A 110,268-nucleotide genomic window follows, 5' to 3' on the forward strand; every position below is an offset into this window, starting at 1 on the left:
TGATGGTCAGCACGAGGTCGGTGGCGGTGGTGCCGGCCGGGAGCTCGCCGGTCAGCTTGAAGCCGACGACGCGCGGGATGAGCATGGAGACCGGCTGGCCGAGCATCGCGGCCTCGGCCTCGATGCCGCCGACGCCCCAGCCCAGCACACCCAGGCCGTTGACCATGGTGGTGTGCGAGTCGGTGCCGACGAGGGTGTCGGGGTAGGCCTGGCCGTTGCGGACCATGACCGTACGCGCCAGGTGCTCGATGTTCACCTGGTGGACGATGCCGGTGCCCGGGGGGACGACCTTGAACTCGTCGAAGGCGGTCTGGCCCCAGCGCAGGAACTGGTAGCGCTCCTTGTTGCGGCCGTACTCCAGCTCGACGTTCTGGGCGAACGCCTCGTTGGTGCCGAACTTGTCGGCGATGACGGAGTGGTCGATGACCAGCTCGGCCGGGGCCAGCGGGTTGATCTTCGCCGGGTCGCCGCCGAGCTCCTTGACGGCCTCACGCATGGTGGCGAGGTCCACGACACAGGGCACGCCGGTGAAGTCCTGCATGATCACGCGGGCCGGCGTGAACTGGATCTCCTGGCTGGGCTGCGCCTGGGAGTCCCAGCCGCCGATGGCACGGATGTGGTCGGCGGTGATGTTCGCGCCGTCCTCGGTACGGAGCAGGTTCTCCAGCAGGACCTTCAGGCTGTACGGGAGGCGCGCGGAGCCCTCTACCTTGTCCAGCTTGAAGATCTCGTACGACTCGTCGCCCACGCGCAGCGTGCTGCGGGCGTCGAAGCTGTTCGCCGACACGACAGTCTCCTTCTTCAATGTGCGCGTTCTACCGCGCCGCGCCTCATTGGCAGCGGGCGCCGCGTTGTGCCGCCTACGGCCCCGACCATCCGCTAAGGTAAGGCTTAGTTAGGTATGCCTTACCGGGCGGCGGCTGCGGTGCACCTCGGCAGATATCTCGATGTCGAGATAACTCTAGTACATAGCCGCCGCTCGGTCATGCCCAGGTGCCCTTCCGCCATGCCCAGGTGCCCTTCTGCGCTCCTACCCGCGCCGCCGGACGCGATGCCGACGGTGGTAGGAGACCGTGACGGCCGCCGTCAGCGGACCCCAGAGGAACAGCGGCTGATAAAGGATGCCGACGACCAGGTTCCCGGTGGCGGTCAGGTCCGCGTGCGGGTAGGTCCACCAGAAGGGAACGGCTGCCCATATCAGGGTCAGAGCCGCAGCGCCGAGGGCGGCGGGGACGACGGCGGCCAGGGGGCGAACCCTCCGCCCGCCGATCAGCGGGATCCAGCCCGGCACGACCTCGCCCCACGGGCGGACCAGACCGAGGGTCAGGAGGGCGACCAGCTCGCTGACCACGCTGAGGGTCAGCATCCAGATCTTGGCGTCGACCGTCGCGAAGGGCTCGAAGCCCGCCTCCGTGTAGCCGGCGGGGTGGCCGAGTACCAGGGCGATGCGCCACAGCCCGCTCGGCAGGACCACCAGCGCGGTGAGGTGCGCGGCCCGGACCGCCCAGCGGGGCGGCGGCGCCACGGGTGTCCGCGGGGTCGCGGGGGTCCGCGGGGTCGCGGGGGTCCGCGGGGTGGCGGGAGGCTTCCGTAAGGTCATGCGAATCATCGTGGCCGTCCGCGTCCGCACGTTCATCAGCCTGCGCGGCGGAACTCATGAGCCTCCGGTACGAGGGGTACGCGGCGGGATCGGCCGGGCGGCGGAGGCACGGTCGTCCCAGGGGCCCGGACACTCCAGGGGCCCGGAATAGAGGTCCGGCCCCTCCGCAAGGTCGCGGAGGGGCCGGACGCGGTTCAGCGGACGGGGCTACGGCGCGTCGCGGACCGTGCCCTCGAAGGGCGGGCCCAGGGGCGCGTCGTTGTTGTCCGAGAGCTGGAAGCGGACGTACTCGGCCGGCTCCTTCAGCTGGTCACGGACGGTCGGGACGGTCAGGTCGGCGGACTTCTGGCCCGCCTCGACCGTCGTCCACAGCGTGCCGTACTCGACCTTCGAGAGCGGGATCGCCGGGTTCGGGGCCTTCTCCACGAGCTGGGACAGCCACTCCTGGTCGACGTCGGCCGTGGACAGCTCCGGGCGGCCGTCGGGGACGGGGAGCAGCTGGGCCGTGGTCCAGATCTCGACGTCCGCCTTCTCCGAGAGCGAGATGCGCCAGGTCAGCGGCTCGCCCTCGGTGACATCGGCGGCCACCGGCTTGATGCTCACCTTGGGCATCGGGTCGTCGTTCTCGGCGAGGACGCCGCCGGCGTCAGCGCCGACGACCGTGCCCCGGACCGCCTTGACCGCGACCCCGTGGGTCTTGTCCCAGCCGTAGCGCTTGTTGCCCTCGACCTTCACCGTGACCTTGATCCCGGCGGTGCCGGGGCCGACCTTGACCAGTCGGCCGGTCGACTTGCCGGTCTTCGGGTCATCCACGTACAGCCGGACCGCGCCCGCGTTCTTGCCGGTGGTGCGGACGGGCACCTGGTACGTACGGAATCCCGAGTCGCCCTCCTTGACCGTGAGGGTGCCGATGTCGACGCGGGCGAGTCCGGCGGCCTTCACCGCGGGGGTGCCCGGCTTCCAGGACCAGGCATCCATCAGCCACGCCTTGCCGGAGGAGGACTTCGGGGTCAGCTCCAGGGAGGCGATCGAGGCGAGGTTCAGCTTGGCGCGGGTCGCGGCGGTCAGCGGGACGCGGACCTCCTGCGCCCAGTACGAGGCGGTGCGGTCGGTGCCGGGGAGCCCGTCGATCTTGACGCTGCCCAGCTTGGCCCGCTTGCCCTTGGCGTCCTTGACGTGGACGTCGAAGCGGGTGCCGCTGGTGTTCGCCGGTACGGCGACGCGGAGCGCGAGGCTCTGGGCGCCCTTGACCGAGACCGGCTTCTTCGGGGTGACGCGGGCGATGGTGCCCGGCTTCTTCCAGTCCAGGGCGACCGCGCGGCGGCCGGCCTCGTGCTCGGCGCGCCAGGAGGCGAAGTGCGGTGAGGAGCCGGGGTCCTTCTCGCCCATGCAGGCCGAACGGCCGGGGGCGACGGCGTCGCACAGCTTGGCGCCGGTGACCTTCAGCGGGCCCTGCGGGTCGTCAGGGAGGAAGCCGGCGCTCCGGTTGCCGCCGACCGCGTGGGTGAGCACCCGGGCGGGGTCGGCGGAGGGGGCGCGGCGGCCGGTGCCGTCGACGAGCTGGCGTACGCGGTCGTCACCGCCGACGAAAAGCCGTGCGGCGGCGGCGATGTAGGTCGCGCCCGCCTTGTGCTGCTGGTTGGCGGAGAGCCGGCCGGCGGCACCGGGCGAGCAGAGCGGGTCGGGCGACTCGGGGTCGTGCCAGAAGTCGTCGTCGGCCGGGGCCTGGGCCTGGCCGGGCGTCCACTCGCTGTTGAAGTAGTTGTGGTTGGCGCCGACCATGTAGACCGAGCTGTGCAGGGCCTTGCCGCGGCTGACGCCTCGGGTGCCGTCCGTGAACACCTGCCCCTGGAGGTCGGAGACGTCACCGTCGCAGCCGGGCAGGATGGTGAGCGAGGGGACGTCCGGCACCGGGTTCTGGCCGAAGATGGTGGGGCCGATGTGGACGGTGCCGCGGATGTTCCAGCGGGCCTTCGACCGGTAGCCGTCCTGGGCGGCCGGCGGCTTGTACAGGCTGTCCATCACCGCGCGGTTGACGCCCTCGCCGCCGCGCGAGTGCCCGACGAGGAGCACCTTGGACAGGTCGGTCTTCGGGCCCTTGCGTACGGCGGCGGGCGCGGTGGAGGGCTTGGCGGCCCAGTCGGCCCAGCGGCCGAGGTGGTTGCGGATCAGCGAGGAGCGGGCCTGCGCGCCGCCGTCCTCGGCGTTCCAGTCCTGGCCGTTGATGCCGTTGGCGGAGATGGAGACGGTCACGTACCCCTGGGAGGCCAGCAGCTTCTGGTCGCGCAGATAGCCCCGGTGGCTGGGGATCGGCTTGCTGCCCTTGGCGCAGGGCCAGTCGCCGGAGGCCTCCCCGTCCTTGCCGGGGACGTAGCAGGTGGCGTGGCGGCCGTGCAGGAAGAGGGCGACGGGACGCTTGCCGGGTGCCTTCTTCGGGGCGACCACGACACCGCGCATCTCGACCGGTGCGGGGAAGCCCGGGAGCTTCACGGAGGCGAGGCTGTACTCGCCGGTGGTGGTGGCGTACTTGCCGGGCTTGCCCGGGTCGACGGCGCCTGCGGGCAGCTTGGGCGGGAGCTTCGGGGCGGGCGGCTTGGCCCGGCGGCTCGCGCCCGCGTCCGGGGCCTCGTCGAGCCGGCGCCCGGCCGCCTCGACGGCGAGGTCGCCGAGGTCGGCGGTGCTGACCTCGTCCAGGGGGAGCCGGAAGGTCCGGCCGTCGTCCTGCGGTTCGGGTACGCCCACGAGTTCGCCGTTCGCGCGGAACTCCACGCGGGCGTCGCCCATGGGGACCGGCTCGGGCGCGCGCCACTCCAGGTGGTTCTGCCCCTTCTCACCGGCGATGCGCCAGCCGGGCGGCAGCGCGTCACCGGGCTGGGCCGGCGCGGTGGCGCCGGGTATCTCCGGCGGCACCGGCGCGGCGTACGCCCCCGTCGGCGCCACCCCCGCCACCGTCAGCACCGCTATCGCGGTGGCCCATGCTCTCCGGCCACGTATCAAAGCTCCTCCTCAACCCTGGTCGTGCGCGCGTCCGTTCCGGTGGTCTGTTCCGGTTCGAACGCGCTCTCGGAGATCGAGACGGGGAGGCGAACCGGTGGGTTGCCTCTGCGGGCGGAGTGATCGGCGGCACCTCTGTTGTCGGAGCCGGTCGGTAGGGTCGTCTTCGGGGAAATGTTCTGCGCGGCGGAGGGGCGGCGGAGTGAGGGTCACGGAGAGCGATCTACGGCTGGAGGACGGCCGCACGCTCCATGTGTACGACACGGGCGGCGACGGACTCGCGGTCTTCTGGCACCACGGCACGCCGAACATCGGCTCGCCGCCCGTTCCGCTCTTCGCCGCCGCCGGGAAGCTGTCCGTCCGCTGGGTGTCGTACGACCGTCCCGGCTACGGCGGTTCGTCCCCGCTCCCCGCCCGTGACGTGGCGTCGGCCGCGGCCGATGTACGGGCGGTCGCCGACGCGCTCGGCATCGACCGGTTCGCCGTCCTCGGCCACTCCGGCGGCGGCCCGCACGCGCTGGCCTGCGGCGCCCTGCTGCCCGACCGGGTCCTCGGGGTGGTGACGGCCGCGGGACTCGCCCCGTACGGCGCCGAGGGGCTCGACTGGTTCGCGGGCATGGTGCCGTCCTCGGCCGCCTCGCTGCGGGCGGCCGCGGAGGGGCGTGCGGCGAAGGAGGCGTACGAGGCGGGCGCCGGGTACGACCCGGAGATGTTCACCGACGCCGACCACGAGGCGCTGGCCGGTGACTGGTCCTGGTTCGACGAGGTGGTGGGCCCCGCTCTGGAGGCCGGGCCGGACGGCCTGATCACCGACGACCTGGCGTACGTCACTCCGTGGGGCTTCGACCCCGTACGGATCGCCGCGCCCCTGCTCCTGCTCCACGGCGGCCAGGACCGGATAGCACCGGCCGCCCACAGCCACTGGCTCGCCGACCGCTGCCCGACGGCCGAACTGCGGGTGCGCCCGGCGGACGGGCACATCTCCGTGCTCGACGGGGGCGCGGAGGCCCTGGAGTGGCTGGCGGGGCTGCGCGGCTGAGGTCCGGGCCCTCCCCGTACACACCCCCCGTACAGCCGCGCGCCGCGCGCCCCGTCGGCCCGCCCGGGGGACGATGGGGCACGGGCGACCGTTGCACTCCCCGCACTTCTCCCTCCTCGCTCCTCACTCCTCACTCGAACGGCACACCCCCACATGAGCCTCATCTCATATCTGAGATAACCTGCCGACATGCCAGACGACTACCTCGCACGCATCGGCAAGCTCATCCGTGACGCCCGGCAGCACCGGGGCTGGACACAGACACAGCTGGCCGAGGCGCTCGGCACCAGCCAGAGTGCCGTCAACCGCATCGAGCGCGGCAACCAGAACATCAGCCTTGAGATGATCGCCCGCATCGGCGAAGCTCTCGACAGCGAGATCGTGTCGCTCGGTTACTCCGGGCCCATGCATCTGCGGGTCGTCGGGGGCCGTCGCCTCTCCGGCGCCATCGACGTCAAGACCAGCAAGAACGCCTGTGTCGCGCTGCTGTGCGCCTCGCTGCTCAACAAGGGCCGTACGGTCCTGCGCCGGGTCGCCAGGATCGAGGAGGTCTTCCGCCTCCTGGAGGTGCTGAACTCCATCGGGGTGCGCACCCGCTGGGTCAACGACGGCGTGGACCTGGAGATCGTGCCGCCCGCGCAGCTGGAGATGGAGGCGATCGACGCCGACGCCGCGCGCCGCACCCGCTCCATCATCATGTTCCTGGGCCCGCTGCTGCACCGGATGGAGCAGTTCACCCTGCCGTACGCGGGCGGCTGCGACCTGGGCACCCGCACGATCGAGCCGCACATGATCGCGCTGCGCCGGTTCGGCCTGGAGATCGCCGCCACGGAGGGGCTCTACCACGCCCAGGTGGACCGCTCGGTCTCCCCCGGCCGCCCCATCGTGCTGACCGAGCGCGGCGACACCGTGACCGAGAACGCCCTGCTGGCCGCCGCCCGCCACGACGGCACGACGGTCATCCGCAACGCCTCCTCCAACTACATGGTCCAGGACCTCTGCTTCTTCCTGGAGGCGCTGGGCGTACGGGTCGACGGCATCGGCACGACGACACTCACCGTGCACGGGGTCCCGCAGATCGACGTGGACGTGGACTACTCCCCCTCCGAGGACCCGGTCGAGGCGATGAGCCTGCTGGCCGCCGCGGTGGTGACCGAGTCCGAACTCACCATCCGCCGGGTGCCGATCGAGTTCCTGGAGATCGAGCTCGCGGTCCTGGAGGAGATGGGCGTCGACTGCGACCGCACCCCGGAGTACGCGGCCGACAACGCCCGCACCCGGCTGGTGGACCTGACGGTCCGGCCCTCCAAGCTGGAGGCGCCGATCGACAAGATCCACCCGATGCCGTTCCCCGGCCTCAACATCGACAACGTCCCGTTCTTCGCCGCCATCGCGGCCGCCGCACACGGCCAGACCCTGATCCACGACTGGGTCTACGACAACCGCGCGATCTACCTCACCGACCTCAACCGCCTGGGCGGCCGCCTCCAACTCCTCGACCCGCACCGGGTCCTGGTCGAAGGCCCGACCCGCTGGCGCGCCGCCGAGATGATGTGCCCGCCCGCACTGCGGCCCGCCGTGGTGGTGCTGCTGGCGATGATGGCGGCCGAGGGCACCTCCGTACTGCGCAACGTCTATGTCATCAACCGGGGTTATGAGGAGCTGGCGGAGCGGCTCAACTCGGTGGGGGCGCAGATCGAGATCTTCCGGGACATCTGACGGGCGGGGTGTCGTGCCCCTTGGGGACACGGGGCACGACACCCCTGAACACGCTACGACCTGTGGCTATACCCTTTCTCGGCCTTCCATTGATCACCGCTGTTCTTCATCACCTTGTGCAACGCGTGTGCAAGATGATCTTCAATGGGTGACGATGCATCAGGGATACCTGATAGCCCGTCACCTTTCACGGAGAGTGCTCGCCGGAGGGGCCTCGCAATGCCCGCACCGACGCTGCCACTGGCGTTCCTGCAAGTCGGAGTCGACTACGACCGGTTTCGCCCGGACCTCTACACGTACCGGGCGAACATTCGCCCAGCCGCCTCGGAACCCGGGGTGATACGCCTCGGTCCCCGGCTCGTTGATCAGTGCCATGGCCAGGGTGTTCTACACGGTCAGTACGAGTGCGGTGCGGGCACGGCGCGTGGCGCGATCGAGTCGACGCACGGGGCGTACCAGCGGGAGGGGATGGCGGGCGCGTACATCGACGCCAGCAAGGTCATCAAGATTACGAAGGGGCCGGCGAAGCCGCCGTTCGGCATAACGTTCAAAGCCCTCTCCTACGCTCCACGCAGCGGTGGAGACGAACGCAGGACGTAAGCTGACGTGAGCAGTCAGATGAGGGATCTCGGGAATCGCCGAACGTCATCGGAGACTGGCAGGACTATCAGTCCGATGAGTGGGCCGGCCTGCGTGTACGGGTTGCACATCCTCACGAGGGGAGTGCCTCCACAGGGTCGTGGGGCGAGGCGAACGGGCTGACTCTCGTCCCAGGTGACGTTCGAGAACCGCCGTTCCACACAGCTCTCCATCGATTTGTGCGGCCATCCCCGCCACTCAGACGTCCGTGTGGGACGAGACGGCCACGGCGCCTTCGTGGATGAGTACGGCTTCAGCGACATCCGAGGCTTCAACCTCTGTCCACAACGGCGGGCGACAGCCACCGTCTACGCCGCCCCATCCCCCGCACAGTTGCGGCAACTGGACATCCAATTCAGTCCGCAGGGCGACGGTGAGCAAGCGTTCGCATACCTCTGGGTCGGCGGACTCGGCATCCACGAGGGCTCAACGGGACTCTCTCGCGTCAGGAGCTGATTCCGGCATGGCCCGCGAAGTGGAACGTTTCCTGGAGGAGACGGCTCCCGGTTCCTGAAACCACCATGTGCGACCCCGGCGCCTGCAGCTCTGACCCTCAACCGGGCCAGCGCTGTCTTCAGGTTTCGAACCCAAGGCCTGCGCATGACGAGAGCGATCGCGCCTGGTGGTGCGGCACCCTGCTTCCTGATGACGTTTTCCCAGATCGCCGTGTGGGGCAGTCTCCCCTGTGCGGCCGCGTGCTGTCTCGTCCGAAGGCGTCTGTCCACCGGCTGTCCACCGCTGCGCCCCCTCCGGGCGGCGTCCAGTGACGCGCCACCACTGGAGGACCATCGCGACGCGCATCACGATGTGTCCGAGGACACGGGCCTGCGAGCTTCGCCCTCCCCCAGGGCGTGTCCGGCAGTCGTAGAAGTCGGCCCTGAACCGGAGCAGCACGGTCAGGGGGCAGAGGCCCGTTTCGGTCCGTCCGGAAGAGCCCTCCCTCGTGTCCTCGGGGGAGGCTCCGACGAGCGGGGACCCGACCGCCCAGGCCTGGCGGTGCGATACGACCGTACGGATACGGTCGGGCGGATCCGCGTGTCTCGGCCCACCGGGCCGGAAGGGGCACGTACGGACGCCGCGCCCCCGTACGGACGTCAGGCCGTACGGAAGTGACGCTCCGTCCGGTCAGCGCCCGCCCGGCTGAAGTCCCCCCGGCTGAAGCCCGGCGTCGCGGGCGAGGAGGGCGGCCTGGACGCGGTTGTCGCAGTCGAGCTTGGTGAGGATGCGGCTGACGTACGTCTTCACCGTGGCCTCGCTCATATGCAGCCGCCGCCCCGCGTCCGCGTTGGAGAGCCCCTCCCCGAGCAGCGCCAGCACCTCGTGCTCCCGGGTGGTGAGCCCGTCGAGCCGGCGCCGCGCGGCCTCCCCGCGCGTGGTGGCCCCAGTGGCGGAGAGCACGTCCGCCACATGCCGGGTTGCCGCGGGTGAGAGATACGCGTTGCCCGCCGCCGCGGCCCGCACCGCCTGGATCAGCTCGTCGGGCGCGGAGTCCTTCAGCAGGAACCCCGCACCGCCGTGGCCGAGCGTCCGCAGTACGTTGTCACGCTCGCCGAAGGTGGTGAGGATCAGGACCCGTACCTTCGGCGCGGCGCGGCCGAGCTCGACCAGCGCCGTCAGCCCGTCCATCACCGGCATCTGGATGTCCAGCAGCGCCACGTTGACCCCGCCGCCCCGGGCCTTCTCCACCGCCTCGCGGCCGTCCCCGGCCTCGGCGACCACGTCGATGTCGTCGGCCGAGGTGAGGATCATTCTGATGCCGGCCCTGATGAGCGGCTCGTCATCGGCGACGAGGACCCGGATCACACAACCTCCTGCGCGGTGTCGATCATGACGTTGTCAAGGAGAACGGACGGAGTGGCACCGCCATCATGCCCTGTACCGGCAGACCCACCGCGCGGAGCCCGGCATCACTTCGCCTTGTACGTCTCCTTGGAGACCAACTTCCCGTCCCGGAAGCAGAACCGGAAGACGGTGAGTTCGTCGACCCCTTGGTCGTCCTTGGAGGTGAAGTGCCGGCACGTCGCCCCCTCGGGCAGTTCGGGCCCCTGGTCCGCCAGGTCCGAGGTGAGCCACGAGTCCTCCTTGGGGAGCCTGGCCTGGATGTCCGCCTCGGCATCCCCGACCTTCGCCTCCTCGAAGACGCTCGGCGAGATGTCCGCCTTCTTCACCTCTTCCGTCATGACGCCGATCCCCCAGACACCCAGGCCGATGACGCCTGCGACGAGGACGACGGCGGTGACGGCGCAGCCGATGGCGACGTTCTTCCTGGTACTCATAATGGCGGTGAACTCCCTCTGTGGATCGGCCCCGTTGATGACCGTTCCACCGTCGTCCACCGCCCCCGGACCCAGCTGCCCCCGAACGTCGCGAGCCGGTACGACTGAGGTCGCGCCGTACGGCCCCGCGCCCCGGGCACCGTTCCCCGCCCCGTGTCCCCCGAGGTGCCCCGCCCGGCCCTCCGCCCCGCTTCCCGCCTTGCTCTCCTCCCCGTACGGCAGCATCCCCGCGATCCGGAAGCCGCCGTCCTCGGTGGGCCCGGTGTGCACCATGCCGCCGACCCGGCCGACCCGCTCGTGCAGCCCTTTCAGCCCTTGGCCGCCGCTGATCTCCGGCGGCACCTCGGGCGCTCCGCCCGGCACGGGCCCGTTGGTGACCTCCACGACCAGGCTGTCCGGTTCGTACCGCAGGGCAAGGCGTATCGGGGCACCCGGCGCGTGCTTGTGGGCGTTGGTCAACCCCTCCTGGACGATGCGGTACGCCTCGTGGTCAGCGGCGGGCGCCAACGGCCTCCGGACACCGCTCCGGTCCAGCGACACCGCCGTGCCCGCGCCCCTGGACGACTCGACCAGGCCGTCGATGGCGGCGGTGGTACGGGGCGCGTACGGCACCGAGGCGCCGTCGCCCACCGGCTGCCGCTGGCGCCCCTGGTGTTCCCGGTGCTCCCCGTACTCCCGGTAGGAAATCTCCCCCTGGTTCCCCTGGTGAGACTGATGCCCCTGGTACTGCTGCTCGCTCTGTTGCTCCCAATACTCCGCCGCGTCGTGGAGCACCCCCACCGCCGCCCGCAACTCCGCCATCGCGGTGACGGAGGCGCCCCGGAGGATCCGTACGGCCTCCCGCTGGCTCCCGGTCAGCTCCGGGTCGACCTGGAGGGCGCCCGCGTGCACGGAGATCAGGGCGAGCTGATGGCCGAGGCTGTCGTGCATGTCATGGGCGATGCGGTTGCGCTCCAGCAACCGCGCCTCACGGGCCACCATCGCCTGCTCGCGCCTGAGTTGCTGATTGTTCTGCCACAACGCGCTGAGCAGTCGCCGCCGTTGGTCCCGGTAGCGGCCGACGAGGGCCGGCACCACGGCCAGGGTCAGGAATGTCACGACGTTCCACCCGAGGGTGACGGGCAGCACGGGCGCGGCCCCCGAGGTGATGTCGTGGTACAGGCCCGGGACGGTGTGGAGCACACACGCGGCCCCGAAGGCGGCGGCCACCCGCCAGGGTTCCGTGATCCGCCGCCCCGCCGACCAGGCGGCGCAGACCAGCAGCACGGTGGCCATGACGCTCCACCCCCCGGCCATCGGGGCGGAGAGGATGAGGACGGTCGCGGGCAGCGCGTGGCGCGCGGGCGCCAGCAGGGCCATCGCCCCGGCGAGGAGGACGGTCCGCGCGTCGAGCGTGTCCACCCACGCGCCGATGCCCGTGGCGAGCCCGGCGAGAGTGACGGCGAGCACCGCCTCCCCGACGATACGGGCGGGGCTCCAGAGCACACCGCCGCTCAACCGCCGCCGGAGGCCCCGAACGGCGAGCCCGGCGGAACGTACCCGTCGATCTCCCACATCCGTACCTGCCCTCACACTCACATCCACTTCCCTGTCCGCATACACCGGACCGACGGTAGGACCCCCGGAAGAACGCGTGCATCGGCCGAGCGTCGTGCCACCGTACGACGAAAGTTGACACCTTTCGTCGCCCAGGATCGCGACTTCCGGAGACTGCGCCGGGCCGGTCGTGCGGCCGACGATGGACGGACCGAATCGGGGCCACGCGGACAACGGGAGATGCCACATGGACAGCACGGGCACGGAGTCGAGTACAGGAACGGGCGCGGAGAAGGACAGGGCGGCCGTCAGCCTCACCAAGGCCACCCCCGCCCCAGTCCCGGCTCCCACCACTGCGGAAGCACCGGACATCCAGTCCCACGACACCTTCGTCATCAAGAAGACACTGAGCCTCACGGCCGGCGAGTACGTGGTGAGCGTGGCCCGGCCGGACGGCTCCGAGGGCCAGCCCGTCGCCTACGCACGCGAGAAGCAGCTGTCGCTCAGGGGACAGGTGACCGTCTATACGGACGCGTCCAGGAAGTCCGTTCTCGCCGCCTTCAAGGGCCGCAACCACGAAGTGGGCTACATGTACGACGTGCGGGACGCTTCGGGCCAGTCCTTGGGGTCGTTCTACGAGGACGCGGGCGCGTCCCTCCTCCGCAGGACATGGCAGGTGCGCCAGCCGGGGACGATGAAACTGACCGGCCGCGAGCACAGCCGGGTGGTGGCCTTCGTCCGGTTCATCTGGGAGTTCGTGCCGTATCTCGAATACGTACCGTTCATCTGGCCGTACCGCTTCGATTACACCGAGAGCGGCAAGCCGCTGATGACCGTCACCAAGAAGCTGGGGCTGCACACCCGGTACGTACTTGAGATCCTCGCGCCCGACATCGACCGCCGCCTCGCCATAGCCCACACGCTGGCTCTGGACGCCCTGGAAGTGGACTGACACGTACATCACTCCCGCTACGGCGATACAAGTCAGGTACGCCACGGACAGCCGTTGCGCGTCGTGTTGCCGGCACGCCACAGGCTCGGCGGTCTTGTCGTAGCGGGTCGCGATGCCGCGCCACTGCTTGAGCCGGTTGAAGCACCGTTCCACTACGTCGCGCCGCTTGTAGAGCTGCTTGTCGAAGCTTGGCGGGCGTCCGCCCCGGCTGCCGCGCCGGAGCCGGTTGCGGACCTGGTCGGCCCGCTCGGGGATGGTATGGCCGATGCAGCGACGCCTGAGCCAGGTTCGTATCGCGCGGGAGCTGTAGCCCTTGTCGCCCAGCACGTGAGCCGGCCGCACCCGGGGCCGCCCCGGCCCGGGGCGGGGCACCCGGATCGCTTCCATCACGGCGGTGAACTGCGTGCAGTCGTTGGTGTTCCCGCCCGTGAGAGCGAAGGCGAGCGGACGCCCGAAAGCGTCACAGGCCAGGTGAATCCTGCTGGTCAGGCCACGCCGCGAGCCTCCGAGGCATGGGGTGCGGCGTCCCCCGCCGCGTCCACCCGGGCCTGCGCGGCCCGGAGCATCCGCTCGAAGGCGCCGTCCAGGGCCCACCGGCGAAACCGGGTGTGCAGCGTCCACCACGGCCCATACCGCTCAGGCACGTCCGGCCAGGCCGTGCCGGTGCGGAACTTGCACACGATCCCGTTGAGCACCCTTCGATCGTCCCACCGCTTCCACCCCCGCAAGGACGCAGGCAGCAGCGGCCGGACGAACTCCTCTTCCTCATCGGACAGTTCATGGCGACGTATCACCCGCCCCTGAACCACCACTCAAGCTCAATCGAAGACACGACTAGGGCGTGTCCGGCGGATCAGGGCCGGACAGGCCGCGGCGTCTGGTGCGGTGCATCGCAAGGCGCTGGAACGTCCTCATCGCGGAGCGATTCGGGCGTTTCGGCAACGCCGCGAGGTGCCCTGCCAGGCGTCGTGGACCCGGTCAAGATCCGCCGGACACGACCTAGCGCCAAGGTCTCGGCGACTGCGCTCCGCCCGACGCCGAGTAGAACCGAAAGGGCACCGTTAGCCGAGGGAGTCCCCTGGGACTTCCAGCCCCACCAACCAGCATGGGCGTGAAACAACTGAAAGACTATTTGCGCAGGTCACTTCTCATCGTGGCAGGTCACCGCTGGCTGGTCTCTTCCGGGACACCTGACGTCCTTGAGGGAGCCTTGAGGGAGAGGGGCTCTCGTCACCGTCCCTGCCTGCCCGCCGGGGCGAGTTCGGCGAGCGCCCCGACAGCACGGTCGATCTCGGCCTCGGTGTTGTAGTAGTGGGGGGAGAGCCGCACCAGCGGGTGGACGTCCCGGTTCTCGGTGTCGAACTGGGTCTGCACCGGGTTCGTGACGCTGACGTTGATGCCCTGCGCGGCCAGGGCTGCGGCGGTGTCGGCCGCGGCCATGCCGTCGACCTTGCAGGTGACGATGGCGCACCGCCGCGTGCCGAGGTCGTGGGTGCTGACGCCGGGAACGACGTCGAGGCCCTCGCGCAGACGTGCGCCGAGGGCGAGGGCGCGGCGGCCGATCTCGTCGATGCCGAGGTCCATGGCCTGCTGGACGGCGGCGCCGAGGCCCAGCGTGTTGGCGTAGCTGACCTCCCAGGTCTCGAAACGCCGGGCGCCGTCGTGCCAGGTGAAACCGCGCCCGCCGTCCCAGGTGGCCGACGCCGTCTCCGCCACGTACGGCTCCAAACGGCCGAGCGCCTCGGGGCGGACCCACAGGAAGCCCGTGCCGCGCGGGCCGCGCAGGAACTTGCGGCCCGTGGCGGTGAGCATGTCGCAGCCCAGCTCCGCGACGTCCACGGGGAACTGCCCGACCGACTGGGTGGCGTCGAGGAGGAAGGGAACGCCGGCGGCACGGGTGAGGCGTCCGATCTCGGCGACGGGGTTGACCAGACCGCCGCTGGTCGGCACGTGGGTGACGCCCACCAGCTTGCAGCGGTCGTCGATCAGGTTCGCCAGGGCGGTGGTGTCGAGCTGACCGGACGCGTCGTCGGGGACGACGACGACCTCGGCACCGGTGCGCCGGGCTGTCTGCAGATAGGCCAGAACATTGCTGCCGTACTCGGAGCGGCCGGTGAGGATGCGGTCGCCCGGCTTGAACTCCATGGAGTAGAACGCGGCGTTCCAGGCGTGGGTGGCGTTGTCGAAGAGCGCGATCTCGTCCGCCCGGCCGCCCACCAGCCGGGCGATGTGCTCGTGGACGGCGTCGATCCGTTCGCGTTCCTGATCGGCGGCCTCGTAGCCGCCGATCGCGGCCTCCAGTTCCAGATGGGAGGTCACGGTCCGGAGCGTGCCCCGGGAGAGCAGGCCCGCGCCCGCGTTGTTGAGGTGGAGCCGGTTCGCCGTGCCCGGGGTGTCCCGGCGTAGCGCTTCGATGTCCATGCTCCCCATCCCGATTCCCGTCCGGTGCGGCGCCGTTCCGGCTCACGGCTCCCGGGCACCCTCCCAGTGGATCACGGTGCGGTCACCGCGGTCGAGGGTGCGGTCCGTCCGCCCGCTACGCGAACGGGGCCAGTTCGGCGGCCAGTTCCTCCAGGCTGTCCGCCCGCCAGTCGAAGGTGTCGGTGTCCTTCGGCGGGTCTCCACCGGGGCGGTGCACATAGGCCGTGCGCATGCCCAGGGCTTGGGCGCCCCGGAGATCCCAGGCGTGGGCGGCGATCATCACCGTACGCTCCGGCGGGCAGGCCGCGGTGTCGAGGGCGAGCTGGTAGACCGCCTTCAGCGGCTTGAACGCGCGGGCGTCCTCCGCCGAGAGCGCCTGGTGCCAGCGCAGCCCGGTGTGGGCGTTGAGGCGGAGCAGATCCGCGCGGGCGGCGTTCGTGAGACCGATGACCGGGAACAGGCGCGCGAGAGCGGCGAGGCCGGTGACGGAGTCCTCCCAAGGGGCCAGGCGCCGGGAGGCCGTGGCGAGACGCCGCAGGGCATCGCGGTCCGTGAGCCCGGCATCGCCGGCCACGCGCTCGACGGCCTCGCTGTCCAGGACCGTGGAGTTCGCGTAGGGCCGTTCGCCGTTCGCGATACGACGCTGTTCATGGGCGACGTGCTCCTCCCACTCGGCGAGCAGCCGGTCGGCGGCCGCCGCGTCCGCGGCAGGGAACGCTTCGCGGATCGCGGTCCGCAGCCCGCCCGGCTGATCGACCATCGTGCCGAGGACGTCGAAGACGGCGACCTCGATCCTGCTTGCCGGAGTCATCGGCCCGCCCCTTTCCACGCCCGGGCGTCGCGCTACGCGATCGCCGTCCCCGGCAGGCTGGCCTGCCGGCGGGCACAGAGACGCGATGGGGCCGATCGAGGGCGTGTCCTGGGCGGGCGAGGCCACGGAGCCGGGGAGTCCTGCCGGTCAAGGCCGGGGAGTCCTGCCAGTCAGGGCCGTAGGCGTCCTGCCGATCAGCGCCGTGGCGTCCTGCCGGTCAAGGCGGGTCCGTGAAAGGCCATCGTTGAGGCACCCGCGTTCGATTCCTGCCTTGCGGACGCTATCGCCTGTATACCGCTGGGTGTACCGTTGGCCAGGTGACCATCAGTAGTGAAACCCACGCGACGAGGACAAAGCGTCGGGGTGCCCACCATCTGACGCCGGCCGGTGTGAGAGTCCTCGAAACGGCCTCCCGGCTCTTCTACGATCTCGGGATCCGGGCCGTCGGCGTGGAGGCGATCGCGGAGCAGGCGGGCGTCACCAAGAAGACGCTCTACGACTGCTTCGGCTCCAAGGACGATCTCATCGTCGCCTACCTCCAGGCCCGGGACGGCCTGTGGAGGTCCATGCTGGTGAAGCACGTCAACGGCCACGAGGGGCCGCCGGGTGAGCGGATTCTCGCCACCTTCGGCGCACTGCAGGAGTGGTCGACCGAGCGGAACAAGCGGGGCTGCGCCTTCATCAACGCGTCGGTGGAGCTGGCCGAGGACCACCCGGCCCGCGAGGTCGCGCGGCACCAGAAGGCGTGGTTCCTCGGCTTTCTGGAGGACCTCGCGCGGGAGGGCGGTGCCCAGGCGCCCGGCGATCTGGCCGCCCAGGTGCTCATCCTGCACGAGGGAGCCTGCATCGCGGGTCCGATGGGTTCGGTGGACCAGGCCGTGCGTCGGGCGGAAGAGGTGGCGGCCGTCCTCATCGAGCGGTCGCTCGCCGCCTGACGCCAGACGCCAGGCGCCGGGCGCCGGGCACCGGGCGCCGGACACCGGGCGCCGGGATGAGCGCTTCAGGCGACGAGCGCCGCCTCGGTCTTCGCCCGGTCCTCCCCCTGTACGGCCGCGGTCCCGCCGTCCAGTTGCCGGCAGAGGTCCGCCGCGTAGACGCGTAGGAGATCGTGCATCAGATAGTGGCGCTCGTCCTGCTGCCGGATCAGATGAGCGCTCGCCAGATCGCGCAGCAGCCGTACGGCCTCGGCGTGGCTGACCCCCGCGGTGACCGCGGTGGCCGCGACGTCGATCACCTGGCCGGGCAGCAGCCCCAGCAGCCGGAATATCCGTGCGCTCGGCTCGTCGAGAGCCCGGTAGGACGCGTCGAACGTATGGCGCAGGGCCACGTCCCCTTCGGCGAGGGCCAGCCGGGCTTCCTCCGCCTTGAGTTCCGCGGCCAGCCGGTCGGCGCTGGGGTGCTGGCAGCTCACGATGTTCTCCGCCGCCAGCACCAGGGCCAGGGGGAGCCGCCCACACCGTTCCGCCAGCACCGTCAGTGCGGCGGGATCGGCGTCCGCGCGCGCGTCCCCGATCATGGCACGGAGCAGCATGGCCGCCTCCGGGCGGCACAGTTCCGTCATCGGCAGGGTGGCCGCGTCCACCCTGGACAGCAGACCGGGCAGGCGCGAACGGCTGGTCACCACGACGGCGCTGCCCGGCGAGCCGGGCAGCAGATGGTGCACCTGCTGGGCGTCGGCGGCGTTGTCCAGGACCAGCAGCACCTCGCGCCCGTGCAGATAGGAGCGGAAGGCGGCGGCCCGCTGATGCAGGTCGCCCGGCAGGCGCTCGCCGGGCACCCCCACCGCGTGGAGCAGATGCCCCAGGACGTCGAACGGGTCGGCTGCCTCTCCCGGCTCGGGGCCTTCGAGGTCGACGAACAGCTGCCCGTCGGCGAAGCGGCCGTCACAGACCGCCTGGTGTGCCCACTGGACGGCCAGGGCGGTCTTGCCGACGCCCGGAGGACCGTTGATCACCGCGACGGGCACGGCGAGGGACCGGTCGTCCCCGAGCCACTGGCTCAGCTGCTTCAGATGACGCCGCCTCCCTGTGAAGAAGCGCTTGGCCGCAGGGAGTTGGGCCGGATGAACCCATCCGGCACTCGGCCGGGAGGCGGCTTCGAGCGCCGTCGCGATGGCGGTGAACCTGCTCCCGGAGTCCAGCACCCGGTCGCAGGCCGCCCCGAGAACCACCGACGGCGTGCGCTTGCCGTTCTCCACCTTGCTGAGATGCCCTCGGTTGAAGTGCACCAGGCCGGCCAACTGCGTGAGCGAGAGCCCGCGCCGCTCGCGGTGGGCCCGGAGCAGGTGGCCGAACGTCCCTGGCGAGTCGGCACCGCACGGACAGTCCGGGCCGCCCGGTTCCGGTCGGCTTCCGGCACTGTCCTGCACTGAATTCCGTAACACTGCGAACTCCCTGAAGTCGTAGGACCGCGCCGTGGCTCCTGAGCGGCGCAGGCCGGCCGAGTGGTACTGCCGCTCAGGGCAGCGCCAGCAGATCGTCGAGCGTCGGGAACCGGGCGGCGATGTCGCCCGGGGGGAATCGGACACCGGACCGGTCGCCCCCACGGAGGAAGCGGACAGACGTGTAGCGGGGGGTCGCTCCGGCATCGAACCAGTGCCCCGTACGGCTGGGCACCGAAAGCAGGTCACCGGCCGTGCAGACCAGTGCGTAGACCTGGCCCGCGGCATGGAGGTAGTGGCAGCCGACACCCGCCACCAGGAAGCGCACCATGTCCTCCTCGTGCAGATGCCGCCGACGGAACTTCTCGCGGTTCGCCCGTGACCTCTGCGGCCCGGGACCGGCCGGCGCGGGGGTGAGGCGTCTGATGTCGACGGCCTGGTAGCCGTTCTCGGCGCTCACGTGGTCGATATGGCTCCGGTAGGCGTTCAGAATCGTCGCGTCGTCCGCGTCGACGGGAATCCGCCGGGCGGCGCGCCACCGGGAGAAACGCACCCCGACCCTCAGCAGTTGGGTACGTATGACCTCCGGGTCCTCCGACCGCAGCTGCACCGCGCCGGGGTCGCCGGCCGCCATGACCTGTAACAACGTCACCAGGTCTTCCCCTCGGCCTCCTCGGGGCCGGCAGCGGGCGCCGGCCGCAGGGCGCGGCCGAGTTCCCTGATCCGCTCCAGTCCGGACAGCGCTTCGTCCGGACTCCGGCCCCACGTGAAGACGGCCGAACCGTCGAACAGCACGGCGGTTACGGGGCCGGAGAGGTCGATGAGCTTCTCCAGGCCGGCCACGTCGTCCCGCCCGGACGTGCTCCGCGGGCCGGGGGCGACCGTCAGCACCGTCGCGCCGGCGGAAGGGGCCGCGCCGACCGCCTCCGTGAGAGCCACGGTGGCGGGTTCGCGCGTGTGGATCACGGCACCGCCGCCCGGAAGCTGACGGTGGATCGCGAGATGTGCCGGGGTCTCGGGGGGCGGCCAGGCGAGCTCCCCGAGCAGCGGCAGCCCCTCCTCCGGGTCGATCAGCACGGCGTTCCGGCCGGTCCGGGGTGGTTCCCCGTCCTCCTCGCCGGCCGAGATGACGACGGCCTCACCCGATCGGATCGAGACGCAGCCGGAAGCCTGTCCCGGCGGATCGGACCGGTCCAGCGACCGACAGGCGAGCAGCACCAGTTCACGGTGCCGTTCGACTTCCTCGTGGACCCGTACGGGCTTCACGGACTCCCCCTCGCTGTCATGGCGGTGATGTCCAGGGACCGTTCAGGCGCCTGGCCGGACACCGGGACTGGCACGCATGCCTCCCCCCGGAGCGAGGAGCGGCGACTATACCAACCGGTATAGATACAAGCTAGGGAGTCACTTCTCGCCGTGTCAACGGCGCCCCGGCGGATGGCCGGAAAGAGCCTCCGGCGGCCGATCCGGCCGATTCCCCTGCCCCTGGTGTCCGGGGAAGTGCAGGTGCGGGCGTCGGGAACGGACAGCGCTCCGCGGATAGGGCATCCAGCTGTTTGCGGGCGGTTCGGTGGTGCTGCTGTTGCCAGTCGGGTGGCAACAGAGTTGCCCTGTACACGGATTCCGGGGCGGTGCGACAGTGAGTACGCCTTCAGGGGAGGAGCAATGTCTCGTAGGGGCGCTATCCGGTGCACCACGCATTTCTCTGGGCGCCGACCGCAATTCTTCGTACCGGCAGAGCTTTTGCCATGTCGCAGGAGGCTGAGATGAGTTCACGTATCGACACCACGGAACTGGTTGTGTCCCCGAGCGAGTTCTTCCAGATCGGAAAGACCGAACGGATCCGCCCATCCGTGGAGATCACGCTGTCGGATCACTCCTACCTTCCGAAGGCGGACGATCCGCGAGCGGACTGGGTCGCCAGCGTCGCCGTACCCGCGTTCAAGACCCTGGCGCAGATGGGCTTCCTCGCCCCGAAGTTCTGCACCATCGGCACCGGGGCCGGCCTGGACGTCCTGGCCGCCGTGGAGATCCTCCGCTCGCGGTCGGTGGGCTTCACGGATCTGCACGAGGACGTTCTCGAGCACGCGCGGCAGAACATCCGCGGCAACCTCCTCGCCCAGGACATCGAACTGATCGGAGGCGCCGGGGACATCCTCGCGCCGCTCGCCGGCAAGGTCGCGCAGGTGGACGTCGTCTACGAGAACCTCCCCAACATCCCCATGGCGGGCGTCGGCGACCTCGACGACGGCCAGACGAGTTCGACGTTCATCGAGGAGCGGCGTGAGGAGGTCCCCGGCTTCGCCGAGAAGAATCTGGTCACCCTGCACTACCTCGCCCTGCAGCAGGCACACCCGATCCTCCGGGTCGGTGGCCGGGTGCTCTCGTCGATCGGGGCGCGGGTGCCGCTGTCGGAGATCCTGGCGCTGTCCAGTGCCGCCGGATACAACGGCGGCATCCTGACCTACACCTGGAAGATCCAGTCCGAACCCCTGGACGTCGTCGGGGGCTACGCCCGGTGGGAGCGGGAAGGGCTCGGGCCGTTCCACTTCTACCCGGTCGACGTCCTGCGCGAGGTTTTCGCCGGTCTCACGGTCGCGGCCGCCGGTGCGCAGGCCCTCCAGCTGGAGAAGGAACTCGCGCCGCACGAGATATCGGCGGTGGACGCCCTCACCCGGGTGGAAAGGGGCGAGAAGGTCGGTCACACCGTGGCCATCCTCGACTCCGTGAAAATCCCTGATTCCGCTCTCTGATCACCGAGCGCGGCGACCGGCCGTCCACCGGCCCGCTATGCCGTGACCTTCCCGTCACCTTCCCGACGCCGCTGATGTGAGGAATCGGAATGAATGTTCAGTCGGTCATCGGCAGAACACCTCTGGTGGAACTGACCACGTTCGATGTTCCCGTCGGCGTTCGCCTTTTCGCCAAGCTCGAATTCCTGAATCCGAGCGGCAGCATCAAGGACCGCATGGTCAGTCACATACTGGCCGACGCCGAGCGCCGCGGCCTGCTCCGGCCGGGCGGGACGATCGTCGAGAACACCTCGGGGAACACGGGCGCGGCGATCGCGATGATGGCGGCCACCCACGGGTACCGCGCCATTCTCACGATGCCGGACAAGGTCAGCGACGAAAAGCGGGACGCCCTGCGTGCCATGGGCGCCGAGGTCGTCGTCTGCCCGACCTCGGCCGCTCCCGGCTCGGCGAAGCACTACGTCACCTGCGCCCGGCGCATCCACGCCGAGACACCGGGCTCGTTCATGCTGAACCAGTACGACAACCCCCTCAACGCCGAAGCCCACTTCCGTTCCACGGGTCCGGAGATCCGGGAGGCGCTCGGCGACTCCGTGACGGCGTTCGTCGCCTCGGGCAGCACCGGCGGGACGATCTCCGGGATCTCCCGCTTCCTGAAGGAACAGAACCCGGACGTCACCTCGGTGCTGCTGGACCCGGTCGGCTCCATCTACCACCGCTACTTCCACGACGGGGTGGTCGACCCCACCGAGATCGCCCCGTACTTCGTCGAGGGCGTCGGCGAGGACCACCTGGCCGAGTGCATGGACTTCTCACTCATCGACGACGTCATGCGGTTCTCCGACGCCGACGCCTTCGCCACGTGCCACCACCTGGCGCGGCGCGAGGGCCTCGTCTGCGGTGGGACGGCCGGCGCCAACGTCTGGGGCGCCGTGCGCGTGGCCCGCTCGCTGGAGGGACCGGCCGTCGTCGTCACCGTGCTCCCGGACAGCGGGAGCAAGTACATGTCGAAGATCTACAACCCGAACTGGCTGAAGGAAAACGGATTCAGCTCCGGGGACACCTCCGAACGGAAAAGCGCTCTGTAATGGGAAGCACGCCGAAGAATGTCATCGCCGCACTGACGGCTGCCCTCCTGTGGGCCTTCGCCTTCGTGGCCCCGGCCGCGGTGCAACCCGCGAGTGAACTGCTCCTGGTGACCGGACGTTACTCCCTGTTCGGCCTCTGCGGACTCTACGTCCTGTGGCGGGGCCGGAAGCAGCTGAAGCTGATGCCCGTGCGGAGAGTCGTCTTCGGCCTGTGGATCGGTTTCGTCGGCTACTTCATCTTCTACGTCTGCGTCTCGTATTCGGCGACCATGGACAGCGGATTCATCACGGCCGTCGTCGTCGGATCGTCGCCGATCACCATCGCGGTGGCCGGGAACTTCGCGGAGAAGCGCATGCCCTGGCGTGAGCTGATCGCTCCCGTGGTCCTGATCATCATGGGGCTGGGGCTCCTCAGTGTCTCCGACCTCATCTCGGGGAAGGACCTCGAAGGCGCCAACGACTCGATCTTCGCGATCCTGCTCGCCATCGGCGCCATGCTGACCTGGTCCTACTTCGTGGTCCGCAACGCCCAGTCGCAGCGCACCTGGGAGACCAAGCCCGACCCCACCCTCTGGGCCGGACTCGTGGCCATGGGGGCCGGCGGCGCCTCGATGGTGCTGCTGCCCTTCGCCATCGCCTCGACTCCCCCCGAGACGTTCGAACCGTATCCGCTGTTCAAGATCATCGCGTGGTGTGTGTTCCTCGGGGTCATCGCCTCGTGGTGGGGGACCCTGATCTGGGTGAAGGCCGCACAGGGGATTCCCGTCCCCCTTGTCGGCCCGCTGCTCGCCACGGAGACCATCTTCGGAGCCATCCTCAGCCTTCCCGTGGAGAACCGCCTGCCCACCTGGTCGGAAGTGACCGGAGCGCTGTTCGTCCTCGCGGGCATCGCCGTCTACATGCTCTTCGACGTGAAGAACTCCCGACTGCGTGTCCGGGGCAGCCGGGACGCGGAAGGCGACGGCAACAAGAAAGCGGACACGTCAGAAGTACCTGCCCCTACCTGACAGAGAGGTCACTCCATGAGCAGCTCCTTCACGAACATCAAGCAGTCGCACGTCTTCTTCGAGGACGCCCCCGGCCTGAAGAACTACTACGAGAACTGGGCGACGGGCTACGACGCGGACCTCGCCGACCAGAAGTGGATCGCGCCGAGGGTCGCCGCGAACTTCGTGCACCTGCTCGCCTCCGCCTACGGAACACCGCAGACCGAGATATTCGACGCCGGCTGCGGCACCGGCCTCGTCGGCAGCGTCCTCCGGACGCTGGGCACGTACGAGATCGACGGCGTCGACCTCTCCGAGAACATGGCCGCCGAGGCACGGAAGACCGACGCCTACCGCAAGGTCTACGGCGGTGTGGACCTCTCGGTGCCGGAGCGGGACGAGCGGCTGTCCCAGTACGGCATCGTCGTCAGCAGCGGGGTCTTCACCCTCGGCCACGTCCGGCCGCCGGCGCTGCTCACCCTGATCGAGTACGCCAGGCCCGGCGGGCTGATCCTGGTCTCCACCCGGGGCTCCTACGCCACGGAGACCGGCTTCGAGGAGTTCGCGCTGTCGCCGGAGGTCGCCGCGCGCGCCACGCTCCTGTTCAAGATGCCGGACGCCGGCTACATCGCCGAAGAGGGCGCCGACTACTGGGTGTTCCGCAAGACCACGTCGTAGTCGTAGAGACAGGCTCCACCGTCCCCATCCGCCACGTCTCTGGAGCGCCCATGTCCCGCACCCTCTTCACCTCGGAGTCCGTGACCGAGGGGCACCCTGACAAGATCGCCGACCAGATAAGCGACACCGTTCTCGACGCACTGCTCAGCCGCGATCCCGCCGCACGCGTCGCGGTCGAGACACTGATCACCACCGGCCAGGTCCATGTCGCGGGCGAGGTGTCGACCACCGCCTACGTCGACATCGCGCACCTGGTGCGGCAGAAGATCATCGACATCGGGTACGACTCGTCCGTCAAGGGCTTCGACGGGGCGTCCTGCGGTGTGTCGGTGTCGATCGGCGCGCAGTCGCCGGACATCGCGCGGGGCGTCGACTCGGCGTACGAGAGGAGGGTGGAGGGCGAGCGGGACGAGCTCGGCGAACAGGGCGCGGGCGACCAGGGCCTGATGTTCGGATACGCGACCGTCGAGACGCCCACGCTCATGCCGCTTCCGATCGAGCTGGCCCACCGCCTCTCCCGGCGGCTGGCGGAGGTCCGCAAGGACGGCACCGTCCCCTATCTGCGACCGGACGGGAAGACCCAGGTCACCGTGGAGTACGTCGGGAGCCGCCCGGTCCGGCTCGACACCGTGGTGGTCTCCTCGCAGCACGCGGGCGACGTCGACCTGGACGGCACGCTCGCCCCCGACATCCGCGAGCACGTCGTCGAGCACGTGCTCACCGGGCTGGCGGAGGACGGCATCAAGGTGGAGACGGACGAGTACCGCCTCCTGACCAACCCGACCGGCCGATTCGAGATAGGCGGACCGATGGGGGACGCGGGCCTCACCGGGCGCAAGATCATCATCGATACGTACGGGGGCATGGCCCGTCACGGTGGTGGCGCGTTCTCCGGTAAGGACCCTTCCAAGGTGGACCGTTCAGCGGCCTACGCGACGCGCTGGGTCGCCAAGAACATCGTCGCGGCGGGTCTCGCGGCACGCTGCGAGATCCAGGTCGCCTATGCCATCGGGAAAGCCGAGCCGGTGGGGCTGCTGGTCGAGACCTTCGGTACGAACACGGTCGCCGTGTCCCGGATCGAGTCGGCCGTCCGGCAGGTCTTCGACCTCCGTCCGGCCGCGATCATCCGGGATCTCGACCTGCTGCGGCCCATCTACGCCCGGACCGCCGCCTACGGCCACTTCGGCCGTGAGCTGGAGGAGTTCACCTGGGAACGCACCGACCGTGCCGACGCCCTGCGGGCGGCGGTCGCGGCCGGCTGAGGGCGCCGGGCCCGGGTCCTCCCGGTCCTCCGGCCGGCGGTGCGCGGCTCCCCCGGGCCGCGCACCGCCGCATTCCCTCTCCCTCCCGCGCCGCGTCCACCACCGGCCACAGCTTCGAGGAGCGCCGTCCATGCGTATCGCCGTCACCGGGTCCATCGCGACCGACCATCTGCTGACCTTTCCCGGCCGCTTCGCCGAACAGCTGATCAAGGAACAGCTGGAGCGGGTGTCCCTGTCGTTCCTCGCCGACGCCCTTGAGGTGCGCAGGGGAGGCGTCGGCGCCAACATCTGTTTCGGACTAGGCCTGTTGGGGCTGGAGCCGACTCTCGTCGGCGCCGCGGGAGCGGACTTCGCGGAGTACGGCGCCTGGCTGCGGTCGCACGGCGTGGACACCTCCGCCGTCCGGGTCAGCGAATCCCTGCACACCGCACGGTTCGTCTGCACCACCGACGAGGACCAGAACCAGATCGCCACCTTCTACGCCGGGGCCATGGCCGAAGCCCGCCGGATCGACCTGGCGTCTCTCGCGGACCGGCCCGAACTGGTGCTCGTCGGCGCCGACGACCCCGAGGCCATGCTCCGGCACACCGCCACAGCCCACCGCCTCGGCATCCCGGTGGCGGCCGATCCCTCGCAGCAGCTGGCCCGCCTCGACCGCGACCAGGCCCGTCAACTGGTCGACGGGGCGCGGTGGCTGTTCACCAACGAGTACGAGGAGGCGCTGCTCGTCGAACGCACCGGATGGTCCAAGGCCGACCTCCTCGACCGCGTCGGCACCTGGATCACGACCCTGGGCGCGGACGGGGTCGCCCTGGCCCGTGGCGGCTCACCCGGACTGCGGGTCCCGGCCGTGCCCGCGGAGCGGATCGCCGATCCCACGGGTGCGGGAGACGCCTTCCGCTCCGGCTTCCTCGCCGGTACGGCATGGGGGTGGCCGCAGGAACAGGCGGCGCGACTGGGCTGCGCGCTGGCCACCACGGTGCTCGAAGCGATCGGCACGCAGGAGTACAAGCTGGCCCCGGCCGATCTGACAGCACGTATGGAACGCGCCTACGGCCCCGACGCGGCGCGCACCGCGGAACCGCGACTCGCCGAACTCCGCTGACGCGGACGGCCGCCGTCAGCAGGTTGTTGCTATACAGGTATGTATAGTTTTCATCAGGAGCCTTCCCGTAGCCCGGACCCGAGCCACGATGCAGGGAGATACCTGATGCGGACGCTGCTGCACAAAGCCTGGAACCTGTTGCGGGACATCGCGTACGGCGTCAACGCGGGGCACGCCATCAGACTGGGGCTGAAGGCTCCCGCCGGCCGACGCTGCGAGACTTCGTCCTGACGGTCGCGCGCCACTGAGGGGTCCCGCCGACCACACCGGCCCGGAGGCGGCCGGGCCGCGGAAGACCGCGGCCGCTCGCATACCACTCGCGGCCGTCGGCGGTCCGCACCATCGACCGTGCGGCATCCTGGCCCCATGTTCACCGTCATCGGCGGACTCCCCGGCACCGGCAAGACCACCCTGGCGCGGCTCCTGGCCGCACGTATCGGCGCCGCCCACCTGCGCGTCGACACGATCGAGCAGGCGATCGTCCGCTCGGGCCTGGCCGGGCATCCCGTCGGGCCGGCCGGCTACACCGTGGGGTACGCCCTGGCCGGGGACCACCTCCGGCAGGGGCTGTCCGTGATCGCGGAGTCCGTGAACCCGTCGGCCGTCGCCCGTGACGCCTGGCGGGACGTGGGCCTCGCGGCGGGCGTCCCGGCTGTCGAGGTCGAGGTGGTCTGCTCGGATGCGGCCGAGCACCGGCGCCGCATCGCCACCCGCTCCTCCGACATCCCCGGCCTGCCGCAGCCCGACTGGCAGCAGATCCTCGACCGGCCACTACCAGCCCTGGGACCGGGAGCACGTCGTCGTCGACACGGCGGGGCAGGAGCCGCAGGAGTCCCTCGCATCGCCCGTCCGCCGACTGCACGCGTAGTACCGGCGGCAGAGGCCGTACCGACCGCACCACGGCATGGCCCGCCCGGACGCGCCCACCCTGCGCGCACATCCCACCGGCCTTACTCTCTGTCCTGGAGCCGACACAGAAGGTGCCGGGCCCGCCTGCCCCACCCCGTGCAGGACCCGTACAGGAGGAGCCCATGCCGGAGCTGTTCATCGGCGGCCGGTGGACCGCCGCCGCCGACGGGGGCACGCGCGAGATCCGCTGCCCGGCCGACGGCACCCTGGTGGCCACCGTCGACGAGGGCGGTCGCTCGGATGCCGAGGCGGCCGTCGCCGCCGCCCGGGCCGCCTTCGACGACGGGCCCTGGCCCGGTACGCCGGCCGCCGAGCGCGGGCGGCTGCTGCTGCGGGTCGCCGAGCTGTTGGAGCGCGACAAGGGCATCTTCGCGCGGGCGGAGTCGCTGGACACCGGGAAGCGGCTGGTCGAGAGCGCGTACGACATGGACGACATCGCCAACTGCTTCCGCTACTTCGGCAATCTCGTCGCCGCCGGGGACGGGGGCCGGGTCGTCGACACCGGGATCGCGGACGTCGACAGCCGGATCACGCACGAGCCGGTCGGGGTCTGTGCCCTCATCACCCCGTGGAACTATCCGCTGCTCCAGACCGCGTGGAAGGTCGCCCCGGCGCTCGGGGCGGGCAACACCTTCGTCCTGAAACCCAGTGAGCTGACCCCGCACACCGCCGTCCTGCTCATGGGGCTGCTCGTCGAGGCCGAGCTGCCGGAGGGGGTCGCCAACCTGGTGCTCGGGGCGGGCGCGGCCGTGGGTGCGCCGCTCACCGAGGATCCGCGGGTGGACATGGTGTCGTTCACCGGAGGGCTCACCACCGGGCGGGCCATCATGGCGGCGGCCGCGCCGACCGTGAAGAAGGTCGCCCTGGAGCTGGGCGGCAAGAACCCGAACATCGTCTTCGCCGACGCCGACTTCGAGACCGCCGTCGACTACGGGCTGATGGCGGTCTTCCTGCACTCGGGGCAGGTCTGCTCGGCCGGGGCGCGGCTCCTGGTCCAGGACGAGCTGCACGACCGGTTCGTGGACGAGCTGGTGGCGCGGGCCCGCCGGATCAGGCTCGGCGGCCCCTTCGACGAGGACGCCCGGAGCGGTCCGCTGATCTCGGCCGCACACCGGGACAAGGTCGAGGCGTACGTGGCCGAGGGCATCGCCGAGGGCGCCGTACTGCGCTGCGGGGGTGCGCGGCCCGACGATCCCGCGCTGGCCGACGGCTTCTACTACCCGCCGACCGTGCTGGACGAGTGCACGTCCTCCATGTCGGTGGTGCGGGACGAGTCGTTCGGGCCGGTGCTCACGGTGGAACGGTTCCGGAACGAGGACGAGGCCGTGCGGCTGGCCAACGACACCGTGTACGGGCTGGCGGGAGCGGTCTGGACGCAGGACGGCGGGCGCGCCCACCGGGTGGCCTCGCGGCTGCGCGCCGGCACCGTGTGGATCAACGACTTCCACCCCTACGTACCGCAGGCGGAATGGGGCGGCATGAAGCAGTCCGGCTTCGGCCGTGAGCTGGGACCGGCGGGGCTCGCCGAGTACCAGGAGGCCAAGCACATCTGGCGCAATGCCGCCGCCACTCCGCAGCGGTGGTTCGAGTGAGCGGCCCGGGACCCGGGAACGGGGAGAGGACCCAGACCCAGCACGACGACGACGCGCTCGGCGAGCTGGGCTACAAGCCCGAACTCAAGCGCACCCTCGGCAACTTCCACACCTTCGCCGCCGGGATCAGCTACATCTCGATCCTCACCGGCACCTTCCAGCTCTTCTACTTCGGCGTCAGCTTCGGCGGTCCCGCCTACTGGTGGTCCTGGCCGATGGTCTTCTGCGGGCAGCTGATGGTGGCCCTGTGCTTCTGCGAGCTGGCGGCCCGCTATCCGGTGGCCGGTTCGGTCTACAACTGGGCCAAGAAGATGGGCGGCCCGCACGTGGGCTGGCTCGGCGGCTGGATGATGATGACGGCCACCATGGTCACGCTCTCGGCGGTGGCGCTGGCCTACCAGATCACGCTGCCGCAGATCGACAGCTGGTTCCAGTTCATCGGCGACGGCAGCGGCCGGAACGACCAGGCGGCCAACGCGGTCCTCCTCGGCACGGTGCTCATCCTCTTCTCCACGCTGGTGAACGCGTTCGGCATCAAGCTGATGGCCCGGATCAACTCCGCGGGTGTCTTCATCGAGCTGGTCGCCGCCGTCGCCCTGATCATCTTCCTGGGCGCGCACATCACCCGGGGCCCCAGCACGGCCCTGACGGAGACGTACGGCCTCGGCAGCGGCCAGTCGCTCGGCTACTTCGGCGCGTTCCTCACCGCGTCGCTCGCCTCCGCCTATGTGATGTACGGCTTCGACACCGCCTCCTCCCTCGGCGAGGAGTCGCACAACCCGGGCCGCAACGCGCCCCGCGCCATCCTGCGGGCGCTCATCGCGTCCTTCACCATCGGCGCGTTCATCCTGCTGTTCGCCCTGCTGGCGGTGCCGGACCTGAAGGCCGAGGAGCTGTCCACGGGCGGGCTCCAGTACGTGGTGCTGGCGACGCTCGGCGAGACCATCGGGGAGATCTTCCTCTGGTCGGTGGTCGTCGCGATCACGGTCTGCGTGCTGGCCGTGCAGGCGGCCGGGATCCGGCTGATGTTCGCCATGGCCCGGGACAACAACCTCCCCGCCGGCTCGAAGCTGGCCCGGGTCAGCCCCCGGTTCCAGACACCGGTGGTGCCCGCCGTGCTGATCGGGGTGGTCGGCGTGGTGATCCTGGTGGTCAACATCAACCAGCCGCAGATCTTCTCGGTGATCACCAGCATCGCCATCATCATGATCTACGTGGCCTATCTGCTGGTCACCGTGCCCATGCTGCTGCGCCGGCTGCGCGGCACCTGGGAGCCGCGTGAGGGCGCCTTCTCGCTGGGCAGGTGGGGGCTGCCGGTCAACGTCCTCGCGGTGCTCTGGGGCACGGCGATGTCCCTCAACCTGGCCTGGCCGCGCGCCGAGGTCTACAACGCGACGGGCCCGCAGCACTGGTACCTGCGGTGGGGCGCGTTCCTCTTCATCGGCGTCGTCGCGCTGGGCGGCTTCGCCTACTACTGGTTCGTCCAGCGGCACCGTACGGGCGTGCTCGCCGAACACCGCTTCGAGGCCGAGGACCCCACCGCTCCCCCGCCGAACCGCCGAACCGCCGAACCGCCGAACCTCTGAACCCTGGAGACGCGATGCCCGCTCAGAGCCCTGCGCCCACGTACGACTACGTCGTGGTCGGCGGCGGTACGGCCGGTGCCGTCGTCGCCGCCCGGCTCACCGAGGACCCGGACGTCACCGTCTGCGTACTCGAAGCCGGACCGTCGGACGTCGGTGACGACAGCATCCTGCGGCTGGACCGGTGGATGGCGCTGCTGGAGTCCGGTTACGACTGGGACTATCCGGTGGAGCCGCAGGAGTACGGCAACAGCTTCATGCGGCACGCCCGCGCCAAGGTGCTCGGCGGCTGCTCCTCGCACAACTCGTGCATCGCCTTCTGGGCCCCGGCCGAGGATCTCGACGAGTGGGGCGCGCTGGGCTGCACCGGCTGGAGCGCGGCCGACTGCTTCCCGCTGTACAAACGGCTGGAGACGAACGACGCGCCCGGCGACCACCACGGCCGCTCCGGCCCGGTCACCCTCCGGACGGTCCCGGCCGACGACCCGTGCGGTACGGCGCTGCTGGAGGCGTGCGCGGAGGCCGGGATCCCCACCACCCCGTTCAACACGGGCACCACGGTGGTCCGGGGCGCGCACTGGTTCCAGATCAACGCCCGCGAGGACGGGACCCGTTCCTCGGCCTCGGTCTCGTACCTCCATCCCGTCCTCGGGAAGCGGCCCAACCTGGAGCTGCGGACCGGGCTGCAGGCGAAGCGGCTGCTGTTCGACGGCGAGGACGAGCAGCGGTGCACCGGTGTGGAGTACCTGGAGCCCGACACCGTGCACAGCGGCAGGGTGTACGCCCGGCGCGAAGTGGTCGTGGCCTGCGGGGCGATCGACTCCCCCAAGCTGCTGATGCTCTCCGGGATCGGCCCGGCCGGCCATCTGCGGGAGACCGGGATCGAGGTCCGGGTGGACTCCCCCGGCGTCGGCTCGCACCTCCAGGACCATCCGGAGGGCGTGATCATGTGGGAGGCGAAGCAGCCCATGGTCACCACCTCCACCCAGTGGTGGGAGATCGGGATCTTCGCCGACACGGAACCGGGCCTGGACCGGCCGGACCTGATGTTCCACTACGGCTCGGTGCCGTTCGACCTGAACACCTACCGGCGCGGCTACCCCACCTCCGAGAACGCGTTCTGCCTCACCCCGAACGTCACCCGGGCCCGCTCCCGGGGCACGGTCCGGCTCCGCACCCGGGACTTCCGGGACAAGCCCCGGGTCGATCCTCGCTACTTCACCGACGAGCACGACGTACGGGTGATGACGTACGGGCTCCGCCTCGCCCGGGAGATCGTGGCGAAGCCGCCGATGGCCGCCTGGGCGGGCACCGAGCTGGCCCCGGGAGCGGGCGCGACCACGGACGCCGAGCTGTTCGACTACATCCGGGAGACGCACAACACCGTCTACCACCCGGCGGGGACGGTACGGATGGGTGCGGTGGACGACCCGGACTCCCCGCTCGACCCGCAGCTGCGGGTCAAGGGGGTCACCGGACTGCGGGTGGCCGACGCGTCGGTGATGCCGGTGCTCACCACGGCCAATCCGTGCATCACGACGATGATGATCGGCGAGAAGTGCGCCGATCTGATCAAGGAGAGCTGAGCCGCCCGGTCCCCTACGCGCACACCCACCTATTCGCACACCCGTACGAATAGCGTTACGCTCGTCCCATGTCCGTACACCTCCAGACCTCACTCTTCGACCAGGGGGACGAGGTCGCCGTCCGCCCTCTGGACGGGCTGCGCCGTGAGCATCTCGGCCACGGCGCCTGGATCGACGTCCTGCCGCAGTGGCTCCAGGGGGCCGATGCCCTGTTCGAGACGCTGGCACGCGAGGTGGCCTGGCGGGCGGAGCAGCGGGTGATGTACGAGCGGGTGGTGGCGGTCCCGCGCCTGCTGGCCTTCTTCGGCGGCGGCGATCCCCTGCCGCACCCCGCGCTGGACGCGGCCCGTACGGCGCTGAGCGCGCACTACGCGGCCGAGCTCGGCGAGCCGTTCACCACGGCGGGGCTCTGCTACTACCGGGACGGCCGGGACGGGGTCGCCTGGCACGGTGACACGATCGGCCGAGGCTCCACCGAGGACACCATGGTGGCGATCCTCTCCGTGGGAGCCCCCCGGCACCTGGCGCTGCGGCCTCGCCGCCCGGGCCCCGTCCCCGTACGCCGGTCGCTCGGACACGGCGACCTGATCGTCATGGGCGGCAGCTGCCAGCGCACCTGGGAGCACGCGATCCCCAAGACGGCCCGCGCGGCGGGGCCGCGGATCAGCGTCCAGTTCCGGCCCGACGGGGTGCGCTGACCGCACCGCCTGCCGCACCGGCGGGTGCCGGATCGCGCCCCGATCGGCCGTGGAGCGGGCATACCGCAGTTGTGCCCGCCGAGGCCAGGGCGGATTCTGAGGACCATGGACCAGGCCGGTGTGGCGCGGTGAGCGCGACCAGAGCGGCGGATGCCGCCGACGACTTCCGTGGCCCCCTGGACATCGCCAGGGCGGCCACGGTGGTTCTGGACGGCCGGGACACGGTCGTCGGCTGGAGTCCCGCCGCCACCGAGCTGCTGGGGTTCGGTGCACGCGAGGCCGTCGGGCGGCCGCTGACCGCGTTCCTGTCGCCGCTGCCCGCCGAAGGTCCCCTCCCGGCGGCCACGGACCGCCCCGGGCCCGGACCGAGCCCCGGCCCCGGCCCGCCGTCCGGCGGCAACGAGATCCGGCTCGCGCGTCACCGGGACGGCCATGAGCTGCTGGTGGCGACCACGGTGTGCCCGCTCGCGGGCGGGACGGACGGGACAGGCCGGACGGGCGGAGCCGGCGGGCTCGGCGCGGACTCCCCGGGCCGGGTGCTGGTCGCGGCCGAGCTCGGGGCGCTGCGGCAGTGGGAGTCCCGGCTCGCCCTGCTCCAGGGGCTCGCCACCCAGTCGCCCGTCGGCCTGGCGATCTACGACACCGATCTCCGGCTGACCTGGAGCAACACCGCCTACGAGCGGGAGATCGGCAAGCCGCTCGCCGAGTACCGGGGCATGCGGGCCGACGAGCTGTACTCCGGGGGCACCTTCGTCACCCCCGGGTACCCGAAGACGCTCGACGCCGTGATGCACCACGTGATCGACACCGGCGAACCCATCCTGGACCTGCACTTCGAGGGGATTCCGCCGAGCGACCCGGGTACGGAGCACCTGTGGTCGTGCTCGTACTACCGGCTCCAGGACGCGAACGGGCATGTGTTCGGGGTCTGCGAGGACGCCTTCGACATCTCCGACCGCCAGCGCGCCCAGCAGCGCCTCGCCCTGCTGGTGGAGGTCGGCCGCCGGATCGGCACGGTCCTGGACGTGGTCACCACCGCCGAGGAGATCGCCGAGGTGACCGTGCCGGAGTTCGCCGCCGCCGTACGGGTCGACATCGCGCGGGTGACGGTGATGAGCGGGGAGCTCCCGGCGACCGGGAGTTCGGCGGCCATGGACCTGCTGCGGGTCGGTGAGCACTCCGTGGACCCGGCGGCGGCCGACGCGGCCGAACCGCTGTATCCGGGGGCGCCGGGAAGTCCGGCCGACCGCTATCCCCCGGTCACCTATCCGCCGGGCTCGCCGCAGGACCGCTCTCTGGCCTCGGGCGGTCTGGTGCTCGACGACAACGTCCTGGTCGTACCGTTGCGCGTCAGCGGCAGCGTGCTGGGGCTCGTCACCTTCGTACGGAGTCCGCGCCCCGAGGTGTCCGACCGTCCGCTCTCCCGCGGTCCCGCCAACACCTTCGACAACGGTGAGGTCGCCCTGGCCGACGAGCTGGCGGCGCGGGCGGCGGTCTGCATCGACAACGCCCGCCGCTTCACCCGTGAGCGCTCCGCCTCCCTCGCCCTCCAGCGGCAGCTGCTGCCCCACCATGTGCCGCCGCAGTCGGCGGTCGAGATCGCCTACCGCTATCTGCCGTCGGACGATGTGACGGGGGTCGGCGGTGACTGGTTCGACGTGATCCCGCTCTCCGGGACCCGGGTCGGCCTGGTGGTCGGGGACGTGGTCGGCCACGGCCTCCAGGCAGCCGCCACCATGGGCCGGCTCCGCACGAGCGTGCGCGCCTTCGCCCAGCTGGACATGGCCCCGGACGAGCTGCTGACCCGGCTGGACGACCTGGTGGGGCAGCCGCTGGACGAGCGGCCGGGTACGCGGGACGGCGCGGCCTCCGACGCGTACGACGAGCTGACCACGGGGGCGACCTGTCTGTACGCGGTGTACGACCCGGTCTCGCGGCGCTGCGTCATGGCGCGCGCCGGGCATCTGCCGCCGGCGGTCGTGCACCCCGACGGGCGGGTCACGTTCCCGGACCTGCCGGCCGGGCCGCCGCTGGGGCTGGGGGGCCTGCCCTTCGAGTCCATGGAGATCGAGCTGCCGGTGGGGAGCCTGCTGGCGCTGTTCACGGACGGTCTGGTGGAGGCCCGCGACCACGACATCGACCAAGGGCTGGACGCGCTGGGCCGGGTGCTGGGCGACCCGGGCGCCTCGCTGGAGGAGCTGTGCGACCGGGCCGTCTCGGAGCTGGTGCCGGACGCCACGACCGCCGACGACACCGCCCTCCTCCTGGCCAGGACCTGGCAGCTGGACGAAGGGCAGGTCGCGGAGTGGGAGCTGCCGGCGGAGGCGGTGGCGGTGGGGCGGGCGCGTGAACTGGCCACCCGTCAACTGGGCGTCTGGGGGCTGGAGGAGCTGTCCTTCGCCACCGAACTGGTCGTCAGCGAGCTGGTCACCAACGCGGTCCGGTACGGGGGCGGACCGCTGCGGCTGCGCCTCATCCGGGACCGGACCCTGCTGTGCGAGGTCGCGGACACCGGCCACACCTCGCCGCATCTGCGGCACAGCGCGGAGGACGACGAGGGCGGGCGCGGGCTGTTCATCGTCGCCCAGCTCGTCCAGCGGTGGGGGACGCGCTACACCCCGGCGGGGAAGACGATCTGGACGGAACAGGCCTTTCCGCCGGTCGAGTTCGGCTGAATCTGATCGCTTCGACCGGTCCTCCTGCGCCACTTTGTTGACAACCTCAACATCATTGAACTTAGGTGTGCCTTACCTAAGTCGACTGGGTGTCCGTGGTTCTGGTCCCGATGCCGAGAAAGGTGCTCATTCGATGAGTGCTGTTCCCTCCACCCGTACCGTCGCCCGCACGGGCCTCGCCGTCCTCTCCGCCGCCGCCCTGGCGCTCTCCCTCGCCTCCCCCGCCGCCGCGGCGACCGGGACCCGCACGATCACCGACGGGGGCACCACCTACAACCTGTCGCTGACCGCCCCCGACACGGCGACCGCCACCGGGCAGAACATCACGGTCACCGGCAGCGGCTACAACCCCGGCCAGGGCGTCTACGTCAGCCTCTGCGTGGTGGACGGGGCGCAGGGCGCCAACAAGCCCTCCCCGTGTCTCGGCGGCCAGGACGAGTCCGGTACCACCGGCGCCTCGCACTGGGTCTCCAGCCTCGGCGGCGGCCTTCCCAACACCTCCCCGTTCGGCGCCGGCGGCACCTTCAGCGTGCGGATACACGTCAAGGCCGACCTCGGCGGCGGCAACATCTGCGGCGACACCGTCGAGTGCGCCATCGTGACCCGCGCCGACCACACCGACACCAACGACCGCAAGTACGACGTCCACACGCCGATCGACTTCGTGTAGGACATCGGTCCGCGCAGGACACCGGTCCGTGCAGGACACCGGTCCGTGCAGGACACCGGTCCGTGCAGGACACCGGTCCGTGCAGGACACCGGTCCGTGCAGGACACCACCACCCAGCCATCGGCCCGGCCCCGGCGCTCCTCGCCGGGGCCGGGCTCCCCGCGTCGTGACGAGGAATGACATGACACCCACCCCGGGCACCCCGCCGACCGGCCCCGGCAGACCCCGCAGACCCGGCCCGCGCCGCCTCTCCGCGGCCGCCGTCGCCGCGCTGCTCATCGCCGCGGTCCCGGCGGGCGCGGCGATGAGCGCCGGCGCCACCCCGAAGACCGCCACCGGCCCCGAGGGCAAGAAGCTCAGCGTCTCGGCCACCACCGGGCTCGACCCGGCGGGCGAGAAGGTCCGGGTAACCGGCGAGGGGTACGGGCCGAAGAGCGGCATCTACGTCGCGCTCTGCAAGGACAACGGGGCGAACCGGGTCCCCTCCCCCTGCCTCGGCGGCGCCGACATGAGCGGCGGTTCGAAGACCTCGCAGTGGATCGTGCCTCCGGGCGACCCGTACGAAGGCGACCTCGCCCTGCCCTTCGGCCCCGGCGGCACCTTCGACGTGGAGGTCGAGATCCGGTCCAAGGGCGACGGCCTGGACTGCGCCGAGGTGCCGTGCTCCGTCGTCACCCGCGCCGACCACCGTGCGAGCGGCGACCGTACGCAGGACGTGCGCATACCGGTCACCTTCGCGGGCCAGGGGCCCGGCGAACCGGGCGGCGAGGGTGTCGACGTACCCGCCGGGACCGTCTCCTACAAGCCCGTCGCCGACTTCACCTCGGCGGGCAAGCCGCTGGACCTGCTGCTGCACCCCGAGTCGAAGAAGCTGTACGTCGGTGCGGACAACCTCCCCGACACGGCCGACGTCGACGAGCGCGGCCTTTATGCGCTGAACCCGGAGGACGGCAAGGCCGAGAGCTGGATCAGCCAGGCGCCCGGGCCGACCGGGGAGCCGCGCGCCTCGACGGCGGCGCGGATCTCCGGACCGCTGCCGGGCGACGGCGTGGTCTACAACTACCCGCTGCGGGGCGTGGGGAGCGCCAAGGCGGGTGACAAGGCAGCCTCGGGCGTCTGGCTGGCCGGGTCGACGATCACGGACATAGCGCCCGGTACGGCCGTGGGCACGGTGCTGGTCGCGCAGGGGGCGAAGCTCTCCGAGATCGCGACGGCGACCGGGACGGCCACACGGAGCGTCACGGTGCCCGGCGGCAGCCGGTTCGCCGCCGACCACGCCCGGGGCGCGGTCTGGTTCAGCGACGTCGCTGCCGGGAAGCTGCACCTGGTCGATCTCGTCTCCTTCACGGTGGCGGACACCTTCGACCTGCCGGGGGCCGACGGCATGGCCGGGTTCATCCGGACGGACCCCGCGACCGGCGCCGTGTGGGTGGGCGTCAACCGGTCCGTGCTGGTCTTCGACGCCTCCGGCAAGCCGGTGAAGACGCTGATCGGCAAGGACCTGGCCCGGGACGCCGCCTTCGACACGGAGAGCGGCCGCGCCTTCGTCGTGTGGCAGGACGGCGGGGACCTCTCCGACCCGGCCAACGACAACGACGGCACGCTCACCGTGTACGACAGCGCCACGTTCACCCCGGCGGCGAAGGACCTCTCGCTGCCCGGCAACCAGTCGCAGCTCGGCGCCGCCTCGCTCGCCGTCGCGCCCGGCGGGGCCACGGTCTTCGTGACCAGCCCCGCCGAGGGGAAGATCACCCGGCTCACCCGGCAGGTCTCGCCCCTGGTCACCCAGGCGCCCGCCGACCGCTCGGTGAAGGCCGGGGAGGAGGTGGCCCTCACGGCGCGCGCGGAGGGCACCCCGGAGCCCTCGGTGCGCTGGCAGGTCAGCACCGACGGCTCGCAGACCTGGCGGGAGCTGGACGGGGCCACCGAGCCCGTGCTGACGTTCACCGCGAAGAGCGCCCAGGACGGCTACCGCTACCGCGCCGAGTTCCGCAACGACGTCGGCACCACGCGGACCGCGCCCATCACCCTGACGGTCACCGAGGCGACCGGAGGCGGGGAGAACGGCGGCCAGAACGGCGGAGCTGCGGGCGGTGACGGCGGTGGCGACAGTGGTGGCGACGGTGGTGGCGACAGCGGTGACGGCTCCGGAGACACGTCAAGTGGCCCCGGCAACACCGGTGGTGACGCCTCCGCAGGTACGTCCGGCACTGGCGACGGTGGGTCCTCCGCCGGCACGTCCGGCGGCGCGTCCGGCTCCTCCGGTCCCTCCGGTTCCGCCGGTTCATCGGCGGGCGGCGCAGGTTCGACGGTCGGCGGCGGTGTCGAGGGCTCTTCCGGTACGGAGACGACGTCCGGCGGCAGTCTCGCCGCGACCGGGCTCACTGTGATCTCGGCAACTCTCCTTGCGGCAGCGCTCCTTGGCGGCGGGCTGCTGATCCACCGCCGGGCCAGGAGGCGCACGACCGGTCTCGCCTGACCCCGTGGGCGCCCCCTTCCACCCCGGGCGGGCCGCCCACGGACCACGAACCCCCTGGCAGCGCAGGTCGCCGCCAGGGGGTTCGCGCGTTCACTCCGGCGCACGCCGGAGTGCGAGCCTCCGCGCACAGCCCCCGGCGGCCCCGCCCCACAAGCGCTTGCCGACCTGTTGAGCTGTCAACTTCCGCCCCCTGCTGGCGAGATCGGCCAGATGCGCCGGATCGCGGGTGTCTGGGCCGAGCCGTCTGAACTTCACGGGAACTCCAGCGAAATGGCACGTGTGTGGATATCGTGCACCGAGCGAGGGCGCATCCGTCAGTCCATGGGATCGACGGATGCGTCGCGTTTGTGGGGGTGCGACTGTGACTGGGGGGTTCATGGGGCATGTCGAAATACCGGAAACTGACATATCCGGGCCGGTGGGGCTCCGGGGCGCGCCGCGTCCCCGTACCGCCGCCTCCCGGAATCGTACGGCGGCCCTGGAACAGCTGTGGAGGGCCCCGACAGCACAGCGCGACCCGGCCGAGCGGGTTCCGGCCCGGCGGAAGCCGGTCCACCGTGCGTCGGTCGGTGCGCTGACCGACCTGCTGGCCCTGGCCGGGCCGGCCTGGCTGCTGCTGCACCTGGGCGAGCAGCCCCGCCCGTGGCTGGCCGCCGCGGTGGCCGGCCTGCTCTGGACCGGTCTACGCGGTGTGCGCGGGCGGTACGCCGACCCGGTGCGGGCCGAGCCGGGCGGCGCGTTCGGCGCGCTCGGGGACTGGCTGGTGCTGCTCGGGGTGCTGGCCGTCCTGCACGCGGCGGCGGGGGGCTCCGTGGACCCGGCGACGGCCGTCGTGGCCGTGGCACCGGGGCTGCTGGTCGCCACCGCCGTGGAGGGGCTGCGGACCGGACGGCGAGGGAGGGCGGTGCGCAAGGTGCTGCTGGTGGGTGAGGCCGCGGGGCTGGACCGGGCGGCCGAGCTGCTCAACTCCCGTACGGACCACGCCTATCAGCTGGTGGCCGCGATCCCCGTGGGGCCCGGCCTGCCGGGGTTCGAGAACCTGCAGGTGCCGGGGCGGCTCGCCACGTCCCCGGCGGACGACGACGTGACGACGGTGCTCGGCGGGGCCTACGCCCACGACGCAGACCTGGTGCTGGTGGCTCCCGGGCCCCAGCTGACCGGGGACCGGCTGCGGCGGCTCGGCTGGGGGCTGCACGACGCGGGCGTCGCCCTGTGCGTGGCCTCCGAGCTCTCGGGCATCGCGGCCGGCCGGGTCCGCCCGGTGACGGCGGCCGGGCTCACCCTGCTGCACATCGCGCCGCCGCTGCGCGGTGGCCCGCAGGGGGTCCTCAAGGCCGCGCTGGACCGCGGCGGCGCCCTGTTCGGGCTGCTGGTGCTGGCCCCGCTGCTGCTCGCGGTGGCGCTGTGCGTGCGGTTCTCCTCGCGCGGTCCGGTCTTCCACCGGCAGGTCCGCCAGGGTCAGCACAACCGGCCCTTCACCATGTGGAAGTTCCGCACGATGGTGGCGGACGCGGAGGCGCGCAAGGCGCAGCTCAGCGAGGACAACGAGGTCGACGGGCCGCTCTTCAAGATGCGGCAGGACCCCCGGGTGACTCCCGTGGGGCGGACGCTGCGCCGGACGTCGATCGACGAACTCCCGCAGCTGTTCAATGTGTTGCTGGGTCAGATGTCCCTGGTGGGACCTCGGCCCCCGCTGCCCGAGGAGGCGTCACGGTACGACGAGCGGGAGGGCCGCAGGCTGGCCGTGAAGCCGGGGCTGACCGGACTGTGGCAGGTCAGCGGGCGCTCGGACCTGTCCTGGCAGGAGACCGTCTCGCTGGACCTCTGGTACGTCGACAACTGGTCGGTGGCCACGGACATGGGGCTCCTCGCCCGTACGGTGCGCGCCGTCACCGACGGCCGCGGGGCCTACTGAGAACGGCGGGCGCTTTGATGCGAGGAACCCCGGTGCGCCACTGCGCGTCCGGTGCGCGCAGCGGCGAACGGTCATGCGGTGGGGGCGAGTTGGCCGAGCCACCAGGCGTAGGTGCGGGCGATGCCGTCACGCAGCGGGATCTGCGGCTTGAAGCCGAGGGAGGTCAGACGGGAGACGTCGAGCAGCTTGCGGGGGGTCCCGTCGGGCTTCGAGGTGTCCCAGCCGATGCGACCCTGATAACCCGTCACCTCGGCGACGGTCTCGGCGAGTTCGCGGATGGTGAGGTCCTCGCCGCAGCCGATGTTGACGGGCGCGTCACCGTCGTACGCCTCCAGCAGGCGCACACAGGCGGCGGCCAGGTCGTCGACGTGGAGGAACTCGCGGCGCGGCGAGCCGGTGCCCCACAGGGTGACCTCCGGTGCCCCGTCTCGCTGGGCCTCGTGGAAGCGGCGGATCAGCGCGGGCAGGACGTGCGAGGTCTCCAGGTCGAAGTTGTCGCCGGGCCCGTAGAGATTGGTGGGCATGGCGCTGATGTAGGAGGCGCCGTACTGCCGGCGGTAGGACTGGGTCTGGACGATGCCGGCGATCTTGGCCAGCGCGTACGCCTCGTTGGTGGGCTCCAGCTCGCCGGTGAGCAGCGACTCCTCGCGGATCGGCTGGGGCGCGAGCCGGGGGTAGATGCACGACGAGCCGAGGAAGAGCAGCCGCTCGGTCCCGGCCGCGTGCGCCCCGGCGATCACGCTGAGCTGGATGCGGAGGTTGTCCTCCAGGAACTGCACCGGGTAGGTGCTGTTGGCCATGATCCCGCCCACCTTGGCGGCGGCCAGCACCACGGCGTCCGGGCGGATGTCCCGCAGATACGTCTCGGTCCGCGCGGCGTCGCGCAGGTCGAGGAGGTCACGGCCACGGGTGAGGACCTCGTGGCCGTCGTCGGCGAGGCGGCGGGCCACAGCCGAGCCGACCAGCCCGCGGTGCCCCGCGACGAATATGCGGGAGCCCGGGCGCAGTAGAGGACGGGCGGATTCCTGGGGTGGGACGGGGAGTTCGGTCGTCATGGCTCGGATTGTGCCAGCAGTAAGGGACTGCGGAGATGTTTTGCCGCAGAACGCTCCAATTCCGATATGTCGGTGACCTGTTCGTCGCACAGACGGACAGCAGAGAAGGGGGAATCGTGGCGAAGACCGCGCTCATCACGGGAGTGACCGGCCAGGACGGCTCGTACCTGGCGGAGTTGCTGCTCGACAAGGGGTACACGGTCCACGGCCTGATACGCCGCTCGTCGAGCTTCAACACCGAGCGGATCGACCACATCTACCAGGGCCCCGAGGAGCCGGAGCGCTCCTTCGTCCTGCACCACGCGGATCTGACCGACGGTGTGGCCCTGGTGAACCTGTTGCGCGACATCCAGCCCGACGAGGTCTACAACCTGGGCGCCCAGTCCCATGTGCGGGTCTCCTTCGACGCCCCGCTCTACACCGGTGACGTCACCGGCCTGGGCACCATCCGGCTCCTCGAGGCGGTCCGGGCCAGCGGTATCCAGACCCGGATCTACCAGGCGTCGTCCTCCGAGATGTTCGGCGCCAGCCCGCCGCCACAGAACGAGAAGACCCCGTTCCACCCGCGCAGCCCGTACAGCGTGGCGAAGGTCTACTCGTACTGGGCGACGGTCAACTACCGGGAGGCGTATGACATGTTCGCCGTCAACGGGATCCTCTTCAACCACGAGTCGCCGCGCCGCGGGGAGACCTTCGTGACCCGGAAGATCACCCGGGGGGTGGCCCGGATCAAGGCCGGCCTCCAGGACCGGCTGCACCTGGGCAACCTGGACGCGGTCCGGGACTGGGGGTACGCGCCGGAGTACGTGGACGCCATGTGGCGGATGCTCCAGTGCGACACCCCGGACGACTACGTGGTGGCGACCGGCGAGGGCGTCAGCGTCCGGCAGTTCCTGGAGTTCGCCTTCGAGCACGCGGGCCTCGACTGGGCCGAGCATGTGCGGTACGACCCGAAGTACGAACGCCCCAGCGAGGTCGACGCGTTGATCGGTGACGCCTCCAAGGCGGAGGAGCTGCTGGGCTGGAAGCCCGAGGTCAAGTCCCGCGAGCTGGCCCGGATCATGGTCGACGCGGACATCCGCCTGCTCTCGGACCAGCTGACCGGGGCCGCCGTCCGGGTGGACAGATGAGGGGGCCGGGGCTCCGGGAACGTACCGGCGTTCTCACCGCCGCACTCGCGCTGGCCGCCGGGGTGCTCGCCCCGGTGGCCGCCGCGCCCCCGGCGGCGGCGCTGACCGCCCCGGTCGGCTTCACCGCCGACCATCTGCCCACCTACCAGACGAACGGGATCGTGTGGTCGCTGGCCGAGGCGAACGGGGTCGTCTACGCGGGCGGCACCTTCTCCTCCGTCCGCCCGGCCGGTACACCCTCCGGCGGCGCCTCCACGCCCGCCGTCAACTTCGCCGCGTTCAACGCGGCGACCGGGGCTCCGGCCGGCTGCTCGCTCTCCTTCACCCGGAGCAGCGGCACCGCCACCGTGCGGGCGCTCGCCGTGTCGCCGGACAAGTCGACGCTGTACGTGGGGGGTTACTTCAACGCGGTCAACGGGAGCAGCGCCAACGGGCTGGTCGCCATCGACACCGCCACCTGCACGCGGCGGGCGGGGTTCTCGCCGAACTTCTCGGCGACGGTCCGCGCGCTGGACGTCGCGGCGGACGGCACGGTGTACATCGGCGGCGACTTCCGGTCGGTGAACGGGCAGACCCGGCGCTCCTTCGGGGCCCTGACCCCGGCGGGCGCGGTGACCGGGTGGAATCCGGACGCGGACGCCCCGGGGCGGACGCTGAGGGTGACACCGGACGGGCGGTCCGTGCTGATCGGCGGTGACTTCTTCACCGTCGGCGGCACCAACTCCCATGCCATCGCGGTGACAAGTGCGGCCACCGGCTCCCTCACCCGGGGCTACCCGAACAACTTCATCCCCTCCACCGCCGTCATCAAGGACATCGTCACCGACTCCGCATCCGGTGGCTGGTACGCGGCCGGTGAGGGCCGGGGCGGCAACTCCTTCGACGGCCGCCTCGCGATGGAGCTGGACGGCTTCGGCCAGCGCTGGCGGGACACCTGCCAGGGCGCGACCCAGGCGCTGCGCGTGTACAAGTCGGTGCTCTACGCGGCGAGCCATGTGCACGACTGCTCCACGATGGGCGGCTTCCCCAACCAGGCGCGCAAGCACCTCACCGCCCAGCGCGTCGACGACCCGGCGCTGCTGGGCTGGCTGCCCGACACCAACGACGGGATCGGGGAGCCGGTCGGGCCGCGCGCGCTGACCATCTCCACCCGCGACGGCCGTGACTTCCTGTGGGTGGGCGGGGAGTTCACCACGGTCAACGGGGTGCAGCAGCAGGCGCTGACCCGGTTCGCCGGCACCCCGGACACGGGTGCGCCGAGCGCGCCCGCCGCCAGTGTGTCGGCGCCGCGCGCGGGCGAGGTGCGGGTGAGCTGGCGGTCCTCGCTGGACCTGGACGACAGCCTGCTGACGTACCGGGTGTACCGCAACGGAGGTACGGCGCCGGTGCACACCACGACGGGCTCGTCCCTCTTCTTCAGCCGTCCCCAACTGACCTTCACCGACCGGAACGTGGCCGCCGGGCAGACGTACTCCTACCGGATCACGGCGACCGACGGCGCCGGCAACACCAGCGCCCTCTCCCCCGCCGTCTCCGTGGCCGCCGCGTCCGCCGCCTCCCCGTACCAGGAGCGGGTGCGGGCCGACGGGGCGGACCTGTACTGGCGTTACGACGAGCCCGGCGGGGCGTTCGCGGCGGACGCCTCGGACAGCCGGAACGGCGGGGTGTACGTGAACACCCCCACGTACCGGGCCACGCCCTCGGCCGTCGCCGGTTCGGCCGCGCTCGCGCTGAACGGCAGCGACGAGTACGTGTACAGCGACCGGCTGCACCGCTACGTCTCGCCCACCCCGTACTCCATCGAGACGTGGCTCCGTACGACGTCGACGAGCGGCGGGCGGATCGTCGGGTTCGGCAACAACATCGGTACGGCACAAGGCCATACGAGCTCGGTCTCCGACAAGCTGCTCTATCTGACGGACAACGGCAGGCTCGCCTTCGGCGTCCAGGTGGGCAGCACCAACAGCCGCCCCACCCTGACCAGTTCGGCGAGCTACAACGACGGGCGGTGGCACCACGCCGTCGCCACGCAGGGGCCCGGCGGGATGGCGCTGTACGTGGACGGGGTGCGGGTCGCCGCCAACACGACCGCGGGGAACCGCTCGTACAACGGGTACTGGCGGGTCGGCGGTGACGCGATGCACAACGCCTGGCCGAACCGCCCCACCAGCACCTACTTCGCCGGTCAGGTCGACGAGACGGCCGTCTACCCCTCGGCGCTGACCGCCGCCCAGGTCGCCGCCCACCACCAGCTGGCCCAGGCGCCCGCCCCGCCCGGCGACACCACGGTGAGCCTCCTGCCCACCGAGGACGCGTACGTCAACGGCGTGTCGGCCAACACGAACTACAACGACCAACAGCTGGCCTCCCGGGGCACCACGCCCTATCTGAGCTATCTGCGCTTCACCCTGCCCGCCGCCCCGGCCGGGCAGGTCCTCAAGGGGGCCCGGCTCCAGTTCCGTACGTCGTCGGATCCGACGGCGGGCTCCACCGACAGCCACACCGTGGTGCCGGTCACCGGCGCCTGGACCGAGTCGGCGGTCACCTACAACTCCCGGCCGGCGCTCTCCGCGTCCGTGCTGGGGAGCATCACCGGCGCAACCGCCGTCTCCACCGACTATTCGGTGGAGCTCACCGCGCCGGCACTGGGCGGGGCCCTCGGCTCCGCCTACTCACTCGCCCTGACCAGCAGCGGGACCGACAGTCTGCGCATCTGGTCGGGCGAGGCAGGATCGGCGGCCGCCAGGCCGCAGCTCGTTCTCACCTTCGGAGCTGAATGATGAACGGAAGTACGGGGCAAAGAACCGGAGGACGTGGCCGTTTCCGGGCCGCTGCCACCGCTCTCTGCCTGCTGGCCGGAGCCCTGACCGCCACGGCGGTCGGGAGTTCCCCGGCAGCGGCGCTGACCCCTCCGGTGGCCATCACCGCGGACGACCTCTCCACCTGGCAGACCAACGGCATCGTCTGGGCGATGGCAGCCGGCGACGGGGTCGTCTACGCGGGCGGCACCTTCTCCACCCTGCGGCCGCCCAAGGCAGCGGCCGGAACCAATGAGCAGCCCGCGGTGAACTTCGCCGCCTTCGACGCGGCGACCGGAGCGCCCACCGACTGTTCGCTGTCGTTCACGGTCTCCTCGGGAACCGCGACCGTACGCTCGCTGGCACTCTCCCCCGACGGGGACACGCTGTACGCGGGCGGCCAGTTCGGGGCGGTGAACGGCGTCGGGGTCAGCAACTTCGCCGCCATCGACACCGAGACCTGCACCGTCCGCAACAACTTCAAGATCGCCGTCACGGCGACCGTGCGGGCGCTCGCCGTCACGTCCGACACGGTCTATCTGGCCGGTGACTTCACCAGCGTCGGAGGACAGACCAGGAACCACTTCGCGGCCGTCTCCACCGCCGGAGCCTCGCTCCTGCCGTTCACGGCCAACGCCGACGAGGTGGCCCGGGCGATCGAGGTGACCCCGGACGGGCAGAACGTGCTGCTCGGCGGGGACTTCTTCCGGATCAACGGCACCACCACCCACGCACTGGCCGTGGTGGACGCCACCACCGGACAACTCACCAAGTCCTACCCTGGGTTCATCCACAACAACTCCACCGTCCAGGACATCACCACCGACGCCACCGGCTTCTACACCGCCAACGAGGGCAGCGGCGGCGGGGTCTTCGACGGCCGGATCGCGCTGAACCTGAGCGACTTCCAGCAGCGCTGGCGCGACACCTGCCTGGGCGCCACCCAGGCCGTGGCGGTCTACTCCGGGGTCCTCTACAGCGGCAGCCACGCACACGACTGCGCGAGCATGGGGGCCTTCCCGGACCAGCCGCGCAAGCACCTGCTGGCCCAGTCGGTCGACGACCCGAAGCTGCTGCCCTGGTTCCCGGACACCAACGACGGCATCGGGGAGCCGGTCGGTCCGCGGGTGATGGCCCAGACCGGCAAGGACGACCGCCACTACCTGTGGGTCGGCGGCGAGTTCACCACCGTCAACAGCGCCCCCCAGCAGGGTCTGACCCGGTTCGCGGACGGCCCGGACACCGGGGCGCCCTGGGTGCCCAACGTCAGCCTGTCCACGCTGGATCCGGGGAAGATCGAGGTGAACTGGCAGACCAGCTTCGACACCGACGACGGTGAGCTGACCTACCGGATCTACAAGGACAACGCCGCCACGCCCATCCACACCACGACCGGCTACTCGGTCTTCTGGAACCGGCCGCAGCTGACCTGGACGGACACCGACGTGGTGCCGGGCCAGACCTACTCGTACCGGATCACGGCGAGCGACGGCATCAACACCAGCGCCAAGTCCCCGGCCCAGTCCGCCACCGTGGCGACCACGACCGAGGCGTACCCGGCCCGGGTCAAGGCCGACGGGGCCACCCTCTACTGGCGCTACGACGAGGGCACCTCCACCTTCGCCCACGACAGCAGCGGCAACCTCAACAACGGCTTCCTGCGCAACGGCCCGGCCTACCGGCAGACCCCGGCGGCCGTCGCGGGCCCGTCCACCGCCATCGGGTTCAACGGGACCAACCAGTACGCGTACAGCAACCGGCAGCACCCCCAGCCGACCCGGTTCTCGGTGGAGACCTGGATCAAGACCACCACCACCCAGGGCGGGAAGATCATCGGGTTCGGGAACCTGAACCAGCAGAACAGCACCCGCCACGACAAGCACGTCTACATGCGCAACGACGGGCGCCTCGTGTTCGGCGTCAACAGCGGCGGGACACGCACGGTCGCCACGTCGGCCGCCTACAACGACGGCCAGTGGCACCACGTCGTCGCCACGCAGGGGGCCCTGGGCCAGGGCATCTCGCTGTACGTCGACGGGCAGCTGCGCGCGTCGAACATCCTGTACTCCACCAACGAGAACTACCCGGGGTACTGGCGGATCGGCGGGGACAACCTGTCCGGCTGGCCGAACCGTCCCACCAGCAACTTCTTCGCCGGTCAGATCGACGAGACCGCCGTCTACCCGACCACGCTGACCGCTTCCCAGGTCAGCGCCCACTACGCACTGAGGAATGGCTGATCCGATGCGGAATCCGTTCCTGACCGGCGCCGCCGTCGTGATGACGGTGGCGGCGCTGGCCGCCTGCGGCTCGTCCGCGGACGGGAACGGGCCGGAGGCCGCGGGCGCCCAGCGCCCCGCGGCCTCCGGGCCCGCCGTCCCCGGCCCGTCCGCCACCACACCGACCACTCCTGCCACTCCCGCCGCGCCCACGGCCCCCGCCACAGAGGAGCCGGCGGTCCCCGGACCGTCCGCGCCCCCAGCGACCGCCGAGGGCCCGAAGACCCCGTCCGACGAGATCACCCCGGCCACCGGGACCTTCACCAAGAAGCAGAAGGAGTATCTGGAGGACCGGGTGCCCAAGGGCATGGACCCGGCCGCCGTGCTCCAGACCGGCCAGGAGACCTGCGACAAGCTGCGCTACCTGGTCAAGGCCGACCGGGACACCGCCGTGGGCGCCATCGCCACGGAGGAGATCCCCGACGCACCGGCCGCGGTGGCAGGGCTCTGCCCCCAGCACCAGGACCTGGTCGACGAGGCCGCGTACGCCTACGCCGACGGCACCCACACCGGGAAGACAGTGCGGCCCGGCGTCTACCGCTCCGCATCGCCCACCTCGAACTGCTCGTGGCAGATCGAGGGTGCGGGCGGCAAGGAGCTGGCCTCCGGAACCTCCGACACGGGTAAGTCCCGGAAGATCACCATCCCGAAGTCCGCCGTTACGTTCACCTCCACAGGCTGCTACGCCTGGCTGGCCGAAGGAGCCAAGGGATGACCGCAGGTAAGACGAAACTCCCCATAGCCGTGGCGATCCCCACGAAGAACGAGGGCCTGAACATCGCCGAGGCGGTGAAGTCGGTGCTCGGCCACTTCGAGGCGGTCGTCGTGGTGGACTCCCACAGCACCGACGACACGGTGAAGATCGCCGAGGAGTGCGGGGCCGAGGTGGTCACGTACACCTGGGACGGGGGCCACCCCCGGAAGAAGCAGTGGTGCCTGGAGAACGTCCGCACCGACCTGGACTGGATCCTGCTGCTCGACGGCGACGAGCGGCTCAGCCCCGGGCTGCTGGCCGAGCTGCGGGAGATCTTCCGGGATCCGGCGGCGCCCAAGCCCGCCGCGTACGACATCCCCCTCGGGTACTGGTTCTCGGGTAAGCGGCTGCGGCACGGATACACCATCCGCAAGCGGTCGTTGACCGACCGCACCCGCTCGTACTACCCGGAGGTCGGGGACCTCGACGCGCCGGGCATCGGGGAGGTGGAGGGGCACTACCAGCCGGTCGCCGCGACCGCGGGGACGCTCAAGAACCCCATCGAGCACCAGGATCTCGACCCGGTGACCGCCTGGTTCGAGCGGCACAACCGGTACTCCGACTGGGAGGCGTGGCTGGAGCACCACCCCCAGGTGAAGGAGCAGGTGCGCCAGGTCAAGTCACGCCAGGGGCAGTTGTTCCACAAGGCACCGTTCAAGCCGGTGGTGTCGTTCGCGTACATGTACCTCTACCGGCGGGGCTTCCTGGACGGCCGCGCCGGGTTCGACTTCGCGCTGGCGATGAGCTTCTACCGCTGGCAGATCGCGCTGAAGTCCCGTGAGAAGCCCGTACGTTGAACGACCCGGCCCTCACCCTCGCCTCCGGCGGACCACATCCTCGTAGGTCCGCCGGAGGGTGGCGGTGACGGCCTCGATGGTGAACTGGTCGTTGACCAGGTCCCAGGCCGCCTTACCCGCCTGCTCGGCGGCCTCCGGCTCCAGCAGCTCCAGGATCGCGTCGGCGACCTTGCGGGCGTTGGCCGCGTCCTCGCCGACCCGGCTGTCGATGACCCGGCCCGCTCCGGCCTCCGCCACATCGGGGGCCTGCCCGCAGGTGCGGGTGATGACGACGGGGGTGCCGACCGACATCGCCTCCAGGACCGAGACCGGGAAGGGCTCCTCGATCGCGGGCAGCACATACACATCGGCCTCGCGTCCGGCGGCGAGCACCTCGTCGTGCTCCAGCGGGCCCACATGGTCCAGGGAGCCCTCGACGCCCAGCTCCCGGGCGAGGGCGAGGGTGCCGGGCAGCGAGCCGGTGTCCGGGCCGGCCAGGACGAACCGGGCGTCCGGGTGACGGGCCAGGACGTGCGGCATCGCGGCGATGAAGTCCTCGGGCCGCTTGCGCTTCTGGATGCGGGCCAGGTAGAGCACGGTCGGCGGCCGGTCGGCGTCGCGGGCGGGCTTGCGCTCCTGCGGGCGGACGCCGTTGACCAGCCGTACGGTCCGGGTGAGCGGGACGGGGGCGGCGACGGCGTTCACATCGAGCCGCTCCATCTCGGTGAGGTGCAGGACGGCGTCCGCGCTGCGCAGCACCTTGCGCACCCCGAGCAGGTCGGTGAGCTGGGCGACCTTCTTCTCGGTCGGGTCGATCATGCCGTGGGTCTGGACGACCAGGGGGGTGCGGGTCGCGAGCGCGAGGAGCGCGGCGGGCAGCGTCACCAGGTCCCGCATCAGATGGATGTGGACGAGGTCGGCGCCGCGCATCATGCGGCGTGCGGTGTTCAGCAGTGCGGCGGAGGTGATGCCGCTGACCTCGAACATCGGCAGCAGGTGCCGGGCCTGGAAGAGGTGGACCGGAACTCCCTCGACACGGCTGGGGAGTTCGCCGCCGGGGAAGCCGTCACCGAGGGCCATGATGCGGGCGTCGTCCCCGGCGGCCCGCTGGACCTTGGACAGGTTGAGCGCCACCCGGGTCGGACCGCCGAAGGCGTGGTCCGGAGTGTGCAGTGTGACGACGTGCAGGATTTTCACCAGAGTTCCCCTCGACCATGGCCACTTGTTCACAGCCTAGCCATCGGCCCTCCCCAAGTGGGCTGATTCGTTAGAGTGTTCAGCGGTTCACTGATCTCTGGGGGGCGCATGCCGTCGGTGCACACGTCGGCGCGGGGAGAGGCCGAAGACGCGGTCGCGCGGCCTCCGTGGCCAGGGGCCCCCGACGGTGTCCTGGAGCCGGCCGAGCGGCCGATCGCCTGGTCGATGCTGTCGCGGGCGCTCTCGGTGCCGCTCATCCTGGGTCTGGTCTGCTTCCTGCCCGCGGTGATCGCCGCGCAGCCCGGCAACGGCGTGCGGGACACCGCGTACTGGCTCCAGCTGGTCCTGACCTGCTACGCGGGGGCCCGGCTCGCGACGATGATCCTCTCCACCCGGAGGCGGCTGCTCCAGGGCGTCTTCTGGATGTTCGTGTACATCGCGATGGGCGTGGCGCCGTTCGCCCAGGTGGTGATCGGGCAGACGCCGACGCCGATGGTGGGGCCGCGCCAGGACCTGATCACGGCAGTCGCGATGGTCCTGCTGGGATGCGCCGCCTACGACCTGGGGGCGCTGCTGGCCTCGCGCCGCCCGCTGCGGCGGCGTACGGCCTCCGCGCGGGGTTCGGGCGGCGGTGGCGGGCCCGCCGTGGCGCATCCGGTGCGGCTGCGGCTGCTGGTGCTGGTGGCGTTCGCGGCGAGCGCGTTCTACGTGCTGAAGCTGGGCGGACCCGCGGTCTTCTTCTCCAGCCGGCAGGAGATCACCGAGACCGTGGCGGCGAGCGGGGTGGTCACGGAGGGGTCCAATGTGGGCTCGGCCTTCATCAAGGGCTTCGGCCAGGTCCCGGCGCTGCTGGCGCTGCTCTTCTACACCCGTCGTCTGGCCACCTCCTACCGGGCCCGCCGCACCCCGTCGACGGTGCTGGTCTGGGTGGCGCTGGGCGCGCTGAACCTGGTGGTGAACAACCCGATCTCCAACGCCCGTTACTGGTTCCTGACGGTGCTGATGGCGTTCGTGTTCACCGCGATGCCGAGCAGTGCGGCGGTCTACCGCACGGTGCTGGCGACGGGGGTGGTGGGGGCGCTGGTGGTGTTCCCGTACGCGGACAAGTTCCGGTACGACGACGAGGGGCAGCGGCCCGCGCAGTCGGCCTCGGTCTTCGAGCCGCTGGTGACCAAGGACTACGACCAGATGGTGATGTTCGCCAACACCATCTCGTGGGTGGACACCCGGGGCCACACCTACGGCCGCCAACTGACGGGCTCCGCCCTGTTCTTCGTGCCGCGCGCGGTGTGGAGCGGAAAGCCGGAGGACACCGGGGTCCGGGTCGGGCAGTGGATGGGGCTGCGGATGACCAACCTCTCGGCCCCGCTGTGGACCGAGTTCTGGGTCGACTTCGGCGCGACCGGGATGGCCGGCGGGATGGCGCTGATCGGGTACGCGGCGGCCCGTACCGACCGCCGGTACGCGCGGGCCGTCACCCGGGCTGGCCCCGGCCCCGGGAGTGTGCTCGCGATCGCCGCGCCGCTGATCGCCGGATACACCTTCATCCTGCTGCGCGGCCCGCTGCTCCAGGCGGCGGGGAAGCTGGCCATCGCGGCGCTGTGTCTGCTGCTGATCAGCACCTTCAGGGAGCAGCGGGCGAAGCGCCGGCGGTGACGGTCTCCGCCGGGGCCGGGGTGCGGCGGCGCAGCCGGGCCACCCTGATCCAGGTGGCGGCGGCCTTGCAGAGCGAGCCGAGGAAGAGCCCCCAGGCGGCGCCCAGGACGCCCCCGACGACGTAACCGCCCGCGAGGAACGCCACGGTGGTGAGCGAGAAGACCACCTGGATGGCGAGCGTGGTGCGCGGGTCCAGCATCCGCAGGGCGAGCAGTCCGCAGGTGCCGACGGCCATCGCCGCGTACTGGCTGCCGGTCGCGGGCAGCAGGGCGGCGGCCACCGACCAGGTCTCGCCCAGGAGTTGGCGCCCGGCACGGTCGGGGAGCAGAGCCAGGACGGTGGCCCAGACCCCCGCGGTGGTGGCGAGGACGGCGGCGAGGGCGGCGGTGGCCCGGACCCGGCTCCGCTCGTCGGCGATGCGGCCGAGCAGCGGGGGGCCGAAGGAGGTGGCGGAGGTGAACAGCACGTTCAGCGGCCCGAACAGGGTGGTCGCCCCGCGCAGGGCGCCGACCAGGAGCGGGTTGCCGACGGCACCGAGGCCGAGGACGGAGAGCTGGCTGGTGGCGTTGCCGACGCCGAACTCGACGGTGAACCGCTGCCCGAGGTGGCCGCGCCGGAGCATCGGCCGCAGCTGCAGCGGGGCCCCGGCGGTGGAGCGGTGGAGCAGCGCGGCGGAGAGCAGGAGCGCGGGCAGGGCGGAGAGGCCCCAGAGGGCGATCAGGCGGGCGGGAGGCGCCCCGTACACCTGGGTCCCGAGCGCGCCGAGGACGCACGCGAGCCGCAACAGGTCGGACAGCAGGGCGAGATGGGGCTGCTGGAGCGTGGAGAACGCGTACCGTGCGGCGTCCTGGCCGAGCACCACCGGCAGGACGAGGCCGAGCATCAGCAGCGCCCGTGCCGTGTCCCCTGGGACGAGGAGGCAGACGGCGGCCAGGAGCGCGCCGAGCGCCGCCGCGGCCGACACCGTGAAGGCGACGGCGGAGCGGCAGGCGCCGCGGGTCTCCTCCCCCGCCCCGCGCTTGAGGACGAGAGGCTGTCCGGTGTACGCGCCCGAGACGCCGAGCAGCACCGTGAAGACCAGGTAGACCGCGGAGAAGCGGGCGAAGTCGGCCACGGTGGAGAGCCGGGCTGCGGCGACCAGGACCAGGATGTTGGTGAGCGCCGCCACGCCCTGGTCCGCGACCGAGCAGAGGACGGCCGTACGGGCTCTCACCGCCGCGCCGCCGGAAGGGTTAAGGAGCGCAGGCCGAGGGTCTCGGTGGGGTCGCCGGTGATCTCGGGCGCGTCCGGCTCGGCGGCCGGGGTGGGGCCTCCACCGCCACCGCCGCGGCGCCGGCCGGACTTCGGGTGGCGCTCCGACCGCGCGAGCCGCCGCCGGCCCGGGTGGAGCAGGGCGCCGAGGACGTGGCCCCCGGAGGCGCCGATGATCTCGCGGATGCGCTCCAGGTCGCTGCGGTGGACCGCGCGCGGGTCGCAGACGATCATCACGCCCTCCACCCGGTCGACCAGGGCGACCGCGTCCGCGTAGGAGAGGACGGGCGGGGCGAGGACGATGACGACGCTGCCGGGCCGGTCGGCCTCGGCGACGATGCGGCCGACCGGGGTGGAGGTGAGAGCCCGGGGGACGTTGTCGACGGTGGTGCCGGGGATCAGGGCGAAGGCGCCGGAGCCGGGGACGTCCACGTTGGCCCGGCCGCCGGTGGGCCAGCTGCCGTCGCCCTCCTCGGCGGCCCAGCGCGGCGGGCGGACCTCGTGCGCGGCGGAGCCCAGGGCGCGGGCGAGGGAGGGGGTGCGCAGGTCGGCCTCGACCAGCAGGACGTCGCGGCCCATCTCGGCGAAGGCGGCGGCCAGGTTGGCGGCGGCCGCGGCCGCCTCCTCGTTGTCGCCGCGCGGGGCGGTGACCAGCAGGCGGCGGCTCTCGGCGAAGGAGGGGTCGTAGGCGAGCCGGAAGGCAACGGCCCGGTACTCCTCGGCGAGCCGGGAGCCGCCGCGGCCGATGGCGAGGACCGACCCGGCGGCGCCGCGTTCGCGGGGCAGGGTGCCGAGCAGCGGGGCGCCGAGCGAGCGGACCAGCTCGCGGGTGGAGCGTACGGCGGGGTCGAAGACGAGCCGCACCCAGGAGAGCAGCAGGCCCAGCGCGAGGCCGACGACACCGCCGAGGCCGAGCAGCAGCGGCAGGCCGGGCCCGGTGGGCGAGGTGGGGGCGACGGGCTTCTTGTTGAGGTAGCCGGGGGTGGTGTCCAGGGCCTTGAGCTCGGAGATCTTCCGGCTGAGCTCGGAGATGGAGACGATGATGTTGGCCCGGGCGCTGGTGACGTCGTCGGCCGCGCCCACACCGATCTGCTTCTCCAGCAGGTCGCGCTTCTCCTCCAGCGGGTCCAGCTGCGCCCGGTAGCCGTCGGAGATGTTCTTGATGGATTCCTCGGTACGCGCCTTGCGGTGGGCCAGATACGCGTTGGCGAGGGCTTCGGCGCGGGCCCGGGACTGCTCGGGGGTGGCGCCGGTGTAGGCGAAGCGGAGGGTGAGGGTGTTGGGCGGGTTGGTGACCTGGAGTCCGGCGAGCAGTTCCCGGGCGGCGACGTCGTCGCCCTTCTTGAGCAGGGCGCCGGCCGCCAGGGTGCCGACGGTGTCGCTGACGGCGGTCTGGCGCTCGGAGCCGATGTTGATGCCCTTGTCGGCGGTGGCGCCGCTGGCGAAGGGGTCGGAGATGGCGGAGCGGACCAGCACCTCGCCGGTGGCGGTGTAGGTGTCCTCGCCGCTGAGGGCGAGGTAGCCGCCGCCGAGCAGCCCGATGACGACGCCGACCGCCAGCAGCGCCCGGTAGCGCAGGAGTTGGCGGAACTGGTCGCGCAGCAGAGCCGGTTCGTCCTGGTCGTCCAGGACACGGTTCACAGGGGTCATCGACGGGGGCTCCCTTGTCCGTCCTGCAGGGCCTCGGCAAGCAGGTCGTCGAAGCGGGCGAGGCCCGCCTCCCGGCTCAGATGGCGCGCCACGTATCGCGGCCCCTCGGCACCCAGCGACCCGGCCGCGGCCGGGTCGGCGGCCAGCTTCCGTACGGTCTCCAGCAGGGCGGCCGGGTCCTCGGGGGCGACGAGCACCCCGGCCCCCGAGCGGCGCACCTCGTCGGCGGTGCCGCCCTCGTCGGCGACGGAGGCGATGACGGGGCGGCCGGAGACGAAGTACGAGGTGAGCTTGGAGGGGACGCTCATGTCGAGGACGGAGGCCCGCTGGGTGACCGCGAGGACATCGGCGGCGGCGAGGACGTCGGTGAACTCCGCGGCCCCCGCGGGCTCCAGGAAGTCCACGTTGGGCAGCCCCTCGGCGCGGGCGCGCAGGGCGTCGCGCTGGTTGCCGTCGCCCATCAGGACGACCCGGACGTCCCTGGCGAGGCGGGCGGTGTCGATCAGGACTTCGAGGCCCTGCTTGAGGCCCATGTTGCCGGAGTGCAGCAGGACGGGGGTGGCGGGGTCCCAGCCGAGCCGGGCCCGGGTGGCGGCCCGGTCGGCGGTGGGGCCTTGCACATGGGTCCAGTTGGGGACGAGCCGGATGCGGCCGGGGTCGACACCGAGGGCGGTGACGCCGGGGACGAAACTCTCATGGATGACGCCGACGAGGGCCGCGCCGCTCAGCGCGTACCGCTCGGCCGCCGCGGCGACGGCTGCCGCCCTGCCCCCGCCCCGTATGCCGCTCTGCGCGGCGGCGGCGCCCATCAGGTCCTGGACGACGGGGATGTACGGGACGCGGTGGCGGCGGGCGAGGCGCGCGCCGATCACCCCGCCGGCGAGGCTGGGCATCTGCGCGATCACCGCGTCGGGCCGTCCCGGCGGCGGGGCGAACAGCCCGGTGGCGAGGATGGACGCCTCGAACACCGCGCGCTTCAGGGCTGTCTGACGGGGCGGCACATAGTGCCTGCGCCGGTGGACGCCGACGCCGCCGCGTATCTCGACCGTCCGCCACACGCTGCGGTACGCCTCGTCCAGCTGCCAGGACGGATAGTGCGGCATACCGGTGAGCGCCCGCACCCGGGCACCCGACGCGGCCCAGTGCTCGGCGAGTTGAGTGGCGTACGGGCCGATGCCCGTGACCTCTGGTGCGTAGTTCGTCGAGACCACCAGAAGGCGGCGGTTCAGAAACGGCCTGTGCCGTTCGACATCGGACATCGGACGATCGCCTTCCCCCCACAACAGCCGCCGCTCCCTGCGGGAACAGCCCCTGCCGAGCTTATCCGTTCACGGCTTGCACAAGTGTTCTTCACAGTAAGGTCGTTGGAACATCACCGGATCACGTTGACCGTGGGGGGAGAGATACGGATGGTGCAGCACAGGGTGGGGTACGCACCCGGGGTGTACGACCTGTTCCATGTGGGTCACCTCAACATCCTGCGGCATGCCCGCAGTCAGTGCGACTACCTGGTCGCGGGGGTCGTCTCGGACGAGATGGCCGCCCTCGCCAAGGGCCACACGCCCGTCATCCCGTTGCGCGAACGGCTGGAGATCGTCCGCAGTGTGCGGTTCGTCGACGCCGCCTTCGTGGAGACCGTGCCGGACAAGGTCGAGACCTGGCAGCAGGTCCGGTTCGACGTGATCTTCAAGGGCGACGACTGGCGGGGCACGGAGAAGGGGAAGAAGCTGGAGCGCGACTTCGCCGAGGTCGGCGTGGAGGTCGTCTACTTCCCGTACACCGTGCACACGTCCAGCACCCAGCTGCGCCGGGCGCTGGACGTGCTGGTCAGCCGGGACGGAGCGCTCTCAGCTCCCTGAACCACTTGGTGAGGAAGGCCGCCAGGAAGAGCGTGTGGACCACCGCGAGCACGGCGTACCCGGCCCGGAAGGCCCCGGGTGCGCCGAGCAGCAGGAACACCAGGCAGAAGACTCCGTAGTCGGCGGGCAGCAGCGCGACCGCTCGCACGCGTGAAACGGGAGAGGCCGTCGGCGCTCCGGCCACCGCCGCCTTGCCGAGCTTCTCGCGCAGCAGCCCCGCGCAGAAGGTCACCACGGCGGCGAGCTGGAAGCCCAGCGGCAGCAACAGCCAGGCACCCGAAGGCAGTTCGCCGAAGCGGTAGAAGGAGATCAGCACGGCGGTGTGGACGAGCACCAGCTTGCCGCAGTCCACGACGTGGTCCAGCCACTCCCCGTCGGGCCCGCCCCGGCCGGTGAGCCGGGCGAGCTGGCCGTCGGCGGAGTCGAAGGCGAAGCCGATCGCGAGCGCCGCGTAGACCAGCAGCGCCAGCGTCCAGGACGGCTCCACGAGCGCGACCGCCGCGAGCGCGGTGTAGGTGAACAGCGCGCTGACCAGCGTCACTTGATTGGGTGTCAGACCCGCCCGGTACGCGCCCGCCGCGAGCAGCCGCCCGGCCGGGCGGTTCACGTACCGCGAGTAGAGCGAGACGCCCTTGGCGCTCTTCTGTGCGCCGCGCAGTTCGCGCAGCACTGTGCCCGTGCTTCCCATACGCCCCCCAGCGTCCGGCATTGCCCGCATCATGGCATGCGGGCGCCGGGGCCGGGGGCGATTGACCGGGACGGAACAGTTCCGTGATCATGCCGGGCCGGGGGCTGCTCGATCATGCGGCAGCCGACGGGCAGCTCGATCAGGCCGGGCCAGGAGGCTGCCTGCCGTCGGTGAGCTGCTCGTCCAGTTCGTCGAAGAGCAGTTCCTCGTGCTGGACCTGTCCGGTGCGGTACGCGGAGCGGGCGACCAGGTGCGAGGCGACCGGGCCGGTGAGCATCTGGAAGAAGCCGATGAGGGCGAGGGTGGCGAAGTCCATGCCCGTGCGCAGCCGGAGGGCGACCCCTGCCAGGACAAGGATGATGCCGAGGGTCTGGGGCTTGGTCGCGGCGTGACTGCGGGAGAGCACGTCGGGCAGCCGGAGCATCCCGATCACCCCGAGCAGGCAGATCGCGGCGCCGAGGAGGACGAGCAGGGCCCCGGCCGTGTCGAGGATCTGGAGCCAGGCGTTCACTGGGGGCCCTCCTTGGTCTCGCCGGTGTCCGGTCCCGGGGCGCCCCGGGTCGGGACCGTGACGGCGGGCCGGTCGCGTACGGCGATGAAGCGGGCGATGCCCACCGAGCCGGTGAAGCCCAGGAAGGCGAGCACCAGCATGATCGGGAAGTAGAACGAGTCCAGCGCGACGGCGGACTTGGCGCCGAGGCCGGCGATGATCAGGGCGGCGATCACGTCCAGCGAGATCGCCCGGTCCAGCATGGAGGGGCCGCGCCAGATCCGGACCAGCAGCAGCAGCCCGGCCACCAGGACCAGGACGACTGCGGCGGTCAGCAGAATACGGTCGATCTGTTCGAAGACGCTCATGGTGCGGGCCTTCCGGCGACGAGCTGCGGCGGTGGGGGCGGTTCGGCGACCCGGGCGATCTCGTCCCGGGTGCCGAAGGCCCGTACGGTCAGTTCCTCCAGCCGCCAGACCTGACGGCGGGCGGCTTCGAGTTCTTCGGGCCGGTCCGCGTCCAGGACGTGCAGGAAGACGGTGGCGGTGGCCCGGCGCACCTCGATGACGGAGCCGCCCGGCACGTTGGAGACGGCCACGGCGACGGCGGCGAGCATCAGGTCGCCGCGGCAGCGCAGGGGCACGCCGATGACGGCGGCCTGGTGCGGTGTGGAGCTGAAGATCTGCCGGGTGACCCGCACACCGGAGGTGTACATGTCGTAGAGCAGATACCCGGCGAGGCGGATGATGCCCCACGGGTGGAGCCGGAGCCCGAGGTCGACCGGCGGCAGCGGGAAGGCCAGGCAGACGGCGCTCGCGACGATGACGCCCGTGATGACGTTGGCCAGGTTGAGGGTGGACCAGAGCAGCACCCAGATGAGGGTGAGCCAGGCGATCAGCGACAGGTCCAGCACCCGTCCTCGCCGGCCGACCTTGCAGCTCATCGGCGGCAGGTCGGCGTCGCGGAACGAGAACCGCAGGAAACGGCTCACTTGCCCAGCACCTCCTCGATGTAGGGCGTGCGCTTCAGCAGTTCGACGGCCGAGCGGTCGGTGAAGGCGGTGAGCGGTCCGGCGAACACCGTGAAGGACAGGGCCAGCGCGATGGTCGCCGCGGTCGCCGCCATCATGGGCCGGGGCAGCCTGCTGGTGGTGGTGACGGCCCGTCCGTGCAGCGTCGCCGCGACGGCCTGGCCCGCCGGACGGTGCACGGGCTCGATGCCCTCGTCACCGGTGCCGGGGACGCCGTCGGGACCCTCGTCGGTGTCGTCGTCGCTGTCGTCCCCGGACTCCAGGACCGTGCCCGCCTCGGCCTGTCCGGGCGGGGCGGCCCGCCAGAACGCCAGGTTCCACACCTTGGCGGTGACGTAGAGCGTCAGCAGGCTGGTGACCACCGATCCGGCGACCAGGATCCAGGCCCAGGTGGAACCGTCGGCGACGCCCGCGCGCATCAGCCCGAGCTTGCCGATGAAGCCGGAGAGCGGGGGGATGCCCGCCAGGTTCATCGCCGGGACGAAGAAGAGGAGGGCCAGTATCGGCGCGGCCTTGGCGAGTCCGCCGAGCCGGGTCAGCTCGGTGGTGCCGCCCCGGCGTTCGATCAGCCCGGCGACCAGGAACAGGGTGGTCTGCACGGTGATGTGGTGTACGACATAGACGATGGCTCCGCCGTACGCCTCGCGGGTGGCGAGCCCGATCCCGAAGACCATGAAGCCGATATGGCTGATCAGGGTGAAGGAGAGCAGCCGTTTGAGGTCGGTCTGGGCGACCGCGCCGAGGATGCCGATGAGCATCGAGGCCAGGGCGACGGCCATCAGCAGGTCGCCGATCCGGTTGCCCGGGAAGAGCAGGGTCTCGGTCCGCATCATGCAGTAGACGCCGACCTTGGTGAGCAGTCCGGCGAAGACGGCGGTGACGGGCGCGGGTGCCGTCGGATAGGAGTCGGGGAGCCAGGCGGCGACCGGGAAGACGGCGGCCTTGATGGCGAAGACGGTGATCAGCATCGCCTGGATCAAGGTCTGCACACCGAGCGGGAGTCCGGGCAGCCGCTCGGCGAGCTGCGCGAAGTTGACGGTGCCGAGGGCCGCGTACGTCATGGCGATGGCGATGAGGAAGACCATCGACGAGAACAGCGAGATGATCACGTAGGTGGAGCCGGCCCGCATGCGGGGTCCGGTGCCGCCGAGGGTGAGCAGCACGAAGCTGGCCACCAGCATGATCTCGAAGCTGACGAAGAGGTTGACGAGGTCGCCCGCGAGGAAGGTGCAGGAGACCCCGGCGACGAGGATCAGATAGGCGGGGTGGAAGACCGCCAGCGGGGTCTCCTTGTCCCGGTCGGTCATGCCTTGGCCGAGGGAGTAGATCAGCACGCAGAGCGTGACGGCCGAGGAGACGGTGAGCATCAGCCCGGAGAGCCGGTCGGCGACCAGGGTGATGCCGAGCGGCGGGGCGAAGTCGCCGAGGTGGACGGAGAGCGGGCCCTGTCGGTCGGCGGCGATCATCAGGATGATCGACAGCGCCAGCACGGCGGTGAGTACGGCGACGCTGATGAAACGCTGGAAACGCTGCATCCGGGTGCCGAAGGTGAGGCTGAGTCCGGTGGCGCAGAGCGGCAGGAGCACCGGCAGCGGGACGAGCGCGTTCATCCGGCGGCTCCTCTTTCGTCTCGGGGGTAGCGGTCGTCGGCCTTGGCGTCGCCGTCGCGTTCGTAGTCCTCGGGGTCGGCGCCGATGACGTCGTTCCAGAGGTCGCCGGAGGCGTCACGGCCGCGCGCCTGGCGGGCGCGGTCGGCGCGCAGCCGGTCGCGGAGTCTGCGGCGCTCCTCCCGGTAGCGTTCGCGCTCGTCCGCCGTGGGCTCCGAACCCGAGCGGAACTCCTCGCGCAACTGGGCGCGCTCGGAGAGCACTTCGGCGCGGAGCACGATGCGCCGGTCCTCCAGGTCGTCGTGCACCTCGTCGGTGCCGGTGATCTGGTGGCTGCGGTAGGCCATGGCGAGCAGGAACGCGGTGGTGCCGAGGGTGATGACGATGGCGGTCAGCGCGATGGCCTGCGGCAGCGGGTCGGTGACCCGGCGCAGGTCGACCCCGTAGAGGAGGGGTGCGGCGCCGGCGGTGCCGGTCGAGGCGAGGATCAGCAGGTTGACCCCGTTGCTGAGGATGACGGCACCGAGCAGGATGCGGGTCAGCGGCCGGGTCAGCATGAGGATGGCGCCCACGGCGCAGAGCACCACGGCCGTGACGAGGAGTGAGGCGCTGACGGTCATCGGGGGTTCCCTTCCGCCGTCGTGCTGTTGGAGGCGGTCAGGGCGCCGGCGGCCCGTTCGATCTGCCGGTCGATCTTGGCGCCGAGGGCCCGCACGATGTCCAGGACGACGCCGAGCACCAGCAGGTACACGCCGAAGTCGAACAGGATCGGCGTACTCATGTGGAAGTCGCCGAAGACCGGCAGGTGCCCGTGGTAGGTGAAGGCGTGCAGCACGGTGCCGTCGATCAGCCCGAGGAGCCCCACGGCGGTCGAGATGAACAGGCCGAGTCCGGTGAAGAGACCCGGTTGCAGGGGGGCGGCCTGGGCCAGTTCGAACCGGCCGCCGGCCAGGTAGCGGGTGATAAAAGCAACTCCGGCGACGAGCCCCGCGACGAAGCCGCCGCCGGGCATGTTCTCGGCGCAGAACAGCAGGTAGACCGAGAGGATCAGGATCGGGTGGAAGAGGAGCCTGGCCACCACTTCGAAGACGATGGAGCGGTGCTCGGGGGCGAGGGTGGAGCCGGCGGCGAGCCAGCCGCGCTCGGGCGCCACCTCGTCGCCCTGCGGCAGGCGCGCGGTGTGCTGGGCCGCGATCGACCAGGCGGTACGGCCCTTGAGCTCGTCCGGGAGCATCGGTCCGTCGCTGCGGCGGTGCAGGTAGATGAGGCTGGTGACACCGATGGCGGCGGCGGCCAGCACGGCGGACTCGCCCATGGTGTCCCAGGCGCGCAGGTCGACGAGAATCGTGGCGACGACGTCCTTGTACCCGTGGTCGGAGACCTCCTTGACCATGGCGGCGCCGGCGGGTTCGGCGGTCCGCGCGGCGGCGGCCACCCAGACGGCGACACCGATGGTGCCGGCCGCGAGCAGGGCCACCGGGATGCGGATCGCGCGCCGCCAGGGCGAGACGGTCTCCTCGAAGTGGACCGGCATCCGGCGCAGCACCAGGACGAAGACGATCATCGCCACGGTCTCGACACAGAACTGGGTGAGCGCCAGATCCGGCGCGCCCTGGACGACGAAGAGCAGGGCGGTGCCGTAACCGATCAGGCCGCTGAGGACGACCGCCTTCATCCGGCGGCGGACGGTCAGGCAGAGCAGCGCCGCGATGCAGGTGAGGACGGCGACGCCGCCCTGGAGTTCGTTGTCCCAGACCCGGGGGGCCGGGGCGCCCTGCCAGGGGCGGTCGGTGACGAGCACGGCGAGCTGTCCGCCGGCCATGACGAGCAGCGTGGTCGCCAGGTAGACCGAGAGGGAACCACGCTGGATGAAGCCGGTGACCTGGAGCGCGAGCCGTTCCTGACCGAGCAGCAGATGGCCGAAGACGCTGTCGGCGGTGGGCCAGGCGATACGGCGGGAGAGCTGGGTGACGGTGTCGCGCGCGAGGAAGAGGCCGGTACCGGCCGCCCAGGCGACGGCGGACAGGAGCAGCGCGATGCCGAACCCGTGCCAGAGCGCGAGGTGGTAGGGGTCCTCGGGGGCCGGATAGGTGTCGGCGTAGGCGCTGAACAGCCGGTCGGTCAGCCCGACGCCGGGGCCGAGCACCAGGCCGAGGACGGCCAGCAGGGCGGGCGGCGCGAGGAAGGCCCAGCCCACGCTGTGTACGGCGGTGTCGGGAACGCCGGGCTTGCGGGCGAAGGCGCCCCAGACGAAGCGCAGGGTGTACGCGGTCGTCAGCGCCGAGCCCAGCACGACGACGGCCAGCGCCCAGCGGTCGGCGGCCGAGCCGTGCAGCAGCGCCTCGAACGCGGCCTCCTTGGCGGCGAAGCCGAGCAGCGGCGGCAGCGCGGCCATGGAGGCGGCGGCGAGGACGGCGACCCCGGCCACGTACGGCAGGGAGCGTCCCACGCCGGAGAGTTTCCGCAGGTCGCGGGTGCCGGTGGAGTGGTCGACGATGCCGGTCACGAGGAAGAGCGGCGCCTTGAACAGGGCGTGCCCGAGGATCATCGCGACGGCGGCGAGGGCCGCGTCCCGGTTGCCGGTCCCGGCGAGCAGGGTGAGGAAGCCGAGCTGGCTGACGGTCCCGTAGGCGAGGACGAGCTTGAGGTCGTTGAGGCGCAGCGCACGCCAGCCGCCGAGCAGCATGGTCGCGCCGCCGAGGACCAGGATGACGGGCTTCCAGACGGGTACGTCGGCGAAGGCCGGGGAGAGCCGGGCGACCAGGTAGACCCCGGCCTTGACCATCGCGGCGGCGTGCAGGTAGGCGCTGACCGGGGTGGGCGCGGCCATGGCGTTCGGCAGCCACATGGAGAACGGCCAGATCGCGGACTTCGACAGCGCCCCGGCCAGGATCAGCACGAGGGCGACGGAGATGGCGAGCGTCGTCTCCGGCGGGTCGGCGACGATCGCGGAGATCTGGTACGTACCGGCGGCCTGACCGACGATCAGGAAGCCGACCAGCATGGCGAGGCCGCCGAGCGTGGTGACCGTGAGCGCCTGGAGCGCGGAGCGCCTGCTGTGGCGGTGTTCGCTGCCGTGGCCGATCAGCAGGAAGGAGAAGACCGTGGTCAGCTCCCAGAACACGTAGAGCGTGATCAGGTCGTCGGCGAGGACCAGGGCGAGCATCGCCCCCGCGAAGGCGAGCAGGTTCCCGGCGAACCGGCCCAGCTGCGGGGTGTTGTCGCGGAAGTAGGAGGCGCAGTAGATCAGGACGAGGGCGCCGACCCCGGCGGCCATCAGGACCATCAGCTCGGAGAGCGCGTCCAGGCGGAGGTCGAGCGAGACGTCGTAGTCCGGGATCCACTGCCAGGACCAGGTGACGGCCTCACCGGAGGCGGCGGTGCTCCACCGGGTGAAGGCCCAGACGGTGGCGGCGACGGGGGGCAGTGCCAGCACGAGGAAGGCGCGCCTGCCGAGCCGGTGGACCAACGGGCCCGCGAAGGCGGCCAGCACGAAGTGGCCGATGATGAGCCCGATCACAGCGTGGCGTCCGGGTCGAGCGGCGAGACAACCGAGATAGAGGGCACCAAATACAGATATATCGCCCCAGTGGATTCATCGGACCGGCACGCCGCGCGCGATCCGGCACGCTGAGGCGCGCGACGGGGCCGGGAAAGCGTCAGCTGGGGACGCGGGGGCCGCTGTGAACGCAGGTGAAGGTGTTCCATGTGGTGCCGCACCCGGAGAGCCTAACGCGACTCTCTTGACGAATTCTTTACGGGGGGTGCGTTTCGGGTTCTCGGCGCGAATGCGGCATGACGTCGGGCCGCCGCCCTGCTCAGGGCAGCACGGCTCAGGGCAGTACAGCTCAGGGCAGCACGGTCTCAGGGCAGCACGGCGATCCCGTCGATCTCGACCATCGCCTGTTCGTCCCAGAGCCGGGCCACCCCGATGACGGCCATCGCCGGGTAGTCGCGCCCGGCCAGCCGGCGCCAGATCCGGCCGAGTTCGGAGGCGTGGGAGCGGTAGTCGGCCACATCGGTGGCGTACACCGTGACGCGGACCAGGTCGGCGGGGGCGCCGCCCGCCGCGTGCAGGGCGGTGAGCAGGTTGGTCAGCGCGGTGGCGAACTGTTCGGGCAGGCCGGCGCCGACGACCTTGCCGTCCGGGTCGAGGGCGGTCTGCCCGGCGAGGAAGACCAGATGGCCACCGGTGGCGACGACGGCGTGCGAGAAGCCGGTGGGCGGGGAGAGTTCGGAGGGATTGATCCGGTGCGACGGGCTCATACGTGCGGCTCCTGGGCGGCGGCCGGCACCCCGGCGGCGGACGCGTACAGCTCCTTGGCGATGATGGCGCGCTGCACCTCACTGGCGCCCTCGTAGATCCGCGGCGCGCGGACCTCGCGGTAGAGGTGTTCGAGCAGATGGCCGCGGCGCAGAGCACGCGCGCCGTGGAGTTGGACGGCGGTGTCGACGACGTACTGCGCGGTCTCGGTGGCGTACAGCTTGGCCATCGCGGCGCGGCGCGGCACGCCGCTCTCCCCCGCGTCGTACGCCGCGGCCGCCGCGTACACCAGGAGGCGGGCGGCCTCGGTGCGGGTGGCCATCTCGGCGACCTGGTGGCTGACGGCCTGGAGGTCGCTCAGCGGACCGCCGAACGCGGTGCGGGTGGCGGTGTGGGCCACGGTGGCGTCGAGGGCGGCGCGGGCCATCCCGACGGCGAAGGCGCCGACGCTGGGCCGGAAGAGGTTGAGGGTGTCCATCGCGACCCGGAAGCCCCGGTCGGGTTCGCCGAGGACGTCGTCGGCGGTGACCGGTACGCCGTCGAACTCCAGGGTGCCGATGGGGTGCGGGGAGAGCATGTCGAGGGCCTGGCCGGTGAGCCCGGGGCGGTCGGCGGGGACCAGGAAGGCGGTGATGCCGCGTGAGCCGGCGCCGGGGGTGGTGCGGGCGAAGACGGTGGCGAAGTCGGCCTCGGGGGCGTTGGAGATCCAGCACTTCTCGCCGGTGAGCCGCCAGCCGCCGGAGGTGGGTTCGGCGGCCAGGGACAGGGCCCCGGCGTCGGACCCGGCGCCCGGCTCGCTCAGCGCGAAGGCCGCGACCGCCCGGCCGGCCCGGACCTCGGGGAGCCAGCGTTCGCGCTGGGCGGGGGTGCCCGCCCGGACGACCGGCGTGGTGCCGAGGCCCTGGAGGGCGAGCGCGGTCTCGGCCTCGGTGCAGCCCCGGGCCAGGGACTCCCGCAGCAGGCACAGGTCCAGCGCGCCGGAGGAGAACATCCGTTCCAGCAGGCCCAGCTCGCCGAGGGCGGCCAGCAGCGGGCGGTTGACGCGCCCGGGCTCCCCCTTCTCCGCCAGCGGGCGCAATTGCTGTTCGGCGAGGGTGCACAGCTCCTCGCACCAGGCGGTCTGTGCCGGTTCGAGGGAGAATGCCGTCATGGCGGCGCCTCTCTTGTCGCGTCTCTGCTTTGTCTGTCGCGGCTTTGCCTGTCGCGTCTCTGCTTTATCGCGGACTGTTGACTACCGTCACCCGAACGATACGCTCCGAAGGCGACAAGGGGGCGATCCTTGATGGAGCCGAATTCCTCGCCGAACACGCCCACAGCCGCCGCCGACGCGTCCGTACGCGTCCCCGGTGCGCACACCGACACGTTCGCGCACGACCATCTGCCACCGCCGGAGCAGTGGCCAAAGCTCCTCCTGGACGATCCCGGGCTGCGTTACCCCGCGCGGCTGAACTGCGGGTACGAGCTGCTGGACCGCACGGTGGAGGAGCGGGGCCCGGACCGTCCCGCGCTGCGCTCCGCCGACGGGGGCGTCTGGAGCTACGGCGAGCTGCGGGAGACGGTGGACCGCATCGCCCATGTGCTCACCGACGACCTGGGGGTGGCGCCCGGGAACCGGGTGCTGCTGCGCGGGCCCACCACGCCCTGGCTGGCCGCGTGCTGGCTCGCCGTCATGAAGGCGGGCGCGGTGGCGGTGACCGTACTGGCGCAGGCGCGGGCGAGTGAACTGGCCACCATCTGCTCGCTGGCCGAGGTGAGCCACGCCCTGTGCGACGCCCGCTCGGCGGAGGACCTGGCGGAGGCGGCGAGTCTGGCGGAGGGGGCGGACCTGGCGGAGGCGGACGGGGAGGGCGCGGATCTCGCCAAGACGGACGCGTACAGCCTCCGGACCACCCTGTTCGGCGGCGACGGCCCCGGCGACCTCACCCGGCTGGCGGCCGCGCACGCCGGCTCCGGCCCGTACCGGGCGGTCGACACGGCCGCCGACGAGGTCGCCCTCATCGCGTTCACCTCGGGGACCACCGGGCGCCCCAAGGGCTGTATGCACCTCCACCGGGACCTGCTCGCCATCGCCGACACCTTCTCCGCCCGCGTGCTGCGGCCGCTGTCCGACGACGTGTTCGCGGGCAGCCCGCCGCTCGGCTTCACCTTCGGCCTCGGCGGCCTGCTGGTCTTCCCGCTGCGGGCCGGAGCCTCCACGCTGCTGCTGGAGCAGGCGGGGCCGCACCATCTGCTGCCCGCGCTGGTACGCCACCGGGTCTCGGTCCTCTTCACCGCGCCGACCGCCTACCGCACGATGCTCGGCCAGTTGGACGGCCACGACCTCTCCGCCCTGCGCCGCTGCGTGTCGGCCGGGGAGAACCTGCCCGCGGCGACCTGGCAGGCCTGGTTCGAGGCGACCGGGCTGCGCATCATCAACGGCATCGGGGCGACCGAGCTGCTCCACATCTTCATCTCCGCCGCCGACGACGCCATCCGCCCCGGCACCATCGGCGTCCCCGTGCCGGGCTGGCAAGCGAAGGTGGTCGACGAGCACGGCGACGAGCTGCCCGACGGCGAGGCGGGGCTGCTCGCCGTACGCGGCCCGGTCGGCTGCCGCTATCTCTCCGACCCCCGGCAGACCGAGTACGTCCGGCACGGCTGGAACATGACCGGTGACACCTTCGTCCGTGAACCGGACGGCTACTTCCGTTACGTGGCCCGCGCCGACGACATGATCATCTCCTCCGGCTACAACATCGCAGGCCCCGAGGTGGAGGACGCCCTGCTACGCCATCCGGAGGTCGCGGAGGCGGCCGTGGTGGGCCGGTCGGACGAACTGCGCGGAGAGATCGTGGTGGCCCACGCGGTGCTGACCGAGGGCTCGGAGCAGACGGCCGACTCCCTGCGCGCCCATATGAAAGCCGTGCTGGCCCCGCACAAATGCCCGCGCGTCTTCGTCTTCGAGCAGTCGCTGCCGCGCACCGCGACCGGCAAGCTCCAGCGGTTCCTCCTCCGAGAGGACTCCCCCTAGAGTGATCACGTGGCCGAGCTGCGCACCCCCCGCTCCCTGATCATCACGCTCTACGGCGCCTACGGCCGTCCGGCGGACGGTTCACCCTTCGCCGTGGCCGAGCTGATCCGCCTGCTGCACGCCGTGGGCGTCGACGCCCCTTCCGTACGCTCCTGCGTCTCGCGGCTCAAGCGGCGCGGGCTGCTGGTCGCCGCGCGGGCGGCGGACGGGTCGGCGGGGTACGCCCTGTCGCCGGACGCCCGCCAGCTCCTCGACGACGGCGACGCGCGCATCTACGGCCGCCCCTCGCACCGGCTGGAGGACGGCTGGGTCCTCGCGGTCTTCTCCGTCCCCGAGGCCGAACGCGCCAAGCGCCACCTGCTCCGCTCCCGGCTGGCCCGCCTCGGCTTCGGCACGGCGGCCCCCGGGGTGTGGATCGCCCCCGCCGGCCTCTACGAGGAGACCCGGCACACCCTGGAGCGGCTCGAACTCGCCCCGTACGTCGACCTGTTCCGCGGCGACCACCTGGGCTTCGCCGCGACCCGCGCTTCGGTGGCCCGGTGGTGGGACCTGGACGCGGTGGCCCGCCTCCACCTGGACTTCCTGGACCTGCACGAACCGGTGCTCCGCGAGTGGGAGGCGACCCCTCCGACCGAGGAGGGCCCGCGCCCGCAGGAGGCCTACCGGGACTATCTGCTGGCCCTGGACTCCTGGCGCCAACTCCCCTACGCCGACCCGGGGTTGCCGCAGGAGCTGCTGCCGAGGGGGTGGCCGGGCGGGCGCTCGGCGGAGGTGTTCGGCAAGCTGCACGAGCGGCTGCGGGACGCCGGGGAGCGGTTCGTGCGCGTCAAGGACTGATGCTGTCGCGGCACGACCGGGCCTCGATCTCGGCGGCGCTCGGCTTGTGGCTGCTGATCCAGCCCGGATCCTCCTCGATGAGTGTGGGGAGGGACGTCTCGACGTCCCTGATCCAACTGCTCGTACCCACATGCTTCTTGAGCCAGGAAGCCAGCCTGCGGCAGTCCGCGGTGTGCCCCTTCGGCAGCCCGATGCCGTAATGCTGCGGGGCTCCTATCGTCACGTCCGGCACCACACGCAGCCCCTCCTTCTCGTACTGCCGGGCGAAGCCGTAGAGGATGGCCTGGTCGGTGGAGACGGCCTTCACCTGGCCGTCGATGAGCTGCTCGATGCAGTCCGACGCATCGGTCAGGGTGACCGGATCGGCGCCGGCGGTCTCCCTGATGCCTTCCAGGGCTTCGACCGAGGTGGTGCCCTGCCAGGTGCAGATCTGGCTGCCGCGCAGATCGGCCAGCCGCTCGATGCCGGCGCCGTCCGGGCCGACGAGGAAGCCCTGCCGGGTCTTGAGGTAGGGCCCGACGAAATCGATCTCGTCCATCCGGTCGGCGGTGATGGAGAACGACGCGATCGTCATGTCCGCCTTGCGCTGGATGAGCTGGGTGACCCGGTCCCCGGAGGAGACGTCGACGGGCTCGCTGAAGTCGACGTCGATCTCCTCCTCGATGTGCTGGAACATGAGGAAGTCCAGTCCGGAACGGTCGTAGTTGGAGGAGTACGACAGGCCGGGCAGGTCGTTGTGCATCGCGACCGTGATGCGCCGCACGCCGAGGAACTCCCGCTCCGGCTCCTCGGAGGAGCAGGCGGCGAGGCCCACGAGCAGGACCAGCGTGGCGACGGTGCCGAACAGCCGGCCGGGTACGGGCCGCGCCCGGCGCCCGGTCGTGGAGGTGGGGGCCACGGTGTCCTCTCAGTCGTGAAGTACGGCGTCCGTGACGAACAGGTTCATCCGGCAGCCTTCCTCGGTCAGCAGCGTGATCTCCACGTCGATCGCGCCCTGCAGTCCGCCCAGGGGGAATCCGATCGTCTGACCGCTGCGCACATCGTCGACGCGGGTGCTGGTGTTCCCCAGCAGCTGGGCGGAGTAGCGGGTCTCCGGCGCGCAGAACTGGGCGGCCTTGTCGGCGTCCCGGACGGTCAGGGTCAGCCGCAGCCGGGAGCGGTCGGCGGGGCTGTCGACCACGAGCCGCAGCCGGGAGCCGTTCGTGACCGTGCTGTCGGTGACCGTGCCGCCGCTGATGCGGGTCCGCCCGGTGACGTCGATCTCGCCGTGGTCCGCGAGGTGGTCCATGCCGACCACGCCGGCGAACGAGCAGATCACGGCCGCCGCCGACATCAGGACGCGCCCGTGGGCCCGGGCGCTCCGCGCCGGCAGGACCAGTCGGACCAGGGCCAGGGCGACCGCGGTGCCCAGAGCGAGGTGGACCCAGAGGAACTGGCGCGCCGGTCCGTCGGGGGCGTAGATCAGCGCGTAGGCGCCGAGCGACACGACCAGCAGGAAGGGCGGCCAGTTCCAGCCGCTCCAGCGTTTCGCCTGGTCCGTGAAGTCGACGAAGTCGCCGAGGAACACGCTCAGGAACAGCTTGCCGACGAAGCCGATCGCCGGGGAGTTGTCCCCATGGGTGACGGTGTCGCCCCGCGCCGGCGGCTCGGGCGTCAAGCGGTTCCGCCGTCCGGGCCGCGGTTGAAGTGGAAGGTCGCCGAGCCCACCTGGCCGATCGCCGGGGAGTTGTCCCCGTACGACGCCACGTAGGTCCGGTCACCCGCCCGGTATGCGCTGTGAACGGATCTGATGGAGTGGGTCAGGGACCGGGCGCTCAGATCGTCCCCGTCGGCCAGCCATTGCCCGATGGCACTCTCCAGGATCTCCCGCTCCTGCGGCTGAAGTCGCGCGATGGCCGTGGCCGCCTCGTCGTCCTGCTCGGTGAGGGGCGGGTCACCGGCCCCCCGGGACAGCACCGCACCCAGCAGGACCCGCCCCCGCTCCACCGCACTGTCGGCGATGCGATCCCGCGCGGCGTCGACGACGGCCCCGGCGAAGGAGGTCGCGGCGGCGCTCACGAAGGGTGCGATGACGGCGGCGGCCGTCAGTAACTCAGACATCTGATCTCCCCCGAGTAGGAGACCAATTTTACTCGAATTTCCTTTCGGCAGAAGGTAATTGGCACCACCATCCGCACTTCCTCACCCCAGTGCGAGCCGGGGCTTCGGTGCGTCCGTGCGGCCCGTGGGCGGGGGACGGCTGCCCGCGCCGTACGGGAGGGGCCAGGGTGCGCCCGGTCCGGAGTAGCCCTGTTCGGCCGCCGCGTGGAGGGTCCAGTGCGGGTCGTACAGATGCGGGCGGGCCAGGGCGCAGAGGTCGGCGCGGCCCGCCAGGAGCAGGGAGTTGACGTCGTCCCAGGAGGAGATGGCGCCGACCGCGATGACCGGGACGTCCACGGTGTTGCGGATCCGGTCCGCGTACGGGGTCTGGTACGAGCGGCCGAACTCGGGGCGCTCCTCGGGCACCACCTGGCCGGTGGAGACGTCGATGGCGTCGGCCCCGTGGGCGGCGAAGGCGCGGGCGATCCCGACGGCGTCCGCCGCGTCGGTGCCGCCGTCGGCCCAGTCGGTGGCGGAGATCCGGACGGTCATCGGGCGGTCCTGCGGCCAGACTTCGCGGACGGCGTCGAAGACGTCGAGGGGGAAGCGGAGGCGGTTCTCCAGCGGGCCGCCGTAGGCGTCGGTGCGGTGGTTGGTGAGCGGGGAGAGGAAGCCGGAGAGCAAGTAGCCGTGGGCGCAGTGGAGTTCGAGGAGGTCGAAGCCGGAGTCGGCGGCGCGGCGGGCCGCCTGCGTGAACTGATCACGGATGGAGGCTAGTTGGGCGTGGTCGAGCTCCTGCGGGATCTGGCTGACGCCGGGGGTGTACGGGAGCGGGGAGGCGGCAGAGACGGGCCAGTTGCCGGTCTCCAGGGGCTGGTCGATGCCCTCCCACATCAGCCGGGTGGAGCCCTTGCGGCCGGAGTGGCCGAGCTGGACGCCGATGGCCGCGCCGGGGGCGGAGGTGTGGACGAAGTCGGTGATCCGTCGCCAGGCGGTGGCCTGTTCGTCGGTCCACAGGCCCGTGCAGCCGGGGGTGATACGGCCCTCGGGGCTGACGCAGACCATCTCGGTCATGGTGAGCCCGGCGCCGCCGAGCGCGCGGGCGCCCAGGTGGACGAGGTGGAAGTCGCCGGGGAGCCCGTCGGTGGCGGAGTACATGTCCATGGGTGAGACGACGACGCGGTTGCGCAGTTCGAGGCCGCGCAGCCGCAGCGGGGTGAACATCGGCGGGGTGTCCGGCGGGCAGCCGAACTCCTCCTCCACGGCGGCGGTGAACGAGGCGTCGCGCAGCCGCAGGTTGTCGTGGGTGACCCGGCGGCTGCGGGTGAGCAGGTTGAACGCGAAGCGGCGGGGCGGCTGGTCGACGTAGCCGGCCAGCTCCTCGAACCAGCGCAGACTGGCCGCCGCCGCCCGCTGGGTGGAGGCCACGACTGGGCGGCGCTCGGCCTCGTACGCCGCCAACGCGGAGTCCAGGTCCGGCTGTTCCTCGATGGAGGCGGCGAGCGCGAGGGCGTCCTCGACGGCGAGCTTGGTGCCGGAGCCGATGGAGAAGTGCGCGGTGTGGGCGGCGTCCCCGATGAGGACGGTGTTCCCGTGCGACCAGCGGGAGTTGGTGACCGTACGGAAGGTGAGCCAGCTGGACCGGTTGGCGCGCAGGGGGCGGCCGTCCAGGGCCTCGGTGAAGAACTTGGCGCAGCGGGCGGTGGATTCGGCCGGGTCGCAGGTGTCGAGCCCGGCGGCCCGCCACACCTCCTCGCGCATCTCGACGATGACGGTGGAGGCGTCGGAGGCGTACGGGTAGCCGTGCAGCTGCATGACGCCGTACGGGGTTTCGGCGATCTCGAAGCGGAAGGCGTCGAGGACGAAGTCGGCGGCGAGCCAGATGTAGCGGTTGCGGTGTTCGGTGAGGGACGGGCGATAAGCCTCGGGGTGCGCCTGGCGGGTCGTGCTGTGCACCCCGTCGGCGGCGATGACCAGGTCGTGGCCGGCGGCCAGCTCGGCGGCGGGCGGGGCCTCGGCCCGGAAGCGGAGGTCGACGCCGAGGGCGGTGCAGCGCTCGTGCAGGATCTCCAGGAGGCGGCGGCGGCCGAGGGCGGCGAAGCCGTGGCCGCCGGAGGTGTGGGTGCGGCCGCGGTGGACGATGTCGATGGTGTCCCAGCGGACGAACTCGGCTCTCAGGGCGCGGTAGACCTCGGGGTCGGCGTGTTCGATGCCGCCGAGGGTTTCGTCGGAGAGGACGACGCCGAAGCCGAAGGTGTCGTCGGGGGCGTTGCGCTCGTACACGGTGATCTCGCGGGCCGGGTCGAGCCGCTTGAGGAGGGCGGCGGCGTAGAGGCCGCCGGGGCCGCCGCCGATGACCGCGATGCGCCGCACGGGGGTGGGCATGGTCCCTACCTCCCCTGCCACTTCGGCGGCCGCTTCTCGGTGAAGGCGGCGTGGAACTCCGCGTAGTCCTCGCCGTGCATCAGCAGCGCCTGGGTGTTGGCGTCCAGCTCGACGGAGGCGGCGAGCGGCATGTCCAGTTCGGCGGTGAGCAGCGCCTTGGTCTGGGCGAGGGCGAGGGCGGGGCCGTCGGCGAGGCGGCGGGCCAGCTCGGCGGCGCGGGCGTCGGCCTGCCCCTCATCGGCCAGCTCGCTGATCAGTCCGATCCGCTCCGCCTCGGGGGCCCGGACGGCGTCCCCGAGCATCAGCAGCCGGGTGGCGTGGCCGAGGCCGACGACCCGGGGCAGCAGATAGGCGGCGCCCATGTCACCGCCGGAGAGGCCGACCCGGGTGAAGAGGAAGGAGAAGCGGGCGGAGGGGTCGGCGACCCGGAAGTCGGCGGCGAGGGCGAGCACGGCTCCCGCTCCGGCGGCGACCCCGTGGACGGCGGCGACGACCGGGAAGGGGCACTCACGCAGGGCCCGTACGACCTGGCCGGTCATCCGGTTGAACTCCAGGACGGCGGCGGTGTCCATGGCGAGGGTGGCGCCGATGATCTCGTCGACGTCGCCGCCGGAGCAGAAGCCGCGCCCCTCACCGGCGAGCACGAGGGCGCGGGCGGAGCGTTCCCGGGTCAGCTCGGCGAGCAGGTCGCGCAGATCGGCGTAGGCGCCGAAGGTGAGGGCGTTGAGTTTCTCGGGGCGGTCCAGTGTGACGGTCACCACACCGTCGTCCCGGGTGATCCGGAGATGACGCCACTCCTCCACCCGCGGGGCGGAGCTGGGAAACGAGCTCATGAAGGGGTTCCCTTCAGCATTCGGGCGGGTTGCCGACCGTGCGCGGGTCGCGTTCCACCCCCGAAGTTATCACCCGTACGTGACTGTCGTCACGAGGTCGCGATACGCCAGCCGTGAGACTGTTGTGGCGAAAGTCCTGTTTGCACCGGTCGACCGCCTCTATGGCCAGGGCCGTGCGGTTCGTAAGGTTGACCCCAGGAAGTCTCGATACGCGATGCCGATGAGTCGAGAGACCCCGATGAGTCGAGAAATCCCGCTCCAAGGAAGTCCCGCTCCCGAACGGAACCCCGCCGTGCCGCCCGATGTCCCTGTTCCCGCCTCCTGGCGCATCGCCCTGCCGCACTCCACGGCAGCCGTGCCGATCGCCCGCGCCCTGGTCCGTACCGCCCTGTCGGACATCCATGCCCCGGCGGACAGCGACACCGCCGAGCTGCTCACCGCCGAGCTGGTCGCGAACGCGGTCGAGCACACGGTGAGCAGCGAGCCGATCGAGCTGGTCGTGGAGCTGCTGCCCACCGGCTGCCAGGTCGAGGTGCACGACCACGACCCCGCTCCGCCCGGTGACCTGTCCCGCCCGCAGCCCGGTTACGAGGTCGACCCCTGGCAGGAGCACGGCCGCGGCCTGCTGCTGATCCGGACCCTCAGCTCCGCCTGCGGTCACCGCACGACGGAGCACGGCAAGGCAGTCTGGTTCACGCTTCCGGCGATACCGTCCCAGCCGGGTCCGTCCCCGGAGAGCTGACCAGCCGGGACCGCTTGCGCCCGTAGAAGGTGTAGAGCAGCGAACCGGCGGCGAGGAAGACCGCGAACTGGAGCCAGGTCGTCCAGCCGGTCCCGTACATCAGGTACAGGCAGAACACGACGCCGAGCACCGGGCTGACCGGGTAGAGCGGCACCCGGAAGGTGCGCTCCAGCTCCGGGTTGCGGCGGCGGAGCACCACGACGGCCACATTGACCGCGACCATGGTGGCGAGCGTGCCGATGGTCGTCAGGTTGACGACGACGTCCAGCGACGCGAAGGCGGCCGGGACGGCGAAGACGCAGGCCACGATCCAGGTGTTGGCGACCGGGGTGTGGGTCTTGGGCGAGACGCGCTCGAAGACGCGCGGGATCAGCCCGTCGCGGGACATCGACATCAGGATGCGGGTCTGCCCGTACATCACGGCGAGCACCACCGAGGCGATGGCGACGACCGCGCCGAAGGCGATGATGCCGCCGCCGACCGAGGAGTCGGTGACCTGGTTGACGACGAGCGAGAGGGCCGCGGGCTTGTCGGAGACGGCGTCCGCGCCGAGCGCGCCGATGGCCGAGAGCGCCACCGCGCAGTAGAGCAGCGTGACGACGCCGATGCAGATCAGGATGGCGATCGGAATGTTCCGGCGGGGGTTCTTGACCTCTTCGCCGGCGGTGGTGATCGCGTCGAAGCCGATGTACGAGAAGAACGCCAGCGAGGCACCGGCCGTGATCCCGCCGAGCCCGTGGCCCGCGAACGGCACGAGGTTGTCGTCCTGGTACGCGGTGAACGCGATCGCGCAGAACGCCAGCAGGATGCCGATCTTCAGGACCGCCATGGCGGCCGTCGCGTTGGCGCTCTCCCGGACGCCGCGCACCAGCAGGGTGGCTGCCATCGCGATCACGACGATCGCCGGGAGGTTGATCACGCCGCCGTCGCCGGGCCCCGCGGACACGGCGGCGGGCAGCTGCCAGCCGATCAGGCTGTTCAGCAGCTCGTTGACGTACTGGCTCCAGCCCACCGCGACCGCGGAGACCGAGACGCCGTACTCCAGCATCAGGCACCAGCCGACGAGGAACGCCGTGCGCTCGCCGAGGGCGGCGTACGCGAAGGAGTACGAGCTGCCCGAGACCGGGATCGCGCTGCCCAGCTCCGCGAAGGAGAAGGCGGTGAAGATGCAGGTGATCGCGGCCAGGACGAACGAGATGACGACGGCGGGTCCGGCCTCGGCGACGGTGTCGGAGAGGCCGACGAAGATGCCGGTGCCGACGATGGCACCGACACCGAAGCAGACGAGCTGGAAGAGGCCCATCGTCCGCCTGAGGCCGTGGCCCTCCAGGTCTCCGCCGGATTCGGCGATGAGCATGTCGGGGCTCTTGCGGCGCAGTCCGGGCCGGGAGAGGCCGGGACTCTTCGGGGTGCCGGGTGTCGGCAGGCCGGGGCTCATGCGGGACGTTCTCTTCTCTGGTGGTGCAGTGGGGGGACGGTCCCGTGCGCACCCGGGGCGGCACGGGAAAGGGGCCCAGGCATGTCAGAGCCCGAACCCCACCAGAGGCGACATCGTAGCCACCACCGCGCATGTTCACCCAATCGGGCGAGGAACCATGCAAACCGCTGACCCTTAGGGCGTGTCCGGCGGATCAGGGCCGGATAGGCCGCGGCGTCTGGTGCGGTGCATCGCAAGGCGCTGGAACGTCCTCATCGCGGAGCGATTCGGGCGTCCTGGGTGCCGAGGTCGTGGAAGGCGGGCAGGCAGTGCAGGAACTTCACGTCCGGGTTGCCGGTGGCCCGCAGCACGTCCATCGTCACGGCGTACGGCGCGAGCGCGGCGATGCGCTCGTCCCAGACCTCCTTGGGCTCCCCCATCGAGACCCAGACGTCGGTGGCGACGAAGTCGGCGCCGCGGACGCCCTCGGCGATGTCCGCGGTGAGCGTGACCTTCGCGCCGCTGACCGCGGCGAGCTTCTCGGCCTGCTCCACGACGGAGGGGGCCGGCCAGTACATCTCGGGGGCGACGATCCGGATGTCCAGGCCGAGGAGGGCGCCGGTGATCAGGTAGGAGTTGCCCATGTTGAAGCGGGCGTCGCCGAGGTAGGCGAAGGCCAGCTCCGTGACGGGCCGGTCGCTGTGCTCCGTCATGGTCAGCACGTCGGCGAGCATCTGCGTGGGGTGCCAGTCGTCGGTGAGCCCGTTGAAGACGGGGACACCGCCGTACGCGGCCAGCTCCTCGACCACCTGCTGGCTGTCGCCCCGGTACTCGATGCCGTCGAACATCCGGCCGAGCACCCGGGCGGTGTCCTTCACCGACTCCTTGTGGCCCATCTGGGAGCCCGAGGGGTCCAGGTAGGTGGTGGAGGCGCCCTGGTCGGCGGCGGCCACCTCGAACGCGCAGCGCGTACGGGTCGAGGTCTTCTCGAAGATCAGCGCGATGTTCTTCCCGCGCAGCCGCCGGACCTCGGCACCCGCCTTCTTGGCCGCCTTCAGCTCACCGGCCAGCGCGACCAGGCCGAGGATCTCCTCGGCGGTGAAGTCCAGCTCCTTGAGGAAGGGGCGGCCGGTGAGGTCGATGGCCATGGTGACGGCTCCAGGGTGGGACGGGCAGGCGGAACGGGGATCGTCATACAGTTCTGGAAGTCTATACGACCATCCGCATTCCTATACAGCCCCCTGGTCCGGAAACCTTCTGGCCCCTGTCTCGAAAGCGCTGGTACTGCACGGCTGGTGCTACCTGGCTGGTAGAACACAGCTGGTACTACACAGGGTCCCGCACGACCGGGCAGCTCATGCAGCGCGGTCCGCCCCTCCCCCGGCCCAGCTCGCTGCCCCGGATCTCGATGACCTCGATGCCCTGCTCGCGCAGATAGGTGTTGGTGGTCGCGTTCCGCTCGTACGCGATGACGACGCCCGGCTCGACCGCCAGGACGTTGCAGCCGTCGTCCCATTGCTCGCGCTCGGCCGCGTGCACGTCCTGGGTGGCGGTGAGCACCCGGATGGAGTCGAGGCCGAGGGCGGCGGCGATAGCCCGGTGCATGTGCTCGGGCGGGTGGTCGGTGACCTTCAGCTCGCGGGGGCCGCTGCCCGGCTCGATCGTGTACGAGCGGAGCATGCCGAGCCCGGCGTACTGGGTGAACGTGTCGCCGTCGACCATCGTCATCACCGTGTCCAGGTGCATGAACGCGCGGGCCTTGGGCATGTCCAGCGCCACGATCGTGCGGGCCGAACCGGCGTCGAAGAGGCCACGGGCCAGCATCTCCACCGCCTGCGGGGTGGTGCGCTCGCTCATCCCGATCAGGACCGCCCCCTGCCCGATGACCAGGACGTCACCGCCCTCGATCGTGGACGGGTAGTCGTCCTGCCCCTCCGACCAGTGGTGGAAGACGCCCGCCTCCGGGCCGGTGAAGAGCGGGTGGTGGCGGTAGATCGCCTCGAAGTGGACGGTCTCGCGCTGCCGGGCGGGCCAGCGCATCGCGTTGATGGAGACCCCGTCGTAGATCCAGGCGGAGGTGTCCCGGGTGAAGAGGTGGTTGGGCAGCGGGCCGAGCAGGAAGTCGTCCAGGTCCATCACATGGAAGCGGACGGAGGTCGGCTCGCTGTGCCGCTCCAGGAACTCGCGCTTCGTCATCCCGCCGACCAGGGCCTCCGCCAGCTCGGCCGAGGGCAGCTCCTCGAAGGCGGCGCGCAGGTGCTCGGTGGCGAGCGGCCCGTACTCCTTCTCGTCGAAGACCCGGTCGAGGACGAGCCGGCGGGCGACCGGGATGTCCAGGGACTCCTGGAGGAGGTCCCCGAAGAGGTGCACCTCCACGCCCCGGTCGCGCAGGACGTCGGCGAACCCGTCGTGCTCCTGCCGGGCCCGGCGCACCCAGAGCACGTCGTCGAAGAGGAGCGCGTCCTTGTTGGAGGGGGTCAGCCGTTTCAGTTCCAGATCGGGGCGGTGCAGTATGACGCGGCGCAGCCGCCCGGCTTCGGAGTCGACGTGGAATCCCATGTCTTCATCCTCACCGGGCGGAGCACCGTTCACCCCGCGAATCGCCCACGGCTTGGCGCTGCACTCAGAGCCGGGGGTCCACCGGCTCCGACTCCAGGGCCAGGACGGCGAAGACCGCCTCGTGGACCCGCCACAGCGGCTCGCCGTCCGCCAGCCGGTCCAGCGCCTCCAGGCCGAGCGCGTACTCCCGCAGCGCGAGCGAGCGCTTGTGGCCGAGGAAGCGGGAGCGCAGGCGCTCCAGGTTCTCCGGGCGGGTGTACTCGGGGCCGTAGATGATGCGCAGATACTCCCGGCCGCGCACCTTGATGCCCGGCTGGACCAGGCGGCCCTTGGCGTCCCGGACGAGGGCGCCGAGCGGCTTGACGACCATGCCCTCGCCGCCGCGCCCGGTCATCTCCAGCCACCAGTCGGTGCCCGCGCGGACGGACGCCTCGTCGGCGGGGTCCACGACGAGCCGGCGCGTGACCTGGAGCAGCCCGGTCGGGTCGTGCTCGACGAGGCGGTCCAGCCAGGCCAGCTGCTCGTCGTGCGGGACGGCGGCCAGCGAGCGGCCCTGGACGGCGAGGATCTGGAACGGGGCGAGCCGCACCCCGTCCAGCCCTTCGGTGGACCAGCAGTAGCGCCGGTACGCCTCGGTGAACGCGGCCGCGTCCTCGGCCCGGCCGCGCTGCCGCCCGGTGAGGTCGCCGACGTCGACGCCACGGGCGGCGGCCGTCTCCAGTGCGGCGAGGGCGGAGGGGAACACCGCGCGGGAGGCCGCGCCGACCGCGGCGTACTGCGAGCGCAGCAGCCCGCCGGCCTTGAGCGACCACGGCATCAGCTCGGCGTCGAGCAGCACCCAGTCGGTGTCCCACTCCTCCCAGAGCCCGGCCGCGGTGACGGCCGTACGCAGCCGGCCGAGGATCACCTCGGTGAGGGCCCGGTCGTCGAGGAAGGGGCGGCCGGTGCGGGTGTGGAGGGCGCCGGTCGGGCCGTCCGTGCCGAACCGGGCGGTGGCGGCCTCCGCGTCCTTGCAGACGAGGGCGACGGCCCGGGAGCCCATGTGCTTCTCCTCGCACACCACCCGCTCCACGCCGTCCGCGCGGTACTGCGCGAACGCCTCGGCCGGGTGCTCCAGGAAGCCGTCCTCCCGGGAGGTGGCGGTGGGCGCCATGGTGGGCGGGAGGTAGGCGAGGAGCTGCGGGTCGACGGCGAACCGGCTCATCACCTCGAGCGCGGCCGCCGCGTTCTCCTCGCGCACGGCGACGCGGCCCAGGTGGCGGGTCTCCACGACCCGGCGGCCCTGGACGTCGGCGAGGTCCAGCGGCCTGCCCTCCCGGCCCCCGGGCGCCTCGGTGGCCAGCGGCCTGGTGGGCTCGTACCAGACCTTCTCGGCCGGTACGTCGACGAGTTCGCGCTCCGGCCAGCGCAGCGCGGTCATCTTCCCGCCGAAGACGACGCCGGTGTCCAGGCAGATGGTGTTGTTGATCCAGGAAGTGGTGGGCACGGGGGTGTGGCCGTAGACCACGGCGGCGCGGCCCCGGTAGTCCTCGGCCCACGGGTAGCGCACGGGCAGGCCGAACTCGTCGGTCTCGCCGGTGGTGTCCCCGTACAGGGCGTGCGAGCGGACCCGGCCGGAGGTGCGGCCGTGGTACTTCTCCGGCAGTCCGGCGTGGCAGACCACCAGGTTGCCGCCGTCGAGCACGTAGTGGCTGACGAGCCCGTCGATGAACTCCCGCACCTGCTGCCGGAACTCGGGGTGCTCGGCGTCCTCGCACTCCAGCTGCTCGACGGTCTCGGCGAGGCCGTGGGTCTGCTGGACCTTGCGGCCCGCGAGATAGCGGCCGAGCTTGTTCTCGTGGTTGCCGGGGACGCACAGTGCGTTGCCCGACGCGACCATGGACATGACGCGGCGGAGCACACCCGGGCTGTCGGGGCCCCGGTCGACGAGGTCGCCGACGAAGACGGCCGTACGCCCTTCGGGGTGGGCGCCGTCCACGTAACCCAGCGTGCCGAGCAGGGTGTCCAGCTCGGAGCGGCAGCCGTGGATGTCGCCGATGATGTCGAACGGGCCGGTGAGGTGGCGCCGGTCGTTGTACCGGCGCTCCAGCACCACCTCAGCGCTCTCGGCCTCCTCCTCGGTGCGCAGGATGTGCACCTTGCGGAAGCCCTCGCGCTCCAGGCCGCGCAGCGAGCGCCGCAGCTCGCGGCGGTGGCGCTGGATGACATGGCGGGGCATGGAGGCCCGGTCGGGGCGGGCGGCATTCCGCTTGGCGCAGACCTCCTCGGGGAGGTCCAGAACGATGGCGATGGGCAGCACGTCGTGCTCGCGGGCCAGCCGGACGAGCTGCTTGCGGCTCTCGGACTGGACGCTGGTGGCGTCGACGACGGTGAGCCGCCCGGCGGCGAGGCGCTTGCCGGCGATGTAGTGGAGCACGTCGAAGGCGTCGCGGCTGGCGCTCTGGTCGTTCTCGTCGTCGGCGACGAGGCCCCGGCAGACGTCCGAGGAGACGATCTCGGTGGGCTTGAAGTGCTTGCGGGCGAAGGTGGACTTGCCCGATCCGCTGGCGCCGATGAGGACGACGAGGGAGAGGTCGGTCACGGGCAGGGTGCGGGCGGCGGTGCCGGTGGTGGTGTCGGTGCTCGTGCTGTCGTCGTTTCTGCTGTCGTCGTTCGTCATGCGGCTTCCGCCCCCTTCTTCTTCTCGTTGTTCTTGTCGGTCGCGGTGTCGGTCAGGGTGAAGACGGCCAGCTGGGTGGGCGGGCCGACCTCGGGGTCGTCCGGGCCGACGGGCAGATGCGCGACGGTGTACCCGTGGCGTTCGGCCACCTTCGCGGCCCACTCCCGGAATTCGGCCCTCGTCCACTCGAAGCGGTGGTCCCCGTGGCGCACATGCCCGGCCGGGAGGCTCTCCCAGCGGACGTTGTACTCCACGTTCGGCGTGGTCACGAGCACCGTGCCCGGCCGCGCCGAGCCGAAGACCGCGTACTCCAGCGCGGGCAGCCGGTCCAGGTCCAGGTGCTCGATGACCTCGCTGAGCACCGCGGCGTCATACCCCTTGAGCCGCTTGTCCGTGTAGGTGAGGGAGCCCTGCTGGAGGGCGACCCGGCCCGCCTGGCGCTCCCCCATCCGGTCCAGCTTCAGCCGGCGCGAGGCGATGGTGAGGGCGCGCATCGACACGTCGACACCGACGATCTCGGTGAACCGCACGTCCTTGAGGAGCGCCTGCACCAACTGGCCCTGGCCGCAGCCCAGGTCGAGGACCCGGTGGGCACCGGCTCCGCGCAGCGCTTCGAGGATCGCGGTGCGCCGGTGCTCGGCGAGCGGGACCGGCTTCTCCTCGGTGTCGGTGCTCTCGTCCACGGCGTTGTCGACGCTGTCCACGTCGAGGTCGTCCGACTCCGCGAGCCGGACCAGCTCCAGGGCCTGGTCCGCCTGGCGGGTCAGCCCCCAGCGGTGGGAGAGGTAGCGCCGGGTGATGAGGGGGCGCTCGGGGTGGTCGGCCAGCCAGCCCTCACCGGCCCGCAGCAGCTTGTCCACCTCGTCGGGCGCGACCCAGTAGTGCTTGGCGTCGTCGAGGACCGGCAGCAGGATGTAGAGCTGGCGCAGGGCGTCGGCGAGCCGCGACTCCCCCTCCAGCACCAGGCGTACGTAGCGCGACGCGCCCCACTCGGGGAACTGCTCGTCCAGCGCCACCTGCGCCACCTCGACCCGCTCCCAGCCGAGCGGCCCGAACAGCCTGCGCACCAGCTCCGCACCGCCCCGGGCGGGCAGCGCGGGCACCTCGATCCGCAGCGGCAGCGGGGCCACGGCCCGCTCGGGCAGGGCCCTGCAGACACCGCCCAGCGCGGACTTGAACACCGTGGCGAGGGCGACCGAGAGCAGTGAGGAGGCCGCGTAGGGGCGGTCGTTGACGTACTGCGCGAGCGCCGCGTCGGGCGCACCGCCCCGGCCCTTGCCCTTGCCGCGCCGCACCAGCGCCACCGGATCCACCTCCAGCAGGAGTGCGGCCGTGCAGCGCTCGGCGGACGCCTCGGGGTAGAAGACGTGTGCCGCGCCGTGCGAGGTGGAGAACGCCTGCGCCCGGTCGGGATGCTTGTGCAGCAGGAAGCCGAGGTCCGTGGCGGGGCGGTCAGGGGTGCCGGTCGTACTGATTGTCAGGAACACCTGTCCGAGTATGGTCTGCATCCCGCGCCCCTCACCAGGCATTTTCAGGGGCCGAGCAGCCCCGCCTCGATCCTGCTCAGGGGCCCAGCAGCCCCGCCAGCTCCTTGATCCGGTCCGGCCCCACCCGGCAGCAGCCGCCGACGAGCCGTGCCCCGGCCCCCGTCCAGGCCCGCACCCGCCCCGGGTCGAAGGTGCTCGCCCCGGTCCATCCCCTCCCTTCCGCGTCCCAGCCCTCCCCGCTGTTCGGGTAGACCACGGCCGGCTTGCCCGTGACCTCCACCGCCACCCGCACCGCCTCCTCCGCCTCGGCCGGGTCGCAGCAGTTGACCCCGACGGCCACCACCGCTTCCCGCCCGGCGGCCACCCCGAAGGCCTCCTCCAACGGCTGCCCGGCCCGGGTCCGCCCGCCCGCCACGCTGTACGAGAGCCAGAGAGGCAGCCCGGTCTCCTCGGCGACCCGCACCACCGCCTCGGCCTCGTCCATGTCCGGCACCGTCTCCAGCGCCAGCACGTCGGGCCCCGCCTCGGTGAGCGCCGCCACCCGGGGCCGGTGGAAGCGCTCCAGCTCCCGGACGGTGAGCCCGTACCGCCCCCGGTACTCGCTGCCGTCCGCGAGCATCGCCCCGTACGGGCCGACCGAGGCGGCGACCCAGATCTCCCGCTCCGGGTCGGCCCGGCGGGCCGCGCCGGCCGCCCGCCGGGCCAGGTCCACACTGCGGGCGAGGAGCGCCCCGGTCCGTTCCGGGCCGATCCCGTGGCGCCCGAACCCTTCGAACGTGGCCTGGTAGCTGGCCGTGATGAGCACCTGCGCTCCGGCGCGCAGATACGCCAGGTGGGCGGCCTCGACCTGCTCCGGCGCGTCGGCCAGCAGCCGGGCCGACCAGAGCGCGTCGGAGAGGTCGCACCCCTGTGCTTCCAACTGGTTGGAGAGGCCGCCGTCCAGCAGGACGGGCCCTTCCGCCAGCGCTGCGGCGAGCGTACGGCCGGAGTTCACGGCCATCTCCTCCTCGTCCCTCTCCCGGTGAAGAATCCACCGGGAAACCGGGTCAGGTCAGCTGGGACTGGATCTGCGAGGAGATCAGCTCCAGGTGGTCCAGGTCGCCCAGGTCGAGGGCCTGGAGGTAGATCCGGGACGAGCCGATCGCCGCGTACCGGCCGATCTTGTCGACCACCTCGGCGGGCGAGCCGGCCAGCCCGTTGGCCTTCAGCTCCTCCACGTCCCGGCCGATGGCCGCCGCGCGCCGGGCCACCTCCGCGTCGTCCTTGCCGGTGCAGACGACCAGGGCGTTGGAGTACACCAGGTCGTCCGGGTCGCGCCCGAACGCCTTCGCCGCGGTCCGGACCCGGCCGAACTGCTTCTCGCTGTCCTCCAGCGAGGCGAAGGGGATGTTGAACTCGTCGGCGTACTGCGCGGCGAGGCGCGGGGTGCGGGTCGCGCCGTGGCCGCCGATCAGGACGGGCACCTTGGCCTGGGCCGGCTTCGGCAGCGCGGGTGAGTCGGTGAGCTGGTAATAGGTGCCGTCGTAGCTGAAGGTCTTGCCGACCTCCGTGGCCCACAGACCGGTGACGATCGCCAGCTGCTCCTCCAGCCGGCCGAACTTCTCCTTCGGGAACGGGATGCCGTAGGCCTTGTGCTCCTCCTCGAACCAGCCCGCGCCCAGGCCCAGTTCGACCCGGCCACCGGACATCTGGTCGACCTGGGCCACCTGGATGGCGAGCACACCGGGCAGCCGGAACGTGCCCGCCGTCATCAGCGTGCCGAGCCGGATCCGCTTGGTCTCGCGGGCGAGGCCGGCCAGCGTGATCCAGGCGTCGGTCGGGCCGGGCAGGCCGTCGCCGGAGCCCATGCGGAGGTAGTGATCGGAGCGGTAGAAGGCGTCGAAGCCGAGGTCCTCGGTGGCCTTGGCGACGGTGAGCAGGGTGTCGTAGTCGGCCCCTTGCTGGGGCTCGGTGAAGATTCGAAGATCCATGCACCCATCCTGCCCCTTCGGCGGCGCCTCTTCCTCAGGGCCCCGCCGCCGAGGGGGCCGGGCCCCGTATCCCGCCGTAGGGGCCGTCGCGCTCCCGCTCCCGCTCGGCCAGCCGTCTCAGCAGCCCGTGCACCCGGTCCAGCGACTCGTCGGCGGCGTCCATGGCCTCGATGCACTGCCAGTAGAGCCCGTCCTCCCCCGTGTCGCAGGCCACCGAGACCAGCGCGATCCCGGCCTCGCCGAGGAGCAGCGCCAGACCCGTCAGGGCCGCCCGCACATCGGCGATCCCGGAGAGCTGCGCCGCCCGTGTGCCCCGGGAGAGGACCGCCGGGTGGTCCGGCGCCACGCACCCGCCGCCGATCTCACCGAGGGCCCGCGCCTCGCCCCGTAACTCCATCGGGCCGAAGAGGGCCAGCCGGCTGCCGACCGTCCGCGCGAGGGCCTGGGCCTGCCAGGCCTCCGCCATCACGTCCAGCGCGCCCCTGCTCTCCGACAGCGCCCGCCGCCCCGACTCGATGAGTCGCTCCGCTTCCATGTCTTTCCCCCGTCATCACGAAAACCCGCTCATCTCTTTCATTACCCACAGTGAGGTAGATGGCACCGGAAGGCCAGAGGAAATCGGAAATCTGTGGACACAAAATCGATTGTGGATAAGTCGATCACTCCGAAGAGTGACGATCCTGGGGTTCCGGAGGGTTCGGGACGGGGAAGCGCTTCTCGTTCCGGTCCAGCTTGGCCGCCAGCGCCTGCAGCGGATCGATGCCCAGCACCTCGCAGAACTGGAGGAGATAGGCGAGGACGTCGGCGACCTCGTCGGCCACGCGGTGGGCCGCTTCGGGCTCGTCCATGATCCGGGCGGACTGTTCGGGCGTCAGCCACTGGAAGATCTCGACCAGTTCGGAGGCCTCGACGCTGAGGGCGGAGGCCAGGTTCTTCGGGGTGTGGTACTGCCCCCAGTCCCGTGCCGCCGCGAACGCGGCCAGCCGACGCTGGAGTTCTGCCACATCGAGTTCCGTCACGGCCCCAGGTCTACCACCGCCCTCGGACACCGCCGCCCCGGACGCCCCTGACGAGGCGTCCGGCGGCGAGGCCGACGAGGAGGGACGAGGAGAGACGGCGGGAGGAGAAGGGACGAGGAGGGGCGGCGGGCGGAGAAGGGACTACGACTGGGCGAGCCCCGCCGGAGTCACCCCTTCGACCTCCATGCCCTCCGGAGCCAGCAGGAAGACGTTCCGGTCGACGCGGTGCATACCGCTGCCGAGCCCGAAGACCACGCCGCTGCTGAAGTCCAGGATGCGCTTGGCCACATCCGTCTCCGCCGCCGTCAGGTCGAGCAGCACCGGAACCTGGGCGACCAGGTACTCCGCGACCTCGCGGGCGTCCGCGAAGACCTGCACCCGCAGCACGACCAGGCGGCGCTGTTCGGCCACCCGCTCGTCCGGAACCGTGCGGTGGTCGATCCGGGACGGCCACTCGTCGCGGCCGCGCAGGGGTACGACCTGGGCGAGCCCCTCCCACTGTTCGTCGGTGGCGTCATATCTGTCGTACCTGTCGTACCTGCTCACAGGGCCACCCCGTCGTCAAGCCGGTCGCATTCGCGCCGGCTGCGCTCACTGTTCATCGGGCAATCCTCTCGTCCCTCACCCGTTCGGCGTACCAACGACACGGCGAAGGGCCTGATCGAGTCCCTCACACGGAGCCCTCACACCGCACCTGAGCCCTCACACCGTGATGACCTGGACGCCCGCCTCGCCGAACCGGTCCTTCGCCTCCGCCGTGATGTGCCCGTCGGTGACCAGCACGTCGACCAGGCCGAGGTCGCAGACCCGGGCGAAGGCCCGTTTGCCGATCTTCGAGGAGTCGGCGGCGACCACCACCCGCTGCGCCCGCTCGGCCAGGAGCCGGTTGACGCTGGCCTCGCCCTCGTGGTGGACGTAGGCGCCGCGTTCGATGTCGATGGCGTTCACCCCGAGGACGGCGACGTCGAGCGTGATCTCGTTCATCACGCCGACGGCCAGCGGGCCGGTCAGTTCGTACGACTGCGGCCGGGCCACGCCGCCGGTGACGACCATCTTGATCTGCGGCCGGATCGCCAGCTCGCTCGCGATGTTCAGGGCGTTGGTCACGACGGTGAGCGTCGGCTGCCCGCCCGCCACCGTGGTCTCGCCGACGATGTCGGGGCGGACGGCGAGCGCGCGGGCCACCTCGGTCACCGTCGTACCGCCGGTCAGGCCGACCACCTCCCCGACGGCGACCAGGCCGGAGACCGCGCGGCCGATGGCCTGCTTCTCGGGGGCGTGGCGGCCGGTCTTGTAGCGGAGCGCCAGCTCGTACGAGACGCCGTGCGCGACCGCTCCGCCCCGGGTGCGGGTGAGCAGGTGCTGTTCGGCGAGCTGGTCCAGGTCGCGGCGGATGGTCGCGGCCGACACGGCGAGCTCGGCCGCCGCCTCCTCGACCTCCACCCTGCCGTGCTTGCCGACCAGTTCCAGCAGCGCGTCCCACCGGGCGTCCCTCGCCACGTGCGTCTCCTTCACCGTCCGCTTCCGGGCTCCGCGCTTCCCGGGAACGCGGTCGCCGGTGGCCGGACCGCCGCAAGCCTCGCACAGGACCCCGGCGCCCACCCAGTTCCGGGCCCGGCCTCGGGCCGCACCCGGTCGACGGTGCCGGAACGGGCGTGAGGGAGGATGGGTGGCAGGAGGCGGCCGACGCCCCTCCGCGCACCCGACACCCCCACGCCGGAGAGCCTTCATGCACCTCGCCCTGTCAGTCGCCGCCGAGGAGCCGAAGGGCGGTATCGCGGGCTGGGCCACCGGACTGGTCGAGACGTTCGGCGGGCCGGGCGCCGGCCTGGCCATCGCCCTGGAGAACCTGTTCCCGCCGCTGCCGAGCGAGATCATCCTCCCGCTGACCGGGTTCGCCGCGTCGCAGGGCGTGCTCAGCCTGGCCTCCGCGCTGTTCTGGACGACGCTCGGCTCGGTCGTCGGCGCGCTGGCGCTGTACGGGCTCGGCGCCGTGTTCGGGCGGGAGCGGATGCACGCCCTCTGGGCCAAGCTGCCGCTGGTCAAGCCCTCGGACCTGGTGCGTACGGAGGAGTGGTTCGCGCGGCACGGCACCAAGGCGGTCCTGCTGGGCCGCATGGTGCCGGTCTTCCGGAGCCTGATCTCGGTGCCCGCGGGTGTGGAGCGCATGCCGCTGCCGGTGTTCGTCGGGCTGACGACGGCGGGCAGCCTGGTGTGGAACACCGTGCTGGTGCTGGCGGGTTACTGGCTCGGCGACAGCTGGGACGTGGTCGGGACGTACGTCGGGCTCATGTCCAAGGTCGTGCTCGGGCTGGCCGTGCTGGCGGTGACCTGGTGGGTCGTGAGGCGGGTCCGGGGCCAGAAGGACTCCCGGCGCGGCGAGTGAGGGGCGGCTGCGGCCCCGGCCCCGGCCCGTACGGAATCCCCCTCCGGCACCGCCCGGCTCCGGACACCCTCGGGCAGCGCCCGTTCCCGGAGCCCTTCCGGCACCGCCCGCCCCTGGACAGCGCTGGGCGCCCCCGGGCGCCGTGGCGCCGGGAGTGCCGCCCGGCGGTGTCCGGGACGTGGCCGCCCGCTCAGGACTCCTCGAAGTAGGCGTCCAGGACGGCGTCCAGCTCGGCCGGCCACTCCTTGAGCTGCGCCCGGCTCGCCGCCTCGACCTCGGCGTTGAACCAGCGCCGGCTCGACAGGTGCACGGTCACGGTGAACCGGCGGCCGAAGCGGGCCGGGTTCATCTCCACCGCGCCGATCTCGGACCAGTCGAAGTCGGCCTCCTGGTCGTCCAGCGTGAACCGGATGCCTTCCCGGGCCACCCGAATCGAGCCGCGCCGGTCGCTGATCTCGAAGACCGGACCGTCCTCGGCCCCTTCCGCTTCGCCTTCCGCGCCGGCCACGGCATCGGCCACCGCGTCGGCCTCGGCATCGGTAGCCTCCGCAGCCGTTTCGGGCGCTTCGTCGAGCTCCGGAGCGGTCTCCGGGTCCGTCTCCGGTGCGGCCTCCGATTCCGGTTCGGTCTTCCGGGTCGCGACAGGTGCCGCCAGGCCGGGGAGAGGGATGAACGCCGGGTCGGTGCCTGCGGCGAACTCGGGCTTCTTGTTCGAATCTATGCTCTGCTCCACGGCGGGCAGTATGGTCGACGAACCTGTACGTGACCAGTCGGCGCCGTCGCGGCGCACGGCCGGACCGTCAGAGGACTCCCCGGCGCCACTCCCGTACGAGCAGATAGCCGAGGTAGGCGCCGCCGATCGCCATGGTGTAGATCCCGACCGGCAGGTCCTCGAAGAGCGGCAGTTGCTGGGCGCAGAGGTCGGCGGCCACCAGCAGCAGGCCGCCGGTGAGGCCCGAGAGCAGCAGGTGGGGGCCGGAGCCGCGGCTGAGGCGCTTGGCGATCTGCGGGGCCGTCAGGGCGATGAAGGCGATGGGTCCCGAGACGCTGACGGCGGCCGCCGAGAGGGCGATGGCGAGGACCACGGCGAGAGTCTTGGCCTTCCTCGGCTCGGCGCCGAGCCCTTCGGCGATGTCGTCGCCCATCTCGCCGATGTCGAGCCGCCGCGAGATCAGCGCGGTCAGCGGGGCGGCGGCGAGCAAGACCAGCCAGATGGTGGTGGCGTCGGTCCAGGAGCGGGCGGTGAGGCTGCCGTTGACGTAGGCGGTGAGAACGGAGGCCTTGTCGCGTTCCAGGGCGTAGACGACGTACTGGGTGACGGCTGCGCCCATGGCGGCGACCCCGATACCGGCGATGACGAGCCGGGCGGGGTTGCGGAAGCCGGTGCCGGTGGAGACGTACACGAGGGCCATCGCGAGGACCGCGCCGAGGAGCGCGCCGACGGCGACCGGGACGGTGTCGGGGAACATCAGCGCGCACATCGCGGCGCCCGCGCCCGCCCCGGCGGAGAGGCCGATGACGTCGGGGCTGCCGAGCGGGTTGCGGGTGACGGACTGGAAGAGCGCGCCGGAGAGGCCGAGCGCGGCGCCGACCCCGATGGCGACGGTGAGGCGGGGGCCGCGCAGCCGGTTGAAGACGAAGCGGTCCTTGCCCTCGGCGTCCCCGAGGAGCGCTGCGGGCAGGTCGGCGAGGTCGAGGCCGAGCCGCCCCCAGGTGAGCGTGGCCACGGCGGCGGTGAGGAGGAGGACGAAGAGCCCGGCGCCCGCGAGGACGGAGGCGCGGCGCATCGGTATCGCCACGGTGCGGCCGACGACCAGGTAGCCGCGGGGGGCCTTGACGGGCGCGCGGAGGGGTTCGGTGACGGTCATGTGGTGCCCCGCATCCTGCGTACGGCGATGAGCAGCGCGGGTGCGCCGATGAAGGCGGTGACGACGCCGACCATGAGTTCGGTGGGCCGCATGACGGTCCGGCCCACCACGTCCGCGAGGAGCAGCAGGCTCGGCCCCAGCAGCGCGGAGAAGAGGAGCTGGACCCGGAAGTCGACGCCGACCAGGGCCCGTACGACGTGGGGCACGGCCAGTCCGACGAAGGCGATCGGGCCGACGGCAGCGGTCGCGGCGGCGCTGAGCAGGGTGGCGGCGAGCAGCCCGCCGCCTCGCGTGCGGGCCGGGTTCGAGCCGAGGGCGACGGCGGTCGCGTCGCCGAGGGCCAGGGCGTTGAGGCCGGGGCCGAGGGCCAGGGCGAGGAGGAAGCCGACGGCGGCGAAGGGCAGGACGGACCAGAACACGTCGAAGTCCCGGCCGCCGAGGGCCCCGACGACCCAGTAGCGGTAGCTGTCGAAAACCTGCGGCTTGCTGAGGGTCACCGCCTGGATGAACGCCATCAGTACGGCGGTTAGCACGGCCCCGGCGAGCACCAGGCGCACCACGCTCGTGCCCGTACCGGCGGAGCCGATGACATGGACGAGCACCCCGGCGACCAGCGCTCCGGGCAGCGCCCACCACATGGTGTCGGTGGCTCCGGAGGCACCGAACCAGGCGGTCGCGGCGACGATGCTCGCGGAGGCGCCGGCGTTGATGCCGAGGAGGCCCGGTTCGGCCAGCGGGTTGCGCGAGACGCCCTGCATGAGGGTGCCCGCGACCGCGAGGCAGAGTCCGGCGAGGACGCCGAGGGCGGTGCGCGGGTAGCGGCTCTCGATGATGGCGGTGACGTTGTCGTCGGCGGTACCGCCGAGGACGCCGAGGACATCGCCGAACGAGGTGGAGCGGCTGCCGAACATGACGCTCGCGCAGAGCGCGATGGCCAGCGCGGCGACCGCCGCGAGCAGGAGGAACGCCGTCCGGGCGGCGCCGGTACGCGAGGTACCGGCGCCGCTCGGCGGTGCGACCGTGGTGGTTGCCATGGGAGTGAAGTGTGCCTGGTGGCCTCGGCGGTTCGGATACCCGGCGGGGGTTACTTGCCGGCCTTCTTGACGGCCTCGTCGATGATCGGCAGGTAGCGCTCGATCGTCCACGGCACGGTCAGCGGGTTGATGATCGAGGAGGCGGTGACGAAGGAGTTGTCGTTGCTCGCGACGACGGCGCCCTTCTTGATCGCGGGGATCGCGCCGTACAGCTTCTGACCCTCGATCTCCTTGCGGTTCTTCGCGTCCGTGTAGAACGTGAAGACCACGTCGCTGTCCTTCAGCTTCTCGGCGTTCTCCAGGCCGATGAGGGCCGAGTCGGTGCCGGGGGTCTCCTTGAAGCCGTTGACGACCGGGTCGACCTTCAGGCCGAGCGAGGAGACCATCTTGACGCGCTGCTCCTCGGGCTTGAAGACGCCGAGGGTGCCGGGGCCGGAGTTGTAGATGTAGGAGAAGGTGACGTCCTTGTAGTTCGGCCGGGTGGCCGCGGCGTCGGCGAGCTGCTTCTCGATCTTCGTCTTGAGGCCGTCGGTGTCCTCGGTCCGGCCGAGCGCCTTGCCGATGATGTCGATCTGCTGGTCCCAGTCGGTGCTCCACGCCTGGTCCGGGTAGGCGACCGTGGGGGCGATGTCCTTGAGGACGTCGTACTGCTTCTGCGTGATGCCCGACCAGGGGGCGAGGATGACGTCCGGCTCCAGCTCGGTGATGGCCTCGAAGTCGATCTCCTCGCCGCCCGCGAACTGCTTGGGCAGCTTGTCGCCGGACTTCTTCACGGCCTCGTTGATCCACGGGAGGTAGCCGGACTTGTCGCTGCCCCACGGGTAGCTCTCGATGCCGACCGGGGTCTGGCCGAGGGCTATCGCGGTCTCGGCGGAACCCTGGCCGAGGGTGACGATGCGCTCGGGCTTCTCGTCGATCTTCGCGGTGCCGAGCGAGCTCTTGATCGAGACGGGGAAGGCGCCGCCGCTCTTCCCCGCGTCCTTGGCCGAGTCCTTGCCGCTGTCACCGTCCGAGGAGCAGCCGGCCAGGACGACGGCGAGGGCGACGGCGGTGGCCGAAGCGGCAAGGGTGTGACGACGCACGCGGGTGAAGCCGAGCATGGGTGTTCCTCATGGTTGGACGAGCGAGTGAGAGTTAGGCAAGCCTAAGCTAAACGTACAGGTGCTCCCGATGGCGCCCTCCCGCACCCTCCCCGAACCCTCCCGAAAGGGCGGCACTCACACAGTCGGCACCCTTTCAATCTGCCCGAAGATGATTGACCGACAGATGATTTCTGCGTACCGTCGGTCGGGCTGCTGATCCTGCCGAACGCCGTACGGACGGAGATCCATGCCCCCGCTCGACCTGACCGCCGACGAGGTTCTGACCACCACCCGGGCGGTCCGCAGACGCCTCGATCTGGACCGGCCCGTGGAACGCGCCCTGATCGAGGAGTGCCTGCGGCTCGCCACCCAGGCCCCCACCGGCCGCAACCGGCAGCGCTGGGACTTCGTCCTGGTGACGGACCCCGCCAAGCGTGCGGCCCTCGCGGACCTGTACCGGCTGGGCTTCACGCGACCGCGTCAGCAGGTCGTACGGGACGGGGTGGACCGGGGCGATCCGGAGCGCGGCCGGCGGATCGCGGAGAGCGCCCAGTACCTGTTCGACCATCTGCACGAGGTGCCGGTGCTGCTGGTGCCGTGCATCCGGGTCCAGGGGCGGCACGAGAACGCCTCGCACGTGGGGCAGGCGAACACCTGGGGCTCCGTCCTCCCGGCCGTCTGGCAGTTCATGCTGGCCGCCCGCTCCCGGGGGCTCGGCACCGCGTGGACGACCCCGCACCTGCACTACGAGCGAGAGGCGGCCGAGCTGCTCTCCATCCCGTACGAGACCGTGCTCCAGGCCGCGTTGATCCCGGTGGCGCACACGATCGGTACGGACTTCCGGCCCGGGCCGCGGACGGACGTGGACGAGATCGCGCACTGGGACGGCTGGTAGGCGGGCGGGGCGCCGCGAGGGGCTCCCCGCCCGCCCCGTCAGCTCAGCCCAGCTCAGCTCAGCTCAGCCCAGCTCAGCTCAGCTCAGCTCAGTGGGATCTTCTCCAGCGCCGCGCCGATCCGGTCGGCGAGAACGTACTCGCCCTCGGCCGTGGGGTGGAGGCCGTCGGCGTACACCCGTCCTGCTTCCTCGACGGTGACGACCGTGAGCCCGTCCACCAGGTGCAGGGCCCGGTCTCCGAGCCGCTGGAGGACGCGTACCGCTTCGGAGGTCGCCGCCCGGGTCTCCACCAGCGTCATCCCCGCCTCGTTGACGGCCTGTTCGCGTCCGGGCGCGGCGAGCGAGGTGAGCACCACGACCGGGGTGTCCGGGTGGCCGTCGCGGACGGTCTCCACGAAGCCGCAGACGGCCGGCCCCCAGGTCCGTGCGGTGAACCCGCCCCGGATGTAGGCGTTGATGCCCAGCTCCAGGGTGATCAGGTCCGCCGGCGTGTCCCGGATCGTCCGCGCGAGGGCGGGGTCGAGGTAGGCCTCGCCCGCGAGCCCCAGGTTCCGCAGCCGCCACCCGCGGCCGGCCGCCACGAGGGCGGGCCAGGCCTCCGAGGGGCCCGCGGCGAACATGCAGTGGACGATGGAGCTCCCGTACACCACCCAGCGGACGCCCGGCCGGTCCACCGGGAGCGGGGGCGAGCGGTGGCCGCTCAGGGAGACCGACGCGATCCGGGTGGCGTCCAGGTGCGGCAGCCAGACCTCCACCTCCGCCGGGCGCGCACCGCCGGCGGGGAGCGCGAAGGTGATCCGGTGGCGGCCCGGCCCGCCTGTCCACCGGTGGGCGAGGAGGCCGTCGACCCGGACGTCCAGGGGTGAGCCGCCGGTGCCGTTATCGACCTCCAGCTCGATGGAGGCGGCGTCGGTACGGAGCGCGAAGCGGACCCCGGCGGTGGTACGGGCCAGCCGCGCCAGGTTGGCCGACAGGGTGGCGCCGAGCCGCTCCGGGGGCATCCGGAGCGGCAGCAGGCCATCAGTGCCGCCCTCCCCGCTCCAACCGGTGATGCCGTCGAAGGAGAGGTGGGGATCGTCCGGGGCGAGCCGCTCCACGGAGGGCTGCGGCGGAGCGGGAGTGGCGTCGGTCGACATGCACGCAAACGTATCAGGAGAAATAATCTGCTGGCCAACAATCTTGCGTACGCACCGCCCTGCTACCTCGGCCGCGCACCCGGACTCGGCCACCGGTCAGCCCCTCCGGCGCGGCGCTAGGCTGGAGGCGAAAACGGTGGGCGGAAACGTTCTGGAGCCGGACCATCCCGCGACGCCGGGCGGGGCCCGCCGTCCCGCACCCAGGAGGAACAGCCATGGCCGCCCCACAGCCTGCCCGCCTCACCTCGCCCAGCCGGGAGCCGGAAGCCGGCGGACGCGACCGGTACTTCGCCAAGCTGGCGCAGGAACGGCCCGACGTCGCCCTCTGCCGGGCGACGACGCTGGTGACCCGCGCGCTGGACGAGGAGCTGGCCGGACGGCGGCTCACGATGGCCCAGCAGCTGGTACTGAAGATGCTCAGCGATGTGGGCCCCTGCTCCCAACAGGAACTCAGCGAGCAGCTGCGGATCGACCGCAGCGTGATGGTGGGGTGCATCGACGGGCTGGAGGACTCCGGTCTCGTACGGCGTGAGCGCCATCCCCGGGACCGCCGGGCCTACGCGGTGACGCTGACGCCGGACGCCGCGCCGGTGCTGGAGGAGGCGGAGGCCGGGGTACCGCACCTGCTGGACCGGGCCTTCGGCGCCCTCACGGCGGCCGAGCGCCGGACCCTGACCCGGCTGATGGGCAAGATCCTCGACGTGGGCTGAGCCTCGGTACGGACCGAGTCCCGTCCGGGCCGGGCCCAATCCCCTTGCCGTACGGCTCCGAATCACTGGTAGGAGCCCGTCCGGACTCCCGCCGACGAGGCAGGTGGGACCCATGACCCAGGCACGCACACCAGCACGGACACCAGCACAGACACCGACACGGACACGATCACTGCTCACCCCCGACCTTCCGCCCCGCTGCGCGACGCCGGACCTCCCGGGGGCGCGTGTCCCGGCCGATCCGCCGGCACCCCGCCCCACGGAAGTGATCAACAGCCCCATGCGGCCGCGTCGAGCGCCAGCCACACGGTGATGGTGGGCTCCCTGGGGACGGCCGGGGGCGATGCGGCGGAGGCTCTGGTGGAGGTTCTGCGCCATCTGGTGGGCCACCGGTCCGTGACGGGGAGCCTGGCCGGAGGTCGGGCGGCGGCGGTGATCGCGACGGATTCCGGTTCGCCGGAGGACGTGGTCCCGGCCCTCAAGGAGCTCTGGCCCACGCTGCACGCCTGCGACGAAACCGTGCTTCCGTACGGAGGCATCAGCACCACGGCCGTGACGCCTACCGAGCTCAACGGAGCGCTGGTGCAGGCCCGTTACGCACTGACGGCGGCGGAGCGGGCGGGGCGCGCGAACCTCACCGCGATCGACGACCTCACGACCCTGGACGCCTTGCTCGCGGGCGTCCCCACCGACGTACGGACGGCCTTCGGCATCCATGCGTTGGGCCCGCTCGCCGATGCCACGAACCCCTCCCACCGCATGCTCCTGGAGACCCTCGACACCTTCCTGGCGCACAACGGGTCCTGGGCGCGGACGGCCGAGGCCCTGCATCTGCACGTCAACACCGTGCACTACCGCATCCAGCGCGTGGAGCTGCTCACCGGCCGCGACCTTGCCCGCCTCGACCACAAGCTGGACCTGAAAGCGGCCCTGCTCTGCCGCTGATCCAGGCGGGCGCGCCGGGAGATCAGGCGCGGTGGAGGGTGAGCGCGCTGCGCTTCTCCGGCTGCGGGCGGCTGGCCCAGAGGGTCCGTACGTGCTCCAGGTGGTGGCGCATCAGGGCCTCCGCCGCCTCGGCGTCCTGGGCGATCATCAGGTCGAGCAACGTCACATGCTCCTCGGCGGAGTCGACGAGCACCCCGGCCTCGTCGAGCTCGGTGAGACCGTACAGCCGGGACCGCTTGCGGAGGTCGCCGACGACCGAGACGAGGTGGCGGTTGCCGCCGAGGGCGAGCAGGTCGAGGTGGAAGCGGCGGTCGGCGTCCAGGTAGCCGATGAGATCGTGCCCCCGGGCCGCCGCAACGATGGCCTCGGCTCCGGGCCGCAGGGCTTCGAGCTGGTCCCGGGTGGCGGTCCGGACCACCTTGCCGACGGTGGGCACCTCGATGAGCGTACGGATCTCCGTGTACTCGTCGAGATCCTGCTCGGTCATCTCCGTCACTCGGAAGCCCTTGTTCCGTACGACCTCGACGAGCCCTTCGTGGGCGAGGTCCAGCATCGCCTCGCGCACGGGTGTGGGCGAGACGCCGAACTCGGCGGCGAGGGCGGGGGCCGAGTAGACGCCGCCGGGCTTGATCTCCCCCGCGATGAGCGCGGCGCGCAGGGCGTGGGCCACCTGGTCGCGCAGGTTCTCCGTGGGGGACACGAGTTTGCGCGATTGCAGGGTGACCACGGAGTCCTCCGGGACTTGGGGCTTCGGGACTTGGGGCTTCGGGCTTCTTCGGTGCAATGTCACGTTACCCGAAAGGAGTTCACCTCCGGAGGGGGTCAGGACCGACCTCCTTCACAGCAGGAAGCCGTCCGGGAACGGGTCGCTCGGGTCGTGGTGGAACTGCGCGGTCCCGGTGATCCAGGCGCGCCCGGTGATCGTCGGAACGACCGCCGGCTCCCCCGCCACCCGGCACTCCTCCACGAGCCGGCCGGTGAACGACGTACCGAGGAAGGACTCGTTCACGAAGTCGCGGTGCAGGGGCAGTTCACCCCGGGTGTGGAGCTGGGCCATGCGCGCGGAGGTGCCGGTGCCGCAGGGGGAACGGTCGAACCAGCCCGGGTGGATGACCATGGCGTGGCGGGAGTGCGCGGCGGTCGAACCGGGGGCCAGGAGTTGGACGTGGTGGCAGCCGATGATCGACGTGTCCTCGGGGTGGACGGGCGGTTCCGTGGCGTTGATGGCCGCCATCATGTCCAGCCCGGCCCGCAGGATGTCGTCCTTGCGGGCGCGGTCGAAGGGCAGGCCCAGGCGGGCGAGAGGGAGGATCGCGTAGAAGTTGCCGCCGTAGGCGAGATCGTAGGTGACCGTGCCGTACCCGGGGATCTCGATGCGGCGGTCGAGGGCGGCGGTGAAGGAGGGGACGTTGCGCAGGGTCACGGCGGTGGCCGCGCCGTCCTCCACGCGCACGTCGGCGACGACCAGTCCGGCGGGGGTGTCCAGCCGGACCGTGGTGACGGGTTCGGTGACGGTCACCATGCCGGTCTCCACGAGGACGGTGGCGACGCCGATGGTGCCGTGGCCGCACATCGGCAGCAGCCCCGACACCTCGATGAACAGCACCCCCCAGTCGGCGTCGGGCCGGGTGGGCGGCTGGAGGATCGCCCCGCTCATCGCGGCGTGGCCGCGCGGCTCGTACATCAGCCAGGTGCGCAGGTGGTCGAGGTGCTCCTGGAAGTAGGTGCGCCTCTCGCCCATGGTGGCCCCCGGTACGGTTCCGATGCCGCCGGTGACGACACGGGTCGGCATGCCCTCGGTGTGGGATTCCACGGTGTGGATGGTGCGGCGGCTGCGCACGGTGCTGCTCCTTCGTGGTGGGGCGGGGGCTTCTCCGAATGGGGCGAGCGCTTCTGTCTCAGTCGAGGCCTTCGGCGAGCAGCTTCTCGGTCAACGCCCTCACAATTGCCTGGTCTTGAGGGGCGAGCGGGGTACGGGGAGGCCGGCAGGGTCCGCCGCTGCCCTCGGCCACCACGTCCTGGGATGCCTTGATCGCCTGGACGAACTCCGTCCTGGAGTCCCAGCGCAGCAGCGGGTGCAGCTTCCGGTACAGGGGTACGGCGGTGTCCAGGTCACCGGCGACCGCCGCGCGGTAGAGGGCGGTGCAGGAGCCGGGGAGCGCGTTGGGGAATCCGGCGATCCAGCCGACGGCCCCCGCCACGGCGAGCTCCAGCAGGACGTCGTCGGCGCCGATCAGCAGGTCGAGCCCGGGGGCGCGCTCGGCGATCTCCCAGGCCCGGCGCACATCGCCGGTGAACTCCTTCACGGCGACGATGTCCCCCGCCTCGTGGAGCTGCGCCAGCAGGGCCGGGGTGAGGTCGACCCGGGTGTCGTACGGGTTGTTGTACGCCACCACGGGCAGCCCGGCACGGGCGGCCTCGGCGTAGTGGGCGCGTACGGCGGCCTCGTCGGCCCGGTAGACGTTGGGCGGCAGCAGGAGTACGGAGCCGGCTCCCGCGTCCGCCGCCTGCTCGGCCCAGCGCCGGGCCTCCGCGCTGCCGTAGGCGGAGACACCCGGCATCACCCGGGCCCCGTCCCCCGCCGCTTCGACGGCGGTCTCGACCACCCGGCGGCGCTCGTCGTCGGTGAGGGTCTGGTACTCGCCGAGGGACCCGTTGGGTACGACGCCGTCGCAGCCGGCGTCGATGAGCGAGCGGACGTGGTCGGCGAAGGCGTCGTGGTCGACGGAGAGGTCTTCGCGGAAGGGGAGGGTGGTGGCGACCATGACGCCGTGCCAGGGATGGATGCGGGTGCGGGGCATAGGTGAACTCCTCGGATCAGTGGCGGTGTTCGTGGTGGTGGACGTCAGAGGGCTGAGGCTCCCGGGGTGGCCGTGGGACCCGCGTCGGCGGACGGGGTGGAGTCCGCGAGGTCCTGGAGGGAGACCGGGCAGGAGAGCGGTCGGCGGGCCGGGACGAGTGGGGCGGAACCGTCGCCGTCGGCCGCGTCTGCCCCGTCGGCCGCATCGGCCACGAGGCAGGTGACGGCCGTCTCGCACATCCGGCCCTGGCACCAGCCCATGCCGGCCCGGGTGAGGAGTTTGGCGCTCCGCGCGTCCCGGGCGCCCAACTCGTGCGCCCGGCGCAGGTCGTGGGCGGTGACCTCCTCGCAGCGGCACACTTCGGTGTCCTCGGTGATCCATTGCGGCCAGTGGGCGCCCGGGCGGTGGACCGTCGCCATGAGGTCGGCGAAGCGGCGTCGGCGGGCGGTGGCCGCGCGGGCTCGGGCGTCGCGTCCGCGTCCGCTTCCGCTTCCGTGGAAGGCGGCCGCCATGCTCCGGGCTGCCGACCGGCCCTCCAGCAGGGCGAGTTCGACGCCGCCGACGCCGGTCGGTTCACCGGCCGCCCACAACCCGTCGACGTCGGTGCGCTGTTGGCCGTCGACCTCGATGGCGGGCGTCCCGTCCGGTGCGGTGCGCAGGGCGCAGCCGAGGGCGACGGCGAGTTCGAGCTGCGGGACGAGGCCGTGACCGACGGCGAGCGCATCGCAGGCGATACGTACCTCCGTCCCGGCCACCGGCCGCCAGTCCCGGTCGAGGGTGGCGAGGGTGACCGCCTCGACCCGGTCCGTACCGTGCGCCCGGACGACCGCACTGCGGGTGCGCAGCCTGATCCGGTACCGCAGGAGATCCGCCGCGAGCCGGACCCCCTCGACCGCCTTCGCCGGATTGCGGGCGAGCACGCCGGGACGGGAGGCGTAGCCGGTGTACGAGGCGGCCTCGGCCAGGACGGGGATGTCGGCGCCGGCCTCCGCGAGGGAGGCGGCGACGGCGGGCAGGAGCGGTCCGCTGCCGGCCACGACGATACGGCGACCGGGGAGGGCGCCGGAGTCCTTGAGGATCGCCTGGGCCCCGCCGGCGGCGACCACACCGGGCAGGGTCCAGCCGGGGAAGGGGAGTTGGCGCTCGTAGGCGCCGGTCGCGAGGAGGAGGAAGCGGGCCGTCGTGACCCGGATGCCGTCTGCGGGTGTGGGGGCGGCCGGGGCGCCGTCGACCAGGACGTGGCGGAGCGTCCAGCCCTCGGAGCCCGCCGCCGGGCCGCTCTCCTCGGCCGTCCAGACGTGGTGTCGCAGGAGGTGGGTGATCCTGCCTCCGCGCACGTGTGCCGCCAGGCGGGCGGACAGCGCGGCGAAGGTGGCCCGCTTGTGGTGGACGGGCTTGTTCCTGGGGGCGAGGCCGGGGGCGGCATGGCGGAAGAACTGGCCGCCCGGGCGTTCCGATGCGTCGATCAGCACGACACGCAGGCCGCTGTCGGCCGCGGTGACGGCGGCGGCCAGGCCGGCGGGCCCGGCGCCGATGACCGCCAGGTCGTAGGGGCCGGGTGTCGGGAGGGAGCCTCGCGCGGCGGGGCCTCCGGAGGCCGGAACTCCGCTCCTCCCCGTGCCGTCAGATGGCGAGGTGCCGTCAGATGGCGAGCTCGTCACGCCCGTACCCTTCCTGCGAGGTGACCACATCGCCCTCCGCCACCCTCACCAGGCAGGCGCGTTGGCCGGGTGTGCCGTTGACGGTGACCAGGCAGTCGAAGCAGACGCCCATACCGCAGAACGCTCCTCGCGGCCGTCCGCCGCCGCGCGTGGTGCGCCAGGCGACGACGCCGTGGTCCCAGAGGGCGCCCGCGATGCTCTGCCCCTGACGGGCGGCGAGGGCGCGGCCGTCGAAGGCGAAACGGACGGGCAGCCCGGCCTCGGCGGACGGCGGTTCGGCTCGGTGGCGCATGGACTGCCTTCCCCTCTCTCGTACGCGAACTGGCGCTCGGACACGAACTGGTGCAGGGAGCCCCGTGCAGGGAGCCCCGTGCGGGGACGGGGCTACGTCAACTGCCGCGCCCCGGACGCGCTCCGGCGGCCTCCGTCAACCGCCCCGGGTCGAACGGGCCGACGTCGACATCCGTTGCCGCGCCGGTCAGTTGCCGGGCGATGGCCAGCCCCGTCGCCGGGGCGAGACCGATGCCGGCGCCCTCGTGACCGCAGGCGTGGTAAAGGCCGGGGACGTACGGGTCGGGGCCGATGGCCGGCAGATGGTCGGGCAGGTACGGGCGGAAGCCGCAGTAGACCCGGAGGATGCGCACCTGCGCGAGCACAGGGAAGAGCCCGGTCGCCCCTGCGGCCAGCCTGCGTACGGCCTCGGCGGAGATCCGGCGGTCGAACCCCACCCGTTCCCGGCTCGCGCCGATGAGGACGGGCCCGGCGAGCGTGCCCTCCACGACGGGCGAGGTCTGCAACTCCGCTTCCCCGCTCGCCACATCGGCGACGTACCCGGCCGCGTACACCTTGTGGCGGATCAGCGGGGGCAGGGGTTCGGTGACGAGGACGAAGCCCCGTCGCGGCTGGACGGGGAGATAGGAGCCCGCCAGCTCTGCGACCCGGTCCGCCCAGGTGCCCGCCGCGTTCACGACCGCTCCGGTCAGCAGCCGGCGGCGCGCGGTCCGCACCCCGCTCACCCGGCCCTCCGGGGTGGTCGTGACGGCCGTGACCTCCTCCCCCAGGAAGAGCCGTGCCCCTGCCCGACCGGCCGCCTCCAGGAGGCGGGCGGCGGCCCGGGCGGGCTGCACCTGGGCGTCCTCCGGGTAGTGGAACCCTCCGGCGAGGCCGGGCGCGAGGTGGGGCTCCCGGTCGTGGAGACCACCGGGGCCCACCTCCTCCACGGCGACCCCGGACCGGGCCTGCGCCGTCGCGAACTCCCGTAACGCTGCGAGCTGTTCAGCGTCCTCGGCGACGACGAGACCGCCCTTGGCCTCGAACTCGATGTCGGAGGACAGAACTTGTGCGAGCTGAATCCAGAGCCGGAGCGAGGCCCGCGCCAACTCCAGTTCGGGACCTGGCTCCTTGTCCGAGACGAGGAGGTTGCCCTCACCCGAACCGCTCGTGCCACCCGCGACCGGCCCCCGGTCGACCACAGCCACGGACAGACCGGCCTCAGCGGCGTAGTAGGCGCACGCGGCACCCACGACTCCGGCGCCGATCACGACGAGATCCACGGACTCTCCCTTGAGCACGGCAGTAACATGTCACATGACGTAGCGGCTGCCAAGACCCGCTCCCAGGGGGGCGGGAGCGGGTCATCGGCACGGGGTGGTGCCGGGTCAGAACTCCGCGGAGACCACGAGCCCCGACACCGCCTGTTCAGCGGCGATGGAGACGTAGTTCCACCCCGGGGTGGGGTTGTTCACGGTCACGGTCTCGGCGTTGCCGGGTTTGGCGGACCGGTGGGTGAAGTCGGTCTTCGACGGCCAGGAACCGGCTCGGTGGTACAGGTCGGCGTTACCCGTCCCGCCATGGGTGCTGAGGCGCAACTTCGTTGTCCCGGCGGGCACATAGAGGGTGAGGTAGGCGTAATCACCGGCGCGGGCCGAGACGCCGGAGCGTGCGCAGTTGCGGTCGAGCCGGGTCCGCTCGGGGAGGGTGCACTCGGGCAGGTCCGGCGGATCGGTCGGGTCGGTCGGATCGGGCGGGTTCGTGGCTTCACCGCAGTCGCCTGCGGCACAGGCGGTGAGCCAGGCGTTCCAGCCGGCGTCGTAGCGGGTGCCGATGGTGGTCTTGAGGTGGGTGCGGGCGGCGTTCCAGTTCCCGGCGCGGTAGTGGCGGAGGACGGTGTCCAGGTCCGCGCGGTGGGACTGGACCATGTAGCGGACCGCGAGGTAGCCCCAGCGGTAGATCCGGGTGCTGTCGCTGTTGTCGTAGGTGGTGTCGAACAGGGTGCTGAGGGGGTAAGTGCGCTTCCCTGCCTCGGCGATGGCCGCATCGTAGGTGAGTTGGCGGTAGGAGTAGGAGACGTACTCCGCGAATCCTTCGACCCACCAGACGGTCGGGGTGGTCATGCCGTCGGCGAAGTCACCGGCCATGGTGAAGCGGCCGTCGAGGTAGTGGGTGTACTCGTGGTTGAGGTTCCAGATCTGGAAGTCCGGCCTCAGCCACTCGGCCTCGTAGGCGATGAAGCGCGGCTGGTTGCCGGCGGCGGACGGGTCGCCCTCCAGGTACATGCCGCCGTTGTTCGTGTCGATGCCGAACATGGCACCCGCGTAGGTCCCGTAGTCGTCACTGGAGTTGTAGACGACGACTTCGAGGCGGGTGTTGAGGTCACCGGCCACCGGCCCGTCGTCACGGGCGATGCCGTGGAAGAAGGCGTCCTGACCTGCCAGGCTCGCGCAGGTGGAGGCGAGTTGGGCGACGGACATCTCCTGGGCGCGGATGCGCAGGCTGCCGCTGCAGTCGTGCCGGACCGGCAGAGCGGCCCTGTCGAGGCGGGCGGGGAGGTCGCAGGTGGCGAAGTAGGCGCAGTTGCCCGTGTCGTAGTAGTTGGCCGACTCGGCCAGGCCCACCCACAGGGGTGCGGTCACCCCGGTGATGGACGTCCGGTCGAGGAGGCTCTTCACCTGCGGGCGCACCCCGGCGCGCAGCGCCTCGTACGACAGGAACCGGGCGAGTTCGCGGCCGGCATTGGTGACGAGGAACGCGTGGTCGGTGCCGAGCAGGGCGAGGTTGCGGGAGGCGAAGGAGTGGACCGTGTCGGCGGTGGACCGGTCCGCGGTGACGGCCGCGACGAACGCGGGGAGTTGGTGCCCCCGGAAGAGCACGGTGAAGGTGTTGTTGACAGCGGCCCGCATGTTCCACAGTGCGTTGTACGAGGTGTCGTAGCCGGTGAGCAGGCGGTTGACGACGGGGAGGTAGCGGGCGTTCTCCTGGGAGCTGTCGATGAGGATGACCGCCTCGGAGAGCGCCTCGCCGTTGGCGTCGGTGACGTCACGGGAGCGTGGGGAGGCGAAGAAGGCGTCGAGCCCGGACCGTATCGCGGTGGTGAGCACCGGTCCGTACGGGCCGACGGCCGGCTCGTTGTACCACTGCACGTAGTATCCGGCCCGCAGGTAGAGCACCAACTGCGGTACGCCGGTGGAGCCGTTGCCCGGGTAGGCGGCCGAGGCATCGCGCAGCGCGGACGCCACCGTCACCATCTGCGCCTCCCGGAAGGCGAGGCGCGCGTTCTCGCCGGTGAGGCCGAAGAGCGTGTTGACGCACGCCGTGTCGGACGCCTTGATCTGCTGGACGAGGGCGCTGCCGGTACGCGAGGTGAAGTCCGCCGGGTCACATGCGGCGGCCGGGGCGGCGGAGCCGGGGCCCTCGGCGGGCTCGTCGTAGTCCCGCTTCCGTGCGGCGTCGGACGCCGGGGCCGGCCCTCGCTCGTCGACGGGCAGCGCGGAGGCGCGTACGTGGTCGGGCTCGGGGGCGTCGGCGGCGGCCGCCGGGGCAGTGGCGGCCACCGGGGGCGGCGAGGACTGCTGGGCCTGCTGGGCCTGCGGGGCGGACGCGAACGACGGGGCGGCGAACGAGGTCGTACCCAGGCACATGCAGAGCGCCAACGCGGCTAAGGTCGCGGCGCGTCGGCGCATCGATGCTGGTCTCACCAGCTGCCTCCTCTTAAGGCTCACCCGGGACGGGTGTGGGGGATGAGGGTGGGTGGGGATGGCGGAGCGAGACCCTGCCCATCCATTTGCTTGACATGGACACGCGGGGTGCTGTGCGACAGTACAATTTCACACAGCACTACATTTGAGAAGGTGGCCGACGTGACTTTCGGCTCGGCGCGGGTCGGGTACGACGATGGCCCCCGCTGAAGGTGTCAGCGGGGGCCATCGTCGTACCGGCATCGGATCAGGCGCTCAGGTCGCCGCCGTTCACAGCGGCGACGAACGACGACCAGCCGGCGGCCGCGAACGTGAGAACCGGGCCGTGCGGGTTCTTGCTGTCCCGGACCGGGACGACCGGGGCGAAGTCGTCCGCGACCTCAAGGCACTGGCCGCCGTCCTGGTTGCTGTAGCTGCTCCGGCGCCAAGTGGCTGCGTTCAGATCAAGGGCTCGCACGTACTTCCTCCAGGATGCGCAGAATGAACCTCCGCGACTCGGCTGGCGAAAGAGCCAGGTCGCGTACCGAATCGTACGCACGTTGCAGCCGCTCAACCGTTACAGAGTCCTCGATGAGTTCGCCCCTGTACCCGTTCTCGGCATACGCCACGGTACGCCCATCGGGCAGGCGGAGGAACATGACGTCGGCGTTGGTAAGGCCGTGCAAGCCCGCACTGAACGGTGCCACCTGCAAGGTCACGTCATCCCGTTCGCCGACCTCCAACAGATACTCCAACTGCTGGCTCCACCCCTGCGGATCGCGCAGCGAAGTCCGCAACACCGCCTCCGACAGGATGGTCCGGAACTGTGGCGCATCCTCACCGGCAAGCAGCTCTCGCCGCCCCATCCGCGCGTCAACCTGCTGGTCCAGCGCCTCCCCCTTGAGCCCACCGGCCGACAACACCTCCCGCGCATACGCCGACGTCTGCAACAACCCCGGCAGCACGCTCACCGCGAAGTGCCACAGGCTCACCGCGTCGGCCTCCAGCGCCATGTACCGCCGGTACCGCTCCTTGAACTGCGTCTTGTCGCTGACGGCCAGCTCCCAGAGGGCCAGCAGCAGCCCCGGCGTCCCGTAGTGGACGTCCAGCGCCTGGACCACCTCCGGGCCGCCGACCGTCTCGCCCTTCTCCATCTTGCCGAACAGCGACCAGTCCCAGCCCAGTCGGTCGCCCAGCTGCCGCAGGCTGTGGCCGTGTGCCGTGCGCAGGAGCCGTAGCTCCTCCGCGAAGCGTGCGCGTGGTTCCCTGCTGCGGCCCGTGACCGCTCGCCTCGTCGGCATCGCGTCCTCCGTGGAACGTGTGGAACGTGGTTCTCCCGGCCGGGAAGCTGCACCCGGCTTCGGCGGGACGGCGCTCCTGGCCAGGCCATTCTCGTAATGAGCCCTTCACGCACGGTAGTTCAGGCCGGGCGACCGGGGCGCCGGTTCCGTGCAACATCAGCCGAAGGAGGACGTCATGTCGTCCAAGCCGCCTCTCCCCCGCCGTACACCGCGGAGCACCGCGTTCGACTCCGGGGCCGCCAAGGTGAAGGAGGCGATGGATGCGCGGGACGCGCTGGCCACGGCCCTCACCCGGGCAGGTATCCAGCTTCCCGCCATGGATGTCCGTACGCCGTGGGCCGACACCGTTCGCGAGGACGGTGAGGGCGCCTCGGAGCAGGCGGGCGAGGTCCGGTACGCCCTCGTCCACCTCGGGGTCTGCTCCGCCCCCGTGGCCCACGCATTGGCGACCGCCATCACGAACGGGCTGGCCAGGTGACGGAGGGCGGTGGCCCCGGTGTCGGGGCGGCCGTCCATGACGCCGGGTGCGACCGGGCGGGGGTGGTGCTCGGCCACCGGGGCGCCCTCCTCCGGCTCGGCCCGCTCGGCGACGGGCGCCCCTGGGAGGCGGATCCCGCGAACGTACGGCCCCTCAGCCGTGCCGAACAGCTGAGCGCCCAGCTCGCCGAGGTGAACGCCCGCAGCCGGCAGCCGCGCTGACGTCAGCCGCAGGACTCCCGCGTGGCCTGACGGCGTTGACGGGCCGGGGAGCCGGGGGCTTCCCCAGGGAGGGCGCTGCCCTGTTCGAGCAGCCGCCGCTGCGAGAGGAGGTAGCCCAGCTCCGCCCTGCTGCGGCTGCCCAGCGCTTCGGAGACCTTGCGGATGTGGGTGGAGACGGTGCGGGCGCTCATGCCCAGCCGGGACGCGATGGATTCGTCGGTGTGGCCGGTCACGACCAGGCGGAGCACGGTCCTGCGGACGGAGCTGGTGAGCAGGTCGGGGCGGTGCCGTTCGACGCTGATGGCGACGGGCTCTGCCCGCTCCCACGCGTGGTCGAACATCTTGGCCAGGAACTCGACCACCCCGGGGTGGCGAAGCGCCAGCGCGGTGCTCTTGCGCTCCGCGGTCCCCGGGATGAAGGCGACGGAGCGGTCGCAGATGATGACGCGCTCGAAGACCTCATCCACGGTACGGACCCGGGCGCCCTCGGCGAGGACCTGTTCGATGTAGGCGAGGGTGGGCGCATGCGACCGGACGCTGTGCTGGTAGAGGGTGCGCTGCCGTACGCCCTTCCGCAGCAGCGCGAGATCGCGGGGTAAGGCCTCGGCGAGCAGCGCGGGCGGCCGGCCACCGCCGGGCTGTGCGGTCAGCAACTCCTCCTTGCAGGACCCGACGGCCTTACGCAGCGCCTCGCCGATCACCTCTTCGCCGTTCAGGGACTCGATGGGCAGCTCGGCCCGGCGCTGGGCCTTTCGGTAGACGGCCTCAGCCGCGAGAAAAGATGAATGTAGAACTTCCAGGGATTTCCGGCGCTCCTCTATGTCGCGCTCGACATGGCGCGCGAGCAGCGATTCGGCGATCCCCGGGGGAACGGGCACGTACACGTCCCGCCGGCCGGGCAGCGGCCTGAGCAGACCGGAGCGCACGAGAGAGGCGGGCACATCACCGGATATCGTCCCAGCCTCCAGCGCCTCGCGATAGCGCCGCAGCACCTCCTCGCTCAGGCGTACCTCACTAAGTGACGTTTTGTCATGTTCTGACGCCATCTGCGCATCCTTCGTGTTGCCGCAATTCGTGGTCGGGACGGGAGGCAGGCTCGCACCGTCGCCTGAATATGCATAAGGATGGCCATGACGCAAAAAGCGCGCCCGAACAAAAACGATCGAGATACCGCCCGCCCTGGTTATCCACAGGAACCCGCCCGGGAAATTTCACAAACGGGAAACACCCTCCGTGAAACATGGAATCAATCACATCGATAAGGTGATGGTATGTATCGGACCGTCAGCGCTGCACATACTTGCTTTTCAGAGCGCACGCGCCACGGGAAGCGGGCACGAAAAGACTCGGCCTGGGGCTGATGCACGAAAAGCGCGAACAGCGTCATTCCCTATTCGGCCGATTTCTCCTCAAAATTGACAGGGAATCGTCTCACATCCTGAGACAATCTACCTCTGGCCAGCCCCTCCGCCCGGCCCCGCTCCCTGTCCGACCCCTCAGTCCTGGGCGAGATCGTCCGGGGCCGACCTGGCCAGGTCGGCCAGGGTCGCGAGGGCCCGGGAGAGGGTCTCCTCGGCGGGCGAGGCGAGGCCGAGCCGGATCGCGTGCGAGCCGCGGTGGCGGCCGACGGAGAACGCGGCGGCCGGAGTGACCGCGATGCCGTGCCGCGCGGCGGCGGCCACAAAGGTGTCGGCACGCCACGGACGCGGCAGTTCCCACCAGCGGTAGTACGACCCCGGCGCGCTGCGGGTCACGAAGTCCCCGAGGTGGCGCTGCGCGATCTCCTGCCGCTCCACGGCCTGCCGCTGCTTGGCCCGTACGAGCGATTCCACGACGCCCTCCGCCTGCCACTGGGCCATCGCCTCCAGCGGGAAACCCATGGGCGTCCAGCCCCCCGAACGCAGTGCGGCCGCGACCCCGCCCGACACGGCGGCCGGGGCCACCGCGAAGCCCAGGGAGAGCCCCGGGGAAAGCCGCTTGGACAGGCTGTCGACGAGGACCGTCCGCTCGGGGGCACGCGACGCGAGGGGCGGCAGATCGTCCCGGAGGAAGGCCCAGACGGCGTCCTCGATCGCATGAATGCCGCACGTCAGCAGCACATCGGCCAAGCGGTCCAGTCGGTCGGCGGGCATGGTCAGCGACAGCGGATTGTGCAGGACGGGCTGTACGTAGACGGCGTGCAGCGGCCCGGCCCGGTGCGCCTCCTCCACCGCCTCCGGGATCAGCCCGGCCTCGTCCATGGCGAGCGGCACGAGGGTGACGCCGAGCCGGGTGGCGATCGCCTTGAGCACCGGGTACGTCAGCTCCTCGACACCCAGCCGCGCACCCGGCCGGGTCACCGCCGCGACGACCGCCGAGATCGCCTGCCGACCGCTCCCGGCGAACAGGATCCGGGCCGGATCGGGACGCCAGCCGCCCCGGGCGAGCAGATCCGCCGCTCCATCGCGGGCGGCGCGGGTACCGGCCGCACCGACCGGGCGCAGCACCGGCTCCAGTCGGCCGGGGCTCAGCAGCTTCCCCAGACCGGCGGCGAGGAGCTCGGCCTGCTCGGGCACCACGGGGTAGTTCAGCTCCAAGTCGACCCGACTGTCAGCGGGTTCGGACAGCGCGGGGGCAGACGCCGCCACACCTGAAGCGTCGCGCACAAAAGTCCCCCGGCCCACATGGCCCTCGGTGAAACCCTGGCGCGCGAGCTCCTGATAGACGCGAGTGGCCGTGGAATTGGCGATGCCGTACTGGCGGGCGAATTCCCTTTGGGTGGGCAGCCGTTCACCCGCCCTGAGCCGGCCCGCCCTGATCTCCGCGGCCACCGCATCGGCGACGCTCCGGTAGTCCTTCACGGGCCTCACCTTCCGCACTCTCCAGTCATCACTCATCTGGCCGCTCATCGCTCATCGACGCACTGAGTGACATCGAAGCACAGTATTGCACCGAGTTCAATATTCCGTATTGAACCGAGGAAAGAATTGACCTTACACTCGAATTGCTCCGAGTCGGGGCTCCGTCAGGAGCCCGGAAATGCACGGAGCAGCAACGGAACCAACCGACTGACCGACCGAAGAACAGACCTCGAACGGAAGGCGGCGCGCAGCACATGGTTGAGCTGACCGGAGTACTGGGGGTCGCGATGGTCGCCCTGGGGATGGTGCTCACTCCCGGCCCGAACATGATCTATCTCGTCTCCCGGAGCATCACCCAGGGCCGGCGTGCCGGCATCGTCTCCCTCGGCGGTGTCGCGGTGGGGTTCCTGGTCTACCTGCTGGCGACGAACCTCGGCCTGTCGGTGGTGTTCATAGCGGTGCCCGAGCTGTACATCGCGGTGAAGCTGGCCGGGGCGGCATACCTCGCCTATCTCGCCTGGACCGCCCTGAAGCCCGGGGGCGTCTCCGTCTTCGCTCCCCAGGAGATGCCGCACGACTCACCGCGCAAGCTGTTCACGATGGGACTGATGACGAACCTGCTCAACCCGAAGATCGCCATCATGTACCTCTCCCTCATCCCGCAGTTCATCAACCTGGATTCGGGACACGTGCTGTTCCAGGGGTTCGTGCTCGGCTCCGTCCAGATCGTGGTGGCCCTCACGATCAACCTGAGCATCGTCCTGGCCGCCGGATCCATCGCCGTGTTCCTCGCCCGCCGCCCCTCCTGGCTCAAGGTGCAGCGCTACATGATGGGAACGGCCCTCGCCCTGCTGGCCGTCTCGGTCGCGCTGGACACCTCGATGCCCGCGAGTTCGAGCTGATCCCGCTCGGTCATCGCGGTGAGCTGCTCGGCGTGTTCTTGGAGTGAGCGGACGCCGACGTCGCCGCCGTTGAGGGCATCGATGCCCTGGACGGCCGCGGCGAGTGCCTGGACGGTGGTCAGGCACGGCACGGAGCGGGCGACGGCGGCGGTACGGATCTCGTACCCGTCGAGCCGGACGAGCTCACGGGCCGGGAAGATCATCGACCGCTTGTCCCGGTTCGCGACC

92 protein-coding genes and 3 pseudogenes (1 of these 95 cut by a window edge) are annotated in these 110,268 nt (G+C 71.5%); 37 read left to right on the forward strand and 58 right to left on the reverse strand.

Annotation, left to right across the window (positions count from 1 at the left end):
• The 3 genes from acnA to IF17_RS0129735 form a co-directional block, all read right to left on the reverse strand.
• Positions 1-787, reverse strand: the 5' end (the start) of a protein-coding gene (gene acnA, locus IF17_RS0129720; RefSeq protein WP_030572427.1) for an aconitate hydratase AcnA. 1,931 nt of this gene lie to the left of the window's left edge; only the first 787 of its 2,718 coding nucleotides appear in the window; the start codon lies at positions 785-787; the stop codon falls past the left edge of the window.
• 243 nt (positions 788-1,030) lie between these two features.
• Positions 1,031-1,600, reverse strand: a complete 570-nt coding sequence (locus IF17_RS0129725) for a hypothetical protein (RefSeq protein WP_244890559.1) — start codon at positions 1,598-1,600, stop codon at positions 1,031-1,033.
• Between the two features lie 207 nt (positions 1,601-1,807).
• The gene (locus IF17_RS0129735; RefSeq protein WP_030572437.1) at positions 1,808-4,597 is read right to left on the reverse strand and encodes an alpha/beta hydrolase; all 2,790 of its coding nucleotides are present in this window, start codon (positions 4,595-4,597) and stop codon (positions 1,808-1,810) included.
• A 199-nt stretch (positions 4,598-4,796) separates the two neighbouring features.
• Between IF17_RS0129735 and IF17_RS0129740 the strand changes: the two genes are divergently transcribed.
• From IF17_RS0129740 to IF17_RS0129750, 3 genes are all read left to right on the forward strand, one after another.
• Complete coding sequence (locus IF17_RS0129740) at positions 4,797-5,633, forward strand: alpha/beta fold hydrolase (protein WP_030572440.1); 837 nt, start codon at positions 4,797-4,799, stop codon at positions 5,631-5,633.
• Between the two features lie 189 nt (positions 5,634-5,822).
• Positions 5,823-7,352: a helix-turn-helix domain-containing protein gene (locus IF17_RS0129745; RefSeq protein WP_030572443.1), complete on the forward strand. Its 1,530-nt coding sequence runs from the start codon at positions 5,823-5,825 to the stop codon at positions 7,350-7,352.
• Positions 7,353-7,571: 219 nt separating this feature from the next.
• On the forward strand, positions 7,572-7,952 hold the full coding sequence (locus tag IF17_RS0129750; protein ID WP_030572446.1) for a hypothetical protein: 381 nt from the start codon (positions 7,572-7,574) through the stop codon (positions 7,950-7,952).
• Positions 7,953-9,116: 1,164 nt separating this feature from the next.
• On the opposite strand, the gene IF17_RS0129755 is transcribed toward IF17_RS0129750, so the two are convergent.
• Together IF17_RS0129755 and IF17_RS0129760 are read right to left on the reverse strand one after the other, a co-directional pair.
• Positions 9,117-9,794, reverse strand: coding sequence for a response regulator transcription factor (locus IF17_RS0129755; RefSeq protein ID WP_030572449.1), 678 nt, complete (start codon positions 9,792-9,794; stop codon positions 9,117-9,119).
• Between the two features lie 104 nt (positions 9,795-9,898).
• Entirely contained in the window at positions 9,899-11,752 is a 1,854-nt protein-coding gene (locus IF17_RS0129760; RefSeq protein ID WP_244890560.1) for a sensor histidine kinase, read from the reverse strand.
• A 298-nt stretch (positions 11,753-12,050) separates the two neighbouring features.
• Here IF17_RS0129760 and IF17_RS0129765 point away from each other — a divergent pair, with 298 nt between their 5' ends.
• Positions 12,051-12,755: an LURP-one-related family protein gene (locus tag IF17_RS0129765; protein ID WP_030572455.1), complete on the forward strand. Its 705-nt coding sequence runs from the start codon at positions 12,051-12,053 to the stop codon at positions 12,753-12,755.
• 87 nt (positions 12,756-12,842) lie between these two features.
• On the opposite strand, the pseudogene IF17_RS1000000138120 reads toward IF17_RS0129765, so the two are convergent.
• From IF17_RS1000000138120 to IF17_RS0129780, 3 genes and pseudogenes are all read right to left on the reverse strand, one after another.
• Positions 12,843-13,498 (reverse strand): annotated as a pseudogene (locus IF17_RS1000000138120) (IS5 family transposase); the annotation flags it as partial.
• Positions 13,499-13,985: 487 nt separating this feature from the next.
• Positions 13,986-15,176, reverse strand: coding sequence for an aminotransferase class V-fold PLP-dependent enzyme (locus IF17_RS0129775; protein WP_244890561.1), 1,191 nt, complete (start codon positions 15,174-15,176; stop codon positions 13,986-13,988).
• A gap of 115 nt (positions 15,177-15,291) precedes the next feature.
• Positions 15,292-15,987: a haloacid dehalogenase type II gene (locus tag IF17_RS0129780; protein ID WP_030572465.1), complete on the reverse strand. Its 696-nt coding sequence runs from the start codon at positions 15,985-15,987 to the stop codon at positions 15,292-15,294.
• A gap of 389 nt (positions 15,988-16,376) precedes the next feature.
• Here IF17_RS0129780 and IF17_RS0129785 point away from each other — a divergent pair, with 389 nt between their 5' ends.
• Positions 16,377-16,922 carry a TetR/AcrR family transcriptional regulator gene (locus IF17_RS0129785; protein ID WP_018514457.1) on the forward strand — a complete coding sequence of 182 codons (546 nt, stop codon included), beginning with the start codon at positions 16,377-16,379 and terminating at the stop codon, positions 16,920-16,922.
• A 65-nt stretch (positions 16,923-16,987) separates the two neighbouring features.
• Here the strand turns inward: IF17_RS0129785 and IF17_RS0129790 are convergent, their stop codons facing one another.
• From IF17_RS0129790 to IF17_RS0129800, 3 genes are all read right to left on the reverse strand, one after another.
• Positions 16,988-18,370, reverse strand: coding sequence for a helix-turn-helix domain-containing protein (locus tag IF17_RS0129790; RefSeq protein WP_164235377.1), 1,383 nt, complete (start codon positions 18,368-18,370; stop codon positions 16,988-16,990).
• A 73-nt stretch (positions 18,371-18,443) separates the two neighbouring features.
• Positions 18,444-19,019 (reverse strand): hypothetical protein, encoded by a 576-nt coding sequence (locus IF17_RS0129795; RefSeq protein WP_030572471.1) that lies wholly within the window; start codon positions 19,017-19,019, stop codon positions 18,444-18,446.
• Positions 19,016-19,633: a class II aldolase/adducin family protein gene (locus IF17_RS0129800; RefSeq protein ID WP_030572474.1), complete on the reverse strand. Its 618-nt coding sequence runs from the start codon at positions 19,631-19,633 to the stop codon at positions 19,016-19,018. The genes IF17_RS0129795 and IF17_RS0129800 overlap by 4 nt, the downstream gene beginning before the upstream one ends.
• Positions 19,634-20,133: 500 nt before the next feature.
• Here IF17_RS0129800 and IF17_RS0129805 point away from each other — a divergent pair, with 500 nt between their 5' ends.
• The 15 genes and pseudogenes from IF17_RS0129805 (at position 20,134) to IF17_RS0129880 (ending at position 40,346) form a co-directional block, all read left to right on the forward strand.
• Positions 20,134-21,120: a class I SAM-dependent methyltransferase gene (locus IF17_RS0129805; protein ID WP_030572477.1), complete on the forward strand. Its 987-nt coding sequence runs from the start codon at positions 20,134-20,136 to the stop codon at positions 21,118-21,120.
• Between the two features lie 89 nt (positions 21,121-21,209).
• Entirely contained in the window at positions 21,210-22,208 is a 999-nt protein-coding gene (locus IF17_RS0129810; protein ID WP_030572481.1) for a PLP-dependent cysteine synthase family protein, read from the forward strand.
• Positions 22,208-23,215 carry a DMT family transporter gene (locus IF17_RS0129815; protein ID WP_030572484.1) on the forward strand — a complete coding sequence of 336 codons (1,008 nt, stop codon included), beginning with the start codon at positions 22,208-22,210 and terminating at the stop codon, positions 23,213-23,215. Before IF17_RS0129810 ends, IF17_RS0129815 begins: the two co-directional genes overlap by 1 nt.
• 15 nt (positions 23,216-23,230) lie before the next feature.
• On the forward strand, positions 23,231-23,872 hold the full coding sequence (locus tag IF17_RS0129820; RefSeq protein WP_018514450.1) for a class I SAM-dependent DNA methyltransferase: 642 nt from the start codon (positions 23,231-23,233) through the stop codon (positions 23,870-23,872).
• A gap of 50 nt (positions 23,873-23,922) precedes the next feature.
• A complete protein-coding gene (gene metK, locus IF17_RS0129825) occupies positions 23,923-25,134 on the forward strand; it encodes a methionine adenosyltransferase (RefSeq protein WP_030572487.1) in 1,212 nt (403 codons plus the stop codon).
• Positions 25,135-25,264: 130 nt separating this feature from the next.
• Entirely contained in the window at positions 25,265-26,239 is a 975-nt protein-coding gene (locus IF17_RS0129830; RefSeq protein ID WP_030572490.1) for a carbohydrate kinase family protein, read from the forward strand.
• Between the two features lie 366 nt (positions 26,240-26,605).
• Positions 26,606-27,107 (forward strand): annotated as a pseudogene (locus tag IF17_RS1000000138125) (P-loop nucleotide/nucleoside kinase family protein).
• 163 nt (positions 27,108-27,270) lie between these two features.
• Positions 27,271-28,740 carry an aldehyde dehydrogenase family protein gene (locus IF17_RS0129845; RefSeq protein WP_030572494.1) on the forward strand — a complete coding sequence of 490 codons (1,470 nt, stop codon included), beginning with the start codon at positions 27,271-27,273 and terminating at the stop codon, positions 28,738-28,740.
• Complete coding sequence (locus tag IF17_RS0129850; protein ID WP_030572496.1) at positions 28,728-30,326, forward strand: APC family permease; 1,599 nt, start codon at positions 28,728-28,730, stop codon at positions 30,324-30,326. Before IF17_RS0129845 ends, IF17_RS0129850 begins: the two co-directional genes overlap by 13 nt.
• 14 nt (positions 30,327-30,340) lie before the next feature.
• Positions 30,341-31,909, forward strand: coding sequence for a GMC family oxidoreductase (locus IF17_RS0129855; RefSeq protein WP_030572498.1), 1,569 nt, complete (start codon positions 30,341-30,343; stop codon positions 31,907-31,909).
• A gap of 68 nt (positions 31,910-31,977) precedes the next feature.
• On the forward strand, positions 31,978-32,607 hold the full coding sequence (locus IF17_RS0129860; RefSeq protein WP_030572501.1) for an alpha-ketoglutarate-dependent dioxygenase AlkB: 630 nt from the start codon (positions 31,978-31,980) through the stop codon (positions 32,605-32,607).
• Between the two features lie 128 nt (positions 32,608-32,735).
• Entirely contained in the window at positions 32,736-35,282 is a 2,547-nt protein-coding gene (locus IF17_RS0129865) for a SpoIIE family protein phosphatase (RefSeq protein ID WP_030572505.1), read from the forward strand.
• Between the two features lie 133 nt (positions 35,283-35,415).
• Positions 35,416-35,952, forward strand: coding sequence for a hypothetical protein (locus IF17_RS0129870; RefSeq protein WP_030572507.1), 537 nt, complete (start codon positions 35,416-35,418; stop codon positions 35,950-35,952).
• 181 nt (positions 35,953-36,133) lie between these two features.
• The gene (locus IF17_RS0129875) at positions 36,134-38,431 is read left to right on the forward strand and encodes a hypothetical protein (protein WP_030572510.1); all 2,298 of its coding nucleotides are present in this window, start codon (positions 36,134-36,136) and stop codon (positions 38,429-38,431) included.
• Positions 38,432-38,807: 376 nt separating this feature from the next.
• Entirely contained in the window at positions 38,808-40,346 is a 1,539-nt protein-coding gene (locus tag IF17_RS0129880) for a sugar transferase (RefSeq protein WP_179115593.1), read from the forward strand.
• A gap of 71 nt (positions 40,347-40,417) precedes the next feature.
• Here IF17_RS0129880 and IF17_RS0129885 read toward each other — a convergent pair whose 3' ends face one another.
• The gene (locus tag IF17_RS0129885; protein WP_030572516.1) at positions 40,418-41,401 is read right to left on the reverse strand and encodes a GDP-L-fucose synthase family protein; all 984 of its coding nucleotides are present in this window, start codon (positions 41,399-41,401) and stop codon (positions 40,418-40,420) included.
• 116 nt (positions 41,402-41,517) lie between these two features.
• Between IF17_RS0129885 and gmd the strand changes: the two genes are divergently transcribed.
• From gmd to IF17_RS0129910, 5 genes are read left to right on the forward strand one after another with little or no spacing between them, the layout of a single operon-like run.
• Positions 41,518-42,531, forward strand: a complete 1,014-nt coding sequence (gmd, locus tag IF17_RS0129890) for a GDP-mannose 4,6-dehydratase (RefSeq protein WP_018514437.1) — start codon at positions 41,518-41,520, stop codon at positions 42,529-42,531.
• On the forward strand, positions 42,528-45,311 hold the full coding sequence (locus IF17_RS0129895) for a DNRLRE domain-containing protein (RefSeq protein ID WP_030572519.1): 2,784 nt from the start codon (positions 42,528-42,530) through the stop codon (positions 45,309-45,311). Before gmd ends, IF17_RS0129895 begins: the two co-directional genes overlap by 4 nt.
• On the forward strand, positions 45,308-47,569 hold the full coding sequence (locus IF17_RS0129900; protein ID WP_030572522.1) for a LamG-like jellyroll fold domain-containing protein: 2,262 nt from the start codon (positions 45,308-45,310) through the stop codon (positions 47,567-47,569). The genes IF17_RS0129895 and IF17_RS0129900 overlap by 4 nt, the downstream gene beginning before the upstream one ends.
• A gap of 4 nt (positions 47,570-47,573) precedes the next feature.
• Positions 47,574-48,323, forward strand: coding sequence for an Rv1352/Rv1906c domain-containing protein (locus IF17_RS0129905; protein WP_030572526.1), 750 nt, complete (start codon positions 47,574-47,576; stop codon positions 48,321-48,323).
• Complete coding sequence (locus IF17_RS0129910; RefSeq protein WP_018514433.1) at positions 48,320-49,159, forward strand: glycosyltransferase family 2 protein; 840 nt, start codon at positions 48,320-48,322, stop codon at positions 49,157-49,159. Before IF17_RS0129905 ends, IF17_RS0129910 begins: the two co-directional genes overlap by 4 nt.
• 12 nt (positions 49,160-49,171) lie before the next feature.
• On the opposite strand, the gene IF17_RS0129915 is transcribed toward IF17_RS0129910, so the two are convergent.
• Entirely contained in the window at positions 49,172-50,335 is a 1,164-nt protein-coding gene (locus IF17_RS0129915) for a glycosyltransferase (protein WP_030572529.1), read from the reverse strand.
• Positions 50,336-50,443: 108 nt separating this feature from the next.
• On the opposite strand from IF17_RS0129915, the gene IF17_RS0129920 reads away from it, so the two are divergent.
• Positions 50,444-51,991, forward strand: a complete 1,548-nt coding sequence (locus IF17_RS0129920) for a hypothetical protein (RefSeq protein WP_030572532.1) — start codon at positions 50,444-50,446, stop codon at positions 51,989-51,991.
• On the opposite strand, the gene IF17_RS0129925 is transcribed toward IF17_RS0129920, so the two are convergent.
• From IF17_RS0129925 to IF17_RS0129935, 3 genes are read right to left on the reverse strand one after another with little or no spacing between them, the layout of a single operon-like run.
• The gene (locus tag IF17_RS0129925) at positions 51,960-53,204 is read right to left on the reverse strand and encodes an MATE family efflux transporter (protein ID WP_030572547.1); all 1,245 of its coding nucleotides are present in this window, start codon (positions 53,202-53,204) and stop codon (positions 51,960-51,962) included. The two genes, IF17_RS0129920 and IF17_RS0129925, sit on opposite strands and share 32 nt — an antisense overlap.
• Positions 53,201-54,892 carry a tyrosine-protein kinase domain-containing protein gene (locus tag IF17_RS0129930; RefSeq protein ID WP_030572550.1) on the reverse strand — a complete coding sequence of 564 codons (1,692 nt, stop codon included), beginning with the start codon at positions 54,890-54,892 and terminating at the stop codon, positions 53,201-53,203. The genes IF17_RS0129925 and IF17_RS0129930 overlap by 4 nt, the downstream gene beginning before the upstream one ends.
• Positions 54,889-56,151, reverse strand: a complete 1,263-nt coding sequence (locus tag IF17_RS0129935) for a glycosyltransferase (RefSeq protein WP_030572553.1) — start codon at positions 56,149-56,151, stop codon at positions 54,889-54,891. The genes IF17_RS0129930 and IF17_RS0129935 overlap by 4 nt, the downstream gene beginning before the upstream one ends.
• Positions 56,152-56,301: 150 nt before the next feature.
• Between IF17_RS0129935 and IF17_RS0129940 the strand changes: the two genes are divergently transcribed.
• Complete coding sequence (locus IF17_RS0129940) at positions 56,302-56,751, forward strand: FAD synthase family protein (RefSeq protein WP_015612087.1); 450 nt, start codon at positions 56,302-56,304, stop codon at positions 56,749-56,751.
• Here the strand turns inward: IF17_RS0129940 and IF17_RS0129945 are convergent.
• From IF17_RS0129945 to IF17_RS0129985, 9 genes are all read right to left on the reverse strand, one after another.
• Positions 56,720-57,439 carry a CDP-alcohol phosphatidyltransferase family protein gene (locus IF17_RS0129945; RefSeq protein WP_030572556.1) on the reverse strand — a complete coding sequence of 240 codons (720 nt, stop codon included), beginning with the start codon at positions 57,437-57,439 and terminating at the stop codon, positions 56,720-56,722. The genes IF17_RS0129940 and IF17_RS0129945 overlap by 32 nt on opposite strands.
• A gap of 139 nt (positions 57,440-57,578) precedes the next feature.
• The gene (mnhG, locus tag IF17_RS0129950) at positions 57,579-57,950 is read right to left on the reverse strand and encodes a monovalent cation/H(+) antiporter subunit G (protein ID WP_030572560.1); all 372 of its coding nucleotides are present in this window, start codon (positions 57,948-57,950) and stop codon (positions 57,579-57,581) included.
• Positions 57,947-58,297, reverse strand: coding sequence for an MrpF/PhaF family protein (locus IF17_RS0129955; protein ID WP_030572563.1), 351 nt, complete (start codon positions 58,295-58,297; stop codon positions 57,947-57,949). The genes mnhG and IF17_RS0129955 overlap by 4 nt, the downstream gene beginning before the upstream one ends.
• Positions 58,294-58,920, reverse strand: a complete 627-nt coding sequence (locus IF17_RS0129960; RefSeq protein WP_030572566.1) for a Na+/H+ antiporter subunit E — start codon at positions 58,918-58,920, stop codon at positions 58,294-58,296. The genes IF17_RS0129955 and IF17_RS0129960 overlap by 4 nt, the downstream gene beginning before the upstream one ends.
• The gene (locus tag IF17_RS0129965; RefSeq protein WP_030572569.1) at positions 58,917-60,569 is read right to left on the reverse strand and encodes a Na+/H+ antiporter subunit D; all 1,653 of its coding nucleotides are present in this window, start codon (positions 60,567-60,569) and stop codon (positions 58,917-58,919) included. Before IF17_RS0129965 ends, IF17_RS0129960 begins: the two co-directional genes overlap by 4 nt.
• Positions 60,566-61,186, reverse strand: a complete 621-nt coding sequence (locus tag IF17_RS0129970) for a Na(+)/H(+) antiporter subunit C (protein WP_030572571.1) — start codon at positions 61,184-61,186, stop codon at positions 60,566-60,568. Before IF17_RS0129970 ends, IF17_RS0129965 begins: the two co-directional genes overlap by 4 nt.
• Positions 61,183-64,086: a Na+/H+ antiporter subunit A gene (locus IF17_RS0129975; RefSeq protein WP_030572574.1), complete on the reverse strand. Its 2,904-nt coding sequence runs from the start codon at positions 64,084-64,086 to the stop codon at positions 61,183-61,185. Before IF17_RS0129975 ends, IF17_RS0129970 begins: the two co-directional genes overlap by 4 nt.
• Before the next feature lie 344 nt (positions 64,087-64,430).
• The gene (locus IF17_RS0129980; RefSeq protein ID WP_030572576.1) at positions 64,431-64,832 is read right to left on the reverse strand and encodes a RidA family protein; all 402 of its coding nucleotides are present in this window, start codon (positions 64,830-64,832) and stop codon (positions 64,431-64,433) included.
• Positions 64,829-65,980 (reverse strand): acyl-CoA dehydrogenase family protein, encoded by a 1,152-nt coding sequence (locus IF17_RS0129985; RefSeq protein WP_030572577.1) that lies wholly within the window; start codon positions 65,978-65,980, stop codon positions 64,829-64,831. The genes IF17_RS0129980 and IF17_RS0129985 overlap by 4 nt, the downstream gene beginning before the upstream one ends.
• 132 nt (positions 65,981-66,112) lie before the next feature.
• On the opposite strand from IF17_RS0129985, the gene IF17_RS0129990 reads away from it, so the two are divergent.
• Both IF17_RS0129990 and IF17_RS0129995 read left to right on the forward strand, forming a co-directional pair.
• On the forward strand, positions 66,113-67,840 hold the full coding sequence (locus IF17_RS0129990) for an AMP-binding protein (protein ID WP_030572578.1): 1,728 nt from the start codon (positions 66,113-66,115) through the stop codon (positions 67,838-67,840).
• 9 nt (positions 67,841-67,849) lie between these two features.
• A complete protein-coding gene (locus tag IF17_RS0129995) occupies positions 67,850-68,677 on the forward strand; it encodes a PaaX family transcriptional regulator (RefSeq protein ID WP_030572580.1) in 828 nt (275 codons plus the stop codon).
• Here the strand turns inward: IF17_RS0129995 and IF17_RS0130000 are convergent.
• From IF17_RS0130000 to IF17_RS0130020, 5 genes are all read right to left on the reverse strand, one after another.
• Positions 68,667-69,575 carry a transporter substrate-binding domain-containing protein gene (locus tag IF17_RS0130000; protein ID WP_030572583.1) on the reverse strand — a complete coding sequence of 303 codons (909 nt, stop codon included), beginning with the start codon at positions 69,573-69,575 and terminating at the stop codon, positions 68,667-68,669. The genes IF17_RS0129995 and IF17_RS0130000 overlap by 11 nt on opposite strands.
• A 9-nt stretch (positions 69,576-69,584) precedes the next feature.
• A complete protein-coding gene (locus IF17_RS0130005; RefSeq protein ID WP_030572586.1) occupies positions 69,585-70,334 on the reverse strand; it encodes a hypothetical protein in 750 nt (249 codons plus the stop codon).
• Entirely contained in the window at positions 70,331-70,777 is a 447-nt protein-coding gene (locus IF17_RS0130010) for a hypothetical protein (RefSeq protein WP_030572589.1), read from the reverse strand. The genes IF17_RS0130005 and IF17_RS0130010 overlap by 4 nt, the downstream gene beginning before the upstream one ends.
• An 81-nt stretch (positions 70,778-70,858) precedes the next feature.
• Positions 70,859-73,141 carry a bifunctional salicylyl-CoA 5-hydroxylase/oxidoreductase gene (locus tag IF17_RS0130015; RefSeq protein WP_030572592.1) on the reverse strand — a complete coding sequence of 761 codons (2,283 nt, stop codon included), beginning with the start codon at positions 73,139-73,141 and terminating at the stop codon, positions 70,859-70,861.
• Positions 73,142-73,146: 5 nt separating this feature from the next.
• On the reverse strand, positions 73,147-73,974 hold the full coding sequence (locus tag IF17_RS0130020) for an enoyl-CoA hydratase family protein (RefSeq protein WP_030572595.1): 828 nt from the start codon (positions 73,972-73,974) through the stop codon (positions 73,147-73,149).
• 292 nt (positions 73,975-74,266) lie between these two features.
• On the opposite strand from IF17_RS0130020, the gene IF17_RS0130025 reads away from it, so the two are divergent.
• Entirely contained in the window at positions 74,267-74,716 is a 450-nt protein-coding gene (locus IF17_RS0130025) for an ATP-binding protein (RefSeq protein ID WP_030572598.1), read from the forward strand.
• Here the strand turns inward: IF17_RS0130025 and IF17_RS0130030 are convergent.
• From IF17_RS0130030 to IF17_RS0130080, 11 genes and pseudogenes are all read right to left on the reverse strand, one after another.
• On the reverse strand, positions 74,667-76,154 hold the full coding sequence (locus IF17_RS0130030; RefSeq protein ID WP_030572600.1) for an amino acid permease: 1,488 nt from the start codon (positions 76,152-76,154) through the stop codon (positions 74,667-74,669). The genes IF17_RS0130025 and IF17_RS0130030 overlap by 50 nt on opposite strands.
• Positions 76,155-76,420: 266 nt before the next feature.
• Positions 76,421-77,281 (reverse strand): annotated as a pseudogene (gene argF / locus IF17_RS0130035) (ornithine carbamoyltransferase); the annotation flags it as partial.
• A 178-nt stretch (positions 77,282-77,459) separates the two neighbouring features.
• On the reverse strand, positions 77,460-78,692 hold the full coding sequence (locus IF17_RS0130040; protein ID WP_030572606.1) for an arginine deiminase: 1,233 nt from the start codon (positions 78,690-78,692) through the stop codon (positions 77,460-77,462).
• Positions 78,693-78,756: 64 nt separating this feature from the next.
• A complete protein-coding gene (locus tag IF17_RS0130045; RefSeq protein WP_030572609.1) occupies positions 78,757-81,351 on the reverse strand; it encodes a polynucleotide kinase-phosphatase in 2,595 nt (864 codons plus the stop codon).
• Positions 81,348-82,838, reverse strand: coding sequence for a 3' terminal RNA ribose 2'-O-methyltransferase Hen1 (locus IF17_RS0130050; RefSeq protein WP_030572612.1), 1,491 nt, complete (start codon positions 82,836-82,838; stop codon positions 81,348-81,350). Before IF17_RS0130050 ends, IF17_RS0130045 begins: the two co-directional genes overlap by 4 nt.
• A gap of 76 nt (positions 82,839-82,914) precedes the next feature.
• Positions 82,915-83,838: a homocysteine S-methyltransferase gene (mmuM, locus tag IF17_RS0130055; protein ID WP_032772818.1), complete on the reverse strand. Its 924-nt coding sequence runs from the start codon at positions 83,836-83,838 to the stop codon at positions 82,915-82,917.
• Positions 83,839-83,884: 46 nt separating this feature from the next.
• Complete coding sequence (locus tag IF17_RS0130060; RefSeq protein ID WP_030572618.1) at positions 83,885-84,808, reverse strand: LLM class F420-dependent oxidoreductase; 924 nt, start codon at positions 84,806-84,808, stop codon at positions 83,885-83,887.
• 34 nt (positions 84,809-84,842) lie between these two features.
• On the reverse strand, positions 84,843-85,343 hold the full coding sequence (locus IF17_RS0130065) for a DUF6099 family protein (protein ID WP_030572621.1): 501 nt from the start codon (positions 85,341-85,343) through the stop codon (positions 84,843-84,845).
• Positions 85,344-85,467: 124 nt separating this feature from the next.
• Positions 85,468-85,827 (reverse strand): nucleotide pyrophosphohydrolase, encoded by a 360-nt coding sequence (locus IF17_RS0130070; RefSeq protein WP_030572625.1) that lies wholly within the window; start codon positions 85,825-85,827, stop codon positions 85,468-85,470.
• Between the two features lie 141 nt (positions 85,828-85,968).
• Positions 85,969-86,373, reverse strand: a complete 405-nt coding sequence (locus IF17_RS0130075; protein ID WP_030572629.1) for a cell division protein SepF — start codon at positions 86,371-86,373, stop codon at positions 85,969-85,971.
• A gap of 156 nt (positions 86,374-86,529) precedes the next feature.
• Entirely contained in the window at positions 86,530-87,327 is a 798-nt protein-coding gene (locus IF17_RS0130080; protein ID WP_030572631.1) for a DeoR/GlpR family DNA-binding transcription regulator, read from the reverse strand.
• A 229-nt stretch (positions 87,328-87,556) separates the two neighbouring features.
• Between IF17_RS0130080 and IF17_RS0130085 the strand changes: the two genes are divergently transcribed.
• The gene (locus IF17_RS0130085; protein ID WP_030572633.1) at positions 87,557-88,213 is read left to right on the forward strand and encodes a DedA family protein; all 657 of its coding nucleotides are present in this window, start codon (positions 87,557-87,559) and stop codon (positions 88,211-88,213) included.
• Between the two features lie 190 nt (positions 88,214-88,403).
• On the opposite strand, the gene IF17_RS0130090 is transcribed toward IF17_RS0130085, so the two are convergent.
• The 4 genes from IF17_RS0130090 to IF17_RS0130105 form a co-directional block, all read right to left on the reverse strand.
• Complete coding sequence (locus IF17_RS0130090) at positions 88,404-88,946, reverse strand: hypothetical protein (RefSeq protein ID WP_030572636.1); 543 nt, start codon at positions 88,944-88,946, stop codon at positions 88,404-88,406.
• Between the two features lie 67 nt (positions 88,947-89,013).
• Complete coding sequence (locus IF17_RS0130095) at positions 89,014-90,081, reverse strand: FecCD family ABC transporter permease (RefSeq protein ID WP_030572638.1); 1,068 nt, start codon at positions 90,079-90,081, stop codon at positions 89,014-89,016.
• A complete protein-coding gene (locus tag IF17_RS0130100; RefSeq protein WP_030572641.1) occupies positions 90,078-91,115 on the reverse strand; it encodes a FecCD family ABC transporter permease in 1,038 nt (345 codons plus the stop codon). Before IF17_RS0130100 ends, IF17_RS0130095 begins: the two co-directional genes overlap by 4 nt.
• A gap of 50 nt (positions 91,116-91,165) precedes the next feature.
• Complete coding sequence (locus tag IF17_RS0130105; RefSeq protein ID WP_030572644.1) at positions 91,166-92,215, reverse strand: iron-siderophore ABC transporter substrate-binding protein; 1,050 nt, start codon at positions 92,213-92,215, stop codon at positions 91,166-91,168.
• A gap of 229 nt (positions 92,216-92,444) precedes the next feature.
• On the opposite strand from IF17_RS0130105, the gene IF17_RS0130110 reads away from it, so the two are divergent.
• Positions 92,445-93,092 carry a nitroreductase family protein gene (locus IF17_RS0130110; RefSeq protein WP_030572647.1) on the forward strand — a complete coding sequence of 216 codons (648 nt, stop codon included), beginning with the start codon at positions 92,445-92,447 and terminating at the stop codon, positions 93,090-93,092.
• A gap of 83 nt (positions 93,093-93,175) precedes the next feature.
• Here IF17_RS0130110 and IF17_RS0130115 read toward each other — a convergent pair whose 3' ends face one another.
• Entirely contained in the window at positions 93,176-94,228 is a 1,053-nt protein-coding gene (locus IF17_RS0130115; RefSeq protein WP_030572650.1) for an SGNH/GDSL hydrolase family protein, read from the reverse strand.
• Between the two features lie 215 nt (positions 94,229-94,443).
• Between IF17_RS0130115 and IF17_RS0130120 the strand changes: the two genes are divergently transcribed.
• Both IF17_RS0130120 and IF17_RS1000000139970 read left to right on the forward strand, forming a co-directional pair.
• On the forward strand, positions 94,444-94,938 hold the full coding sequence (locus IF17_RS0130120) for a MarR family winged helix-turn-helix transcriptional regulator (protein WP_030572653.1): 495 nt from the start codon (positions 94,444-94,446) through the stop codon (positions 94,936-94,938).
• A 312-nt stretch (positions 94,939-95,250) separates the two neighbouring features.
• Positions 95,251-95,883 (forward strand): PucR family transcriptional regulator, encoded by a 633-nt coding sequence (locus IF17_RS1000000139970; protein WP_244890562.1) that lies wholly within the window; start codon positions 95,251-95,253, stop codon positions 95,881-95,883.
• Between the two features lie 22 nt (positions 95,884-95,905).
• Here IF17_RS1000000139970 and IF17_RS0130130 read toward each other — a convergent pair whose 3' ends face one another.
• From IF17_RS0130130 to IF17_RS0130170, 9 genes are all read right to left on the reverse strand, one after another.
• Entirely contained in the window at positions 95,906-96,610 is a 705-nt protein-coding gene (locus IF17_RS0130130; RefSeq protein WP_030572658.1) for a GntR family transcriptional regulator, read from the reverse strand.
• A 111-nt stretch (positions 96,611-96,721) separates the two neighbouring features.
• A complete protein-coding gene (locus IF17_RS0130135) occupies positions 96,722-97,723 on the reverse strand; it encodes a proline racemase family protein (protein ID WP_030572661.1) in 1,002 nt (333 codons plus the stop codon).
• 58 nt (positions 97,724-97,781) lie between these two features.
• Complete coding sequence (locus IF17_RS0130140) at positions 97,782-98,684, reverse strand: dihydrodipicolinate synthase family protein (RefSeq protein ID WP_030572664.1); 903 nt, start codon at positions 98,682-98,684, stop codon at positions 97,782-97,784.
• A 44-nt stretch (positions 98,685-98,728) separates the two neighbouring features.
• On the reverse strand, positions 98,729-100,345 hold the full coding sequence (locus IF17_RS0130145) for an FAD/NAD(P)-dependent oxidoreductase (protein WP_425315176.1): 1,617 nt from the start codon (positions 100,343-100,345) through the stop codon (positions 98,729-98,731).
• Positions 100,326-100,637, reverse strand: a complete 312-nt coding sequence (locus tag IF17_RS0130150) for a (2Fe-2S)-binding protein (protein ID WP_030572670.1) — start codon at positions 100,635-100,637, stop codon at positions 100,326-100,328. Before IF17_RS0130150 ends, IF17_RS0130145 begins: the two co-directional genes overlap by 20 nt.
• Positions 100,638-100,734: 97 nt before the next feature.
• A complete protein-coding gene (locus IF17_RS0130155) occupies positions 100,735-101,898 on the reverse strand; it encodes an NAD(P)/FAD-dependent oxidoreductase (protein WP_078616088.1) in 1,164 nt (387 codons plus the stop codon).
• A gap of 105 nt (positions 101,899-102,003) precedes the next feature.
• Complete coding sequence (locus tag IF17_RS0130160; RefSeq protein WP_436317899.1) at positions 102,004-104,319, reverse strand: M9 family metallopeptidase; 2,316 nt, start codon at positions 104,317-104,319, stop codon at positions 102,004-102,006.
• Positions 104,320-104,566: 247 nt separating this feature from the next.
• Complete coding sequence (locus IF17_RS0130165; RefSeq protein WP_030572676.1) at positions 104,567-104,776, reverse strand: DUF397 domain-containing protein; 210 nt, start codon at positions 104,774-104,776, stop codon at positions 104,567-104,569.
• Entirely contained in the window at positions 104,763-105,599 is an 837-nt protein-coding gene (locus IF17_RS0130170; RefSeq protein ID WP_030572678.1) for a helix-turn-helix domain-containing protein, read from the reverse strand. Before IF17_RS0130170 ends, IF17_RS0130165 begins: the two co-directional genes overlap by 14 nt.
• 175 nt (positions 105,600-105,774) lie before the next feature.
• Here IF17_RS0130170 and IF17_RS0130175 point away from each other — a divergent pair, with 175 nt between their 5' ends.
• Positions 105,775-106,077 (forward strand): hypothetical protein, encoded by a 303-nt coding sequence (locus IF17_RS0130175; RefSeq protein ID WP_030572680.1) that lies wholly within the window; start codon positions 105,775-105,777, stop codon positions 106,075-106,077.
• Positions 106,074-106,298: a hypothetical protein gene (locus IF17_RS0130180; RefSeq protein ID WP_030572683.1), complete on the forward strand. Its 225-nt coding sequence runs from the start codon at positions 106,074-106,076 to the stop codon at positions 106,296-106,298. Before IF17_RS0130175 ends, IF17_RS0130180 begins: the two co-directional genes overlap by 4 nt.
• 2 nt (positions 106,299-106,300) lie before the next feature.
• On the opposite strand, the gene IF17_RS0130185 is transcribed toward IF17_RS0130180, so the two are convergent.
• Together IF17_RS0130185 and IF17_RS0130190 are read right to left on the reverse strand one after the other, a co-directional pair.
• A complete protein-coding gene (locus tag IF17_RS0130185; RefSeq protein WP_030572685.1) occupies positions 106,301-107,344 on the reverse strand; it encodes a helix-turn-helix transcriptional regulator in 1,044 nt (347 codons plus the stop codon).
• Between the two features lie 450 nt (positions 107,345-107,794).
• Positions 107,795-109,138, reverse strand: a complete 1,344-nt coding sequence (locus IF17_RS0130190; RefSeq protein ID WP_030572688.1) for an aminotransferase-like domain-containing protein — start codon at positions 109,136-109,138, stop codon at positions 107,795-107,797.
• Between the two features lie 254 nt (positions 109,139-109,392).
• Here IF17_RS0130190 and IF17_RS0130195 point away from each other — a divergent pair, with 254 nt between their 5' ends.
• Positions 109,393-110,040 (forward strand): LysE family translocator, encoded by a 648-nt coding sequence (locus tag IF17_RS0130195; RefSeq protein WP_018514363.1) that lies wholly within the window; start codon positions 109,393-109,395, stop codon positions 110,038-110,040.
• Here the strand turns inward: IF17_RS0130195 and IF17_RS1000000138130 are convergent.
• Positions 109,962-110,268: hypothetical protein (locus IF17_RS1000000138130; RefSeq protein ID WP_157851184.1), on the reverse strand; the 307-nt coding region annotated here is incomplete at its 5' end. The two genes, IF17_RS0130195 and IF17_RS1000000138130, sit on opposite strands and share 79 nt — an antisense overlap.

The organism is Streptomyces cyaneofuscatus (genome assembly GCF_000718135.1).
In the GTDB taxonomy this organism is placed as follows: Bacteria; Actinomycetota; Actinomycetes; order Streptomycetales; family Streptomycetaceae; genus Streptomyces; species Streptomyces cyaneofuscatus.

Coding starts and splice junctions, on each gene's coding strand:
- IF17_RS0129725 (WP_244890559.1), bottom strand. CDS start 1,600: ATGACCTTACGGAAGCCTCCCGCCACCCCGCGGACCCCCGCGACCCCG.
- IF17_RS0129745 (WP_030572443.1), top strand. CDS start 5,823: ATGCCAGACGACTACCTCGCACGCATCGGCAAGCTCATCCGTGACGCC.
- IF17_RS0129750 (WP_030572446.1), top strand. CDS start 7,572: ATGCCCGCACCGACGCTGCCACTGGCGTTCCTGCAAGTCGGAGTCGAC.
- IF17_RS0129765 (WP_030572455.1), top strand. CDS start 12,051: ATGGACAGCACGGGCACGGAGTCGAGTACAGGAACGGGCGCGGAGAAG.
- IF17_RS0129775 (WP_244890561.1), bottom strand. CDS start 15,176: ATGGACATCGAAGCGCTACGCCGGGACACCCCGGGCACGGCGAACCGG.
- IF17_RS0129780 (WP_030572465.1), bottom strand. CDS start 15,987: ATGACTCCGGCAAGCAGGATCGAGGTCGCCGTCTTCGACGTCCTCGGC.
- IF17_RS0129805 (WP_030572477.1), top strand. CDS start 20,134: ATGAGTTCACGTATCGACACCACGGAACTGGTTGTGTCCCCGAGCGAG.
- IF17_RS0129810 (WP_030572481.1), top strand. CDS start 21,210: ATGAATGTTCAGTCGGTCATCGGCAGAACACCTCTGGTGGAACTGACC.
- IF17_RS0129815 (WP_030572484.1), top strand. CDS start 22,208: ATGGGAAGCACGCCGAAGAATGTCATCGCCGCACTGACGGCTGCCCTC.
- IF17_RS0129820 (WP_018514450.1), top strand. CDS start 23,231: ATGAGCAGCTCCTTCACGAACATCAAGCAGTCGCACGTCTTCTTCGAG.
- metK (WP_030572487.1), top strand. CDS start 23,923: ATGTCCCGCACCCTCTTCACCTCGGAGTCCGTGACCGAGGGGCACCCT.
- IF17_RS0129830 (WP_030572490.1), top strand. CDS start 25,265: ATGCGTATCGCCGTCACCGGGTCCATCGCGACCGACCATCTGCTGACC.
- IF17_RS0129845 (WP_030572494.1), top strand. CDS start 27,271: ATGCCGGAGCTGTTCATCGGCGGCCGGTGGACCGCCGCCGCCGACGGG.
- IF17_RS0129855 (WP_030572498.1), top strand. CDS start 30,341: ATGCCCGCTCAGAGCCCTGCGCCCACGTACGACTACGTCGTGGTCGGC.
- IF17_RS0129860 (WP_030572501.1), top strand. CDS start 31,978: ATGTCCGTACACCTCCAGACCTCACTCTTCGACCAGGGGGACGAGGTC.
- IF17_RS0129870 (WP_030572507.1), top strand. CDS start 35,416: ATGAGTGCTGTTCCCTCCACCCGTACCGTCGCCCGCACGGGCCTCGCC.
- IF17_RS0129875 (WP_030572510.1), top strand. CDS start 36,134: ATGACACCCACCCCGGGCACCCCGCCGACCGGCCCCGGCAGACCCCGC.
- IF17_RS0129880 (WP_179115593.1), top strand. CDS start 38,808: ATGGGGCATGTCGAAATACCGGAAACTGACATATCCGGGCCGGTGGGG.
- IF17_RS0129885 (WP_030572516.1), bottom strand. CDS start 41,401: ATGACGACCGAACTCCCCGTCCCACCCCAGGAATCCGCCCGTCCTCTA.
- IF17_RS0129895 (WP_030572519.1), top strand. CDS start 42,528: ATGAGGGGGCCGGGGCTCCGGGAACGTACCGGCGTTCTCACCGCCGCA.
- IF17_RS0129900 (WP_030572522.1), top strand. CDS start 45,308: ATGATGAACGGAAGTACGGGGCAAAGAACCGGAGGACGTGGCCGTTTC.
- IF17_RS0129905 (WP_030572526.1), top strand. CDS start 47,574: ATGCGGAATCCGTTCCTGACCGGCGCCGCCGTCGTGATGACGGTGGCG.
- IF17_RS0129910 (WP_018514433.1), top strand. CDS start 48,320: ATGACCGCAGGTAAGACGAAACTCCCCATAGCCGTGGCGATCCCCACG.
- IF17_RS0129920 (WP_030572532.1), top strand. CDS start 50,444: ATGCCGTCGGTGCACACGTCGGCGCGGGGAGAGGCCGAAGACGCGGTC.
- IF17_RS0129930 (WP_030572550.1), bottom strand. CDS start 54,892: ATGACCCCTGTGAACCGTGTCCTGGACGACCAGGACGAACCGGCTCTG.
- IF17_RS0129935 (WP_030572553.1), bottom strand. CDS start 56,151: ATGTCCGATGTCGAACGGCACAGGCCGTTTCTGAACCGCCGCCTTCTG.
- IF17_RS0129940 (WP_015612087.1), top strand. CDS start 56,302: ATGGTGCAGCACAGGGTGGGGTACGCACCCGGGGTGTACGACCTGTTC.
- IF17_RS0129945 (WP_030572556.1), bottom strand. CDS start 57,439: ATGGGAAGCACGGGCACAGTGCTGCGCGAACTGCGCGGCGCACAGAAG.
- IF17_RS0129955 (WP_030572563.1), bottom strand. CDS start 58,297: ATGAGCGTCTTCGAACAGATCGACCGTATTCTGCTGACCGCCGCAGTC.
- IF17_RS0129965 (WP_030572569.1), bottom strand. CDS start 60,569: ATGAACGCGCTCGTCCCGCTGCCGGTGCTCCTGCCGCTCTGCGCCACC.
- IF17_RS0129970 (WP_030572571.1), bottom strand. CDS start 61,186: ATGACCGTCAGCGCCTCACTCCTCGTCACGGCCGTGGTGCTCTGCGCC.
- IF17_RS0129980 (WP_030572576.1), bottom strand. CDS start 64,832: ATGAGCCCGTCGCACCGGATCAATCCCTCCGAACTCTCCCCGCCCACC.
- IF17_RS0129985 (WP_030572577.1), bottom strand. CDS start 65,980: ATGACGGCATTCTCCCTCGAACCGGCACAGACCGCCTGGTGCGAGGAG.
- IF17_RS0129990 (WP_030572578.1), top strand. CDS start 66,113: ATGGAGCCGAATTCCTCGCCGAACACGCCCACAGCCGCCGCCGACGCG.
- IF17_RS0130010 (WP_030572589.1), bottom strand. CDS start 70,777: ATGTCTGAGTTACTGACGGCCGCCGCCGTCATCGCACCCTTCGTGAGC.
- IF17_RS0130015 (WP_030572592.1), bottom strand. CDS start 73,141: ATGCCCACCCCCGTGCGGCGCATCGCGGTCATCGGCGGCGGCCCCGGC.
- IF17_RS0130020 (WP_030572595.1), bottom strand. CDS start 73,974: ATGAGCTCGTTTCCCAGCTCCGCCCCGCGGGTGGAGGAGTGGCGTCAT.
- IF17_RS0130030 (WP_030572600.1), bottom strand. CDS start 76,154: ATGAGCCCCGGCCTGCCGACACCCGGCACCCCGAAGAGTCCCGGCCTC.
- IF17_RS0130040 (WP_030572606.1), bottom strand. CDS start 78,692: ATGGGATTCCACGTCGACTCCGAAGCCGGGCGGCTGCGCCGCGTCATA.
- IF17_RS0130045 (WP_030572609.1), bottom strand. CDS start 81,351: ATGACGAACGACGACAGCAGAAACGACGACAGCACGAGCACCGACACC.
- mmuM (WP_032772818.1), bottom strand. CDS start 83,838: ATGGCCGTGAACTCCGGCCGTACGCTCGCCGCAGCGCTGGCGGAAGGG.
- IF17_RS0130060 (WP_030572618.1), bottom strand. CDS start 84,808: ATGGATCTTCGAATCTTCACCGAGCCCCAGCAAGGGGCCGACTACGAC.
- IF17_RS0130065 (WP_030572621.1), bottom strand. CDS start 85,343: ATGGAAGCGGAGCGACTCATCGAGTCGGGGCGGCGGGCGCTGTCGGAG.
- IF17_RS0130085 (WP_030572633.1), top strand. CDS start 87,557: ATGCACCTCGCCCTGTCAGTCGCCGCCGAGGAGCCGAAGGGCGGTATC.
- IF17_RS0130095 (WP_030572638.1), bottom strand. CDS start 90,081: ATGACCGTCACCGAACCCCTCCGCGCGCCCGTCAAGGCCCCCCGCGGC.
- IF17_RS0130100 (WP_030572641.1), bottom strand. CDS start 91,115: ATGGCAACCACCACGGTCGCACCGCCGAGCGGCGCCGGTACCTCGCGT.
- IF17_RS0130105 (WP_030572644.1), bottom strand. CDS start 92,215: ATGCTCGGCTTCACCCGCGTGCGTCGTCACACCCTTGCCGCTTCGGCC.
- IF17_RS0130110 (WP_030572647.1), top strand. CDS start 92,445: ATGCCCCCGCTCGACCTGACCGCCGACGAGGTTCTGACCACCACCCGG.
- IF17_RS0130115 (WP_030572650.1), bottom strand. CDS start 94,228: ATGTCGACCGACGCCACTCCCGCTCCGCCGCAGCCCTCCGTGGAGCGG.
- IF17_RS0130120 (WP_030572653.1), top strand. CDS start 94,444: ATGGCCGCCCCACAGCCTGCCCGCCTCACCTCGCCCAGCCGGGAGCCG.
- IF17_RS1000000139970 (WP_244890562.1), top strand. CDS start 95,251: ATGGTGGGCTCCCTGGGGACGGCCGGGGGCGATGCGGCGGAGGCTCTG.
- IF17_RS0130140 (WP_030572664.1), bottom strand. CDS start 98,684: ATGCCCCGCACCCGCATCCATCCCTGGCACGGCGTCATGGTCGCCACC.
- IF17_RS0130150 (WP_030572670.1), bottom strand. CDS start 100,637: ATGCGCCACCGAGCCGAACCGCCGTCCGCCGAGGCCGGGCTGCCCGTC.
- IF17_RS0130170 (WP_030572678.1), bottom strand. CDS start 105,599: ATGCCGACGAGGCGAGCGGTCACGGGCCGCAGCAGGGAACCACGCGCA.
- IF17_RS0130175 (WP_030572680.1), top strand. CDS start 105,775: ATGTCGTCCAAGCCGCCTCTCCCCCGCCGTACACCGCGGAGCACCGCG.
- IF17_RS0130185 (WP_030572685.1), bottom strand. CDS start 107,344: ATGGCGTCAGAACATGACAAAACGTCACTTAGTGAGGTACGCCTGAGC.
- IF17_RS0130195 (WP_018514363.1), top strand. CDS start 109,393: ATGGTTGAGCTGACCGGAGTACTGGGGGTCGCGATGGTCGCCCTGGGG.